This is a genomic window from Streptomyces sp. NPDC030893 (genome assembly GCF_055571535.1).
Window position 1 is genome coordinate 447,073 of sequence record NZ_JBVIFC010000001.1, and the last position, 115,343, is coordinate 562,415.

Consider the following 115,343-nt stretch of genomic DNA (forward strand, 5'->3'; position numbering starts at 1 on the left):
CGGCGCCCGCCCCGCCGCTGTGGGTGGTTGTGCTGCTGGGGGCTGGCGCCCGCCCCGCCGCTGTGGGTGGTTGTGCTGCTGGGGGCTGGCGCCCGCCCCGCGCTGCGGGCGGTTGTGCTGCTGGGGGCTGGCGCCCGCCCCGCGCTGCGGGCAGCCGTGCCGCTGGGGCCTGCGCCCGCCCCGCCGCGCGGGCGGTTGTGCTGCTTGGGTCGCCCGCTCACCCCGCCGCTGCGGGCAGTCGTGCCGCTGGGGCGGCACGGGTGGGCGCAGCGGCACCCCGCTGGCGCGGGTAAGTGAAACGCCCCACCGAAGGCCCCGGAGCTGTTCAGTTCCGGGGCCTTCGGCCGGCCGGGGGTGGGCCGCGCCGCTCGGCGCTCACGAGGCGCCGCCTGCGCCCACCCGTGCCGCCCCAGCGGCACAGATGCCCGCAGAGGGCGGGGACCGACCGCAGGCCGGCGGAGGTGCTCGCAGGGCAGTGGCGGCCGGCCGCAGGCCAGTGGTGGGGTGAGGCCGCGCCGCAGGCCTGCGGCAGCGGCCCGTCCGGACCGGTGCCGCCGGTACGTAGACTGGGCCCCGTGAGTGAGCTCCCCCCGAATGACAGCGGCTCCTTTGAGGAGATCATCGCCGCCGAGACCGACCGCGACCCCGACCTCGCGGTGATCGAGGCCGGCAGCCGCACCCTGCGCACCCAGGGCGGCAGCCCCCAGGCGGACGTCCCCACCCGCCCCGAGGACCCCGAGGTCGACAAGGCGCTGCGCGAGGTCGAGGCGGAGCTCGCCACCCGCTGGGGCGAGACCAAGCTCGAGCCCTCGGTCAGCCGTATCGCCGCGCTGATGGACGTCCTGGGCGAGCCCCAGCGCTCGTACCCCTCGATCCACATCACCGGCACCAACGGCAAGACCTCCACCGCCCGCATGATCGAGGCCCTGCTCGGCGCCTTCGAGCTGCGCACCGGCCGCTACACCTCCCCGCACGTCCAGTCGATCACCGAGCGGATCAGCCTCGACGGGGCCCCGGTCACCGCCGAGCGGTTCATCGAGACGTACCAGGACATCAAGCCGTACGTCGAGATGGTCGACTCCCGGCAGGAGTACCGGCTGTCCTTCTTCGAGGTGCTCACCGGCATGGCGTACGCGGCCTTCGCCGACGCGCCCGTGGACGTGGCGGTCGTCGAGGTCGGCATGGGCGGCAGCTGGGACGCGACGAACGTGATCGACGGGAGCGTCGCCGTGGTGACGCCCATCGACCTCGACCACACCGACCGGCTCGGCACCACGACCGCGGAGATCGCCACCGAGAAGGCCGGCATCGTCAAGCGCGGCGCCACGGTGATCATGGCGCAGCAGCCGGTGGACGCCGCTCAGGTGCTGCTGAAGAAGGCCGTCGAGGTGGACGCCACGGTGGCCAGGGAGGGCCTGGAGTACGGGGTCGTCGCCCGGCAGGTCGCCGTCGGCGGCCAGCTGGTGACGCTGCGCGGGCTGGGCGGCGAGTACCCCGAGGTGTACCTCCCGCTGCACGGCGCGCACCAGGCGCACAACGCGGCCGTGGCGCTCGCCGCCGTGGAGGCGTTCTTCGGTGTGGGCGCCGAGCGCCCCGATCCGCTCGACATCGACACGGTGCGCAAGGCGTTCGCCGCCGTCGCCTCCCCGGGCCGGCTCGAAGTCGTACGGCGGTCGCCGACCGTCGTCCTGGACGCCGCGCACAACCCGGCGGGCGCGCGTGCGGCGGCCGAGGCGATCGGGGAGGCGTTCCAGTTCAGCCGGCTCATCGGCGTGGTGGGCGCGAGCGGCGACAAGAACGTGCGCGGCTTGCTGGAGGCGTTCGAGCCGGTCTTCGCCGAGGTCGTCGTCACCCGCAACTCCAGCCACCGCGCGATGGACGCCGACGAGTTGGCCGCGGTCGCCGTCGAGGTGTTCGGCGAGGACCGCGTCCAGGTCGAGCCGCGGCTGCCGGACGCGCTGGAGGCCGCGATCACGCTGGCCGAGGAGGAGGGCGAGTTCGCGGGCGGCGGTGTGCTCGTCACCGGTTCCGTCATCACCGTCGGCGAGGCCCGACTGCTCCTGGGGAGGGGCTGAGTTCCCGTGCGTACGCTCTGCGCTTCGACGCTGATCGGCGAGGTCTTCATCATCGGTTTCGCCGGGCTGGTCGCGATGAAGGACCCGGACCTGTCCACCGGCACGGTGTGGACGGTCTGCGGCATCGCGATGTTCCTGTGCGTGGCCCTGTGCGGGGTGATCACCCGGCCCGGCGGGGTGGCGCTCGGCTGGGCGCTGCAGATCGCCCTGATCGCCTCCGGTGTGTTCGTCCCGATGATGTTCTTCATGGGCGCGGTCTTCGCGCTGCTGTGGTGGGCGTCGGTGCACTTCGGGCGAAAGGTGGACGAAGCGAAGGCGCGTTTCGCCGCGCAGGGGGAGCAGCCTGACGCTGCGTGACAGATGATCCGACACGCCCGGTAATGTCGTGTCCCCGCACCACTTCACGCACAAGGAGTTCCGCCGTGACCCAGCGCACCCTCGTCCTCCTCAAGCCCGACGCCGTCCGTCGTGGCCTGACCGGCGAGATCATCAGCCGCATCGAGCGCAAGGCCGGCTGGCAGATCACCGCGCTGGAGCTGCGCTCCCTGGACCAGGACACCCTGGAGCAGCACTACGGCGAGCACAAGGGCAAGCCGTTCTACGAGCCCCTGATGGAGTTCATGGCCTCCGGCCCGGCCGTGGCCATGATCGTCGAGGGTGAGCGGGTCATCGAGGGCGTGCGCAGGCTGGCGGGTCCCACGGACCCGATCGCCGCCGAGCCGGGTTCGATCCGGGGCGACTTCGGTGTGATCGTCCGGGAGAACCTGATCCACGCCTCCGACTCCGAGGAGTCCGCCGAGCGCGAGGTGAAGATCTTCTTCCCGGGCCGGGCGTAGCCTCCGCATAACGATCACGTAGCGGCCGTATACAGCGCGTTTGCCGCCTGTCGAATGGTCTGGGGGCTTTGCCCCCGGACCATTTTTGGCATATGCGCGGCGTTCGGGGGAACGGATGCCCCCGATGGCCCGTCTCCACAAGCAGGGCGACCCGCCATCTGATGACAATGGCGAAGACCCTCGCACAGTGTTCGCGAAGGCGCGTCTACCATGGAAGCCTTCACGTCACCGCACCCACCTCGCCGACCTGAAAAGCCCTCAAAAGCTCGTGGGAAGGCCAGACGAATCCTGATGGGGAACTCAATGTCGTTCATCGGCCGTGACATGGCTGTCGACCTCGGGACCGCCAACACGCTGGTGTACGTCAGGGGTCGCGGGATCGTACTCAACGAGCCGTCCGTGGTCGCGATCAACACCAACACCGGCGGCATCCTCGCGGTCGGTGCCGAAGCGAAGAAGATGATCGGGCGCACGCCCGGCAACATCGTTGCCGTGCGTCCGCTGAAGGACGGCGTCATCGCCGACTTCGAGATCACCGAGCGGATGCTCCGCTACTTCATCCTGAAGATCCACAAGCGGCGCTATCTGGCTCGTCCGCGGGTCGTCGTCTGTGTGCCCTCGGGCATCACCGGCGTCGAGCGCCGTGCCGTCATCGAGGCGTCGTCGCAGGCCGGCGCCCGCCAGGTGCACATCATCGAGGAGCCCATGGCCGCCGCCATCGGCTCCGGGCTGCCGGTCCACGAGGCCACCGGCAACATGGTGGTGGACATCGGCGGCGGCACCACGGAGGTCGCGGTCATCTCCCTCGGCGGCATCGTCACCGCACAGTCCATCCGCGTCGCGGGCGACGAACTGGACAACGCGATCATCCAGCACATCAAGAAGGAGTACTCCCTCCTGCTGGGTGAGCGCTCGGCCGAACAGATCAAGATCACGATCGGCTCGGCGTACGACCTCGACACCGACGAGCACACCGAGATCCGCGGCCGGGACCTGGTCTCCGGACTGCCGAAGACCGTCGTCATCTCCGCGGCCGAAGTGCGCAAGGCGATCGAGGAGCCCGTCAACGCCATCGTGGACGCGGTCAAGACGACCCTGGACAAGTGCCCGCCGGAGCTGTCCGGCGACATCATGGACCGGGGCATCGTCCTGACCGGCGGCGGCGCCCTGCTGCGCGGCCTCGACGAGCGGCTGCGCCGGGAGACCGGCATGCCGATCCACATCGCCGAGGACCCGCTGGACAGCGTGGCGCTCGGCTCCGGCAAGTGCGTCGAGGAGTTCGAGGCGCTCCAGCAGGTGCTGGACGCCCAGCCCCGCAGATGACCCAGCCCTTCGATTCCGCCGTACGGGACGTTCCCCTCTCGTGCGGCGGATCGCTGGTATAGAGGCGTGAGCCCGCCCGAACCGGCTCGAAAACCGTCGAACATACCGTCAGACATCTGAACAAGACGACTCCGCATACCCGTTCTCGACGAGGAAGGCACGGCCGCCGCACGTGAGGGACACGAAAGAGAGCCGGCTGCTCCTGGTGCTGCTGATCGCCATCGCGTTCGCGCTGATCACGGTGGACATCCGCGGCGGGGAGGATTCACCGGTCGACGGTGCCCGGCAGGCCGCGGCGACCGTCTTCGGCCCGATCGAGAACGGCGTGTCCAGCGCGGTCGACCCGATCGGCAACGCGGTCACCGCCGTCCGCGAATCCGGCGACCGGCACGACCGGCTCGCCGAACTCGAACAGGAGAACGCGGCCCTCAAGGCCGAACTCGGCAGCGACGACCGCGACCGCAGCCGCCTCGCCCAGCTCGACAAGCTGCTGAGCGTCTCCGGCAAGGGCCGGTACGGCATCAAGGGCGCCCAGGTCATCGCCATAGGAGCGGCCCAGGGCTTCTCCTGGACGATCACCATCGACGCCGGAGCCAACGACGGCATCGAGCGCGACATGACCGTCCTCAACGGCGACGGACTCGTCGGCCGCGTCACCACCGTCGGCCCGAACACCGCCACCGTGCTGCTCGCCAGCGACCCCGACTTCACCGTCGGCACCCGCATGGAGAGCACCGACGAACTGGGCTTCGCCTCCGGCCAGGGCGACCGCCCGCTGCGCGTCGAACTGCTCAACGGCAAGGCCGAGATCAAGAAGGGCGACCGCCTGGTCACCTTCGGCTCCCAGGCCGACAAGCCGTTCGTGCCCGGCGTCCCCGTCGGCGTCGTCTCCCGCGTCGACCCCTCCGGCGGCGACCTCACCCGCACCCTCTACGTCACGCCGTACGTCAGTTTCAGCAAGCTCGACGTGGTGGGCGTCGTCGTCCAGGCCCCCGAGAAGGACCCGCGCGACACGGTGCTGCCCAAGAAGCCCGAGCCCACCCCCACGCCGACCGTGACGGTGACCGTCACCCCCTCCGCCCCTGCCGACGGCCTGAACCAGCAAGAGCAGTAGGAGCTGTCACCCCATGCGCGTCAACCGGATCCTGCTCTCCAGTTCGCTGATCGTCGTCGCCCTGGTGATCCAGGTGAGCGTCCTCGCCCGCCTCCACCTCCCGGGCGCCGTCCCCGACCTGCTGCTGCTCACCGTCCTCGGCCTCGCCCTGGTCTACGGCCACGTCGGCGGCGCCCTCGTCGGCTTCGGCGCCGGCCTCCTCGCCGACCTCGCCCCGCCCGCCGACCACGCCGCCGGCCGCTACGCCCTGGTGCTGTGCGTCATCGGCTACCTCGCCGGACTCGTCAAACCCGAGAGCGGCAAGGTGAAGTCGGCCACCGGCCCCATGGTCGTGGTGGTCGCCGCCGCGGTCGGCTCCACCCTGCTCTACGCCGGCGTCGGCGCCCTCGTCGGCGACACCGCCGCCCGCCACGTCGGCCTCAGCGGGCTGCTGTTCACCGCCGCCCTGTACGACCTGCTGCTCGCGCCGTTCGTCGTCCCCGGCGTCATGGCCCTGGCCCGGCGCGCCGAGAACGATCCGCTCGCCGAGACCGCTTCCGCGGGCTCCGGCGACATCTCCTCCGGCTGGCTCTCCGGCGGCACCGGACTGCGCATCGGCGGCCAGCGCGGCGGACTGAAGGTCAAGGCGGCCCGGGCCCGGGCCGCCCGCGCCGGACGCATCAAGGGGGTCAAGCGCCTGTGACCTCCCGAAACTTCACCCCGACGAGTGAACGACGGGGGAACGCCGGCCGGCCGACCGGCCGTTCATCACTCGTACGCACACACGCCCACACGCTCTGAGAGAGGAGGAAACCGCGTGACCAACATCCCCGAGACCGGCCGCAGCCCGCGGGTCCAGATCCGGCTCGTCGTCATCCAGGTCCTCGTCATCTCCCTCCTCGGCACCCTCGGCGGGCGCCTGTGGTACCTCCAGATCCGCGAGGGCGACCAGTACGCCAAGGAAGCCTCCGGCAACCACGTCCAGCAGGTCGTCCAGCCCGCGGTCCGCGGCTCCATCCTGGACGCCCGCGGAGTGGCCCTCGCGGACAACGAGACCCGGCTGGTCGTCTCCGCCTCCCGCACCGACCTGATGAAGATGAAGGACGACGGCAAGGCGGTCCTCACCAAACTCGCCGCCGTCCTCGGCATGAAGCCCGAGGAAGTCGAGCAGAAGGTCCGGCTGTGCAACGCCGAGACCCCCCAGCCCTGCTGGAACGGCTCGCCGTACCAGCCCATCCCCATCACCGACGAGGCCACCCCCAAACAGGCCCTGCAGATCCGCGAACGCGCCGAGGACTTCCCCGGCATCACCGCCGAACCGCAGGCCCTGCGCCGCTACACCAGCCCCGGCAAGGCCAACACCGCCCAGGTCCTCGGCTACCTCTCGCCCGTCACCGACGAGGAGATCCAGAAGGCGCAGGACACCAGCTCCCCCTACCTGCGCTCCGACATGGTCGGCCGCTCCGGACTGGAACGCCAGTACGACAAGCAGCTGCGCGGCAAGGCCGGCGTCACCCGCTACGAGGTCGACAAGCTCGGCCGCGTCCTCGGCCAGGCCGAGTCCGACCCCGCCCAGCCCGGCGCCAACCTCGTCACCAGCATCGACTCCCGCGTCCAGCGCATCGCCGAGTACGAGCTCAACGAGGCGATGAAGGAAGCCCGCAAACAGCACGACCGCAACACCAACCGCAACTACGAGGCCGACTCCGGCGCCGTCGTCGTCATGGAGGCCAAGACCGGCCGCGTCGTCGCGATGGCCTCCAACCCCACCTACGACCCCAACGCCTGGGTCGGCGGCATCTCCGCCAAGGACTACGCCGCCCTCACCGGCAAGGACTCCAACTACCCGCTCCTCAACCGCGCCATCCAGGGCCAGTCCGCACCCGGCTCCATCTTCAAGGTCATCCCGACGGCCGCCGCGATCAACGCCGGCTACTCCTTCGAAGGCCCCTACGAGTGCTCCAGCTCGTACTCCATCGGCGGCCAGGTCTTCAAGAACTTCGAGTCCCAGAGCTTCGGCGGCATCAGCCTCGGCCGCGCCCTGGAGGTCTCCTGCGACACCGTCTTCTACCGGCTCTCCCACGAGGAGTGGAAGCGCGACGGCGGCAACAAGCCCAAGAAGAAGACCAACGACTGGTTCTACAAGACCGCCCACCAGTTCGGCCTCGGCGAGGAAACCGGCATCGACCTGCCCAACGAGGTCACCGGCCGCGTCCCCGACCGCCAGTGGAAGAAGGACTACTGGCAGGCCAACAAGGACGCCTGGTGCAAGTACGGGAAGAAGGACGGCAGCTACGCCGAGAAGATCGCCTACGAGAACTGCCTCGAAGGCAACCGGCTGCGCGCGGGTGACTCCGTCAACTACTCCATCGGCCAGGGCGACACCCTCGTCACCCCCATCCAGATGGCCACCATCTACGCGGCCCTCTCCAACGGCGGCACCCTCTACCAGCCCACCGTCGGCAAGGCCGTCATCAGCCCCGACGGCAAGACGGTCAAGGAGATCGAGCCCGAGTCGTACGGCGAGCTGCCGATGACGAAGAAGACCCTCGACCAGATAGACGAAGCCCTCGAAGGAGTCGCCACCCGCGGTACGGCCGCGTGGCGATTCGGGGGCTGGCCACAGGACGAGATCCCGATGCACGCCAAGACCGGTACCGCGGAGGTCCACGGCAAGCAGACCACCTCCTGGTTCGCCACGTACACCAAGGACTACTCGATCGTCATGACGATCTCCCAGGGTGGTACCGGCTCCGGCGCCTCGGGCCCCGCCGTGCGCAACATCTACAACGCCCTCTACGGCGTCTCCGAGGACGGCGAGATCGACACCAGGAAGGCGCTGCTGGCGACACCGCAGAAGACCCTCCCCAAGGTCCGCACCGACGGCACCATCCAGTCCCCCAAGATCTCCAAGGACCCCGCGAAGGACCGGGCCACCCCCTCGCCCGACGCCAGGGCCACCGCCCCGCAGGACGACCCCGCCGACCCCCAGCAGGCCGGCACGGTCCCCTCACCCGAGAACACCAACCGCGACACCCGCCGCCGCGAACGACGGCGGGGCGGCGGCGGACCACACCCCGGCGACGGCCCACCCCGCCGCCGCGCCCGCCGGACCGGAACACGGAGGACGGCGTCATGACCGGCGGCGTCAACAGCTTCCAGGTCTCCGGATACGGACCCGAGCGGGCCGGCTGGACCCGGGTCTTCGCCCGCGACTCCCTGGCCCGCCGCATGGACTGGCCGATACTGCTCTCGGCGATCGCCCTGTCCCTGCTGGGCTCCCTCCTGGTCTACTCGGCCACCCGCAACCGCACCGAACTCAACCAGGGCGACCCCTACTACTTCCTCGTCCGGCACTGGCTGAACACCGGCATCGGACTCGCCCTGATGATCGGCGCCATCTGGCTCGGCCACCGCGCCCTGCGCACCGCCGTGCCGCTGCTGTACGGAGCCTCGGTCTTCCTGATCCTGCTGGTGCTCACCCCACTGGGCTCCACGATCAACGGCGCCCACTCCTGGATCAAACTCCCCGGCGGCTTCTCCCTCCAGCCGTCCGAGTTCGTGAAGGTCACGATCATCCTCGGCATGGCGATGCTGCTCGCCGCCAGGGTCGACGCCGGGGACAAGCCCTACCCGGACCACCGCACCGTCCTCCAGGCCCTCGGGCTCGCCATCGTCCCCATGCTGATCGTGATGCTCATGCCCGACCTCGGGTCGGTCATGGTCATGGTCGTCATCGTGCTCGGCGTCCTGCTCGCCTCCGGCGCCTCCAACCGCTGGATCTTCGGCCTGATGAGCGCCGGAGCGATCGGCGCCGTCACCGTCTGGCAGCTCGGCATCCTCGACGAGTACCAGATCAACCGCTTCGCCGCCTTCGCCAACCCCGAACTCGACCCCGCCGGCGTCGGCTACAACACCAACCAGGCCCGCATCGCCATCGGCTCCGGCGGACTCACCGGCTCCGGCCTCTTCAACGGCTCCCAGACCACCGGCCAGTTCGTCCCCGAGCAGCAGACCGACTTCGTCTTCACCGTCGCCGGTGAGGAACTCGGCTTCGTCGGCGGCGCACTCATCATCGGCCTGCTCGGCATCATCCTCTGGCGCGCCTGCCGCATCGCCCGCGACACCACCGACCTCTACGGCACCATCGTCGCCGCCGGAATCGTCGCCTGGTTCGGCTTCCAGTCCTTCGAGAACATCGGCATGACCCTCGGCATCATGCCCGTCACCGGCCTGCCCCTGCCCTTCGTCTCCTACGGCGGCTCCTCCATGTTCGCCGTATGGCTGGCCGTCGGCCTGCTGCAGTCGATCAAGATGCAACGGCCCATGTCCGCGTAGCCGCTCCGGCACCTCGCCCACGCCTCACCGGTGCGGAGCGGCCCACTGCCGCTCCGCACCCATGGCGACTAGATTCGATCCATGGCGGACACCAAGCGCGAGATCGAGCGGAAATACGAGTCCGACACCGGCGAGCTGCCCGACCTGACCCGCGTCCCCGGCGTCGCATCCGTCGTCGACCAGGGCGTCACCCACCTCGACGCCACCTACCACGACACCGCCGGCCAACGCCTCGCCGCGTCCGCCGTCACCCTGCGCCGGCGCACCGGCGGCTCCGACGCCGGCTGGCACCTGAAATTCCCCGTCGCCCTCGGCGTACGCGACGAGATCCGCGCCCCCCTCTCCGACACCCTCCCGGACGAACTCGCCGCCCTCGTCCGCTCCCGCGTCCGCGACCACCCCCTGCTGCCCGTCGTCCGGCTCCGCTCCGACCGCGACGTACGCCACCTCCTCGACACCGGCGGACACCTGCTCGCCGAGGTCAGCGTCGACACCGTGCACGCCGAGCGCCTCACCGCGGACGGCGGCACCGCCCGGTGGACCGAGATCGAGGTCGAACTGGCCGACGACGGCGACCCCGCCTTCCTCGACCGGGTCGAAAAGCGCCTGCGCAAGGCCGGCGCACGCCCCGCGGGGTCGACCTCCAAACTGGCCAGGGCCCTGGCCGACACGGCACCCGGCAACGCCACCACCCCGGCGACGGCACCCACCCCCGCCACGGCACCGGAAGCGGCCCCGAAGCAGAAGCGGCGCTCACGGACCGCCGGCGAACCCGTCACCGCCGGCGACCACGTCCTCGCCTACGTCCGCGCCCAGCGCGACGCCCTCGTCGAGCTCGACCCCGCCGTACGCCAGGACCTCCCCGACTCCCTGCACAGCATGCGCGTCGCCACCCGCCGCCTGCGCAGCACCTTCCGCACCTTCCGCACCGTCCTCGACCGGGAGACGACCGACCCCGCCGCCACCGACCTCAAGTGGCTGGCCGGCGAGCTCGGCCTGGACCGCGACCAGGAAGTCCTCGCCGAACGCCTCGGCACGGCCCTCGCCGACCTGCCCCACGCCCTCGTCTCCGGCCCCGTCGCCGACCGCCTCACCACCTGGGCCGAGGCCCGCCACGCGGGAGCCCACGGCCACCTCACCGGCATCCTCGACTCCCGCCGCTACCTCACCCTCCTCGACACCCTGGACGCCCTGCTTGACAACCCGCCCCTGCGCAGGAAGGCCGAGGCCGCACCGGAGAAGACCCTCACCAAGGCCGTCCGCAAGGACCTCGGCAAACTCGCCGGTCTCGTCACCCACGCCCTCGCCCTCCCGCCCGGCACCGACCGCGACGTCGCCCTGCACGAGGCCCGCAAGAAGACCAAACGCACCCGCTACGCCGCCGAGGCCGCCGCCCCCGCCCTCGGCACACCCGCGAAGGAACTCGTCAAGGCCATGAAGTCGCTCCAGGGCCTGCTCGGGGACCACCAGGACAGCGTCATGGCCCGCCGGACCCTGCGGGAACTCGCCGCCGTCGCCCACGCGGCAGGGGAGAACGCCTTCACCTACGGCGTCCTCCACGCCCGCGAGGAACGCCGCGCGGAGCTCGCCGAGGCCGCCCTCCCCGAAGCCTGGGCGTCGATCACCGAGGACCTTCGGCCCTGGACAACGTAGGGAGTACCCCTCCGGCCGCGTTACGCTGAATGGTCACCCCACTCAGCACACAGAGGTTCGCGAGATGCCTGCCGAAGCCGCCGAGTCTGTGTTCCCGCAGCTCGAAGCTCTCCTCCCGCATGTGCAGAAGCCGATCCAGTACGTCGGCGGAGAGCTCAACTCCACGGTCAAGCCGTGGGACAGCTGCGACGTCCGCTGGGCGCTCATGTACCCGGACGCGTACGAGGTCGGACTGCCCAACCAGGGCGTCATGATCCTCTACGAGGTCCTCAACGAACAGGACGGCGTCCTCGCCGAGCGCACCTACAGCGTCTGGCCGGACCTGGAGGCGCTGATGCGGGAGCACCACGTCCCGCAGTTCACCGTCGACAGCCACCGCCCGGTGAAGAACTTCGACGTGTTCGGCCTGAGCTTCTCCACCGAGCTCGGCTACACCAACATGCTCACCGCCCTGGACCTCTCCGGCATCCCCCTGGAGGCCAAGGACCGCACCCTCGACGACCCGATCGTCATGGCCGGCGGCCACGCGGCCTTCAACCCGGAGCCGATCGCCGACTTCATCGACTGCGCCGTCATCGGCGACGGCGAGCAGGCCGTCCTCGAGGTCACGCGGATCATCCGGGCCTGGAAGGAGGAGGGCCGCCCCGGCGGCCGCGAGGAACTCCTCTTCCGCCTGGCGCGGACCGGCGGGGTCTACGTCCCCGGCTTCTACGACGTCGAGTATCTCCCCGACGGCCGTATCGCCCGCGTCGTACCGAACAAGTCGGGCGTCCCGTGGCGTGTCTCCAAGCACACGGTCATGGACCTCGACGAGTGGCCCTACCCCAAGCAGCCCCTCGTCCCGCTCGCCGAGACGGTCCACGAGCGCATGTCCGTGGAGATCTTCCGCGGCTGCACCCGCGGCTGCCGCTTCTGCCAGGCCGGCATGATCACCCGCCCGGTGCGCGAGCGCTCGATCACCGGTATCGGCGAGATGGTCGACAAGGGCCTGAAGGCCACGGGCTTCGAGGAGGTGGGCCTGCTCTCCCTGTCGTCCGCCGACCACTCGGAGATCGGTGACATCGCCAAGGGCCTGGCCGACCGCTACGAGGAGGACAAGATCGGCCTCTCCCTCCCCTCCACCCGCGTCGACGCCTTCAACATCGACCTGGCCAACGAGCTGACCCGCAACGGCCGCCGCTCGGGCCTCACCTTCGCCCCCGAGGGCGGCTCGGAGCGCATCCGCAAGGTCATCAACAAGATGGTCTCCGAGGACGACCTGATCAGGACCGTCGCGACGGCCTACGGCAACGGCTGGCGCCAGGTCAAGCTGTACTTCATGTGCGGCCTGCCCACCGAGACCGACGACGACGTCCTCCAGATCGCCGACATGGCCACCCGGGTGATCGCCAAGGGCCGCGAGGTCTCCGGCTCCAACGACATCCGCTGCACGGTCTCCATCGGCGGCTTCGTCCCCAAGCCGCACACCCCCTTCCAGTGGGCGCCGCAGCTCTCCGCCGAGCAGACCGACGAGCGCCTCGGCAAGCTCCGCGACAAGATCCGCGGCGACAAGAAGTACGGCCGCTCCATCGGCTTCCGCTACCACGACGGCAAGCCCGGCATCGTCGAGGGCCTGCTCTCCCGCGGTGACCGCCGCATCGGCGCGGTCATCCGCGCGGTCTACGAGGACGGCGGCCGCTTCGACGGCTGGCGCGAGCACTTCTCCTACGACCGCTGGATGAACTGCGCGGACAAGGCGCTGGCGCCCTTCGGCGTCGACGTCGACTGGTACACCACCCGCGAGCGCTCCTACGAGGAGGTCCTCCCCTGGGACCACCTCGACTCCGGCCTCGACAAGGACTGGCTCTGGGAGGACTGGCAGGACGCCCTCGACGAGACGGAGGTCGAGGACTGCCGCTGGACCCCGTGCTTCGACTGCGGGGTGTGTCCTCAGATGGACACAAGTATTCAAATCGGACCTACGGGCAAGAAGTTGCTGCCCCTGACGGTCAAGAAGTAGGAGTGTTTCCGGGCCGCCGTGGCCCGCTGTGCACCGCTTGTGCCGTACGACGAAGAAGAACGGCCCCGCCATCCGGCTGGGGCCGTTCTTCTTTGCCGGGTGAGAACCGGGAGTTACGGGAGTTCGCGGGCGTAGGGGCGGACGCGGTGGCGGGGGGAGGCTGTGCGGCGGGGTGGGCGGGTGAGGGTGATCTGGCGGACCAGTTGCTGGAAGCAGGCCAGGGCGGCCACGCCCGGGAGGGCCGCGGCGGCCGTGTCGGTGATGGTGTGGGGGGCCTGGGCGACGCAGAGGAGGACCGCGACGGAGGAGAAGAGCAGGACGACGAACCAGGAGTGCAGGGCGCGTCGCTGGTGGAGTGCCGCGCGGAGGATGGAGAGGGAGCCCGCCAGCCAGGGGCCGTAGACCAGGATGGGCCACCAGGCGGAGGAGCTGCCGCTGCTGTGCGCGGTGGTGACCAGGAGCAGGGGTTCGTAGGTGACCACGCCGCTGAAGACGCTCACCATCGACACGGTGACCGCTGCCATGGCGGCGATGACGTAGCTGGCGACGCGGAGTGCGTCGGGGCGTTTGCGCGGGGGCTTGCGGTGGCCGCGCGGGGCCGTCGGGCGCAGGGGCGGCAGTTCGGCCGTGATCTCCTGGAGGTTGCCCATGGGGCTGCCCGCGGGGGGTGCGGTGACGGAGGCTTCTTCGCGCGGGGGCGGTACGGTCCTGCCGTACTCCTCGCCGCGGGCCTCCTGGAGCAGGTAGGCGAGTTCCTCGGCCGGGTCCCAGGGCGGGACGGGCTGGTCCATGGCCGGATCCCAGGGAGGGACCGCGGGGTCCATGGAGGGGTCCCAGGGTGGGACGGCCGGTTCCACGGGCTCGGCGTAGACGGCTCCGGCCCGGTGCCGTCCGGTGCCCGCCTCGGGGTACTGGTCCGGGATGTCCGCGCTGTACCAGAGAGGGTCGTAGCGTTCATCGTTCATGTCAGGATTGATTCATCGGGCCGGCGGGGGCAGTCAACAGCGTTTCTGTGACGTGGAGTTGGATCGGCCCTGACCTGCTTGCCTTCATATAGCGACTAACGGCGTCCGGTTCACTTGGATGCGCGGCGAATGAGTGAACGGCCGTGCCGACAATTGCTTTATATAAGCCTCGGAATTCCGGTTTTTCGACTGGCGTTCAGCATATGAGGGACATCTCGGGGTCGCTGTGCGCATCCGCGCGGGCCGCTCCGGCGTCCTTGCGGGTATGGATCTCGAGAAGTCGCCGGCGCCCGCGCGTGGTGAGGGATGTCTCGTCGTGGCGATCCGCATCCCCGTGCGGATCGTGGTGCTCGTGCTGGTCGTGCCCGTGCGGATGGTGTGGGACGCGCTGGTCGTGGCCGGGCGGTTCCTGAACGACACGGTGTTCCGGCCCGTCGGGCGTGCCCTGCTCTGGATGGGGCGGGCGGTGTTCGTGTGGCCGTTCGTGGGGCTGTGGCGGTATGTCCTCGTGCCGCTGGGCAGGGGCCTGGGGTGGCTGGGGAAGGTGCTGGTCGTCCTGCCCGCCCTGGCGTTCCACCGCCATGTGCTGATTCCGCTGGGGCACGCGGCCGCATGGGTGTACGCGCGTGTGCTGACGCCCGTCGGGCAGGTGCTCGCCGCCGCCGGGGCCGCGGTGGGGGCGGGGCTGGCGTGGCTGGGCCGGCATCTCGTGGTCGTGCCGTCGGCGTGGGTGTACCGGTGGATCCTGACGCCGGTCGGGCACGCGGTCGTGTGGTGCGGCCGGGGGCTGCTGTGGGTGGTGACGGTGGCCGCCACGGGAATCGGGACGGGGCTGTACTGGATCACCCGTGTGCTGCTGGTGCTGCCCGCGCTCGGGGTCTGGCGATGGGTCCTGGTGCCGGTCGGGCGGGTGCTCGGCGTCGTCGCGCGCGAGGTGGGGGCCGCGTTCGGGCACGCCTGGCGGGTCGCCGGGCACGTCTCGCTCGCCGTGGGACGGTTCCTCGGGACGCTTCTGCGGTGGACGTTCGTGGAGCCCGCGCGGTGGGTGTACCGGAGCCTGCTGACACCGGTGGGGCACGGGGTGCGTGACGCCGTGCTCCGCCCGGCCGCCGAAGCGGGCCGTCGTGTGGGACGTGCCACACGACAGGCGCTCGCTTCCGTCCGCGTGACGGCCCGTCAGACCCGCGCCGATCTGTGGCGGGCGCTCGTCGGAGATCCCAAAGAGCCTCACGCAAAAGGAGATCGGGAATGGGTGCGGGTGCGGGGGGCGCGGAATGTGAGTGAGGGTCAGGACATGTTGACCAAGGGCTGACCTGCGCCTTTGATGCGCCGCGGTTTGTTTTTGCATGGCAGCTACAGGTAAATGTCTGCTTCACGCAAACCGCATATGAGAGGCGAATCGAGCATGCAAGGCACAGTGGACGGGTTCAGCTACGGCCTGGTCACACCCGTAGCGGCCTATCTGGTCGCATGTCTGGGCGGCGCCCTCGGCCTGCGCTGCACGACCAGGTCCCTGCGCGCGAGCGACCGTTCGTGGAAGCCGGGCTGGCTCGCCCTCGGTGCGGCCTCCATCGGCTGCGGTATCTGGACGATGCACTTCATCGCCATGCTCGGCTTCACCGTGGACGAGACCTCCATCCGGTACGACGTCCCGCTCACGCTGCTCAGCCTCGCCGTGGCCGTCGTCGTCGTCGGCATCGGCGTCTTCATCGTCGGCTACCGCGGCGTGGCCCCGACGACGCTGCTCACCGCGGGCGTCGTCACGGGGCTCGGCGTCGCCGGCATGCACTACATCGGCATGGCGAGCATGGAGATGGGCGGCGCGTTCGCGTACGACCCGCTGCTGGTCGTCCTGTCGGTGCTCATCGCCGTCGTGGCCGCCACCGCGGCGCTGTGGGCCGCCGTGTCCGTCCGCGGCTTCCTGCCGAGCGTCGGCGCCAGCATGATCATGGGCGTCGCGGTCACGGGCATGCACTACACCGGCATGTCGGCCATGACCGTCCACCTCCACGGAGACGGCGACGGCAGCGGCACGCACATGATGTCGGTCGTCCTGCCGATGCTGCTCGGCCCGCTCGTCTTCCTGCTGTTCGCCACGGCCGTGGTCATGTTCGACCCACTGCTCATCTCGGGCGAGGACGACTGGGCGGCGCCGGCGCCCGCTCGCCGGACGTCCACCGGACCGACGGGCCCGGCCGAGCCCGCCGCCGGGTTCCCCGCCGCCGGTGGGCCGCTCGCGCCGGCCACCTCACCCGTGACCGCGGTGTACGCGGGAGGCTACGCCCCCGCCCCGACGGGCCCGCAGGCGCAGGGCGCGCAGGCCCTCGGTGCGCAGGCCCACGGCGCACCGGGTGCACCCTGGGAGATGGTCCAGGGCGGAGACCGTCCTGCCGGCTGGTGAGGCGCCCCCTCGTCCCGCCGCCGGGAACCGGGGGCCGGGCTTGCGCGTACTCTGAAGAGGACCACGACCCCGGTCCCCGGCCGGGACGGCAGGGTCGTCGTCGTACGGCCGTACCCTAGAAGGGAGGCGCCCCCCGCGCCCCCTTTCAACGAGGAGAAGATCCACTGGGCAAGCGACAGCCCGAAGGCCCGCCGCCCGCACCCGCGGTGCAGCGCATCCGACTGCGCTACACCAAGCGCGGCCGCCTCCGGTTCACCAGCCACCGTGACTTCCAGCGCGCCTTCGAGCGCGCGCTGCGCCGCGCCGAGGTGCCCATGGCGTACTCGGCGGGGTTCACGCCGCACCCGAAGGTGTCGTACGCCAATGCCGCACCCACCGGCACGGGCAGCGAGGCGGAGTACCTGGAGATCGCGCTCACCGAGCCGCGCGACCCCGAGCGGCTGAGAGGCCTGCTCGACGAGTCGATGCCCGCCGGGCTCGACATCGTCGAGGCGGTCGAGGCCCGCACCTCGGGCCTCGCCGACCGGCTCACGGCCTCCGTGTGGGAGCTGCGGCTGGACGGTGTCGGCCCCGAGGACGCCCGCCGCGCGGTGGACGCCTTCAACGCGGCCGGGACCGTCGAGGTCCAGCGCCGTACCAAGAACGGCGTCCGTACCTTCGACGCCCGCTCGGCGGTCGTGCAACTGGAGAGCACGGCAGCGCAGTCGTCGCAGCCTGATAGGCCGAGCGACCGGCCCTGTGCGATACTGCGGCTGGTTGTTCGGCACGTGACGCCTGCCGTACGACCCGACGACGTCCTGTCCGGTCTCCGCGCCGTGGCCGACCTGGCGCCGCCGGTCCCCGCAGCGGTGACCAGGCTGGCGCAGGGGCTGTTCGATGAAGAGACCGGCACGGTGACCGACCCGCTCGCGCCCGACCGCGAGGCAGCAGCGACCGAGCCGCATCCGGCCGGCGCCACTGCCGCCGCGACGGCGACGGCGTAAGGAAGGTCCCGCGCAGGGACGGACGTCGATAAGCGCCGCCCTCGAACTCGGGAGCCACCTGGGTCGGGCAGCGCACCGACCAGAAGACTTTCGCCAGGCCGTACGCATTCGGCGTACGGAACCGGCGAGACAGGACACAGAGAGCTCCCGTGCGGCGCCCGCGCCCCGGACGGCGGTAACCGCGCACCGCGCGAGCCGCGGACGTCACCGGCATCGCCGGACCAGGTGCGGCGCCCGGGAGCCTGACGGGAGAAACGCCCGCATGCTCGAGCCGATCGAGCCCACAGAGGGCTCCGAACCGAACACCCCCAGCGACACCCTGCCGCCGAGGCGGCGCCGTGCCGCGTCCCGCCCGGCGGGCCCGCCCGTCGCCGCGGCCGACACGGCGGCCGAGACCGCCGCGCCGGCCGTACCGGCCGCAGGGTCCGCCGACGCGCCCGGGGCTCCCGAGCCCGCGCGGCCCGTGGACGAGCCGGACAGCACCGCGACCGAGGAGAAGGCCGGGGCCGCCGCGCCCCGTCGCCGCCGTGCGGTCCGCCGTGCGGCCGCGCCCGCCGGGGCACCCGCCTCGGCGGAGGCCGCGGAGACCGTCGTACCGGCGACTCCGGCCGCCCCGGCCGAGCCCGCCGCTCCGGCTCCCGAGCCCGCCGCCGACTCCTCGGAGGACGCCGCTCCCCGGCGCACCCGTCGCCGTGCCACGCGCACGGTGACCTCGCCGACGGCGGCCCCCGAGACGGCGGATGCCACCGAGGCCGCTGAGGCCGCTGAGACCGCCGGGACCACTGAGGCTCCCGAGCTCGCCGGCGCCGCCCGGTCCGCCGAGGCCGCTGAGTCCGCTGAGTCCGCCGGGGACGCCGCCCCGCGCCGTACCCGTCGCCGTGCCACGCGCACCGTGACCACGCCGGCGGCGACCGCCGAAGCGTCCGGGACCGCGGACGAGGCCGAGCCGGCACAGACCCCGGCCGGAACCGCCGAAGCCCCCGAGGCAGAAGACGCCGCCCCGCGCCGTACCCGCCGCCGTGCCACCCGCACCGCGGCCACGCCGGCGGCGACCGCCGAACCGGCGCAGGCCACGGTCGAGCCGGCCGCGGTCGCCGAGGCCGCCGGGGCCACCGAGGCCGACGAGGACGCCGCCGCCCGCCACACCCGCAGCCATGGCAAGCGGCGTGGCACGTCCGCCGTGCGCCGTGTCACGCCCGCCGGGGCACCCGTGACCGCCGGGACGGCGGAGGGCGACGCGGGCGAGCCCGCGCAGGTCGCCGCGACCGCCGAGGAGACCCCGGTGACCGAGAACGAGAAGCAGCCGGAGACTCCCGCCCGGTCCGAGCAGGCCGCCGAGGCCCCCGCCGACGACGCCGCTCCGCGCCGCCGCCGACGCGTGGTCCGCAAGGCCGCCGCCGGGTTCGCCGAGCCCGCGCGCACCGCCCGGGCCACCGCCGGAACCGACGAGACCGAGGAGGGCTCGCCGCGGCGCCCCGCGCGCCCGGCCGTCGCCGTGTTCCAGCCGCCGGTGTTCACCGAGCCCCGCTTCCAGACCCCGGAGCGGGCCGCCGCCGAAGCGGCGGCAGAGGTGGCCGGACCGGCCGAGTCCGAGCAGGACACCGAGGAGTTCCCGGAGGAGCAGCCCGCCGCCTCCCGCCGCCGTCGCCGGCGCCGGGGTGCGGGCGACGAGACCGAGGCCGCTCCCGCGACCCGCGCCGAGGACGACGCGGAGGAGGCCGACGAGTCGGCCGATGACCACGCCGACAGCGACACCGACATCGACGCCGATGCGGACACCGACACCGACGACCAGGACGACAGTGAGTCCTCCGGTTCGCGCCGCCGCCGGCGCCGTGGTGGCCGTCGCCGCCGTCGCGGTGAGTCCGCCGAGCACGACGCCGACGGCGGCGAGTCCGGGGACGACGACGCCGACACCGAGCGCGTCGCCTCGGAGCAGGCCGCCCAGGACGCCGAGGACGCCGCCGAGCAGGCCGAGGAGGACGCCGAGGAGCGCGAGGACCACGACGCCTCCAACGGCTCCAGCAGCAGCCGGCGCCGTCGTCGCCGCCGTCGCCGGGCCGGTGACAGCGGGGGCGAGGGCGAGTCGACCACCGACGACCCCGAGCGCACCGTCGTCAAGGTCCGCGAGCCGCGCAAGGCGGCCGAGCCGTCGGACGAGGTGCAGTCCATCAAGGGCTCCACGCGTCTGGAGGCGAAGAAGCAGCGCCGCCGCGAGGGCCGCGAGCAGGGCCGCCGCCGTGTGCCGATCATCACCGAGGCCGAGTTCCTGGCCCGCCGCGAGGCCGTCGAGCGCGTGATGGTGGTCCGCCAGTACGGCGACCGTACGCAGATCGGCGTCCTGGAGGACGGGGTGCTCGTCGAGCACTACGTCAACAAGGAGCAGGCGACCTCGTACGTCGGCAACGTCTACCTCGGCAAGGTGCAGAACGTGCTGCCGTCGATGGAGGCCGCCTTCATCGACATCGGCAAGGGCCGCAACGCGGTGCTCTACGCCGGTGAGGTCAACTTCGAGGCGCTCGGCATGGGCCACGGCCCGCGCCGTATCGAGTCCGCGCTGAAGTCCGGCCAGTCGGTCCTGGTCCAGGTGACCAAGGACCCGATCGGGCACAAGGGCGCCCGCCTCACCAGCCAGGTCTCCCTGCCGGGCCGTTACCTCGTGTACGTCCCCGAGGGCTCGATGACCGGCATCAGCCGCAAGCTGCCCGACACCGAGCGGTCCCGGCTGAAGACCATCCTCAAGAAGATCGTCCCCGAGGACGCGGGCGTCATCGTGCGCACCGCCGCCGAGGGCGCGAGCGAGGACGAGCTGCGCCGTGACGTCGAGCGGCTCCAGGCGCAGTGGGAGGAGATCAAGAAGAAGTCCAAGAACGGCGGCAGCGCGCCGACGCTGCTGTACGGCGAGCCGGACATGACCGTCCGGGTCGTGCGGGACATCTTCAACGAGGACTTCTCCAAGGTCGTCGTCAGCGGCGACGACGCCTGGGAGACCATCCACGGGTACGTGGCGCACGTGGCCCCGGACCTGGCCGGGCGGCTGTCCAAGTGGACCAGCGAGGTCGACGTCTTCGCCACGTACCGGATCGACGAGCAGCTCGCCAAGGCGCTGGACCGCAAGGTCTGGCTGCCCAGCGGCGGTTCGCTGGTGATCGACCGGACCGAGGCGATGGTCGTCATCGACGTCAACACCGGCAAGTTCACCGGTCAGGGCGGCAACCTCGAGGAGACGGTCACCAGGAACAACCTGGAGGCGGCCGAGGAGATCGTGCGCCAGCTGCGGCTGCGTGACCTCGGCGGCATCATCGTCATCGACTTCATCGACATGGTGCTGGAGTCCAACCGGGACCTGGTGCTGCGGCGCCTGCTGGAGTGCCTGGGCCGGGACCGTACGAAGCACCAGGTCGCCGAGGTGACCTCGCTGGGCCTGGTCCAGATGACCCGCAAGCGGGTGGGCCAGGGTCTGCTGGAGTCGTTCTCGGAGACCTGCGTCCACTGCAACGGGCGTGGTGTCATCGTGCACCTGGACCAGCCGGCCGCCGCCGGCGGTGGCGGCAAGCGCAGGAAGCGGGCGCGGGCCGGCGCGGCGGAGACGCCGCACGAGCATGAGCACGAGGCAGCGAGCGCCGGGACGGCCGAGCAGGAGGCCGAGGCCGAGACCGAGTCGGTGGCCGAGGTCGCCGCCGAGGCCGCCGAGCCGGTCGCCCTTCCGGCGCCCGAGTTCACGCCGGACGAGGAGCTGTACAGCAGCGCCGCCGAGGCGGAGGCCGCGGCCACCCGTGGACGCACGCGCCGCCGCGCGAGCCGGCGGGCGTCCGCTCCCGCGGGCGCGCCGAAGCGGGAAGCCGCCCGGACCGCCCAGGTCACCGAGGCCGACCAGGCCCCGCGGGCCGACCGGGAGCGGGCCGAGGAGCCGGCGCGGGCCGAGGAGCCCGTGCGGGCGGAGGTTCCGACGGCTCAGGACGTCACGGCCGCCGAGGAGGCCGCGCGTCCGGTGCAGCCGGAGTCGGCCGCCGGCGCTCTCGCCGAGCCCGCGGCCGTCGAGGACGCCGTGGTCCCCGAGGAGACCGCGCCCCAGGGCCGTACGCGCCGCCGGGCCACCCGCAAGGTGTCCGCGCCCGCCGGTTCCCCGGCAGGGGCGGAGGCCGCGGTGGTCACGGTCGCGGAGTCCGCGAAGGCGCAGGCGCAGGAGGAGCCGGCGGCCGGGGAGACCCCCGCCGAGGCCCCGGCCGAGGCGGCCGCCCCGGCGGAGCCCGAGGCCCCCGCCCGCCCGCGCCGCCGCGCGGTGCGCAAGCCGAGCACGTCCACCGCGGCCGAGGACACGGCGGTCGTGGTCGTCCCGTCGGCCCCGGCCCCGGCCTCGGCCGAGGAGCAGGCGCCCTCCGGGGAGCCCGCCGGCGAGAGCGCCGAAGGCGCCGCGGAGGAGGCGGCCGAAACCGCTCCGGCCAAGAAGACCGCCCGCAAGACGGCGGCCAAGAAGGCCCCCGCGAAGAAGGCCGCCACGAAGAAGGCGACGACGGCCAAGAAGGCGGCGAGCACCAAGACGGCCGCCGCCAAGAAGACGACGACGGCCAAGAAGGCGGCGACCACCAAGGCGGCGACCACCAAGACGGCGGCCACCAAGACGGCGGCCACCAAGACGGCCGCCGCCAAGAAGTCGACCGCGAAGAAGACGGCGTCGAAGAAGACCGCGGCCGCGGCGGAGCAGCCGCCGTCCTCGGTGACGGCCACGACCGAGGACTGACCGTTCTCAGCGGGGAGGGGCGCGGGGGACCGGAGAACGACCGGTGCCCCGCGCCCCTCCCGCGCTGCGGCCGACCGTTGATCACATTCGTTCATACGGAGACCGGGCCGGTGTCACGTGTGGTTGCTCATTGACCAAACGTAGATTTCTCTGTGGTAACTATGAGGAATTTTGCCTCTCATCTGCTGGTAACGTAATCGCGGTCTCGGCCGCTGTTCTTCCGCCGCCTGGACCCGGCCACTCACCGCGACCCGCGCGTGGGCGGCTGCCCTCCGTCGAAGCTCCCCGGGGGCGGAGCCCGGACGGAGACCGGTGCCACCGACGGCCATCGGTTCAATTCCAACAGCACGGACACGGACGGCCCGCGCTCGGGACCGTCCCTTCCCGATCACATCGCGAGGCGCCCACGAGGCGCCGAACGAGGAGGGGGAGCGTCGATGACCGACGCCCATGAGTTGATACCGGCCGCCAGGCCCGTCATCGGCGAGGAGGAGATCGAGGCCGCGGTACGCGTGCTGCGCAGCGGCCGGGTCGTACAGGGCCCGGAGGTGGCCGCCTTCGAGGAGGAGTTCGCCGAGCTGGTCGGCGGGCGGCACTGCGTCGCCGTCAACTCCGGCACCTCCGCGCTGCACCTCGCCCTGCTCGCCCTGGGCATCGGCCCGGGCGACGAGGTCATCGTGCCGTCGTTCTCCTTCGCCGCCTCCGCCAACGCCGTACGGCTGGTCGGTGCCGACGTCGTGTTCGCCGACATCGAGGCCGACAGCTTCTGCCTGGACCCGGCGGCCGTCGAGGCGGCCCTCACCCCGCGCACCGCCGCGGTCATGCCGGTCCACCTGTACGGGCACCCGGCCGCGATGGACCGGATCATGGACATCGCCGGCCGGCACGGTCTGGCCGTCGTTGAGGACGCCTGCCAGGCCCACGCGGCGGCGCTGCACGGCACCCCCGTCGGATCATTCGGCAGCGCCGGAACGTTCAGCTTCTACCCGACCAAGAACATGCACAGCCTCGAGGGCGGCATGGTCAGCACCGGCGACGCCGAAGTGGCCCGCGTGCTGCGCCTGCTGCGCAACCAGGGCATGGAGCAGCGGTACGCCAACGAGATCGTCGGCGCCAACATGCGCATGACGGACGTGGCCGCCGCGATCGGCCGGGTCCAGCGCACCAAGCTCCCCGGCTGGACCGAGCGGCGCATCGCCAACGCCGCGTACCTCACCGAGCGCATCACCGCGCCGAACGTGGTCACGCCGAAGGTCGCCGACGGCGCCCGGCACGTCTACCACCAGTACACCGTGCGCGTCCGGGGCGACCGCGACGCCGCCATGGCCCGCCTCACCGAGGCCGGCGTCGGCAACGCGGTCTACTACCCGACCCCCATCCACCGCCTCAAGCCGTACTGGGAGCCGGACCAGAAGGCCGGCCGGGTCTGGGACCTGCCCGAGACGGAGCGCGCGGCGGCCGAGGTCGTCTCGCTGCCCGTGCACCCGGGCCTGTCGGAGCAGGACCTCGAGCGCATCGTGACCGCCGTGAACGCGCTGGGGGAGCAGAAGTGAGCACCGGAAAGCGGCTGCGGGCCGGACTCGTCGGCCTGGGCTCCATGGGGCGCCACCACGCCCGCATCCTCTCCGGCCTGGAGGGCGTCGACTTCGTCGGCGTCGTCGACCCGATGGGGGACAAGCACGGTGCCGCACAGGGCGCGCCCGTCCTGGCCACCGTCGAGGAACTCCTCGACCTGGGCGTCGACTACACCGTGGTCGCCTGCCCCACCGCGCTGCACGAGGAGGTCGGCCTCCAGCTCGCCGCGGCCGGCGTCTGCGCGCTGATCGAGAAGCCGCTCGCCGACACGGTCGACGGGGCGCGCCGACTGGTGGAGGCCTTCGAGTCGAACGGCCTGGTCGCCGGCGTCGGGCACATCGAGCGGTGCAACCCCGCGCTGCTGTCCCTGCGGGCGCGGCTCGAGGCGGGCGAACTCGGCGACGTGTACCAGGTCGTCACCCGGCGCCAGGGCCCCTTCCCGCACCGGATAGCCGACGTCGGCGTGGTCAAGGACCTGGCCACCCACGACATCGACCTCACCGGCTGGGTGACGGGCCGCTCGTACACCTCCATCGCCGCGCACACCGTCTCCAAGAGCGGGCGTCCGCACGAGGACATGGTCTCCGCGGTCGGCCGCCTCGACGACGGCACGATGGTCAACCACCTGGTCAACTGGCTGAGCCCGCTCAAGGAGCGCTTCACCTCGGTCACCGGCGAGCGCGGCTGCTTCATCGCCGACACCCTCACCGCCGACCTGACCTTCCACTCCAACTCGGCGGTGGCCACCGAGTGGGAGGCCCTCCAGGCCTTCCGCGGAGTCGCCGAGGGCGACATGATCCGCTACGCCATCCCCAAGCGCGAGCCGCTCCTCGTCGAGCACGAGCTGTTCCGCGACGCGGTCCTCGGCCGGCCCGCCGACATCTGCACCCTGCGCCAGGGACTGCGGACCGTCGAGGTGGCGGCGGCGGTACTGGAGTCGGCGGCGGACGAACGCAGTGTCTCCCTGCTGCCGCAGGACCTGGCCGGTCATGGCGGCTGAGGACCGGGTGCGAACCGCCCCGGACGTCAGCGTCGTCGTCGCCGTCTACAACACGATGCCCTACCTGACGGAGTGCCTGAACTCCCTGATCGGGCAGAGCATCGGGCGGCAGCGGCTGGAGATCGTCGCCGTCGACGACGGGTCCACCGACGACAGCGGAGCCGAGCTGGACCGCTTCGCCGAGCGCTACCCGGGCACCGTCAAGGTGATCCGCCAGGAGAACTCCGGCGGCCCGGCGGCCCCCAGCAACCGGGCACTGGACGTCGCCACCGGCCGGTACGTCTACTTCATCGGCTCCGACGACTACCTCGGCGAGGAAGCCCTGGAGCGCATGGTGGCCTGCGCCGACGAGCACGGTTCGGACGTCGTCGTCGGCAAGATGGTCGGCACCAACGGGCGGTACGTCCACCAGGCGCTGTACAAGAAGAGCGACCCGGACATCCGTCTCACCGACTCCGCCCTGCCCTTCACCCTCGCCAACACCAAGCTGTTCCGGCGCGAGCTGGTCGAGCGGCACAAGCTGCGCTTCCCCGAGCACCTGCCCGTGGGCAGCGACCAGCCGTTCACCATCGAGGCGTGCGTGCGCGCGCGGAAGATCTCCGTGGTGGCCGACTACGTCTGCTACTACGCGGTGAAGCGGGGCGACGCCAGCAACATCACCTACCGGGCCGACCACCTGGCCCGGCTGCGGTGCACGGCGGAGATCATGGACTTCACCGCCGGGCTGCTGGAGCCCGGCCCGGAGCGCGACGCCGTGCTGCGCCGCCACTTCACCTGGGAGCTGGCCAAGCTCGTCCAGGACGACTTCCCCGCCCTGGACCGCGACCTCCAGCGCGACCTCTGCGCGGGCATCGCCCGGCTCGCCGACACCTATTTCACCGACGGCATCCGCGACGCCATGGACGTCAAGCGCCGGGTGCGCATCTGCCTGGCCCGGGCCGGGGCGATCGACGCGCTGTGCGAGGCGATCACCGCCGAGAAGCTGCACGGGGCGCCGCCCTTCGTCGTGGAGGGCGACCGCGCCTACGCCCGCTACCCGGGCTTCCGCGACACCCTGATCGGCCTGCCCGACCGGTGCTACGAACTCGTCGGGGAGGCGGTCCCCGGCCGGCTCGCCCAGGGCACCGAACTGCTCGCCTCCGCCTGGGAGCAGGAGGGCGAGCGGATCACGTACACGGCGTCGATCAGAGTGCCCGTCGTCGGCGACCCGGCCGGCGCCGTCCTGCGGCTGGTCCGCGGGGCCATGCCCAAGTCGGCCGACAAGGCCGGGGCGAGGAAGCTGCCCGCGGACCACTCCCCGCCTGCGGTCGTGGGCCACATGACCACCGAACCCGCCGGGGACGGCGCCGCCACGGTGCTGCACGCCCGCATCCCGCTGGAGCGGTGCGACGCCAAGCTCGGGGCCCGGGTGTACCTGGAGGTCGCCGGGACGACGTACGAGATCCCCGTGCGCGGCACGGACAAGCCCATGCCGCTGTCCCGCCGCTGGGGCAGCCACGACGACCCCTACCGCGCCTCCGCCGTCGTCAACGACAAGGGCCGCGTGGTGGTTTCCACGGCCCAGATGTACCCGCCGAAGAAGTCCCTGGCCTCCCGGGTGAAGACCACACTCGTCCGCGGTCTCAAGAGGAAGTAACGACCGAACCATGAACATCTGTGTAGTAGCGCTCGGCAAGATCGGGCTTCCGCTCGCCGTGCAGTTCGCGTCCAAGGGCCACCGCGTCATCGGCGCCGACGTCAACGAGAAGGTCGTCGAGCTGGTCAACGCCGGTGTCGAGCCCTTCCCCGGCGAGCACGACCTGGACGTCAAGCTGAAGAAGGCCGTCGACGAGGGCCTGCTGAGCGCGACGACGGACACGGCCGCCGCCGTGGCCGAGTCCGAGGCCGTCGTCGTGGTCGTCCCGCTGTTCGTCGACGCCGAGGGCGTACCGGACTTCGGCTGGATGGACGCCGCGACCAAGGCGATCGCCCAGGGCCTCAAGCCGGGCACGCTCGTCTCCTACGAGACCACGCTGCCGGTCGGCACCACCCGCACCCGCTGGGCCCCGATGCTCGCCGAGGGCTCGGGCCTGACCGCGGGCGAGGACTTCCACCTGGTCTTCTCGCCCGAGCGGGTCCTCACCGGCCGGGTCTTCGCCGACCTGCGCCGCTACCCCAAGCTGGTCGGCGGCATCGACGAGGCCTCGGCGGCGCGCGGTGTCGCGTTCTACGAGGCGGTCCTGGACTTCGACGCCCGCGAGGACCTGCCCCGGCCCAACGGCGTCTGGGACCTGGGCACGGCGGAGGCCTCCGAGCTCGCCAAGCTCGCCGAGACCACCTACCGCGACGTCAACATCGGGCTGGCCAACCAGTTCGCGCGGTTCGCCGACAGCAACGGCATCGACGTCAAGAAGGTCATCGAGGCCTGCAACTCGCAGCCCTACAGCCACATCCACCAGCCGGGCATCGCCGTCGGCGGTCACTGCATCCCGATCTACCCGCGGATGTACCTGTGGAACGACCCGGCCGCGACCGTGGTGCGCTCCGCCCGCGAGGCGAACGCCGCGATGCCCGAGTACGCCGTCGACCTGCTCGCCGCCGCCTACGGCGACCTGACCGGCGTCAAGGTGCTGGTGCTGGGCGCGGCCTACCGCGGTGGCGTCAAGGAGACCGCGTTCTCCGGTGTCTTCCCGACCGTCGAGGCGCTCAGGGCGCGCGGCGCGGTGCCGTACGTCTCCGACCCGATGTACACCGCCGAGGAGCTGACGGCGCACGGCCTCACCCCGCACGCCGGCGAGAAGGTCACCGCCGCGATCCTCCAGGCCGACCACGCCGAGTACCGCACCCTGACCCCGGCGGACCTGCCGGACGTCACGGTCCTCGTCGACGGCCGCCGCACCACGGACCCGGAGGCCTGGAAGGGCGTCCGCAGGGTGGTCATCGGCGGCTGACCGCCCGTGTGACGAACAACGGATCCGGCCCCGCCCCTCGCTCGCGAGGGGGCGGGGCCGGATCCGTTCACGAAGAGCGGGGTCAACGGGCGTCGAGCATCGGAGAGGAGTCGGGTTGGCGGGGGCGTTGGACCGACGGGCCCAGGCGGCGCAGCCGGCGCTCGGCGGGATGCTCCACGTACTGGTAGGCGGCCCCTGCGGCGGCGAGGCTGGCCAGCAGGATGCCGGCCCAGAAGACGAGGGTCTCGCCGCCGGGGGCGGGGCGGCCCCAGTGGAAGAGGGCGGCACGGATCACGATCTCGTGGATGAGGTACCAGGCGAACGACCAGTGGCCCAGCCGGATCATCCACGGCCCGCCGAGGCCCGTGCGCCGACCGTCGAGGTCGCGGCGGGCCGCCGCACTGATCAGGGCGGCGAAGAGGGGCGCGGACAGCCACTGGGAGGCCGTGTAAGGGCTGTACCAGAGAGCGTCCGGGACCGCGTGGTGCCAGGGAATCAGAACCATGTGCCAGACGACGACGAGTCCGGCGGCGACCGGCAGGGACACGGGGGGACGCCAGCCGCGCTTGAGGGCCAGACCCGCCACCACTCCCAGCACGAACTGCAGGAACCGGGTCAGCGGCAGGTAGTCCATGGCCCAGCTGCGAGTGGTGGGCGGCAGACCGGACAGCGCGGGCCACAGCACCAGGGCGGCGCAGGTGACGGCGAGTGCGGTCCATGCCCACACCCGGGGCTTCCGGGCCGCGAGCAGTGCGAGCAGGGCGGGGAAGCACAGATAGAAGAAGGCCTCGTCGGTGAGCGACCAGGCCGCCGGGTTGCCGCCGGTGAACATCACCGGATCGGGGAACCAGGCGTGCACCAGCAGCAGCGTCGCGGCTACCGCCTTGAGCGACACCGCCCGGTCCATGACGGCCCACACGGCGACCGAGAGGGCAGTGCTGACGGCCAGCAGCGGCCAGATACGGGCGAAGCGACGCCACAGGAAGACCGTGGTGGGCACGCGCGCGCCGTCGTAGGTCCAGGCGAGCACGACACCCGACAGGACGAAGAAGAAGGTCACGCCGCTGCGGCCGTACCAGACCGCCTCGCTGACTCCCGGCACGGTACCGACCTGCCGGGAGAGGTGGTACAGCACCACGAGCAGTGCCGCCCAGAAGCGGAGCCCGGTCAGCGAGGGCAGCCGGTCGCGACCGGGCGCCGGTATCGAGGTCACGGAGAATTCCTTCAGTGTTCGGGAAGCAGAAGGCAGTCCAATTGCTCACGCACGACCGGCCAGTCCCAGGACTCCAGCGCGACCGTGGACGCGGCCCGGCCCGCCTGCCGCCAACTCTCGGGGGTGGCGGTGACCTCGAGGATCCGGTCGGCGGCCTCCTGGGCCGAGGCGACGACCCAGTCGGCGGGGAACAGGGTGCGGGCACTGTTGGCCCGGCCTGCGAAGAAGGGCCAGTCACGGCCGACGGGCACGGCCCCGCTCGCGGCGCCCTCGACGAATCCGCAGTGGAAGCTCTCTCGCACCGAGGAGCTGAGGATGACGCCGATCCCGGTCAGCGCGGCCGGTACGTCGTCCTGCTGGCCGAGCCTGCGCAGAGCACCGGAGGGTTCGAGCTCGGCCACCTCACGGCGGTAGCGCCGGGCGTAGGCGCGGGACGCGGGGCTGAGCCGGGCGTTCACGTCCTCGCCGAGCAGGAGGAGCCGGTAACGGGAGTCCCGGCCGCGCAGGATACGCAGCACCTCGATGGCCCACCGGGGGTCCTTGGCCACGGACGAGATGCCCGTCAGACCGAGGGTGAACCGGGCGTCGTCCGTCTTGGGACGGACATGGCCCGCCAGATCCATGGCGTTGGCGACGACATGCAGCCGAGGCCGGGCCGCGGACGCGAGATGGGGCACCGTGGCCACCGTCAGGTCCCGCAGATGCGCGCCGACGAACACCAGGTCGTCGACACGGGAGAAGTCGACCAGGAACGGCCAAGGGCTGAAGGTCTCGGCGCTGTGCAGGCGTACGACGATGCGGGTGCTGCCCGGGTCCACGCAGGTGAACAGTGCGGCGGGGCCGACGCACCAGTCGACGAAAAGGGTGTCCGCCCAGTCCAGGTGGGGACGCAGGAGTTCCTCGGCCCGCCGGCCGAACTCCGGGTCGGCGCCCAGCCGGTGAGCCGCGATCCGGGGGAGAGAGGTGGCCAGCCCGTCGAGCTCCGGCACCTCCTTCACGTCCAGGAAGCGCACCTCGACATCGGGATGGTCCTCGTAGTGACCGCGGATCCGGTGGAGGAAGTTCGCATTGCCGCGTGTGACGAACAGCAGGCGCAGCCGTCGCCCGGTGGGGGAGACGGGCAGAGCGGTCCGGCCGGCCGGCTCCGTCAGTGCCTGGACGACCGTGCTGGCACGCAGCGGCGCCGTGTACGTCTCGGGGGCGTCGGCGAGCGGTGAGGTGGTCCTGTCCAGGTGCAGCACCCGGTGGAAGGCGAGTTGGAGCGCCGTGACCGCGGAGGTGGCGGCTGCTTCCGCGTCGCCGGCGGCCCACTGGGCGTCGGCCCAGGCGAGTTCGGCACAGACGGCGGCGGTCAGGGCGCGGGGGGCCCGGCCGCGGGCCAGTTCGACGCGGGCGGCCTCACTGAGCAGGTCGGCCCGGCGACGGCTGTCGGTCGTACGGCGGGCGGCGGAGCTGAGGGTCCGCACCGCCCCCTCGGGCCGGTTGACCTGGTCGAGCCCTCCGCCCACCCGGTGGGCGAGTCGGTATCGCAGAGGGTCGGACAGCCCGGGCGCGGTCACCATCAGCCGCCACGCACGGGCACCCGCCCCGGTGCGCAGGACCCTCGGGTGCAGCCCCCCGCGGGTCACCGCGCGGATCCCCCGTCGTATGTGCTTCATGCGCTGGGGCTCTTCCCCGGGACCGCCGGCCGGACCGCCTCGGAGAGCTGCCGGGCCGCCGGAGCCATCAGCAGGCCCCGGGTGAACCTGTTGGCATGGGCACGGGCCTCGGCCCGCTGCTCCGGGGTGGCCTCCACCGCCATCCGGGCGGCCCGCACGAACGAGTCCGCGATGCCCTCCGCGTCCAGACCGACGGCGCCGGTCCACAGCGGGTGCCCCGCCAGTACGTGGGAGGCGTCGTGGTCCACTTCGTGACAGGAGACCACCGGCAGCCCGGAGGCCATGAACTCGTACACCTTGCCCGAGGTGACGAACCGGCCGCCGACGAGCATGAGCACGAGGGCGTCCCAGCGGCCGTAGGTCGCCGCGACCTCGGCCTTGGCCACCGGGCCGCCGAAGAGTACCCCCTCGGACTCGGCCTGTCGGATCAGCGTCATGTGGGCGTTGGCCTCGCGGCTGGCGCCCGCGCCGATGTGCCCGCGGATCTCGAACCGGGAGCGGGCCACGAGCGGGTCGCGCTCCCGCGCGGCGCGCCAGCCGTCCAGCACGGTGGCCAGGAAGGCGGGCTTGAAGTTCACCGAACCCAGGTAGCCGAAGGTCAGCCCCTGCTCCGGGTCCGGCGCACCGTGGACCTCCGGAACGCTGTCCGGGTCGAAACCGTTGCGCACGACGTGGACCCGCTCGGCGAGCTCCGGGTAGCGCTCCCGGTAGAAGTCCGCGATCGGGTCGTTGACGCACCAGATCGCGGTCGCGTCCGACAGGACACGCTCCTCCCACCGGCCGGCCTCGGAGTCCCGGGTGAACGCCTCCCCGCCCCCGATGACGTCGATGGACCAGCCGTCCCGGAAGTCGATCGCGTACGGGACCTTGTGCGTGTCCCACAGCTTCCGGGCGGCGGCCAGATTGACGTACGGGGCGCAGCTCGCCAGCAGCATGTCGGCAGGGAACTCGCGGTGGATGTCGAGGACACCCTGCTCCAGGGCCGCACGCCAGCCGCCGAACACCGGCTCGGGGAAGTGCTCCAGGTGCCGATCGCGCTCCCGCTGCATCCAGCGGATCGGGTTCAGCGCCCGGTCCTCGGTGAACAGCCGGATGTCGGTTTCCAGATCCTCACGGGCCAGGGGCAGCTCGACGATCCGCACGCGCGGGTCCACCGGGTCGGAGAGGGTGTGGTCCAGGCCGTACTCCCGCTCCCACGACTCCTCCGCGATGGTGAGCACGGTGACGTCCCAGCCGAGTTCGACGAACTTGTTCGCCGTCTCGCGCATCCGGTACGCACAACTCTTCGCCGCCGGCGGGAAGCCGATGGCGAGGTAGATCATGTGCGGCCGGACTCCGTCGGGCCGCGGCCCCGTCGTACGGACGCCGGAGGGGACCGCACCCGGAGCCGACGGGCTGAGGCGCTTGATCACGTTTCGCAAGGGAGTGCTCCGAGAGACTGTTGAACGGTGACGGGAGGGACGGCGGGGTCAGCCCTCGACGATTGCCTGCACGGCCCGCACCGCGGCGTTCCCGTCACCGTACGGCGTGCCGCGCTCGGTGTCGGGAGCGGGGCGTGTGGCCAGGTCCGGGAAGTCGGGCGTCTCGTGCGGGTCGGGCACGAGCACGTTCCAACCGCCCTCGAGGGTCTCGACCCACTCGGTCTCCGGACGGATCGTGGTGCACGCGCGGCCCAGCAGGAACGCCTCCTTCTGCAGACCGCCCGAGTCGGTGACGACGCCGGCGGAGCCGAGGACAGCGCCCACCAGACCGGCGTAGGGAAGCGGACGGCCGACGCGCACCGCGCCCTGGTCCAGCTTCAGACCCTGCTCCTCGGCACGGGCCACCAGCCGCGGGTGGGCGAGCAGGGCCACCGGGACGGGGAGCGCGGCCAGCGAACCGATGATGGCGGCCAGGCGCTCGGGGTCGTCGGTGTTGTCGGGCCGGTGCAGCGTCGCCACCAGATAGGGAGCGTCAGCGTCGATGCCCTCGGGCAGCTGCGGACGCGGGTGCTCACCGGCCAGCACGGCGTCGCGGATGCGCAGGCAGACGTCCACCATGACGTCTCCGACGAGCGTGGAGCGCTGGGCCAGGCCCTCGTTCGCGAGATGGCGCATGGCCTCCTCGGTCGGGGCGAGCAGCAGGTCCGCGGCATGGTCGGTGAGGACACGGTTGTGCTCCTCGGGCATGCGCCGGTTGAAGGAACGCAGACCGGCCTCGAGGTGGGCGACGCGGTAGTGCAGCTTCACCGCCGAAAGAGCGCCGGCCACGGTGGAGTTCGTGTCTCCGTACACCAGCACCCAGTCGGGCTTCTCGGCTTCGAGTACCTCGTCCATGGCGGTGAGCACCGCGCCGGTCTGCGCGCCGTGGCTGCCGGAGCCGACACCGAGGTGGACGTCGGGGTCCGGGATACCGAGACCGGAGAAGAAGACGTCGGAGAGATCCGCGTCGTAGTGCTGGCCGGTGTGCACGATGACGTGCTGGTGCGGGGTCTCGGCGAAAGCGGCCGCGATGGGGGCGAGTTTGACCAGTTGGGGACGCGCGCCCACGACACTGATGACCTTCACGTGTACTGCTCCTGCCGAAATAGGCGACTGACGACCGAACCCTGATCATACGAGCGTGTCGATGATTGACAGTGCGGTGCCGCTCTACCGGGCCGGACCACAGGAGGGACGTGCGCTGCCGGTATGCTTTGATGCGGGCCGGGTTATGTGGCCGTGCCGTCTGGGTGCAACTGCGTGCACGAGACGCCCGCTTTGAACGGAACTGGTGTGTGAGCTCGATCCTTCGTGCGGGCTCCTGCAACGTGCCAGAAGCTTCAGATCACGAAAGGCACACGTATTTATGGAGCTCGACAGCGCTGACGGGCAGCGCCGGCCCAAGGGAACCCGAGGCCGAATCGTGATGCTCGTGGACAACGGCGTCAAGAATGACTCCCGCGTCCAGAAGTCCGCCCGGTCTGCCGCTGAAGCGGGATGGGACGTCATTCTCTTCGGCATATCGAACACCCGAGAGGTCCAGAGCTGGACCATCGGCGACGCCGAGGTCCGGCTGGTGCCGAAACCGAGTCCGCTCTCCCCGCGCAAACAGGACATGAAGGGGTTGCGTCCCCGCAGCCCGCTCGCCTACCGCAGCACGCGGATAGCCTCGTACCGCAAGCAGCAGGTGAAGGCCTGGCGCGCCGACCTCCGGTTCCGGGCGACCGCTGCCAAGGCCGACGGGCCCGGCCGGCCGAGTGCCGGCGGTTCGGCCGCGCGGCTGGTCGTCCCGAAGGCCGCGGCGAAGGTCACGGGCAAGTGGGTGGGGTTGCGCTCGCGGGCGACGCACCGGGCGAAGCGGAAGCGGGAGAAGTTCGACAGCCCCTTCGACAAGGCGCTCATCAAGTTCTGGCAGATGTCCATGGGGGAGCGCGCCTGGAGGCGACTGCTGCCCTACCTGTGGGACTTCGAGCTGGCCTTCGCCAAGCACATCGACGAGCTCAAGCCCGACCTGATCCACGCGCACGACTTCCGCATGCTGGGAGTCGGCGCCCGTGCCGCCGTCCGGCTCCGCGGCGCCGGGCACCCCGTGAAGCTGGTCTGGGACGCGCACGAATTCGTGCCCGGCCTGCACTCCCACCACGAGCGCTGGCTCCCGGGGCATGTCGCCTGGGAGAAGGAGCACGCAGTGTTCGCCGACGCGGTGATCACCGTGTCCCCCTCGCTCGCCGACCTGCTGGTCAAGGGCCACAAGCTCAAGGAGACGCCGTACGTCGTCCTCAACGCTCCGGTGATCCGTCCGGCACCGGACGAGGTGGCCGACGTCGAACCGGTCCCCGACCTGCGCGAGCTGTGCGGGATCGACCGGGACACCCCGCTGCTGGCCTACTGCGGCGGCATCAACCCGGTGCGGGGCGTCGAGACCATGATCGAGGGCCTGGTGCACCTGCCCGACGTGCACGTCGCTCTGGTCTCCCTGCCGCCCGGGCGCAAGCCGTTCCCCGCCACGAACAAGGTCATGGAGCTGGTAGATGAGCTGGGTGTGGGCGACCGCGTCCACCTCCTGCCCTTCGTGCCGCACTGGCAGGTGCCCGAGTTCCTGGCCACGGCGGACGCGGCGGTCAGCCCGCTGCACCACCTGCCCAACCACGAGCTGGCCCTGAGCAACAAGTTCTTCGAGTACTCCCAGGCCAGGCTCCCGCTGGTGGTCAGCGACATCCGCACCATGGCCGAGATGGTCAGGAAGACCGGCCAGGGCGAGGTCTTCAAGGCCCAGGACGTCGAGGACTACGTCCGCGCCGTCAAGGCCGTTCTCGCCGACCCCGAGCGCTACCGCAAGGCCTACGACACGCCGGGTCTGCTGGAGAAGTGGACATGGGAGGCCCAGGCCGTGGTGCTGGGCGAGATCTACGACAGGCTGCTGCCCGGCACCGAGGCGCCGGCCGCGTCGAAGGACCGGCAGCGACCGGCCCGGACGGCGGAGCCGGAGGGCTCCGAGTACTCGAGCGCCGTCTGACGGACGGCCACGACCGGTCCGTCGGCCCGGTGACGAGGAGGTCCGGCGCCCGCCGAATCTCCCCCACCGGGCCGACGGACCGCACCGTGCCCCGCAACGGACGCAGAACAGGTGAAGGACCTCCTCGCATGACCCATGTACTCCTGATCGCCGGCACGGCGCCGACGCTCTCCATGCTCAAAGCCGCCGTCGAGCAGTTGCGGGCCGCGGGAGCCACGGTGCACCTCGCCGGATACTTCGACCGTGCGGCGGTGGACGGCGTCCTCGACGCGGCCGACGTGTGCTCCCTGACCGAGGCCGCCGCGGAGCGCGGTAACGCGTTCGCCAAGCGCGTCGCCAAGCTCCCGCCGTCCCGCAGGACGTGGGCGAGCGCGGAACGCAGCCGCTGGGTACTCGGTCGTGCACGAAAGGCACAAGTCCTCGTCGCCCTGGACGCCAACGCCGTCTACAGCGTCTGGCGGCTTGCCGAGCGCAACCGGCGGGCCGACGCGGTTTTCGGCGTCGCTCCCGCGCTCCGCGCGCTCCAGGCACGCGGCACGTACCGCGTGCAGTACGCGCTGCGCGACGCCGTCCGCACCGTCCCGTCCCCGACGGTGACATTGCGTACCACGAAGCGTTCGGTGCGGCACGGCGCCGGTGCCGTGCTGCGCCGGGCCTCGTCCCCCGCCGTGATGCGCACCTCGATCGGCGCCAAGGCGTGGCGGACCGCGGTCGTCGCCCCGAAGGTGCCGGACGGCATGCGTGCCAAGCTCGCCCGCAGGGTGAGCCTGAGCATGGCGAAGGGTGGCCGCAGGACGGGCGCCACGATCGTGCTGAACCAGGCCGCCGACCGCATCGCCAACCGCAAGCTCAGCGCCGCCCTGCTGGCCGACGCCGCGCGCGCCGACCTGGCCCGCGGCCACGATGATCCCGTGGTCCGCGCCAAGGCCGTCGAGGCCGCGCTGAACCTGGCGGACCAGCGGTTCAGGAAGAAGGACGTCCCTGCGGCGGCCGACCACCTGTCCACCGCCTTCTCCCTCGCCTTCAACCGGGGCCTGCACTTCGACGGCACCTCGTCGCCGATGGCCGACGACCCGGAGGGGTACCTCGAGGTCTTCCGCCGGAGCGCCGCCTTCAAGGCTCTGTCCGCACCGCGCGGGCGGGCCCTGCCGGCCGCTCCGGCACCGACCGGCCGCCCGCTGCGGCTGCTGGTCACGACGTACGCGAACGCCAGCTTCCTGAAGGCCATCCGGGAGCGCTACGAGAACCACCCCGACGTCGAGATCCGCTACCTCGACGTCAACGAGGACGAAACGATCCGTCCGCTCGCCAAGGGCCTCAAGCGGATCAAGGAGCACGCGCTGGGGGGCCGACCGGAGTTCCGCGCCCAGCTCGAGGAGGCACTGCGGCCCCACCTCGACTGGGCCGACACCGTCTTCATCGACTGGTGCACCAACGCGGCCGGCATCTTCACCGCCGTCGACCCCGGCACCGCACGCGTCATCGTGCGCCTGCACAGCTACGAGGTGTTCGCCTGGTGGCCGCACGTCGTGGACTTCACCCGGGTGGACGACCTGATCCTGGTCAGCGACCATCTGCGTGAGCTGACCGAGAAGGTGCTGCCCCAGCTGGCGCGTCCGGACACCGCCGCGACCCACGTGGTGGCCAATGCCATGGACCTGGTCCCCTTCCAGCGGGAGAAGAGCAGTGCCGACGCCCGTTTCGTCCTCGGCATGGTCGGCATCAGCGCGGTGGCCAAGGACCCGCGCTGGACGCTGCGGGTATTGCGGCTGCTGCGCGAGAAGGACGAGCGCTACCGCCTGGTGATCATCGGCGAAGGCCTCAACCGCAAGGCGAGCGCCGCGGTCCGCGCGTACGACGACCTGCTCCGTTCGGACCTGGCTGACCTCGAGGCAGCCGACGCCGTGCACCTCGTGGGGCAAACGGACGACGTGCCGGCGGCGCTCACCGAGGTCGGAGTCATCCTCAGCAGCTCGGTGCGCGAGAGCTTCCACTGCGGCCTGGTCGAGGGCGCGGTCAGCGGCGCGCTCCCCGTGGTCCGCGACTGGCCGTTCTTCGCCTCGTTGGAGAGCGGTCCTCGGACCCTCTTCCCGGCGGACTGGGTCGTCGGGACGCCGGAAGAGGCCGCGGAGCGGATCCTCGCGCTGACGCAGTCCGAGGAGAGCTGGCGCGCCGCCACGGAACCCGCCGCCAAGCATGCGCTGGCGATGTGGGACTGGTCCGTGGTCGGTCCGGAGTTCGATCGGTTGCTGCTGGACGGCGAGGGCTGACGGACCGGACACCAAGGGGGTCGGTGGCGTACCCGGTACGCCACCGACCCCCTTGGTGTCCGCCGGGAGGTGTCAGACGGCCCGTTCGACGAGGACGCCGTCCTTTTCGTCGTACAGAGCGCCGGACTGCGGGCACTCCCAGACACCGTTCTCCCCGGCCCGTTCGACGAGCCGGACCCCCGCCCGGCCGACCCAGCCGACCTGCCGGGCGGGCACGCCGACCACCAGGGCGAAGTCCGGCACGTCCTTGGTGACCACGGCGCCCGCGGCGACCATCGCCCAGCGTCCGATGCTGACGGGAGCCACACACACGGACCGGGCGCCGATGGACGCCCCGTCGGCGATCCGCACCCCGACGGCCTCCCAGTCGCCGCCGCGCTTCTGCTTGCCCTCGGGGTCGACGGAACGCGGGTTGTGGTCGTTGGTGAGGACGACGGCGGGGCCGATGAAGACACCGTCGCCCAGCTCGGCCGGCTCGTACACGAGCGCGTAGTTCTGCAGCTTGCAGTTGTCGCCCATGCGCACGCCCGAACCGACGTAGGCGCCGCGACCGATCACACAGCCCTCGCCGAGCCTGGCACCCTCGCGGATCTGAGCGAGGTCCCAGACACTGCTGCCGGCGCCTATCTCGGCGCTCTCGTCGACCTGGGCGCTGGGCTGGACCCTGTAGTTCACTTCGTTCTCGCTTCCGGGGTGTCTGCTACGCCCGGTGAGCATACGCGGCCGGTGCCGGAGGCGGCGCCCGCAGGAGGACAGGGTCCCTTCGACCGTGGGCCCGGTGCCGGCCCGCTCTTCTCCGAGACTCGAAACCGGCGCGTGCGGTCTTCCCTGTCCGCCGATTCCCTCCGATCCTTCCGGTGCCGCGATGCCCTGTCTTGGGGGGCATGAAGGAATTTAGTGGGAAAGCGGCGAACGGAAGGCGCCAGCCGCATTACCAGGTTGATCTCATTGTGACGCTGCTCTTTTCAGACATTCTTTTGCCCCTGCCGCGAAAAGGTCGCCGTTTGGCCTCCGGTAGCCGGATGCGGGACACCGGGGACTCGGGCCGGACCGCGTCGACGGGCGGGAAGGCCCAAGCGAAGCACCGGTGAAGGCAAGCGGCACATACAGGGGCAACGTGGGGTGATCGGCGGGCCCTGCCCGGGCGGTCGCGAGGTACGGATCGCCGAGCTGGTGACTCTTCGCCGGATTTACGCCGAGGGGGCGTGTGAGGGAATCGAGAGGGAGCGGTGCCGTCCTGTGCCCGACCTCTGGAGAACCTGTGCCCTTCCTGTGATTTATGTCATGGCCGTCAAAGGGAGACCGGCTATTGCAGGCCGACTCCGCATGGAGCCATGATCGCTCGACTTTTAATTCCTCCTTATTTACGGGGCGTCTGTGTCAAGGGTGGGGAAAATCTGGCGGCACAGCTCTGTCGCCGTCTTCGTGGGAGTGTTGCTGACGTTCGGGCTGGGAACCGGTGGTACGCCCGCGGCGGCCGCCGTCGCCTGTCCCTCCGGCGTCGACTCCGACTTCAACGGCGACGGCATCAGGGACACGGCCATCGCCGACCCCGAGGCGACGGTGGCCGGGGTCCGCGACGCGGGCGAGGTCCACATCGTCTACGGCGGGGGCAAGGGCACCCTGACCGTCTCCCAGGCCCTGGACAGCCTCCCGGGCGGGCCCGAGACGGGCGACAGGTTCGGGCACGCGCTGGCCGTCTACGACGCCGACCTCGACGGCTGCAGCGACCTGGTGATCGGCACACCGTACGAGGACCTGGGGACCGTACCCGACGCCGGAGTGGTGCAACTCCTCTACGGTTCCCCCTCCGGGCTGGGCGGCGGGAAGGCCGTCAAGGAGTTCCTCCAGGGCGCGGACAAGCCGCTGGGCGGGGGCCCGGAGGCGGAGGACTGGGTCGGCTACGCGCTCGCGGCGGGGAAGACCGCCTCTGGCGTGCCCTACCTGGTGATCGGCTGCCCCGGCGAGTCGATCGGCGACATCGAGGACGCGGGCGGCTTCCACTACGTCGGCGGCACCGCGCAGACGGCCACCCTCAACCACCAGGACACCGACAAGGCCGGTGCCGTGGCGGGCGTGGCCGAGGTGGACGACCGCTTCGGCTCCAGCATCGCCTCCACCCCCACCCACTTCGCGGTCGGCAACCCCGGCGAGGCGATCGGCACCACCCCCTTCGCCGGTGGCGCGGGGTACTTCAGCCACACGCTCACCTCCGGCTACCCCAAGCCGCTCGGCGGGCTCTCCCAGGACCTGGACGGGGTCAGTGGGGCCGAGGAGGTCGGCGACCAGTTCGGCGCCGCGCTCGCGATGGTTCCGTACCGGTCTTCCGGCGCCACCACCACCACGCAGGTGCTGCTCGCGGTCGGCGTCCCGGGCGAGGACCTGTCGACGACGGTCGACGCGGGCGCCGTCCAGGTCTTCCGGATCGCGGCGAACGGCACCTTCGACGAGGTCGCCTGGATCGACCAGAACACCACGGACATGGCCGAGGAGTCCGAGGCCGGTGACTTCTTCGGCCGGAACCTCGCCGCGGTCAGCACCGCTCCGAACGCCACCTCCACCGCCGCGAACACCAAACTGGCCATCGGCGTACCCGGCGAGGAGTCGTCCGAGGAGCACCGGGACAAGGGCGGCGTCCACATCCTTCCGCTCATCGGTCCGCCCGGCGCCTCCGACGAGTGGATCGACCCCGGCTACGGGATCCCAGGCATCCCCGACCACCGTCAGCTCGCCGGCCTCTCCCTGGCCGCGACCCCCTCCCTGCTGTACGTCGGCATGCCCTACGGCCCGGCCGACGGCCGCGCGGTGCACGGCTTCCCGTGGAACGTGGCCTCCGGCGGAGCACCGACGGTGACGCTCAAGCCCGGCGAGGGCGGTATCCCGGCGGCCAACACCGCGTTCGGCGCGACGGTCCGATGACGGCATCTGTGGAAAGCGACGCGGCCGGCCGCAGGGATGGAACAGACATGGGTCGAACGGAGAGTGGACGGGTGTCCGCAGACAGACGCGAGGCGGCGTCAGGCCGTTCCGCACAAGGAATCGTGCCGGCCTCACGCGTGCGACGGTTTCGGCGGCGGTGCCTCACCGGCGCCCTGGTGGCCACGCTGCTGGCGTGGGGCATGGGGACCGGAGGAACCCCCGCTGAGGCTGCGGTCGCCTGCGCCGGCACCCCGTCCGACTTCAACGGGGACGGGATACGGGACACGGCCATAGCCGATCCCGACGCCACGGTCGCGGGGCAGGAACGGGCCGGCGTGGTCCACATCGTGCTCGGCGGCGGCAAGGGAGTCGTCGAGATATCCCAGGACACCCCGAACGTGGCGGACGGCCCGGAGGCGGGCGACCGCTTCGGCTTCTCGCTTGCGGTGTACGACGCGAACAAGGACGGCTGCAGCGATCTGGCCGTCGGCATCCCGTACGAGGACGTGGGAACCGTCCGTGACGCGGGGTACGTGCAGATCATCTACGGCTCGACCACCGCGGTCGGGCAGGAGTTTCCCAGCAGGGGCTTCATCCAGGGGGCGAACCAGCCCCTGGGCGGCGGGCCCGAGCCCGAGGACTGGCTCGGCTACGCGGTCGCCGCCGGCACCTCGCCGACCGGCTACCCGTTCCTGGTCATCGGGGTCCCGGGCGAGGACGGGGGCGGCGGCCCCGACATGGGCCTGATCGGCTACGTCTGGGGCACCGACTACCAGGCGGCCTCCGTCAGCCAGGACACCACCGGCGTGTGGGAGGACGCGGAGCCGTACGACCGTTTCGGGTCGGCGATCGCCGCCACCGACCGGCACTTCGTGGTCTCCGCGCCCGGCGAGAGCATCGGGACGGTCGCGTTCGCGGGCGCCGTGGTGGCGTTCCGGCCGTCGATCAACGAGCTCGGCATCCCCGATCCCCTCTTCGGGATGGGACAGGGACGCGTGCCCGGGCCGAACATCGCGGCCCAGACCGACGACCGCTTCGGAGCCGCGGTCGCCATGGCCCCCTACCGCCCTCAGGGGGCGCCCACGATCACCGACTCGATCCTGGCCATCGGCGTACCCGGTGAGGATCTCGGCACCGCCGTGGACGCCGGAGCCGTGCACGTTTACCACATCAAGGCGGACGGCACGGTGGCGCTGCTGAACTGGATCGACCAGGACATCGACGGGGTCGAGGGCGAGGCGGAGGCCGGTGACTTCTTCGGTCAGCGGCTCGCGGCGGTGAACACCGCCACCAACGTGGTGAGTACGGCGGCCACCGTGCGTCTGGCCGTCGGGGTGCCCGGCGAGGAGTCCACGGAGGAAGCTCCCGAGGCGGGCGGTGTGCAGATCCTGCCGGCGATCGGGGCGCCCGGAGCCTCCGACGCCTGGCTGGAGCCCGGCAACGGAATCCCCTCCGGTCCGGCACCCCGCACCTACGCGGGCATCAGCCTCGGCGGCAGCCCGTCGCTGCTGTACGTCGGCATGCCCTACGGCCCGTCCGACGGTCGCGCGGTGCACGGCTTCCCGTGGAACGTGGCCTCCGGCGGAGCACCGACGGTGACGCTCAAGCCCGGCGAGGGCGGCATCCCGGCGACCGGCACCGCCTTCGGCGCGACGGTCCGATGACGGCCTTCAGAGGAGACGACGCGGTCGGCGGCCGCAGGGGTGGGACAGACATGAACCGACTGGAGAGTGGACGCGTGTCCGCAGACAGACACAGACCCGTACGGCGTGCCGTCGCGCTGCGCGCGGCCATGGCGGCCGCCGTCGCCGGAGCGGTGGTGGCGGGAGTGGTCGTCGCCCTTCCCGGCGGCGGTGACCCGGCGCGGCAGACACCGGTCGCGGCCGAACAGCCCATGGTGACCGAGCAGCAGGCGCTCGCCGCGGCCCAGGAGAGCGGCAGGAGGACCGAGGTCGTCGGGCTGCGCGGCGAGCGCCGCGAGATCTTCGCCGAGCCCGACGGAACCTTCACCGCCCGTGAGTACACCGAGCCCGTCCGCACCGTCCAGGGCGGCACGTGGGTCAAGGTCGATCCGACGCTGGTGAAGCGGGCCGACGGCACCTGGGGCCCGAAGGCCGCCACCGTCGACCTGGCCTTCTCCGCCGGGCAGGCGGGCAAGCCGTTCGTGACGATGCAGCGGGCGGGCCGTGAGTTCGCCCTGTCCTGGCCGTACGGCGCCCTGCCCGAGCCGGAGGTCGACGGCGACACCGCCACCTACGCCGAGGTGCTGCCGGGCGTGGACCTGGCCGTACGCGCCGAGACCGACGGCTTCGGCCACCTGCTCGTCGTCAAGACGCCCGAGGCGGCGGCCGACCCGCGGCTCGCCCGTCTCGACCTGGGCATGAGGACCGACGGTCTGAAGGTCGCGGAGGACGCCACCGGCGCGATCGTCGCCGAGGACGCCGTCGTCGGCGGCACCGTGTTCGAGGCCGGCAAGCCGGCCATGTGGGACTCGGCCGCCGTCAAGGAGACGGCGGCCGGGCAGCAGGGCCCGAAGGCCGTCGCGAAGGCGCTGAAGGCCGCGATGGCCGGGGCGACCGGGGCGGCGGAGGCGGCCGGGGCGACCGGGGTCGCGGAGACAGCCGCTGCCACCCCCGGCCCGCAGGCCGCCCCCCGCCCCGCCCTGGACGGGCCCGGCGGCGGCGGCCGTGTCGCCCCGCTGGACGTCGAGGTCGCCAAGGGCCGGCTCAGCCTCATCCCCGACCAGAAGCTGCTCCGGGGCGAGGACACCGTTTTCCCCGTCGTCATCGACCCCATCCAGCGGACCACGTCCCGCAGCGCCTGGACCGGCGTCATGTCCGGCATCCCGGGCGAGCAGGACTGGAAGTACTCGGGCAGCGCCGGAGTCGGCAAGTGCCCCACCGACTACAACCCCGTCTCCTGCAACGGCGTCGGCTCCCGCCGCGTGCTGTTCACCATGCCGCTCTCCTTCTACAAGGGGAAGCAGATCATGGGCGCCACCTTCTCCGCCCGGGTGGAGCACATCTACAGCGCGAAGCCGACCGCGGAGCCCATCCGGCTGTACCGGATCGGCGGCAAGAACTACACGATCAACTCGTCCAGCAACTGGTCCAACACCTCGGACGACTGGGACGACCACATCGGGACCGTCGACAAGGCCATCTCCCCGACCTCCTGCTCCAGCGGACCCAACCTGCACTTCGAGGCCGGCGCGACCGGCGAGCTGACCAGCGAGATCAAGACCGCGGCCGCGGACGGCTGGAACTCGATGACGCTGGGTCTGCGCGCGGCCGACGAGTCCCGCTTCGCCGAGTGGAAGCGGATCTGCGGCAACGCCTTCCTGTCGATCAAGTACAACAACCTGCCCCGGCAGATCCGGACCGCGGACATGTCCACGGACCCGGGCGGTCTGTGCAAGTGGGGTGCGGGCCGTCCGACCGCCGACCGGCCGCCGACGTTGAAGGCCATCGCCAGCGACCCGGACCACGGCAACGGCAAGACCGACAAGGTGAAGGTCGAGTTCAAGGTGGAGTGGACCGACCCCACCACCAAGGAAGCCAAGTCCTACACGTATCTCAGCCGTGACTGGCTCTCCCCGACCGCCGGCAACAAGTTCGAGCACACCGTCAAGTCGTCCATCCCGCAGAACACCGTCATCTACTGGAGCGCACGGGCCACCGACGGGGACGGCTACGGCCCCTGGAGCTCGGCGGGCGACCCCGCCCAGCGCTGCGAGTTCGTCTACGACAAGACCTGGCCCGGCAAGCCGCTGGTGCTGTCCAAGGAGTACCCGTCCGACACCGTCTACCACGACGGCGTGGGCACCTACGGCACCTTCACCTTCTCGCCCAACCCCAACGACGCCATCCCGGACACCGACGTCGTCAAGTACCAGTACGGCTTCAACGGCGCCGCGCTCGCCACGCTGACCCCGGCCAAGGCCGGCGGCCAGGTGACGACGCAGTGGATGCCGACCCGCTCCGGGCGCCAGGTGCTGGAAGTGATCGCCGTCGACAAGGCGGGCCACGCCAGCAGCACGCTGTACGACTTCCTGGTGAGCGAGGGCAGCCCCGTCGTCGCCCAGTGGAACCTCGCCGACCCGGCCGACGGCACCGAGGCCCACGACGAGAGCGGCGAGTTCTCGGCGACCGCCGGCACCGCCGTCACCTTCGGCGTGGACGGCCCCGGCGGCAAGGCGGACCAGGCCGCCCACCTCGACGGCAGCGCCGACGCCTACCTCGACGTCAGCGAGACCGTGCTGGACACCGCCAGGAGCTTCAGCGTCAGCGCCTGGGTACGGCCCACCGCGCTCGATCGGGACATGACGGTCGTCAGCCAGGACGGCACCGGCGAGCCCGGCTTCACCCTCGGCTACGACGCGGCCGCCAAGGCCTGGAAGTTCTCCGTCCCGGTCAACGACGTGGACTCGCTGGGGGAGTGGAAGGCCGTCGCCACCACCACCTCGGTGGTCAAGGACCAGTGGGTGCTGCTGACCGGCGTGTACGACGCCCAGAAGGCCGGCGGCCCGGAACTGAGGCTCTACGTCAACAAGGACTCGAAGGCCGCCGCGCAGCGCCGCTCCGCCTGGAAGTCGTACGGACCGCTCCAGATCGGCCGGTCCACGGCCAAGAGCGGCTACCGGGACCACTTCACCGGTGACCTCTCCGAGGTCCGCGTCTTCGACCGGGTCCTGCCGGCGTCCCAGGTGGCCGAGCTGATGACCGTCAAGCCGGAACGCAAGGGCTACTGGCAGCTCGACGAGGCCGCGAGCGGAGCGTCCGCGGAGACCGGCGGCGGACAGGCACTGACCCTCGCCGGCAACGCCTCCGTCTACCGCCCGGCCGACCCGCTGTTCGACATCGCGGCCCTGGTCGGCGACGGCAACCTCGTCCTGGACGGCGACGGGGACTACGCGTCCACCGCCACCGCCCCGGTCACCGGCAACAGCAGCTTCACCGTGTCCGCCCGCGCCCAGCTCACCTCGCTGGACCCGGAGAAGTCGCAGACGGTGCTCTCCCTGCCGGGCGCCCACGCCAACCGCGTCCAGGTCCGCTACCAGGCCGCGACGCAGCAGTGGGAGCTGGCGGTGGCCCGGACCGACGCGGCCGCCCCCGAGGTCGTCACCTTCACCGACGACCAGTCGCTGCCCGACACCGGCGGCTCCGGCCAGCACCTCGCGGTCGTCTACGACGCCTTCGCCAACTCCCTCCGGCTGTACGTCGACGGCCAGCTCGTGGCCGGCGCCCACGGCGAGGACGCCACCCTCTGGTCCGCCACCGGCGGTCTGCAGGTGGGCCGTTCGCTGCTCGGGGAGAGCGAGTACTTCGCCGGCGCGATCGACGAGGTGCGCGCGTACAGCGGCGCGGCCGACCAGGTCGCGGTGCAGCAGATGGCCGCCCTGACGGCCCTCCCTGACATGTGACCCACCGTCACAGATGAGGTGTGCCGGGTCCGGAAGGGCCCGGCACACCTGTCCTGCCTCCTCTTCTCTCCCACCCCCTACGATCAGGAAGTAGACGGATGCTCTTCCGTGGCCGCTCACTGAGCCGCCGCATGCCCAGACCGACGGTCGTCGCGACAGTGCTCGGGCTCTCGCTCGCGCTGTCCGCGTCGACGGTCCAGGCAGTGGCGCTCGACGACGGGAACCGGGGCCGCACCAGCCGCCCCGGCGTCCAGGACGACGGGGATCCCGCCAAGGGAACCCCGGCCAAAGCGAAGCCCCGCCCCTCCGACCCGGCCCGCGAAGCCGCGGTCAAGGCCCTCGACAAGGCGGCGTGGCCCCGGCAGGGCGGCGCCGAGCTGACCGTGGGCGCCGCCGGTCCGACCGAGGTCGGCGGGCTGCCGGTCACGGTCGGCGCGGCGACGTCCGTGGCCAAGAGCAAGGCGAAGGCCGCGCAGTCCGCGCGGTCCGCCGGCAAGGTCCGCGTGGACGTCCTCGACCCCGCGCGTGCCGCAGCGCTCGGCGCGGGCGTCCTGCTGGGCGTCGAGCGCGCCGACGGCGACGGCAAGGCGGCTGCGAAGGTCCGCCTGACCGTGGACTACTCGGAGTTCGCCGAGGGCTTCGGCGGCTCCTACGCCTCCCGCCTCCGGCTGGTCCAGCTCCCCGCCTGCGCCACCGTCGCCGCGCCCGGCAGCAAGGCCTGCCCCGAGCAGCCCAAGGTGCTGCCCACGGTCAACGACGTGAAGACCGGCACGGTCTCCGCCGACGTCACGGCCGCCCCGGCCCCCGCGGAGGGCGCCTCCACCATGGCCGCCGACGCGACCTCCCTGGTCGCGGTCGCGGCGGGGCCGTCGGGCGCGCAGGGGACGTACAAGGCGACGGCGTTGTCCCCGTCGGCGAGCTGGAGCGTCGCCACCTCCTCGGGTGCCTTCAGCTGGAACTATCCCTTCCGCTCCGTTCCGACCCCGGGCGGTCTGACCCCGACCGTCGGCCTCGGCTACTCCTCCCAGTCGGCGGACGGCCGCACCTCGGTCACCAACAACCAGGGCTCGTGGATCGGTGAGGGTTTCTCCTACGACCCCGGCTACATCGAGCGCCGCTACAAGCCCTGCTCCGACGACGGTCACGCCAACTCGGGTGAGCAGTGCTGGGCATTCGAGAACGCCACGGTCATGCTCAACGGCACCTCCGGTGAGCTGGTCAAGGACGACACCACCGGCAAGTGGCACATGTCGTCCGACGACGGCAGCAAGGTCGAGAAGCTGACCGGCGCCACCAACGGCGACAACGACGGCGAGTACTGGCGCATCACCACCTCGGACGGCACCGAGTACTACTTCGGCCGGAACCGCCTGCCGGGCTGGGCCACGGGCAACGAGGAGACCAAGTCCGTCTGGACCGCGCCGGTCTTCGGCGACGACTCCGGCGAACCCTGCTACAACGCCACCTTCGCCAACGCCCACTGCCAGCAGGCATGGCGCTGGAGCCTGGACTACGTCAAGGACACCCACGGCAACGTGATGTCCTACTTCTACGAGCGCGAGACCAACCACTACGCGCTGAACGGCAAGACGGACGTCAACGGCACCGCGTACCACCGCGGCGGCTGGCTCAAGCGCATCGACTACGGCCAGCAGGACGGCAAGGTCTACGCCGCCAAGGCCCCGGCCCGCATCGTCTTCAACACCGCCGAACGCTGCCTGCCCACCGACGCATTCGACTGCGCGGAGAGCAAGCGCACCAAGGCCAACGCCGCCCGCTGGCCGGACGTCCCGGTCGACCAGGAGTGCAAGGCGAGCACGAAGTGCACCTCGCCGGTGCAGACGTTCTTCACCACCAAGCGACTGACCTCGGTCGTCACCCAGATGCGCAAGGACGCCACGTCCTACCAGGATGTGGACGCCTGGATCCTGACGCACCTGTTCACCGACAACGGCGACGACTCCAAGACCCTCTGGCTGTCGAAGATCGAGCACGAGGGCCGCGCCGGCACCACCGCGGTGAAGCTGCCCTCGGTGGACCTCTTCGGCGAACAGCTCGCCAACCGCGTCGACGCGATCGGCGACAACATCGCGCCCTTCCACCGCTACCGGCTCTCCGCCGTGCTCAGCGAGACCGGCGCCCAGCTCGACGTCAACTACGCGCCCGCCGACTGCACCAAGGCGACGCTGCCCAAGCCCGGCGAGTCGACCAGGCGCTGCTACCCGGTGAAGTGGGCACCGCCCGGCTCGATCGACCCGATCACCGACTGGTTCCACAAGTACGTCGTCGCCGCGGTCATCGAGACCGACCGCACCGGCGGCAGCGACGGCATGGTCACCCGCTACGAGTACCAGGGCGACGCCGCCTGGCGTAAGGCGAAGCCGGACGGCATCACCGACGAGAAGTACCTCACCTGGGGCGGCTGGCAGGGCTACGGCAAGGTCAAGGTCACCAGCGGCACGGCCGACGAGCAGAAGACCCGCGTCGACTACACGTTCCTCCAGGGCATGGACGGAGACAAGGACCCGTCCGGGGGCGTCCGCTCGGTGACGGTCAAGGACTCCACGGGCGCGTCGTACAAGGACGAGGAGGAATTCACCGGTCACGAGCTGGAGGTCGCCACCTACGACGGTCCCAAGCTGGTCGCCAAGACGATCAACACGCCCTGGAAGCACAACTCCGCGACCCAGACCCGCGACTGGGGCACCACCCGCGCGGTGATCGTGCGCACCCAGACCGGCCGCGGCTTCAGCCTGAAGGCGGACGGGACCTGGCAGGAGACCAGCTCCACCACCACGTACGACACGTCGAACGGCACCGGCCGGGTGCTGACGGTCGACGACCAGGGCGATGTCTCCACCGCCAAGGACGACTCCTGCACCCGCACCACCTACGCGGACAACACCGCGAAGAACATCCTCTCCCTGCCCGCGCGCAGTGAGTCGGTGTCGGTGAAGTGCTCCGCCACCCCCGACCGCAAGACGCAGGTCCTGGCCGACGAGCGCACCTCCTACGACGGCGGAGCCTTCGGCGCGGCTCCCACCAAGGGTGACGCGACGAAGACCGAGCGGATGACGTCGCACAACGGCACCGCCGCGACGTACCAGGTCACCGGCGTCACGACCTACGACGCCTTCGGCCGCCCGCTGTCCCAGAAGGACGCCAAGCAGAACGAGACGAAGACCGCCTACACCGAGACCAACGGTTTGCTGACGAAGACCGCCGTCACCAACGCCGCCGGTCACGTCACCACCACGGACTACGAGCCCGCCTGGGGCATGTCCAAGGGCCAGACCGACCCCAACGGCAAGCGCACCGACCTCGCCTACGACGCGATGGGCCGCCTGACGTCGGTGTGGCTGCCGGACCGGCAGAGCAAACAGACGCCGAGCATCAAGTACGCGTATGACGTCCGCAAGGACAAGGTCACCTCGATCAAGACCGAGAAGATCGAGAACGACGGGTCCTACGGCAGCGAGTACCAGCTCTACGACGCCCTGCTCCGGCCGCGCCAGATCCAGACCGAGGGCCTGGACGGCACCCGCATGGTCGCCGACACCTGGTACGACGGCACGGGCAACGTCAAGAAGACCAACGCCACGTACAACGCGGCGGGCGCGCCCTCGGCCGAGCTGCTGATCGTCGTCAACGGCGAGGTCGGCCAGCAGAGCCTGATGCGGTACGACGGCCTGGGCCGGCCCACCATGCAGATCTTCGCGGTCGGCGGCGGCGAGCAGTGGCGCACCACGACCTCCTACGAGGGTGAACTGACCCACGTCGACCCGCCGGTCGGCGGCGTGCCCACCACGACGGTCACCGACGGCCAGGGCAACGTCTCCGAGATCCGTCACTACCGGGGCGCCTCCCCGGCGGCGGGCGTTCCCTATGACTCCACCAAGTACACGTACACCGTGGCGGGTCAGCTCGAGACGGTCACGGACGCCAAGGGCAATGTGTGGCGCTACGAGTACGACCAGCTGGGTCGCAAGACCAAGTCGGTCGACCCCGACGCGGGCACGTCACGCACGGAGTACGACGTGCTGGACCGCCCGGTCGCCTCGTACGACGGCCGGAACAAGAAGAACTCCACGGTCTACGACAGCCTCGGCCGTGTCCTGACCACCTGGCGGGGCGACGCCACCACGGGCACCAAGCTCACCGAGACCCGGTACGACAAGGCGGGCTGGCTGGGCCACGCCTACGGCTTCCTCAACTACACCTCGTCGACCGACTACTTCGCCACGGCAATCCAGTCGATGGACGACTTCTACCGCCCGCTGAAGACCGCTTACCAGGTCCCCGCCTCACAGGGTGACCTGGCCGGCACCTACGTCTTCACCTCCACCTACAACCGGGACGGCACGCTCCAGAGCAGTGGTCTGCCGGCCATCGGCGATCTGCCGGCGGAGGCGCTCACCTACACCTACGACGCCCTGCAGCGCCCGACGACGATGAAGGGTTCCACCCCGTACGTCACCGACACCGTCTACTCCGGCAAGAGCCTGCTGCAGCAGCTGGAGCTGTCCACCGGCAGCGGCAAGAAGGTCTGGCAGACCTACAGCTACGAGAAGGGGACCGACCGTCTCACCCGCTCGGTGGTCGACGTCCACGGCGCGACCGCCCCGGCGAAGGACTCGCGCTACTCCTACGACCAGGCAGGCAACGTCCTGTCGATCGCGGACACCGCCGACACCGCCTCGCCGGACATGCAGTGCTTCGCCTACGACACCCGGCAGCGCCTGAAGGACGCCTGGACCCCGCAGGCCACCGTGACGAGCGCGGCCGGCATGGGCACGCGCGGCTCCGCCACCCCGGTGGACGGCAGCGGCCCGGCCGCCTGTGACTCCGCAGCCGGCTCGAACGCACTGGGCGGCCCGGCACCGTACTGGAAGTCCTACGAGACCGACGCCATCGGCAACCGCGTTTCGGAGACGATCCACGACACAGGCCTGGACGCGTCGAAGAACATCACCCGCAGCTACGAATACGGCACCGCGGGCACGCTGGGCGACGGCCCGCACCAGGTCACCAAGATCGTGGAGAAGACCCCGACGGGCGACCGGCAGTCGACGTACGAGTACGACGACTCGGGCAACACCACCAAGCGCACGATCGGCGGGAATGCGCAGACCCTTGCCTGGACCGACGAGGGCAAGCTGCACGAGGCCACCGAGGCGAACGGTTCGAAGACCAGCTACCTCTACGACGGCTCCGGCAACCGCCTGGTGCGCAAGGCCCCGTCGGGTACGACGGTCTACCTGCCCGGCACGGAGCTGAAACTGTCCGCGGACGGCACCAAGAAGGAGGCCACCCGCTACTACGAGTACGGCGGCCAGACCGTCGCGGTCCGCACCGCTGCCAAGGTGTCCTTCATCGCCTCCGACCACCACGGCACGGGCGAGGTGGCGATCGATGCCACGACCGGCGCGATCAGTCAGCGCCGCTTCGACCCCTACGGAGTGGACCGCGGGGAGAAGACGGGCACCTGGCCGGGGGAGAAGGGCTACGTCGGCGGCACGATCGACGCCTCGACCGGCCTGACCCACCTGGGGGCGCGCGAGTACGACCCGGCGATCGGCAAGTTCATATCCGTCGACCCGATCATCGACTACACGCAGCCGCAGCAGATCAACGGCTACGCGTACGCGAACAACTCGCCGGTCACGCACGCCGACCCCAGCGGCCTGATCATCCCGGAGTGCCGGGAGGGCCTGATCGAGTGCCGCGGCGGCCAGCCGTACTACCCGAAGACGAAGGTCGAGAAGGCGCAGTCCGATTACGACCTGGCTTCCTGGAAGGTCACGCAGGCGCAGGGCCAGCAGGCCGCGGCGAAGCAGCGGATCAAGTCCGCGGGCAAGGCCCTGGTGAAGATCGCCCGGGACATCCTCGGCGTCGACGCGGCCCTGGACTGCATCTCCACCGGTGATGTCGGATCCTGCGGAGAGACGCTGCTCAACATCGCCGGCAGCTTCGCGGGCGGCCTGGCGGGCAAGGTCCTCGCCAAGTACGGCGCGCCGTGGAACTGGGCCAAGGGCTACCGCCTCGCCAAGCGGATCACCGGCCTGGTCGGAGACCTGATCGGCGGCGTCAAGAGCCTGTGGAAGGCCAACAAGGCGGTCAGCAAAGCGACCGCGGGGATGGCCAAGGCCGGGGAGAAACTGAAGGACGCCAGAAAGAAGGCGGCCGAGGCCCTCAAGAAACGGAAGAAGAACGAGGAGAGCGGCTCGTGCCCGGATGAGGGCAAGCACAGCTTCCTGCCGGGCACGAAGGTGTTGTTGGCCAACGGCAAGACCAAGCCGATCGAGAAGGTGAGGCTCGGTGACAAAATCATCGTCACCGATCCGAAGACGGGCGGTACGACGGTCCGCGAGGTCGTGGGCACGATCGTCACCGAGGACGACAAGCACTTCGTCGACCTGACGATCAAGGGTGTCTCCGGCAAGTCCGAGAAGTTGGTCTCCACCACGACCCACCCCTTCTGGTCGGACTCCGAGCAGGCCTGGATCGAGGCCGGTGACCTCGAACCGGGCATGCGCCTGCACACGGTGAGCGGCGAGGCGGTCGAACTCACGGCCGTCCACACCTTCGACAAGCGCCAGCGCACGCACGACCTGACGATCGAGGACGTCCACACGTATTACGTGCACGCGGGGAATACCTCGCTGCTGGTGCACAACTGCGGAGGGACGGCCACCGTCAACTGGGACGATGACGCGAACCACGCCACCATCAAGGTAGAACTGGACGATGGGCGTGCGCTCGAGACGGAACAGGTGCACATGGGGCCTGAGGGCGCGGACCCGACCGGCTACGACACTACGGCCCAGGTGGTCAGCGAGCCGCTGGGGCCGAACACGCGGCAACTGACGTTCCGGCTGCCCGACGCCCGAGCGGCCATGAGGGCCCAGATAAGATCCGTCGGCGCTGACCTCGGCCCTTACAGCACGGGAAGTAACAGCTGTGTCACCTACTGCGTGGGCGTGCTGAGAGCCGGCGGGGTCGACATACCCGGGGGCAGAGCCGGAGCCGCGAGACTTGCCAGAATGGCAAGAGACCTCTGAACGGGGAAGAAATGCTGGACGGAGAAGAGAACGCGAACGCGGTGCTGGCCGAGATCCTGCTCAGCGGGAAGATCGGGGTGGCCCATGTGAGGTTGGTCGGTGATCTCATCTCGGTCACCGCTCAGCTGGACATGGCGGCGCAGCGCCATCAGCCGGGCCTCGGGCTGGACGACATCGTCGCCCTCGACGAGAAGATCACCCCACTGGAGGAGGCGTACAAGGCTGCCTGGAGGGCGGTGGACGCCGCGCCCGACGGGAAGCGGCGAGCCGGTGAGCTGCCGAAGCTCATGGTCGCGTTGACGGATGCCGTGGATGGGATCGCGGATTTCGCCCGTCAGCGCGGGATACAGGTGGAGCTCCGCCGCTTCGGCGACTCCCCGAGGTAGAGCTCAGGGGCCGACGGGCCCGGTTTGACCCCTCAAGCCGGGCCCCGTAACCTTGACCGTCGGCGTGTCCACAGGGGCCGCCACATCCCCGTAAACCTCTTCCTTCCGGGTGCCTCGGTGGCCGGGAGAGGTCGTCCGTGTTCTTGGCCGGGCGGCTGGCCTGCGGGGGTGCCGTTCTTCGAGTGAGAGTGAGATCCGCGTGTACGCCATCGTGCGCAGCGGTGGTCGCCAGCACAAGGTTGCTGTCGGCGACATCGTTGAGGTTGACAAGATTTCCACCGCCAAGGTCGGCGACACGGTCGAGCTCTCGACCCTGCTCGTCGTCGACGGCGACGCTGTGACCAGCGACCCGTGGGTGCTGGCCGGCATCAAGGTCCAGGCCGAGGTCGTGGACCACCACAAGGGCCAGAAGATCGACATTCTGCGCTACAAGAACAAGACCGGCTACCGCCGTCGTCAGGGCCACCGCCAGCAGTACACGGCGATCAAGGTCACTGAGATCCCCGCGGCTGCGAAGTAAGGGACTGAGGAGACATGGCACACAAGAAGGGCGCATCGTCCACCCGGAACGGTCGCGACTCCAATGCCCAGCGGCTCGGCGTGAAGCGCTTCGGCGGTCAGGCCGTCAACGCGGGTGAGATCCTGGTCCGCCAGCGCGGCACCCACTTCCACCCGGGCGCCGGCGTCGGCCGTGGCGGCGACGACACGCTGTTCGCCCTGCAGGCCGGTGCGGTGCAGTTCGGCACCCACCGTGGCCGCAAGGTCGTGAACATCGTTCCGGTCGCCTGATCGGAAGCTTTCGCGAGGCGGACCTCACTTCCCCATCGGGAAGGCGGGTCCGCCTTTCGCGTGTTAAGACAGAAAATCGATCGTACGTCTCTGGAGGCACCCCACCATGACCACCTTCGTGGACCGCGTCGAGCTGCACGTCGCCGCGGGTAACGGAGGCCACGGCTGTGCCTCCGTCCACCGTGAGAAGTTCAAGCCGCTCGGCGGGCCCGACGGCGGGAACGGCGGACGCGGCGGTGACATCATCCTCACCGTCGACCAGTCCGTGACGACCCTCCTCGACTACCACCACTCCCCGCACCGCAAGGCCACCAACGGCAAGCCCGGTGAGGGCGGCAACCGCAGCGGCAAGGACGGGCAGGACCTCGTCCTCGCCGTGCCGGACGGGACCGTCGTCCTGGACAAGGCCGGCAACGTGCTCGCGGACCTGGTCGGGCACGGCACGTCGTACGTCGCCGCCCAGGGCGGACGCGGCGGGCTCGGCAACGCCGCCCTCGCCTCCGCGCGCCGCAAGGCACCCGGGTTCGCGCTGCTCGGCGAGCCGGGGGACCTCCAGGACGTCGTCCTGGAGCTGAAGACCGTCGCGGACGTGGCCCTCGTCGGCTACCCCAGCGCGGGCAAGTCCTCGCTGATCTCCGTGCTCTCCGCCGCCAAGCCGAAGATCGCCGACTACCCCTTCACCACCCTCGTCCCGAACCTCGGCGTCGTCACCGCCGGATCGACCGTCTACACCATCGCCGACGTGCCGGGGCTCATCCCGGGCGCCAGCCAGGGCAAGGGGCTCGGTCTTGAGTTCCTGCGGCACGTCGAGCGGTGCAGCGTGCTGGTGCACGTGCTGGACACCGCGACGCTGGAGTCCGACCGCGACCCCGTCTCCGACCTCGACATCATCGAGGAGGAACTGCGGCAGTACGGCGGTCTCGGCGACCGCCCCCGCATGGTCGTCCTGAACAAGATCGACGTGCCCGACGGCAAGGACCTCGCCGAGATGGTGCGGCCCGACCTGGAGGCGCGCGGCTACCGCGTCTTCGAGGTGTCGGCCGTCGCGCACATGGGGCTGAAGGAACTGTCGTACGCGCTCGCCGACCTCGTCGCCCAGGCGCGGGCCGCCAAGCCGAAGGAGGAGGCGACCCGGATCGTCATCCGGCCCAAGGCCGTGGACGACGCGGGCTTCACCGTCACCCGCGAGGAGGTCGGCGGCGAGCCGTTCTTCCGCGTGCGCGGTGAGAAGCCCGAACGCTGGGTCCGGCAGACCGACTTCAACAACGACGAGGCCGTCGGCTACCTCGCCGACCGGCTCAACCGCCTCGGTGTCGAGGAGGAGTTGATGAAGGCCGGCGCCCGCTCCGGCGACGGCGTCGCCATCGGACCCGAGGAGAACGCGGTCGTCTTCGACTGGGAGCCGACCGCGATGGCCGGCGCGGAGATGCTCGGCCGGCGCGGCGAGGACCACCGCTTCGACGCCCCCCGCCCGGCCGCCCAGCGCCGCCGCGACCGCCAGGCCGAACGCGACGAGGTCCAGCGGGAGTACGACGACTTCGAGCCGTTCTAGCCACGTCCACGGCAGGCGGCCCCTGTCCGTGTCGGGCAGGAAACGCATTCCCGCGGAATTCCGGCAAGGAATTCCGCGGGAATGCGCTTTCCGAGGGATCGACCGGGATCGACCGGAACGGACAGGGATCGATTATTTGAAGAATTCGTGCAGTCCCTTCCCCCGCGGCGTGAAGATGCCCGCACCGCATCCGCCCCTGGACCGGCGGGCCGACCGGCTCCCGGGCGGTGTCCGGTCGGCCCGCCGGTCCAGGCCCGCCCCTGCCGCAGCACCCCACCGCCAAGTGCCGGGCGTGTCCCGTCCGTCACGCACGGCAATGACATAACTCCTGTGGAGTTACTCACAACAATTCACAGCGCGTTCAGGGAACCCTCACCAGGCACCAGGAGTCCTAGGTGAATGACGGGTTGCGTGCACATATGCCGCGGGAGGCGCTCACCTTGCACTGCGGTAACCACAAGTGGGACCATTTCGAAGTTCCCTGTCGCCCCAAGGTAGGTCACCTGTGTCCCAGCACATAGCCAAGCCCCGTACCACCGCAGTGATCCTGGCCGGTGGCACCGGCCAGCGGGTGGGTCTGTCGATTCCCAAGCAGCTGCTGAAGATCGCCGGCAAGGCAGTCATCGAGCACACCCTGGCCACCTTCGAGAAGGCCGGCTCGATCGACGACATCATCGTGCTGATGGCGCCGGGCTACGTGCCCGACGTGGAGAAGATCGTCGCCAAGGCGGGCTTCACCAAGGTGACCAAGATCCTCGAGGGCGGCTCGACGCGGAACGAGACCACCGAGCGGGCCATCGCGGCGCTCGGCGAGGGCCTCGCCGAGGGCGAGGACCGCAACGTCCTCTTCCACGACGCCGTACGCCCCCTGCTGTCGCAGCGCGTCATCGACGACTGCGTGACCGCGCTGGAGCGCTACCAGGCCGTCGACGTGGCCATCCCGTCCGCCGACACCATCATCGTCACGCGCACCCACGGCGAGGACGGCGAGTTCATCACCGAGATCCCGGACCGCTCCCGGCTGCGCCGCGGCCAGACCCCGCAGGCCTTCAAGCTGTCCACCATCCGCCGCGCCTACGAGGTCGCCGCCGGCGACCCCAACTTCCAGGCCACGGACGACTGTTCCGTCGTGCTCAAGTACCTGCCGGACGTGCCGATCCACGTCGTCGCGGGTGACGAGTACAACATGAAGGTCACCCAGCCCGTCGACGTGTTCATCGCCGACAAGCTCTTCCAGCTCGGCTCCACCGCCGCGCCCGAGCAGAACGGCGAGGAGGCCTACCGCCAGTTGCTCACCGGCAGGACCATGGTGGTCTTCGGCGGTTCCTACGGCATCGGCCAGGACATCGCCCGGCTCGCCGAGTCCTACGGCGCCACCGTCTTCGCCCTGGGCCGCTCCACCACCGGCACCCACGTGGAAAACCCGGAGGAGGTCGACGACGCGCTGTCCAAGGCGTACGCGGAGACCGGCCGCATCGACTACGTCGTCAACACCGCGGGCGTCCTGCGCATAGGCAAGCTGGCCGAGACCGACAACGCCACCATCGAGGAGGCGCTGAAGGTCAACTACCTGGCCCCCGTGCAGATCGCGCGCTCCGCCTACAAGTACCTCGCCGAGACCAAGGGCCAGTTGCTGCTCTACACCTCCAGCAGCTACACCCGCGGACGCGCCGAGTACAGCCTCTACTCCTCGACCAAGGCCGCCATGGTGAACCTGACCCAGGCGCTGTCCGACGAATGGGCCGGCGACGGCGTCCGCGTCAACTGCATCAACCCCGAGCGCACCGCCACGCCGATGCGCACCAAGGCCTTCGGCCAGGAGCCCGCGGGCAGCCTGCTCTCCTCCGAGGCGGTGGCCCGGACCTCGCTGGACGTGCTGCTGTCGGAGCTCACCGGCCACGTCATCGACGTACGGCAGCAGGACCCGACGGCGGACGCGGCGCGGGCGTCCGGATTCGAGGGGGCGCTGGCCTCCGTACTGGACCGTCAGGACGGCATGTAATAATCAAAGCCAAATAGACTCCGGATATTCAGGCCCCTGCGGTCTCCCGTTAACGCAGCATAAACGGGGCTTCGCGGGGGCCTGAGTCCTTGACCTCCGGAGTACCCGCGGAATAACCGCGGACACAAAAAAACCGGCACTCTCCCTCCCAGAGCAGGTTTCTCCGTGATATCCACCGCTATACGCGTGGCCCGGGTGGGCAGCGCGGCCGAACTGGCCGCGGCGGTCCTCATGACGCTGGGCTACACCGGCCTCATGGTGGCCGCGCTCATCCCGAGCATCCCCGCCTTCGCGGCCGCGGCCGCCGTGACGTACCTGGCGGACCACTATCTGCACCGCAAGGGCAGCTACCTGGTCAACCGCCTCAGCAAGGTGCGGGCGGGCCTGTCGATGCGCTTCCTGATCCGGCAGCTCCTGGTGATCCTGCTGCTGGCCCGCCTGGACCTCGCGGACAACCTGATCTACTACGGGGCGATCGCCTGTTTCGTCGGGTTCTACGGTCTGCAGGTTTGCCACGGAGCCGTCACCACCCTGGTCCGCCACCGCCGGAGCCTGCCGATCGCCACCCGCAACGTCGACGTGGCCTCGCGCATCCGCATCCCGAACGCCCCGTCGCGCGCGCTGACGCACCGCGCCTCGGAGAAGATGCTCCACCTCGACCTCGCGGCGGTCGCCGGCATCCTCGCCGGCGCCTGGCTGGAGTCGGCCGCCGTCGGCTACACCGGCATCGGCGTCACGGTCGGCCTGGCCGCCCTCTACATCCTCGCCCTGCTGCCCCACCTGCGCGGCCGGCGGGTCCCGCCGAACGCCAAGAAGGTGCTGGGCGCGCTGGACGGCTGGCTGCGCGACTACCGCCCGGAGACCGTGCTGTACTTCTCCGGCTCCAAGGACTCCGCCTACCAGGTGAACATGTGGCTGGAGACCATGGAACAGCTGGACACCCGTCCGCTGGTCATCCTGCGCGAGCAGGTCATCCTGGAGAAGCTGGCCCCCACCACGGTCCCCGTCGTCTGCGTGCCCGGAGGGGTGCACCTGATGAACATGGACCTGTCCACCGTGCGGGTCGCCCTGTACGCCGCGAACGTCGGCAAGAACATCCACCTGCTGCGCGTGCCCACCATGAAGCACGTCTTCATCGGCCACGGCGACAGCGACAAGCTCGCCAGCGTCAACCCGTTCAGCAAGGTCTACGACGAGGTGTGGACGGCCGGCCGGGCGGGCCGCGACCGCTACGCCATCGCCGACGTCGGTGTCCGCGACGACGACATCGCCGAGGTCGGCCGCCCCCAGCTCGCCCCGATCCGGACCCGGCAGGACGCCCCCGGCGACCGCATGCCGACGATCCTGTACGCGCCGACCTGGGAGGGCTGGGACGACAACCCCGGCAACACCTCGCTGCTGCTGGCCGGCGAGAACATCGTGAAGAAGCTGGTGCGGGCCGACCCCGCCGTGCGGGTCCTGTACAAGCCGCACCCCTTCACCGGCACCCGCAGCGCGAAGGCGAAGGCCGCCCACCAGCGGATCACCGCGCTGGTCGAGAAGGCCGCCGCCGCCCGCGCGGCCGACCCCCGGTTCACCACCGACACCGCCGCCCAGACCCGCGCCAAGGCCGACCTGGCCCGTATCGAGGCCCGGCTGGCCGAGCTGACCGGTGCCGTCGACAAGGGCGACGAGGCGGAGGCCACCCGCGACGGGCTGGTCGACCTCGTCCGGCACGAGGAGACCGCCCGGCTGCGCGCCGAGTGGAACACCGCGTACTGGAACTCCTTCCCCGACTGGCAGCACCGCGTCATCACGGGCGCCGAACCGCGCCTGTACGACTGCTTCAACGTCTCCGACGCGATGGTCTCGGACATCTCCAGCGTGGTCTCCGACTTCATCGCCAGCGGCAAGCCCTACGCGGTCACGGACTCCGCGGAACTCGGTGCGGAGGAGTTCAAGCGGCAGAACACCGCGGTACGGGCCGCGGTGATCCTCTCCAACGACGCCGCGGAGCTCGACGGGCTGCTCGACGCGGTCCGCGACCCGGCCGCCGACCCGCTGGCCGGGGAGCGCGCGGAGCTCAAGCGCTACCTGCTCGGCCCGGACGAGCCGACCTCCATCGACCGGTTCAACACGGCCGTCGCGCAGCTCGCGTTGAAGGCCGAGACGCGCAACCTCGGCCAGGAGAGCCGGATCACGGCCGGCGGCCCCGAGGTGGAGCCGGTGGACGTGGTGCCCGCCCCGCGGACGTCGAAGGACAGCGAGACGGAGGGCGCCGAGGCCCGCTGACCGGCCTCGCCGAACCAACGGGGCCCGGCCCGCGAGGAGTTGCTTTTCGCGGGCCGGGCCCTTTCCGCTGTCCGACCAGCCTCCGGACCCTCGTGTGAGGTGCGCCACCAAAGCCAGGGGCCGGGACAACCGATTGCTTCGAACACCCGTCTAACGAGTAGCGATTGAGGCGATACGAGGGAAACATCCTGTGAAGAGGGAGCGTGACCGTGGCACAGCCTGATGTCACCGTGATCATCGGGGCATACGAGGCGATGCCGTACCTGGTCGAGTGCCTGGCGTCCGTGGAGGCGCAGACCATCGGCCCGGAGCGCGTCGAGGTCGTCGCGGTCGACGACGGCTCGACCGACGGTACGGGGGAGTACCTGGAGGAGTTCGCGGACCGCGCGCCCATGCGGGTCACCGTGATCCGGCAGGAGAACTCCGGCGGCCCCAGCGGCCCGCGCAACGTGGGCCTGGCCAAGGCGAGCGGGCGCTACGTCTTCTTCCTGGACGCCGACGACCGGCTGGGCCCCGAGGCCCTGGAACGGATGGTCGCCATGGCCGACCGGGCCGGCACCGACGTCGTGCTGGGCCGGATCGAGGGGGTCAACCGCGGTGCGCCGAAGTCCATGTGGCGCAAGACGCTGGAGCGCACCGACGTCCACTCGTCCAACATCAAGTACACGCTCAGCGCGCAGAAGCTGTTCCGCCGCGCGCTGCTCGACCGGCACGGTTTACGGTTCGACGAATCCCTGTGGACCGGCGAGGACGCGCTGTTCACCATGGAGGCGTACCTGCGGGCGGACGGCGTCTCGGTGGTCGCCGACTACACCTGCTACTACCTGGTGGGCCGCGACGACGGCAAGCACGTCACCAAGAGCGGCGGCTACGCCCTGCGGTTCGACTCCGCCCGCGCCCTGATGAACCTGATCGCCGACCTCGTCCCCGAGGGGCCCCGCCGCGACCGGCTGATGCTGCGGCCGTTCACGATCACCCTGCTGCCCCAGTTCGGCCCCCGGTTCCTCAAGGACACCGAGGAGGTGCGCGCCCGCAAACTGGAGCTGGCGCGGCCCCTGATGGAACGCCACTGGACACCGGGCGTCGCCCGGCTGCTCAAGGTCGAGGAGCGGCTTCGGCTGCACCTGGTGGCCGAGCAGCGGCCGGAACTCCTCGCGGACGTCCTCGAGTTCCTCCGCACGAAGCAGCAGCCGCAGGCCGTGCTGAAGCGGCGCGGCCGCCATGCCTACCTCGCCTACCCGCACTTCCGGGACCGCGCGGCGGGCATTCCCGACACCGTGTACCTGGCCTCCCCGCGCGAGGCCCGTGCCGTCCCCGGTTACACCGAGGACGGCAGGCCCACCGTGCCGCGCCGCGCCGCCCGCAAGGTCCGCCGCCTCCTGCGCCGGTTCCGTGGCCTCAGACCCGGGGGGAAGGCCGCCGCGGCGTGAGCGCGGCCGGCCCGGCGGCGGCCGCGGCGGTCTCCCGGCGCGGAGCGGGGAGTTCGGCGGTGAGCGGGGGCGAGGTGCGGATCCGGTGCTCCCGCGCCGCCGTGCACAGGGCCTCGACGGCCGCGGCGAACCGCTCCTGGGCGGCCGGCACGGCCGGACCCAGCAGTCGCAGCTTCAACTCCGCGTGCGCCTCGCGCAGTTCGTCCCTCTCCGGGTGCCGTACGGCGTCCAGCAGCGCGGGCACGCCGGTCGCGTCCGGCGTCAGGACCGTCGCGGCCGCCACCGTCGGGAAGGCCGCGCGGAACTCCGGCTCCGCGAGGTCGCCGGTGTTGGCCACCGCGTAGGGCTTTCCGCTGGCCAGGAAGTCGGTGATCACACTGGACACATCGCTGATCAGCAGGTCGGCGACGTTGAAGCAGGCGTAGAGGGAGGGACGGGCGTCGGTGACGATCTGATGCTCCCCCTCGGGCAGCGAGGCCCAGTACGCCTCCTCCCAGGCGGCGGTCCCGTACGTCACCGCGTCCGCCCGGCCCGGTTCGGGGGCGGCCTGGGTGAGCATCCGCTCCACCTGGTCGGCGCCCGCGCGGAACCCGGCCGTGGTAAGCCGGTCCAACTCCGCGGTGAGCCGCGCCAGTTCCGGTGACGGCTCGGGACGCGGGCCCGGACGGGACCGGTTCGCCGCGTGGATCAGTTCACGGACGCGGCGGTCCGCGGCGCCCGCCCGCGGGTCCACCGAGCCGGTCAGCGGGTGCGGCTTGTACAGCAGCCGCACCCCGGGGTCGGCGAGCAGCGCCCGTACCAGGTTCTCGCCGGCCGCGATCACCGAGGTGTTGCCCGGGTTTCCGTCCCAGCCCTCCCAGGTCGGCGCGTACAGCACGGTCGTACGGGACCCGGCCGGCGGGCCCGCGTACGGGCGTACGGCGTCCAGTTGCGGGCGGCCGATCTCCACCACGTCCTTGTCCTCGACCCCGACCTCGGCCAGCGCGTACCTCTCGCGCGCCGCCGGACCGGCCACCCACACCTCGTCGTACGCCTTCGCGTACGGATTGCAGGACGACAGCTTGTCGCTCTCCCCGTGGTTGACGAAGGCGTGCTTGATCGTGGGGATGCGCAGCACCTGCGAGGTCTTGCCGGAGTTCGAGGGGTGGATGAGCACCTGGAGCGTGGAGTGCTCCAGCCGCATCAGCGTGGGCACCTTCGGCAGGCACACGATCGGGATGTCGGTCGCCGCGATCCTCGGCACCATGAACCGCTCCCGCAGGATGATGACCGGCCGGGCGTCCAGCCGGGCCAGCGGCTCCAGCCACATGCCGGCCTGGTAGGCGGAGGACACCCCGCCGGAGAAGTACAGTCCGACCGTCGGCCGGTACTCCGCCAGCCACGCGTCGAACCAGTCGAGCACCTCCTGCTCACCCGCCGGACGCCGTCCGGGCAGCAGCCGGAGCAGCAGGACCGCGAGGCCCGCCAGGGCCGGCGCCAGCGACAGCGCCACGCCGGCCGCCGCCCACCGGGTGTCGTCGGTCGCCGCCGTCGCCGCCAGGCCGGCCGTCGTGGGCAGGCCCAGCACCAGCAGCCGGTGGCCGGGACGGCGCAGCAGCGCGGGCGGGGCGGGGGAGAGCCGGAGCGCCGAGGCGTCGATGTTGCGGGTCACCACCGGCAGCGTGCGGGTGCGGCGGACCAGCACGGACGCCGCCTGGATCGCGCAGTGCAGGGCGTAGCAGGCGAGCAGGCCGGCGACGAGCGGCGCGTACCGCGCTTCCCGGCTCTGTCCCCCCAGGTGCAGCAGGCCCACCAGGAGCAGCAGGTCGCGCAGGAGGCAGCGGACGGTGATGTCCGCGTGCGCCTTCGTGAGCAGCGACAGCACGCCGGGCTGCCACCGGTAGAGGATGCCTTCGAGCGCCAGGGACGCAGCGGTCGCGGCGACCAGCAGGGGGACGTGCGGGAGCAGGGCGCCCACCGCCTGCGCGGCGAAGGCGGCCGCCAGGGCGGCCGGGAAGAGCAGTGTGGCGGCGGCCGGCCGCCGGGGGGACCAGGGTACGGGCACTGCGGTCACTCCAGGGTTGTCGCAGAACGGGCGCCCGGGTTAACGCGCGGCGCCCTCCCGACGACACGCGCGTGTCCCGAACCCCTGGAGTGACCCGGCCGTGCTATGCGGTTCCGCTGCCCTTCGGCGGGGCCTGGCGCGGCTGCAGGGCACGCCGCAGCGGGCCGCCCACCACGCGCCGGGCGCGGCGGTAGACCGAGCTCTTCGAACCGCCGGCGGGCGCCGTGCCGGCCGTCTTCGTACCGGACCTGGCCCTGGTCAGATCGCGCTTCAGCCTGACGTTGTCCGCGGTCAGCTCGCTGAGACGGCCGTGCATCCAGTTGAGGCGCGCGGCGAGGGACGCCGGGTCGGTGTCGATCCAGGGGCGGACGCCCGGCGGGAAGGGCAGGGACCGGATCTTCTCGTCGAAGGCCCTGCCCCCGTCGCCGTGCGTGAAGGTGTTCTGCAGCCCGTTCTTGTCCAGGAAGGTGGTGAACCGGTCGAAACGCTCACGGTGGTTGCCGGTCAGCGCGCCGAAGTCGGCCTTCTCGTACAGCTCGGCGGGGTCGGTGTCCGGGGCGGTCGCGTCGAGCCGCTGGTGCGGTATCTCGAAGTAGCGGCACAGCTCCAGCGTGCGCGAGTCGAAGGCCAGCACGGTGGCGGGCGTGCCCGCGAGCAGGGCGGCGATGTTGCCGTGGATGCGCGAGCCGAAGGAGTAGTCGAAGTCCCGCAGGTCGTCGAACCAGGTCTGCGGGTCGATGTACACGCGGACCTTGTCCTCCCGGTACATCGGGTGGTCCGGGTGCGTCGGCATCAGGGTGATCCGGCCGGCCGGGGAGTCCACGTCCCGCCAGTGCAACTGCTTGGCGTCGGTGAGGTTCTGGCCGATGTAGCGCAGGTTCGGGTAGCGCCCGTGGGCGCGGGTGACGATCCTGTGCAGGCCGCCGCCGCGCATCGCCGTGTGCGAGCCGTTGACCGCGATCCGCGCGTCGGGGCCCAGCGCGGCCGTCTTCTTCTCCACGGTGAGCCGGTCGCCGTGCAGGAACATCGACGGGCAGCCGATGACCTCGACGTCCTTGAAGCCCATGTCGTTGAGGTACTGCTCGGTGAACTCGCCGCGCACACCGATCGAGGCACTGTGGTCCAGGACCGCCGAGCAGAAGGCGCGGACGGTCGGCTCCATGGCCTTCAGCCGGGCCGCGTCGTAGGTGATCCCGGTCTGCGCGCCGACGCCGAGGACCACGACCGGGATCTTCAGCTTGTCGATCAGCCGGGTCAGGCGCTGCAGCGCCCCCTCGAACGACGGCCGGAACGCGTTGGCCAGGGGTACGACGAAGGCGTCGTACTCGTCGTTGATCCGCCCGGCGGCGGCGACCTCCGTCCGCATGCCGTTCGAGACGACCTCGGTGTCCGGGGTGGTGAGGATCTTGTGCGCGGCGTCGCTGAATATCAGGTTGCCCGAGTTGGTCGCGATGACATCCCGGTGGAGAGCCTCCTCCACGGGTACGACGTCGAACGGATTCTTACCCGAACGGAGCAGGATGCGTCTCACTGGGCGTCCTTCATGATCTTGATATGACTCAGACGGTCACAATAGTTTCAGGAATTCTTTAATTTCTACAGGCAACCAACGCAACCATTTCGCCGTACGCGGTCCGTGAGGGCGCGGTCGCCCCGCGTTCGTCCGGAGGGTGGACCGCCGCACGTCCCGCGCCCCGGTTCGCGTAGATTGCCTGGCGAGGCGACGGATCGACGTGAGGGCGGCGACAGGGTGGCAGGGGCAAGGCGGGCCGTGGACGAGGCGCGCAGGATCGTCGTCAAGGTCGGCTCCTCGTCGCTGACCACCGCGGCGGGCGGTCTGGACGCCGACCGGGTGGACGCGCTCGTCGACGTGCTGGCGAAACGCAGGAGCGGGGGAGAGCGGGAGATCGTCCTCGTCTCCTCCGGATCCATCGCCGCCGGGCTCGCCCCGCTGGGCCTGCGCCGCCGCCCCACGGACCTCGCCCGCCAGCAGGCCGCCGCCAGCGTCGGCCAGGGCCTGCTGGTCGCCCGCTACACCGCCTCCTTCGCCCGCTACGGCGTCCGGGTCGGCCAGGTGCTGCTGACCAGCGACGACATGAGCCGCCGCGCCCACCACCGCAACGCCTCCCGCACCTTCGACAAACTGCTCGCGATGGGCGCCTTCCCGGTCGTCAACGAGAACGACACCGTCGCCACCGACGAGATCCGCTTCGGCGACAACGACCGGCTCGCCGCCCTCGTCGCCCACCTGATCCGCGCCGACCTGCTGGTGCTGCTGTCCGACGTGGACGGCGTCTACGACGGCGACCCCGCGCGCCCCGGCACCTCACGCATAGCGGAGGTCAGGGGCCCCGAGGACCTCGCCCACGTCGAGATCGGCAGCGCCGGCAAGGCGGGCGTCGGCACCGGCGGCATGGTCACCAAGGTCGAGGCCGCGCGGATCGCCGCCGCCGCCGGCATCCAGGTGGTGCTGACCAGCGCGGTGCACGCCGCCGAGGCCCTCGCGGGCGGCGACACCGGCACCTACTTCCACCCCACCGGGCGCCGCTCCGCCGACCGCCTGCTGTGGCTCCAGCACGCCTCCACCCCCCAGGGCTCGCTCACCCTCGACGACGGCGCCGTGCGCGCGGTCGTCCAGGGCCGCAAATCGCTGCTGCCGGCCGGGATCGCCGGCGTCGACGGCGAGTTCAGCGCGGGCGACCCGGTCGAGCTGCGGGACCGCGAGGGGCGGGCGGTCGCCCGGGGACTGGTCAACTTCGACGCCAAGGAGATCCCCCTCCTGATCGGCCGCTCCACCCGCGAACTCGCCCGCGATCTCGGACGCGAGTACGAACGTGAGGTCGTACACAGGGACGACCTGGTGCTCTTGCATCCGTAATGCGCCGAAACGTCCGCTCTCGGTGGTGGACGTTCCGCAAAACCGCCCCGCGATCCGCGGCGGGCTGCTCAACTTTGTCGCAGGGACAAGCCAGCCCGACCCCCGGGCGGTCCGCGTGTGAAGGAGGCCGTCGTGAGACGAGTGCGCCCCGGTACGACGGCGTCCCGCGGTGGCGCCCGCGCGGCCGCCGGAGCGGAGCGCGCCCTGACCGGCGTCGCCGCCGGGGACCGGTTCCCGGGCGGCGAACCCCACGACCTCCCCCGGCTGTGGCACGTCACCCTCAGCGTCTCCGGCGCACCGGCCCCGGTCACGGAGGTCCGGCGGGCCCTGGAACAGCTCGCCCACGACCACCCCTTCCTCCTGACCAGCCGCTACGCCGAGGACCACGCGGAGATCCGCTACTGGGAGGAGGCCCGCGACCTGCACGACGCGGCCGCGGTGGCGCTGCGCCTGTGGGGCGAGCACCGGCGGACCGCGGGCCTGCCGCCCTGGGAGATCGTCGGCCTGGAGGTCATCGACCGCCCCACCTACCACCAGCGTGTCGCCGCCGGCTACGGACCGGTCCTGGCCACCCCCGTCGGAGTCCACCCGTTTTGAACCCGTGTCTCATGGTTCGGGATGACCGCCGACGGCGCCCGCCGCCCGCACTACCCTTCCCCACATGACCACGCTCTCGCCGTACGACTCGATGTCCCCGGTCAACCAGGCCGCCTACCGGGCCAAGGGCGCCGCGGCCACCCTCGCGCCGCTGCCGCGCGCCGCCAAGGACGACGCGCTGCTCGCCATCGCGGACGCCCTGGAGGTCCGCGCGAGCGAGGTCGTCGAGGCCAACGCCCAGGACGTGGAGAAGGCCCGCGCGGCCGGTCTGAGCGAGGGCATGATCGACCGGCTCACGCTCACCCCGGAGCGGGTGCGCGCCATCGCCGCCGACGTGCGGGACGTGGCCGCGCTGCCCGACCCCGTCGGCGAGACCGTCCGCGGCTCCCGCCTGCCCAACGGCATCGACCTGCGCCAGGTCCGGGTGCCGCTCGGCGTCGTCGGGATCATCTACGAGGGCCGCCCCAACGTGACGGTCGACGCCGCCGCCCTCTGCCTCAAGTCCGGCAACGCCGTCCTGCTGCGCGGCTCCTCCTCCGCCTACCGCTCCAACACCGCCCTCGTGCGCGTCCTGCGCGACGCCGTGCACGGCGCCGGGCTGCCCGCCGACGCCGTGCAGCTGGTGCCCGGCGAGAGCCGCGACAGCGTGCGCGAGCTGATGCGCGCCCGGGGCCTGGTCGACGTGCTCATCCCGCGCGGCGGCGCCTCCCTGATCAACACGGTCGTCCAGGAGTCGATCGTGCCGGTCATCGAGACCGGCACCGGCAACTGCCACGTCTACGTCGACGCGGCGGCCGACCTCGACACGGCCGTCGAGATCCTGGTCAACTCCAAGGCCCAGCGGGTCGGCGTGTGCAACGCCGCGGAGACCCTCCTGGTCCACCAGGACATCGCCGCCGACTTCCTGCCGCGCGCCCTGGACGCCCTCGCCGACGCCGGGGTGACCGTGCACGCCGACGAGCGCGTGATGGCGTACGCCAAGGACTCCCGGGCCACCGTCGTCGAGGCCACCACCGAGGACTGGGAGACCGAGTACCTCTCCCACGACATCGCCGCCGCCGTCGTGGACTCCCTCGACCGGGCCGTCGAGCACATCCGGCTGTGGACCTCCGGGCACACCGAGGCCATCGTCACCACCTCGCAGCAGGCCGCCCGCCGGTTCACCCAGTTGGTGGACTCCACCACGGTCGCGGTGAACGCCTCGACCCGTTTCACCGACGGCGGCCAGTTCGGCTTCGGCGCGGAGATCGGCATCTCCACGCAGAAGCTGCACGCCCGGGGCCCGATGGGCCTGCCCGAGCTGACCAGCACCAAGTACATCGTCACCGGCGACGGACACGTACGGCGCTGAACCGCGCCGGGCGGTGATCCGCCGCGACGGGCGCCCGGGCGGACGGACGAATTTCCATACCGTCTGCCCAAAATGACCCCCCAGGTCTACTCTGGAGACGTGCCGGAGGACGTGGGGGGCACGCCGTTCCCGGACGGCAGGGAGCCCGACGACGACCACGACCGCGGGGTGTCGGACGAAGAGTTCGCCTCCGTGGTCTTCGACGAGGACTTCGTACGCGCGGCCGAGGTGCACGAGCCGACCGCCGTCGAACGCCTCCTGGCCGCAGCCCGGGCCAGAGCCGAGGCCTCCGAGGCCGAGGCCCACCGGGCCCGCGCGCGACGCAGACGCCACGACGACGGATACGGCACCTACCGCGGCGACCCGCGCCACGACGGCCCCGACGACGCGGACGCCCTGGACGACGACCACGGCTTCCCGGGACCGTACGGCCGGCAGGTCCGCTGGCACCGCCCCGTCGCCTGGATCCTCGCCCTGGTGATGGGCATCGGCATGGTCGCGCTCGCCTTCTCGGCCGTCTACCGGGGCTCCTCCTCGGGCCGGCAGAACCCCGCCCCGCCGCCCGCCTCCACGGGAGTGGACCGGGGCGGCACGGCGGCACCCTCCGCGTCGGCCGACTACTCCCGGCCGACCGTCCCGGTGATCCCCCGCGGCAGCCCCTGACGACCGGCGCCGGACCGCCCGGAACCGATGTGCCGACGGGCGTTTACGGCGCCGTCCCCGGACCCACCCTGAAGATATGGGAGGGCCTTCGGACCCGCCCGAGGGGACGCCCGAGGGAGCCCCCGGTGGCGGAGAGGACGAGTACGGGTCCGTCGTCTTCGACGAGTCCTTCGTCCGCGCTGCCCGGCTCCAGGAGTACTCCGCCCAGGAGCGCATCACCGACCACTCCCCGGCCGTCCGCCGCAGCCGGCCCCCGCGCGGGGGCGGCCTGTCCCGGCAGGCCCTGGTCCTGATGCTGCTGATCGCGGTGGCCTTCGGCACCGCCGTCTACATGGGCGTACGCAACCCCTACCGGACCCCCGCCGACGAGCAGCCCGCCGAGCCGCTGCGGATGACCGTCGTCCCGCTCGCGCCCCGGGGCAAGGTGCCCGGCAGCGCCGACGTCGAGCGGCTGTACGAGCGCAGCCCGGCCGCGGAGTTCCGCCACGGCGCCGAAGGGGTGAACCTTCCGGCGTCCCGGAGCACCGCGCATTTCTCCGACAGCCAGGTGGTCTCCGCCCTGCTCATCGCGAAGGACTACGTCGTACGGTCCTCCCTCGACCCCGGTGTGCTCACCGGCGGCCGGACCCGCCCCGTGCGGATACTGCTCGACTCGGGGCAGTTCGACCAGTTCGACCGGAGCTTCGACCGCCCGGCCGCGGACGGACGGCACGCGCCCACCGGCTGGCTGGTCCGCTTCGACCCCTCCCGCGTGGAACTCGCCGACCCCGTGATCCGGGTCCACGGCACCATGCAGGCCGCCGAGGCCGACTCCGCCACCCTCGAGGTGACCACCGACCACACCTTCGTCTACGCGCTGCGGCCGGCCGGCACCGGCCCGGACGCGCAGGCCTCGCTGTTCACCGTCCGCCGCGAACTGCGCTTCCGCTTCGACCACGACGACCTGCGCCTGCACCGGGCGGAACTCGTCGACGCCCGCGTCCAGGCCGGGCCCCTGTCCTGCGCCGAGGACGCCGCCGCCCGGCTGCGCCCCCTGCTCGCCGGCCGGACGGCCGAGGGCGGCCCCGCCGTCACCGACCCCTACGCCACCGACGCCGCCCCGGTCCTGTGCGGCTCGCTCGCGGCACACGCCCAGCCGGCACCCTGAGCGAGCCGCGGCGCACGTCCGACCGGCACCCCCTGAGCGAGCCGCCGGCCCGCGCCTCTCAGGCGCCGTCGCGCGGCGTCTCCCCGCCGTCGGTGTCCGACGGCCCGGCCTTCGGCCCCGGCGAGGCGAAGCCGCCGAAGCCCCGGCGGACCCGTCCGCCCAGGTCACCGGCGCCGCCCGCGATGTCACTGACCAGCTTCATCAGCGGGTCCTTGGAGTTCTTCACCTCATCGGCGTACGTGCTCGCCGACTCCCGCCAGGAGTCCCGCACCGAGGCGTCCCCGTCCTCGTCGCGGCGCGGGTAGTGGCCGTCCATGATCCGCTGGAAGTCACGGGAGGCCTCCCACTTCTTCAGCTCGGCGGCCCGCACGGTGGTGAACGGGTGCGAACGGGGCAGCACGTTGAGGATCTTCAGCACGGAGTCGCGCAGATCGCCCCCGGCCTCGTACTCCTCCGCCTGCTCCAGGAAGGCGTCCACGTTCATCTCGTGCAGATGGTTGCCGCCCGCGATCTTCATCAGGCCGCGCATCGAGGCCTGGAGGTCCTGCCCGACCAGCAGCCCCGCCCGGTCCGCGGAGAGCTCCGACTTGCGGAACCACTCGCGCAGCGCCGTCACGATCGCCATGATCGCGAAGTTGCCCAGCGGGATCCAGGCGACCCGGACCGCCAGCGACGTCAGGAACAGCAGGATCGTCCGGTACACGGCGTGCCCGGACAGCGCGTGCCCGACCTCGTGCCCGACGACCGCCCGCATCTCCTCCTCGTCGAGCAGTTCCACCAGCCCCGTGGTCACCACGATGATCGGCTCGTCGAGACCGATGCACATGGCGTTGGGGTTGGGGTCCTGCTTGACGTACATCGGCGGGACCTTCTCCAGGTCCAGGATGTAGCAGGCGTCCCGCAGCATGTCGTTGAGGTGCGCGAACTGCCGGTCGGAGACCCGCACCGAGTCGGACAGGAACATCAGCCGCAGACTGCGCTCGGGCAGCAGTCCGCTCAGCGCCTTGAAGACCGTGTCGAAACCGCTCAGCTTCCGCAGCGCCACCAGCGCGGAGCGGTCGGCCGGGTGTTCGTAGGCCCGCGAGGAGATTCCGGGGAAGCGCCTGCGCTGCCTGCTCGGCACGCTCTCGTGCCCGTTGTGCTGGTGGCCGTCGGACATGTTTCCCCCATGCGTCTCAAGTGACCTGTGCGGGCCCCGTTGCGGCCCCTTCGCTCCCCCGCGGCGAACCCCAGCCTAGGCGGATATACCGTGGACGGGCAGTACGGACGGCGGTACGGCCGGGAGGAACAGGGATTGTGATCCGGATCATTCTGCTCGTGATGTTGGTGGGCTGCGCGCTCACCGCGTGGTTCCTGTTGCGCGGTTACAGCCGGAAGGACGACTGAGAGCCCGGCAGGGTTGCCTGCCCCGGCGGGCTCGCGCCCGCAACGGCGGAGTCGGCGTGATCGTCGCGGAGGGGCCCGCATACGATGAGCGCTGGTCCTGTCCCGCCCACTCGCGATTGGTTCTGCCGAAGATGAGCTTCCCCAGCGCCGCTGCCCAGTTGGTCACCCTCGCCGCCGAGAGCGGAGAGCACAGCGGCAACCACCAGAGTCTCAACCCCTACCTGGTCGGCGGCCTCGTCCTGCTGGCCCTGCTGACCCTGCTGTGGATCACCACCCGCTTCAACCGCGACCGCTGACCCGCGCCGGCCGGCCCGGCGGGGCACTGGCGGACGGGGCGCCCGGACCGGGCCGGTAGGGTCTGCTCGCATGGGAGAGCAGGACATGCCTACCGGCCCCGGCAGCGGCCCGGCCACGCACGGCAAGCGCCGCCTGGGCGTGATGGGCGGCACCTTCGACCCGATCCACCACGGGCACCTGGTGGCCGCCAGCGAGGTCGCCGCGCAGTTCCACCTGGACGAGGTGGTGTTCGTCCCCACCGGCCAGCCGTGGCAGAAGAGCCACCGCGCGGTCTCCGCCGCCGAGGACCGCTATCTGATGACGGTCATCGCGACCGCCGAGAACCCGCAGTTCTCGGTGAGCCGCATCGACATCGACCGCGGCGGTCCCACCTACACCGTGGACACCCTGCGCGACCTGCGCGCACTCAACCCGGACACGGACCTCTTCTTCATCACCGGCGCCGACGCCCTGGCCCAGATCCTCACCTGGCGCGACAGCGAGGAACTGTTCTCCCTGGCACACTTCATCGGCGTCACCCGGCCCGGCCACCACCTGACCGACGCCGGACTCCCCGAGGGCGGTGTCTCCCTGGTGGAGGTTCCCGCCCTCGCCATCTCCTCCACGGACTGCCGTGCGAGAGTCGCCAAGGGAGAACCCGTCTGGTATCTGGTGCCGGACGGAGTCGTGCGCTACATCGACAAGCGCGAGCTGTACCGCGGCGAGTGATCCGAGAGGGGCACCGGTGAACGACGGATACGACGCGGGATACGGGGGCGGCGCCCCGTACGAGCTCGTCGGCTACGACGAGTACGGCCGGCCTGTCTACCGCCAGGCCGCCGATCAGCAGCCACAGCAGTACGACGGATACCCGCAGCAGGGCCACGGCTACGACCCGTACGCCACGGGCGGACACCAGCAGCAGCCCTCGTACGACCCCTACGCGACCGGCGCCCCCCAGAACCCCTCCTACGACTACGGGCCCCGCGACACCCACGACACCTACGACTCCTACGACTCCTACGACCCGTACGGAGCCCCGCAGCCCGCGCAGCAGGCGGCCCCGTACGACCCCTACGGGCAGAGCGCGCACCCCGGCACCGGGCAGCAGCCCCGGGTCGCCGAGCAGACCGCGCACATCCCGCAGCAGGCCGGCCCGGTCGACGAGGAGCACGCCCCCGCCGAACCCGACGGCCGGGAGTACCGCACCGAGCAGTTCGCCTTCGTCGAGGAGCCCGACGGCGACTCCGAGGACGTCATCGACTGGCTCAAGTTCACCGAGAACCGCACCGAGCGGCGGGAGGAGGCCCGGCGCCGCGCCCGCAGCCGGATCATCGCCCTCGTCGTGGTCCTCGCCCTGGTCGCGGCCGGCGGCGTCGGCTACCTCTGGTACGCCGGGAAGCTGCCCGGAGGCTCCTCCGGGGCGGACCGCGGCACCACGACGGCGGCCGGCGCCCAGAAACGGGACGTGCTCGTCGTCCACCTCCACGACACCGAGGGAGGCGGCACCGCCACCGCCCTGCTCGTCGACAACACCACCACCAAGCAGGGCACCACCGTCCTCCTGCCCAACTCCCTCGCCCTCACCGCCGACGACGGCACCACCACCACGCTCGCCAAATCGGTCGAGGACGACGGCTCCGAGGGCACCAGGACCGCCCTCGACACCGTCCTCGGCACCGACATCGAGGGCACCTGGCGGCTCGACACCCCGTTCCTGCTCACCCTCGTCGACCTCGTCGGCAACATCGAGGTCGACACCGACACCGACGTGCCCGACCCGGACGCCGAGAAGAAGGGCGAGGCACCCCTGGTCCGCAAGGGCAAGGGCCAGACCCTCAGCGGCAAGGCGGCCGTCGCCTACGCCACCCACCTCGGCTCCGGAGAGGACCGGAACGCCCAGCTGGAGCGGTTCGGGCAGGTCCTGCACGGCGTCCTGCGCAAGATGACCTCCGACCCGGACGCCGCCACGCTCACCGTCCAGACCCTCGGGCAGATCATCGAGCCGCCGCTCACCGACAAGGACCTCGGCTCCTTCCTGGCCCGGCTCTCCGACCTCGCCAAGGGCGGCGACCACAAGACCGCCCTGCTGCCCGTGCGGGACGACGGCACGCTCACCGCCGAGGCGAGCGACAGCGTGGTCAAGGACATCCTCGGCGGCACCGTGAAGAGCCCCGACCCGGACGCCGCCGTCAGCGTCTCCGTGCGCAACGCCACCGGGGTGGAGAACCGCACCGAGAAGGCCCGCGTGGTCCTCCTCAACGGCGGCTTCACCTTCCGGTCGGCCGGCACCGCCCCCGCGGAGGCCGCCTCCGAGGTCGTCTACGCGGACGCCGCCGACAAGGAGAACGCCGTCGAGGTCGCCAAGACCCTGGGGCTGCCCGCCGGCTCCGTCACCCAGGGCAAGACCTCCGCCAACGCCCGGGTCTCGGTGGTCCTCGGCCAGGACTACGAGCCCGCCTCGTAGCCGGCCTCGTAGCCCACCGGAGCGCACCCCGCGTAATGGCGTGGGGTGCGCCGGGCGGTCCGTGAGACCCTTGAGGGCAAACGACCGCCTACCGAAAGCCTTGTAGTGACCGCAACCGACCGTTCCCTCGAGCTCGTCCACACCGCCGCCCAGGCGGCCGCCGACAAGCTCGCGCACGACATCGTCGCCTACGACGTCAGTGACGTGCTGTCCATCACCGACGCCTTCCTGCTGGCCTCCGCGCCCAACGACCGCCAGGTCAAGTCGATCGTCGACGAGATCGAGGAGCGGCTCAGCAAGGAGCTCGGCGCCAAGCCGGTCCGCCGCGAGGGCGACCGCGAGGCCCGCTGGGTGCTGCTCGACTACGTCGACATCGTCGTCCACGTCCAGCACAGCGAGGAGCGCGTCTTCTACGCCCTGGAGCGGCTGTGGAAGGACTGCCCCGAGCTGGAGCTGCCCGAGGACGCCCGGGCGTCCAAGGGCAAGGCCGCCGAGCACGCCAAGCAGCAGGAGGCCGAGGAGGCGGCGCAGCCGGGCGGTGAGTGGCGGTGAGCGCCACCGGTGAGGGCCTGCGCCGGGGCCGCCGCGTCATCCTGTGGCGGCACGGCCAGACCTCGTGGAACGTGGAGCGCCGCTTCCAGGGCTCCACGGACGTCGAGCTCACCGAGACCGGCGTCGCCCAGGCCCGCAGGGCCGCCCGTCTCCTCGCGGGCCTGCGGCCCGACGCGATCGTCGCCTCCGACCTGAAGCGGGCCGCGGCCACCGCGGCGGAGCTCGCCGCCCTCACCGGCCTGACCGTCACCCACGACGAGTCCCTGCGGGAGACCTACGCGGGCGCCTGGCAGGGCCTGACGCACGACGAGATCATCGCCAGGTACGGCGACGAGTACACCGCGTGGAAGCGCGGCGAGCCGGTCCGCCGGGGCGGGGGCGAGCTGGAGACCGAGGTCGCCGACCGCGCCGCCCCCGTGGTGCTGCGGCACGCCGAGAAGCTCCCGGAGGACGGCACGCTCGTCGTGGTCAGCCACGGCGGCACCATCCGCACCACCATCGGCCGGCTGCTCGGCCTCGACCCGCACAACTGGGAGAGCCTGGGCGGCCTCACCAACTGCTGCTGGTCCGTCCTCGGCGAGGGCGCCCGGGGCTGGCGCCTGCTGGAGCACAACGCCGGCACCCTGCCGGAACCGGTGCTCGGCGACGACGACTGAGGGCTCCGCGATCCGGCCCCGGGACGCCCCGGGACCCGGATTTCACTTTCTGGCAGGTCGCAGGCTAAAGTTCTTCTTGTTCGCCCCGCCGAGCGGGACGAAACACCGGGAAGCCGCACTCCGCGGCAACCAGGGGCTATAGCTCAGTTGGTAGAGCGCCTGCATGGCATGCAGGAGGTCAGGAGTTCAATTCTCCTTAGCTCCACATGACGAAGATCCCGCCTCCTCGCAAGGAGGCGGGTTTTTTCGTTGTCCGCCGATGAGCAGGACGGCCCCCTCGGGCGTATACCTCTGCGAGGCGCCGAGCCGTGTCCCGACCGGTACCCCGGCGTCGCTGACCGTATTGGCCCGGTCGTGGCAGAATCAAACGACCGGAAGGGGGCGCGGCCCGACGGGAGGGAGTTGTGATGCCAGCGAGCATCCTCGGGGAGGTCGACCACCTCTCCGGAGCGGTGTCGACCCGACGGACCTCGACCCGGCTCAGCTGCCCTTCCTGCGGTTCCGCGCACGTCGCCCAGGTGCTCGGGGACAACGGCGGGATCTCCTACGTGTGCACGGCCTGCGGCCACAGCTGGAGCTGACCGATGGGTGCACACAGGCGGAAGTGCGACTGGTGCGGCAGCGGCACGCCCATCGTCCGTGACATGGAGCCGATCAATCCCGAGTACCAGTACTGGTGCGAGGAGTGCGCGCGGGCGCTGATCATAAAAGGCGACCCCATCGAGACGTACCGCGAACTCGAGGGGGAGCCGATCTACGGGCGGCTGCTCGAAGAGCACTGCACGCTCAAGCGTTTCTATTCGTTCGTGACCGCCTGATCCGTGCGGGACACCGGTGGGGCATGTCGGACATGGCCGGGCGGAGCGAAACCGATTTGGTGTTGGACCGGGTCGACCGTGTAAAGTTGGCGTCGCCGCCGGGGAAACCGGGCGGAGCAAGTCACGGGGCTATAGCTCAGTTGGTAGAGCGCCTGCATGGCATGCAGGAGGTCAGGAGTTCAATTCTCCTTAGCTCCACAGAAGTCGAGGGCGGATCATCCGAACGGATGGTCCGCCCTCACTCGTTGCGGTCACCCGCCGGTCCCCGGGTGGGGGCCGGCGGTCCGGTGACATGATCCGCCCGGAAGGGCTCAGCGGCCCAGGGCCCGCCGGCCACGCCCCTGGGAGAGCACCGGCAGGTTGCGGGAGGGCGCCTTGGCCTGGGGCGACTCGTCCTCGATGCGCAGGGCCAGCGCCGGGCAGCGGCGCACCGCGCGCAGCGCCTTGGCCTCCGCGAAGCGCGGCACCTGCGCCTGAGCCACCGTCGGGAAGCCGTCCGCGCCGAGCTGGAAGACCTCCGGGAGGATGTCCGCACACAGGCCGTGGCCCCGGCACAGCGTCCAGTCGACGTAGATCTTCTGGCGGCTGGGCCCGTTCTCCCCGTCTCCGCCGCCCGGGATGCCCGTAGGGGCCCTGCCTCCCTCGAACAGCGGCAGAACGCCCGCCACGGGCCGTCCGCAGCCGTTGCCGAGGACATGGGCGGCGAGGTCGTCGGTGAACGCCTTGACGGTCGACTCCAGGAACATCGCGGAGCCGTCCGGGTGCGAACAGGCGCCGCGCCGCTTCACGTTCCTGGCGACCTGCTTGACCGCCTCCAGGGCGGCCGGACCGCCCCCGTTGAGGATGTCCTCCAGGCCCCGCGCGGCGGCCGGCAGCCCCAGATAGCAGGGACCGCACTGGCCGGCGCTCTCCTCCGCCAGCCACTGGGCGACCCGCAGCGACTCGCCCAGCGGACAGGTGTCCTGACTGATCGGCAGGATCGCGCCCGCGCCCAGCGAACCACCCACCGCGTCCAGGGAGTTGCGCGAGACGATCGCCTCGTTGACGGTCGCCGCGTCGATCCACTTGCCGTGGTAGCCGCCCGTCAGCACCCCCTGCGGCATCGGCGGGGCACCGGCGAGCTGGAGGACGTAGCGCAGCGGCACACCCGTCGGCACCTCGATCACCATCGGGCGGGCCACCGCCCCGGACACCGTGAGCATCACGGTGCCCGGCTCGTCGTACAGGCCTGTGTTGCCGTAGCGCTCGGGGCCGATGCGGGCGGCGATGGCGAGCTGGGCGAACGTCTCGGCGTTGGACAGCAGCGTGGGCGCGCCGCCGACGCCGTTCTTCGAGGCGCTGGTCTTGCGGCCCGGCGGGATCGCCGGGCCGCCGTCGATGGAACGGATCAGGGAGGCCGCGGCACCGGTGACCATGCGGACCGGGTTGCGCTGCACCCGGGCGCGCAGCGCGGAGCGGCGGCCGTTGTTCAGGCCGCGTTCGGCGAGCGCGGCCTCCATGGAGCGCTGGGTCGACTCCCGGGTGACCCCCACCACGAGCGTGCGGGCACCCATGGCCTCGGCGCACAGCAGCGCGCCGTCCAGGATGAGATGAGGGGCACGGTTGATGAGCACCGTGTCCTTGCGGCAGGCCGGTTCGTCCTCGCTGCCGTTGACGACGACGACCGGCCGTACGCCGCGCTTGATCGCCGTTTCGGCGACCGAGCGCAGCTTCTTGTGGAAGGGGAAGCCCGCGCCGCCGCGGCCCCTGAGATTGATGCGTTCGGCGAGCTGCGCGAGCTGCTCACCGCCCAACGGCTCGAGCGGCCCGTGCACCTTGAGGTGCATGGGCAGATCGAGCCGGTCGACAAGGTCGAAGCCCGACGTGAGCTGGGGAAGGCCGACCACGCGGACTTCTGGTACGTCGGGCAGGGCCTCGTTCACTTATAGCCTCCGGACGGCGTGTTCCAAGGTTCGCCCGAACCCGGTGCGTCGAAGTCGTAGGACGACGACGGTGACGCACCGGAGGGTGTTTCAGGGGTGGGACCGCTGTTGTACGTGTCACCCGGGTTGTACGTGCCGTAGAGGCCGTTCGTCTCACCGGTGTCGTACACATCACTCGAACCGAAGCCGGAGCCGACCGAATTGTCATAGGCCGGGATGTTGTATCCGGTGTCGTTGAGCGGGTCGTACGCCGAGGGCGGGGCCTCGCCGACCGGCGGCGGGGACGGGACGGGCCAGCTGCCCGAGGTGCTGGAGGGGCCGTCCACGCGCGGGACCGCCTCCGTCGGCTGGAGGTCCAGCGGCAGTTCCATGCGGGCGGTCGCGTCGGTGAGCGGCGGCTGCCCGGCGGGGGGCCGGCCGGGGGCGGACACCGCGCGGTAGGCGGCCGCGAAGCCGCTCGCCGGCTCCGGGGCGGGGGCGCGCTCGGCGGTCTCGTACAGCGGGCTGCCGCCGGTCCCGTACAGCGGGTTCCCGCCCGTCTCGTACGACGGGCGCTCACCGCGCGGGCGCCGCTCGCCCCGCGCGGAGCCGCGGCCGCCGTCGTATCCGGGCGGGGCGGACTCGGACATCCGGGCCCTGCTCTCCTCCAGTTGCTCACGGAACCGCTGGTCGGGGGTGCCGAGCAGCTCGGTGAGCCGGTCGGCGATTCTGCGCTTGACGCGGGGCGGGGAGGCGCGCACGGCGAGGGCCGCCATGACGCCGAGCACGGACAGGCCGTAGAGGATCAGGAAGATCGGCTGGGCCGCTCGACCCGCGTAGAGGCCGTGCACCAGCGCCGCGCACCAGGCCGGGTAGGCCAGCATGTGCATCGCCCGCCAGCGGGCCGCGACCGGGGCCGGGGAGGCGAAGCGGTTGCGCAGCACACCGGTGATGCCCACGAAGATCATCAGCATGCCGGCGAGGGTGCCCAGTCCGATGAGGAAGGACCGGCCGGTGACGGTCTCGTCGTCGGTGAGGGCCAGCCCGAAGGGGATCACCGCGGCGATCCAGGTGGTGTGCTCCTGGCCCACCTTGATGCCGATGTGCACCAGCAGGAAGACGATCGAGGCGACCGCGGTGCTGCGGTGCACCGCCTGCGCCAGGATCCGCTGGCGCGGGCCGAGCAGGATGCGGTCCTGGGCGACGAGTCCCCAGATCACCGAGCAGCTGAGGCAGACGAGCGAGAGGACGCCCACACCGAAGCTGAGGAACTCGGCGAGCCAGTCGTCCGCCGTGCTGTCGTCCGGCCTCACGACCTACCTCCCGCCGTCACGACGCGGAGCGGGCACGACGGAGCCGCAGCCGACCGGCCCCGAGCGGGGGGTGGGCTGCTGTCTGGACGAGGGTTCATGGGGGCAACTCCGAACGGTTCGGTAAAGCGGTCCCGCTGCCGAACTCTAAGCCTCGTCGTACCGATCAGTACGAGGTTTGAGTTATTGCGCTGTTATCAAAAGACAATGAGGCCGTTGTGATGTCCTTTAGTGGTTGTTACGCGAAGTAACCTTTGACCTTGGGTCAATGCGGCGGGCGTGTGCGTCGCGGTGAGATCGGCCCCTGCGGTACCCTGACGCCATGCGTGCCGTACGCCTTCTGCTTAGCGAGCCGCGCTGATCAGTCCCGACCGCCGGGTGACCGGCAGGCCGGAATCGGCGCGGCGTCCCCTCCTGTGCGAGGGGATTTTTCATTTCCGCCCAGTCGCAGCAGCAGGCAGAGACGATCGATGGAGCATTGAGGATCATGAGCGAGACGAACCCCGCAGCCGCGGAGGCCGCGCCGCACCGCTACACCGCCGCCCTGGCGGCCGAGATCGAGGCACGCTGGCAGGACTTCTGGGACGCCGAGGGGACGTACGCGGCACCCAACCCCACGGGCGACCTGGCGGGCGACCCGGAGCTGGCCGCCCGGCCCAAGAAGTTCATCATGGACATGTTCCCGTACCCCTCCGGCGCCGGCCTGCACGTCGGCCACCCCCTGGGCTACATCGCCACCGACGTCTTCGCCCGCTTCCAGCGCATGACCGGGCACAACGTCCTGCACACCCTGGGCTTCGACGCCTTCGGCCTGCCCGCCGAGCAGTACGCCGTGCAGACCGGCACGCACCCGCGCGTGTCCACCGAGGCGAACATGGAGAACATGAAGGCCCAGCTGCGCCGGCTGGGCCTGGGCCACGACAAGCGCCGGTCGTTCGCCACGATCGACCCGGACTACTACAAGTGGACCCAGTGGATCTTCCTGCAGATCTTCAACTCCTGGTACGACGACGAGGCGAAGCGGGCCCGCCCGATCGCCGAGCTGGTCGAGCAGTTCGCCTCCGGTGAGCGCGCGCTGCCCCAGGGCCGCTCCTGGGACGCGCTGAGCGAGACCGAGCGCGCCGACGTCCTGGGCGAGTACCGCCTGGCCTACGCCTCCGACGCGCCCGTCAACTGGTGCCCCGGCCTGGGCACCGTGCTGGCCAACGAGGAGGTCACCGCCGACGGCCGGTCCGAGCGCGGCAACTTCCCCGTCTTCAAGGCCGAGCTGCGCCAGTGGAACATGCGCATCACCGCCTACGCCGACCGTCTGCTGGACGACCTGGACGACCTGGACTGGCCCGAGGCGATCAAGCTCCAGCAGCGCAACTGGATCGGCCGCTCCGAGGGCGCCCGCGTCGACTTCCCCATCGACGGCGAGAACATCACCGTCTTCACCACGCGCCCCGACACCCTGTTCGGCGCCACCTACATGGTGCTGGCGCCCGAGCACCCGCTGGTCGAGAAGTTCACCCCGGACACCTGGCCCGAGGGCACCCACGCGGTGTGGACCGGCGGCCACGCGACCCCGACCGAGGCCGTCGCCGCGTACCGCGCGCAGGCCGCCTCCAAGTCCGACGTCGAGCGGCAGGCCGAGGCCAAGGACAAGACCGGCGTCTTCATCGGCGCGTACGCCGTCAACCCGGTCAACGGCGAGCGGGTCCCCGTCTTCATCGCCGACTACGTCCTGATGGGCTACGGCACCGGCGCGATCATGGCCGTACCGGCGGGCGACCAGCGCGACTTCGAGTTCGCGCGCGCCTTCGAACTGCCGATCCGCTGCATCGTCGAACCGACCGACGGCCGCGGCACGGACACCTCCACGTGGGAGAGCGCCTTCGCGTCCTACGACGCGAAGATCATCGACTCGTCGAACGACCGGGTCTCCCTGGACGGCCTGGGCGTCGCCGAGGCCAAGGCCCGCATCATCGACTGGCTGGAGCGCGAGGGCCACGGCGAGGGCACCGTCAACTTCCGCCTGCGCGACTGGCTGTTCAGCCGCCAGCGCTACTGGGGCGAGCCCTTCCCCATCGTCTACGACGAGGACGGCATCGCCCACCCCCTGCCCGAGTCGATGCTGCCGCTGGAGCTGCCCGAGGTCGAGGACTACAGCCCCCGCACCTTCGACCCGGAGGACGCCGACACCCGGCCCGAGACGCCGCTGTCCCGCAACGAGGACTGGGTGAACGTCACCCTGGACCTGGGCGACGGCCGCGGCCCGCGCCGGTACCGCCGCGAGACCAACACCATGCCCAACTGGGCCGGTTCCTGCTGGTACGAGCTGCGCTACCTGGATCCGCACAACTCCGAGCAGCTGGTCGACCCGGAGATCGAGCGGTACTGGATGGGCCCGCGCGAGGGCATGCCGCACGGCGGCGTCGACCTGTACGTCGGCGGCGCCGAACACGCCGTGCTGCACCTGCTGTACGCCCGCTTCTGGTCCAAGGTGCTGTTCGACCTGGGACACGTGTCGTCCGCGGAGCCGTTCCACAAGCTGTTCAACCAGGGCATGATCCAGGCCTACGTCTACCGCGACAGCCGGGGCATCGCCGTACCGGCCGCCGAGGTGGAGGAGCGCGACGGCGGCTACTGGTACCAGGGCGAGCGGGTCTCCCGGCTGCTGGGCAAGATGGGCAAGTCCCTGAAGAACGCGGTCACCCCGGACGAGATCTGCGCCGAGTACGGCGCCGACACGCTGCGCCTGTACGAGATGGCCATGGGCCCGCTGGACGTGTCGCGGCCGTGGGACACCCGCGCGGTGGTCGGCCAGTTCCGGCTGCTGCAGCGGCTGTGGCGCAACATCGTCGACGAGGCGACCGGCGAGGTGACCGTCGTCGACACCGACGAGGTCGACGAGGACACCCTGCGCGCCCTGCACAAGGCCATCGACGGCGTGCGCGGCGACCTGGAGGGCATGCGCTTCAACACCGCCATCGCCAAGGTCACCGAGCTGAACAACCACCTGACCAAGCGGGCGGGGGCACTGCCGCGCACGGTCGCGGAGCCCCTGGTGCTGCTGGCCGCCCCGCTGGCCCCGCACGTCGCCGAGGAGCTGTGGCGCAAGCTGGGGCACACGGACTCGGTGGTCCACCGGGACTTCCCCGTGGCCGACCCGGCGTACGTGGTCGACGAGACCGTGACCTGCGTCGTGCAGATCAAGGGCAAGGTCAAGGCGCGGCTGGAGGTGTCCCCGGGCATCTCCGAGGACGAGCTGGAGAAGACCGCGCTGGCCGACGAGCGCGTGGTCGCGGCGCTGGACGGGGCGGGGATCCGCAAGGTGATCGTGCGGGCGCCCAAGCTGGTGAACATCGTTCCGGCGTGAGGTGAGCGTGCGGGGCGTTCCTGTGCGGTCCGGGCAGTCCGGGCAGTCCGGGTAGTCCCCTACGGGCAGGTTCGGGGTCCTGGTGGAACTCCGGGCCTGCCCGTTGCGTTTACCGTTGAAGAGCGGCGCGGAGTGTGCCGGTACAGGCCCAAGGGCCCGGAGGAGGAGCCTCGTGGAAGCGGTGTTCGCAGTCGTCGCCCTGCTCTTCGTGCTCTTGGTGGTGTTCGGCGTCTATGCCACGGTGAAGGTCGTCGGCGCCGCCAAGCGCAGCGCCGACCGGCACATCACCCAGGCCCGCCGCACCGTCGAGGACCACACCCTGAGGGCCAAGGCCTTCGCCCAGACCGGCCCGGCCGGCGAGATCGCCCAGCTCCGCCTCACACTGCGCACCTCCATGCGCGCCACCCAGGACGCGCTGGAGGCCGCGGCCGCCGAGGACGAGTCGGTCAAGGAGTCCCTCGGCCTCTTCCAGCGACTGAGCGCACACGGCCACGAGCTGGATGGCGAACTCAGGCGCCTGGAGTCCGAGCCGGACCGCACCACCCTCTCCGCGCGGCTGCCCGAGCTGCGCGAGCGCACCGAGCGCATCACCGGCTCCGCGGACTCCCTGCGCTGGGCGGTCCGCGACCGCGCCCACCGCTTCTCCGGCGACGACCTCGACTCCCTGAGCCAACAGATCGACATGGAGACCGGGGCCCTGCGCCACTGGACCACCACCGATCAGCAGCCCACCGCGCCGCGCTGGCCCGAGGCCCCCACCGCCGGCGCCCCGGCGGCCGGCCAGACCTGGCCGGAATCCCCGGAGTCCGCCCCCGAGCGGCAGCCCGGCCAGGACTCCGCGCGGCCGGCCCTCGACCCGCCGGCCGCGCGTCCCACCTACCCCTGGCAGAAGAAGCCGCGCCCCGAGAGCACCACGTGAGCACCGGCTGACCACTGCCTGAGCGCCACCCGCGCCGGCGCGTGATCCGGCCACGGCCGGACGCGGCCCGCGGGCCCGGGCTGCCGCACGGGCACTACGCCAGGTAACCTCCAGCTCATGTCCCGCCATGTCGCGATCGTCACCGATTCAACGGCCTACCTTCCGGCCCGGACGATGGAGCGGCACCGCATCACGGCGGTACCCCTGACCGTGGTCCTCGGCGACCGCGCCCTCGAAGAGGGCACCGAGATCTCCACCCGCTCCCTCGCCCAGGCTTTGCAGAAGCGGCGCCCGGTGACGACGTCCCGGCCCGGCCCCGAGGTCTTCGCCGAGACCTACCGCAGGGCCGCCGAGTCCGGCGCGACCGGCATCGTCTCCCTGCACCTGTCCGCCGAACTCTCCGGTACGTACGACGCGGCGGTCGTCGCCGCCCGGCAGGCGCCGGTGCCCGTACGGGTGGTGGACACCGGCATGATCGCGATGGCGCTCGGGTTCTGCGCGCTGGCGGCGGCCCGGACCGCGGAATCGGGCGGCACGGTCGACGAGGCGGTCACCGCCGCCGAGAAACGGGCGGCGGGCACCTCGGCCTACTTCTACGTCGACACCCTCGACTACCTGCGCCGGGGCGGCCGGATCGGCGCCGCCCAGGCCCTGCTGGGCTCGGCCCTCGCGGTCAAGCCGCTGCTGGAGCTGGCGGGCGGCCGCATCGAACCGTTGGAGAAGGTGCGTACGGCGTCCAAGGCGATCGCCCGCCTGGAGGAGATCGCGGCCGAGCGGGCGGGCGGCGCGGAGGTCGACGTCGCCGTTCACCACCTCGCCGCCCCCGACCGTGCGTCGGCCCTCGCGGAGCGCCTGCGGACCCGGCTGCCGGCACTGGCGGACCTGCATGTCAGCGAGGTCGGCGCGGTGATCGGGGCGCACACGGGACCCGGACTGCTGGGGGTCGTGGTCTCGGCCCGGTGAGGGCGGCACGCTCGTACGGGTGACGGAGTTGTCCACAATCGTTCGGTGATCCACGGAAACCCACCAAGATCACCGCGGGTGGCCGGTTGTGTCCGATCCTCCTGGCATGGCACTTCGATCACGCCCCCACTCACGCACAGCGACCCCGACCAGCGGACCGGGCCGCGCCCCGGGATCCGACAGCCGCGCCCGCCACCGCCGCCCCGGCAGGCACCGCTCCCGACACCACGCCTCGGCCGAGGAACTCCGGCGACGGGCCGGGGCACTGTTCGCCGAGAGCGGTGACGCGGTGGCCGCTTGCGGAGACACCGGGAGGGCGCCGAGGGTGCCGGCCTGGGCGGCAAGCGGCCCGCACCGCACCGGAGAGGCCGACGCGTCAGCGGCGGTGAACGGTCCGGTACCGGTGAGCCGGGCGGCCGGTGCGGACCGGGCTGCGGCGATCGGCCGTGTGGCGTCCGTGGTGGCTCCCGCCGAGGGCGGGGAAGCGGCGGAACGCCGGGCGGCGGTGGCACGCTCGTTCGCGCAGGGGCGTTCGCGCGCTCTGCCGCGTCCGGAGGAGCCGGCGGGTCGTGGCGTGCGCGTGCGCGGGGCTTCCGCCGGCGGTGCGGACGTGGCGGGCCGTCAGGTCGTGGTGGCACGCTCGTTCGCGCTGGGGCGCCCAGGTGCTCCCCTGCGCGGGGGTGCCGTGGACCGGGCGGCCGGGCCGGACCGCCGGCCGTCGCTGCGGTCCGGTGCGGAACGTGGCGCCCCTGCCGCCGACCGGGAGACGCCCGAGGGGGTGCCCGAGCCGGGACCTCCCCCGGGCAGGGGGCCGGAGCATCCCGCCGACCGGCGACGGGAACGGGAACGGGTGGGGCTCGCGCTGCGGGAGCGGCTGCCGCTGTGGGTGCAGACCCGGTGCGGCCTGGAACGGCGCAGCGTGATCGCGCTGTCGGCGCTGCTCGTGCTCGTCCTCGGCTTCGCCGTCCAGCACTTCTGGGCGGGCCGCACCCAGCCGGTACGGGCCCCGGAGGTGGTACGGGCGGCCGTGCCGCACGGGGAGCCGGCGGAAGCGGCGGACGGCCCGCCGGCGGCACCGGCCACCGGCGCGGCACGGGCCGGCGGTACGGCGGCATCCGAGATCGTGGTCGACGTCAGCGGCAAGGTGCGGGATCCGGGCATCCACCGCCTGCCGGCCGGTTCCCGGGTCGAGGACGCGCTGCGGGCGGCCGGTGGAGTCCGGCCAGGTACCAGGACCGACGCCCTCAACCGTGCCCGCTTCCTCGTCGACGGCGAGCAGGTGGTCGTAGGAGCCCCCGCCCCCGCGGGAGCGACCACGTCCGACACCGCCCCCGGTACGGCGGCGGCAGCCGGCCCCACCGCTCCGGTGTCCCTCAGCACCGCCACCCTCGACCAGCTCGACGGCCTCCCCGGAGTCGGCCCGGTGCTGGCCCATCACATCGTCGACTACCGCACCCGCAACGGCGGGTTCCGCTCGGTGGACGAACTGCGCGAGGTCAACGGCATCGGCGACCGCCGCTTCGCGGATCTGCGGAACCTCGTACGGCCATGACCACCGGGCCGACGGACACGACACCGCTCCCCGCCAGCACCACCCGCCGGCCCGTCCACGCCGCGTCCGGGAACCGGCTGGGGGCCGCGCATCCGCGGCAGGAGGGGCCGCCGGACCTCCGGCTGGTCCCGCCCGCCCTGGCCGCCTGGGCCACGGCCGCCGTGACGCTGCACGCCCCACCCGCCCTGGCCGCGGGCGCGGTGATCGCCTCCCTCCTGGCAGCCGCCGCTCTCCTCCTGACCCGCAGCCGTCCGCCCGGACGGAGCCGTGCCACCGCCCACGCCACCACGGCCGTGCTGCTCTGCGTCGCCGCCGCCGCCGGATCGGCGGGCCTGCACGGTGCGGACCTGCGGCGCGGCCCCGTACCCGCGCTGGCACGGGAGTACGCCCGGGTCACGGCCGTGGTCGAGATCACCGCCGACCCCCGGCTCACCCGGCCCAGGGTCAGCGGGAACCGCCTGGCCCCGGCGTCCGTGCTGATCGAGGCCGACGTACGGCGCGTGGAGCGGGCCGGGGGAGCGGCGCGGGAGACCAGGGCACCCGTGCTGCTGATCGTCGACCCGGGCCCGGCCGCGCGCACCGCGTCCCACGGCGAGCGGGGCTCCCCCTGGCTCGGTCTGCTCCCCTCCACCCGGCTGCGGGTCGAGGCGCGGCTCGCTCCGGCGACGGCGGGCGGCGACCGGTTCGCGGCGGTCCTGCGGGTGAAGGGCCGGGACGGGCCGGAGACCGCGGGCGGGCCCTCCGGTCCGCAGCGGCTGGCGGGCCGGCTGCGGGCCGGACTGCGGGAGGCCACCGACGGACTGACGGCGGACGCGCGGGCCCTGCTGCCCGGGCTGGTCGTGGGCGACACCGCGAGGATCACCCCGGAACTGGACGAGGCGTTCCGGGAGACCGACCTCACGCACACGCTCGCCGTCTCCGGTGCCAACTTCACCATCCTCCTCGCCCTGCTCCTCGGCCCGCCCGGCCTGGCGCAGAACGCGGAGCGCCGCGGACTCGCGCCCCGCCTCGGCATCCCCCTGCGGACCACGGCACTGCTGGGAGCGGCGCTCTCCCTCGCGTTCGTCGTCGTGTGCCGGCCCGACCCCAGCGTGCTGCGGGCCGCCGCCTGCGGCTCCGTCGCCCTGCTCGCCCTCGCCACCGGCCGCCGCAGATCGCTCATCCCCGCTCTGGCGACGGCCGTGCTGCTCCTGGTGCTCTACGACCCCTGGCTCGCCCGCAGTTACGGCTTCCTCCTCTCCGTGCTGGCCACCGGCGCGCTGCTCACCCTCGCTCCGCGCTGGAGCAAGGGACTCCGCGGGCGCGGGGTGCCGCCCCGCCTCGCGGAGGCACTGGCCGCCGCGGGGGCCGCCCAGGCACTGTGCGCACCGGTGGTCGCCGTGCTCGCGGCACGGGTGAGCCTGGTGGCGATCCCGTGCAACCTGCTGGCGGAGTTCGCGCTCGCTCCGGCCACGGTGCTGGGCTTCCTCGCCCTGGCCACCGCGCCGGCCGCGATACCGGCGGCGAAGGCACTGGCCTGGTGCGCGAGCTGGCCCGCGGAGTGGATCGCCGAGGTCGCCAGAACCGGTGCGGCGCTGCCCGGCGCGGGCGTGGACTGGCCCGGCGGCTGGACCGGAGCGGCGGCGCTCGGTGCCGTCACCCTGGTGGCGCTGCCCGTGGGCCGCCGACTCCTGGCCCACCCCTGGTGGTGCGCCGCCTGCGCACTCCTGCTGGTGCTGGCGCTGCTGCAGCCACGGCCACTGACCCGCGTGATCACGGGCTGGCCGCCGCCGGACTGGCGGATGGTGATGTGCGACGTGGGCCAGGGCGACGCGCTGGTACTGGCGGCGGGCGAGGGCTCCGCCGTGGTCGTCGACGCCGGCCCCGACCCCACCCTCGTGGACCGCTGCCTGCGCTCCCTGGACATCACCCGCGTCCCGCTCGTCGTCCTCACCCACTTCCACGCCGACCACGTGGCGGGCCTGCCCGGCGTACTGCGCGGACGCGAGGTCGGCGCCATCGGGACGACGGACCTCGAAGAGCCCGCCGACCAGGCCGCGTTCGTACGCGGACTCGCCGCCGCCCGGCACATCCCGGTCACGCACGCCGCCGCCGGTGAGGTCCGGCGCACCGGCGGCCTGTCCTGGGAGGTGGTGTGGCCGCCACCCGGCACCCACCCGGCGACGGACGGACCGAACGACGCCAGCGTGGCCATACTGGTCCGCACCGAGGGCCTGCGGCTGCTGCTCCTCGGAGACCTGGAGCCTCCGGCCCAGCGGGCCCTGGCGAGATCACCGGCGGCCCCGCGGCTGGCCGGCGTGGACGTCCTGAAGGTCGCCCACCACGGCTCCGCCCACCAGGACCCCGGCCTCCTGCGGCAGGCGGACCCGAGGCTGGCGTTGATCAGCACGGGGCAGGACAACACGTACGGGCACCCGGCCCCGGCCACGCTCGTCGCCCTGCGCGCAGGGGGCGCGAAGGTGCTGCGCACCGACCGGGACGGGGCGCTGGCCGTGACCGGCGGGGAAGGCGGGAGCGGAGGACTGGGCGTGGCGCGACACTGAGGGCATGACTGACGGCATGAACACCGCGGCGATCGACGCCTACCTGCGGCGCCTGGGCGTCGAGCAGCCGGCCTGGCCCACCGTGGACGCCCTGCGCGAGCTGCACCTGCGGCACCTGAGGACCGTGCCGTTCGAGAATCTCTCCGTCCACCTCGGCGAGGAGATCGTGCTCGAGGAGAAGCGGCTGCTGGACAAGGTCGTGGAGGCGCGGCGGGGCGGGTTCTGCTACGAACTCAACGGCGCTTTCGGGGCCTTGCTCTCCGCGCTCGGTTACGACGTCACCCTGCTCGCCGCGCGGGTGTACGGGGAGGAGGGCCGGCTCGGCATCCCGTACGACCATCTCGCGCTGCGGGTGCGGACGGTGGACGGCGGCGACTGGCTGGCCGACGTCGGCTTCGGGGCGCACTGCCATCTGCCGCTCGCCTTCGGGGAGCGGGGCGAGCAGGAGGACCCCGGCGGCACCTTCCGGATCGTCGAGGCGGGTGCCGACGCGGCCGGGGCGCGCGGCGGGCAGGGCACGGTGGCGGCGGCGGACCTGGACGTCACCCGCGACGGCCGGCCGGTGTACCGGCTGGAGGTGCGGCCGAGGGTGCTCGCCGACTTCACGGCCGGGGCCTGGTGGCACAGCACCTCGCCGGCGTCCCACTTCACGCGCTCGCTCGTCTGCTCGCGGATCACCGAGGACGGCGGAAGGATCACGCTCAGCGGCCGGCGGTTCACGGTCACCGCGCCGGACGGGACCCGGCAGGAGCGGGAGGCGGGCTCGGACGACGAGGTGCTCGCGCTCTACCGGGACCGGTTCGGGATCGCACTGGACGCGGTGCCGGCGATCCGCGCGTCCGTCCGGCACGGGTGATTCCGCTCACCTTGCTGCCACGAGTTCCCGCCCGTGTCAAGAGGTGTGCGGCCTCGTGTTTGCCAGGAAAACCCCTTTGGTGTTCGAATGTTTCCTTGGTAGTTGGTGCATGCACATATCGGTGCGTGCGGGGACGTCGAACAGAGGGTGTCGCAGATGATCGGCCGCTGGCTGGAGAGCCGGATGCAGCGTGGGCAACGGACCAGTCCGCTGGCGGCGGTTCGGACGCCACCGCACGCCGGGGTGCTGAGCTGCCGGGTGCTCGACCCGGTGCACGAGCCCGTCCCGCAGGCCGAGTTCGCGGTCAGCGACACCATGGGGCGCACGGTGGTCAGCGGCGGCACGGACCCCTTCGGCTCCTTCGTGGCAGCCGTGCCGGCGGGGGAGTACCGGCTCGCGGTGTCCGCCGAGGGCTACGCGCCCTACCGGGCGTCCGTGGCCGTCGCCGAGGGGTCCCTGGCCACGCTGGGCGACGTGGCGCTCCAGGTGGCCGCGCCGCCCGAGCCGCCCGTGCCGGGTGACTGGGAGATCGACCCGACGCACTCCTCGATCGCGTTCACCGCGCGCCACATCGGGCTGGCCCGCGTCCACGGACGGTTCAACTCCTTCGCCGGGGCGATCCGGATCGGCGAGTACGTGGAACAGTCGGCGATGCACGTCGTGATCGACGCGGCGTCCATCGACACCAACGTGAAGATGCGCGACGACCACCTGAGGTCGGCGGACTTCCTGGACGTGGAGCGGTACCCCGCACTCGAGTTCTACAGCGAGCGCTTCACCCACCGCGGCGGCAGCCGGTGGGCGGTCACCGGGGCGCTGTCCCTGCACGGTGTGACCCGGACGGTGACGCTGGACACGGAGTACCTCGGCCTCGGCAACGGCGTGGAAGGCGAGCGACGGGCGGCCTGCCGGGCCACCACCGAACTGCACCGCGACGACTTCACGGTGAGCTGGCAGAAGATGCTGGCCCGCGGCATCGCGGTGGTCGGCCCCAGCATCCGCGTCGATCTCGACGTGCAGATCGTGCCGAAGGCCTGAGGCCGGGTGTCCGACAATGGCTGACGTGAGTGACGTCAGACATCTGCTCGTACTGCCCGACCGCGATGCCGCGGAGGAGGCCGTGGAGGCGCTCGGGGAGCGGTTCGCCCTCGCGGAGGAACCACGCGTGGTCCGGGACGCCCTGGCCGGCGAGGACGACGCGGAGGACGCCCAGTGGCTCGTCGTCCTGCGCGACGCGGAGCAACGGCTGGACCCGGCCCAGCTGGACGAGTTCGCGGCCCGCTGGGACGGCTGGCGCGAGGATCCCTAGCCGTTCCCTTCCCGCCGCCCCGCGAGGCGCCCGGCGCCGTGGACGTACGGCGGCGCGCGTACCCCGGTGTCAGTGGTGCGTGGGATGCTTGTCGCGATGGCCAGGAAGACCGCATCCGACGACCCCCTCGCCCCGGTGACGCTCGCCGTGGGCCAGGAGGACCTGCTGCTCGACCGTGCCGTGCGGGAGGTGGTGGCCGCCGCGAGGGCCGCCGACGCCGACACGGACGTCCGCGACCTGACGCCCGACCAGCTCCAGCCCGGCACCCTCGACGAACTGACCAGCCCGTCGCTCTTCGCGGAGCGCAAGGTCGTGGTCGTACGCAACGCGCAGGATCTGTCGGCGGACACCGTCAAGGACGTGAAGGCGTACCTCGGCTCGCCCGCCGAGGAGATCACCCTCGTGCTGCTGCACGCGGGCGGCGCCAAGGGCAAGGGCCTGCTCGACGCGGCGCGCAAGGCGGGGGCGCGCGAGGTGGCGTGCCCGAAGATGACCAAGCCGGCGGACCGGCTGGCGTTCGTGCGGGGCGAGTTCCGCACGGCCGGACGGTCGGCCACGCCCGAGGCGTGCCAGGCACTGGTCGACGCCATCGGCAGCGATCTGCGCGAGCTGGCCTCCGCGGTGTCCCAGCTGGTCGCCGATGTCGAGGGCACGATCGACGAGGCGGTCGTCGGCCGGTACTACACGGGGCGGGCCGAGGCGTCGAGCTTCACGGTCGCCGACCGGGCGGTCGAGGGACGCGCGGCGGAGGCCCTGGAGGCGCTGCGCTGGTCGCTGTCCACGGGAGTGGCCCCGGTGCTGATCACCAGCGCTCTGGCCCAGGGCGTACGGGCGATCGGCAAGCTGTCCTCGGCGCGCGGCGGCAGGCCCGCCGACCTCGCCCGGGAGCTGGGCATGCCGCCCTGGAAGATCGACCGGGTGCGGCAGCAGATGCGCGGCTGGACCCCCGACGGTGTGGCCGTGGCCCTGCGCGCGGTCGCCGAGGCGGACGCGGGAGTGAAGGGCGGCGGGGACGACCCGGAGTACGCCCTGGAGAAGGCGGTCGTCACCATCGCCCGCGCGGCCCGCTCCCGAGGCAGCCGCAACTGACGCCCCACGCCCGGCCCCACCCGGAGCCCAGCGGCACGGAACGCCGGAACCTCCCGGCCGGACCTGCCCGGAGCCCCCGGCGGGACCGGTCCTAAGGCCCGCGGCCGACCCCTGGAACCCGGCGGCAGGGAACGCCCGAAGCCTCCAGCCTCCCAGCTGGACCCGCCCAACGCCCCGCGGCCTGCCCCGCCTGGAAGCCGGTGGCGGGGAGCCCGGGGCCTCCCGGCTGGATCCGTCCGGAACTTCGCGCGGCCGGACCCGTCCGCAGCCTCCTGGCCGGACCCGCCGAACACCCTGCGGCTGGACCCTCTTGGAAGCCGGTGGCGCGGAGCCCCGAGCCTCCCGGCTGGGCCCGCCCGGAACTTCGCGCGGCCGGACCCGTCCGGAGCCCCCGGCCGGACCCGCTCACCCCCCTCGCGGCGAGGAACCCCCGAAGCCCTCGCCCGGCGACGCCCGCCCCCCGCCCCGGAACGCCCGACCCCCGCCCCGGAACACCCGAAGGCCCCGCCCCCCACCCCGGGGAAGGGTGAGGGCGGGGCCTTCGGGTGAAGCGGGTGAGCTCGTACCCGCGTGGCGAACGCAGGCCGCGTACGAGCTCGGGGTGCCGGCCGGGGGCGGATGAGAGAGGGCCCGCCCGGGGTCCCGCCGGCGGTCAGATCACAGAGCTGCTGTTCAGCCCTTGACGGCCGCGACCTTCGTAGCCAGCGCCGACTTCTTGTTGGCGGCCTGGTTCTTGTGGATGACGCCCTTGGAGACGGCCTTGTCGAGCTGACGCGCGGCGACGCGCTGGTACTCGGTGGCCTTCTCGACGTCACCCGCGGCGGCGGCCTCGCGGGCCTTGCGGATCGCGGTCTTCAGAGAGGACTTGACGGCCTTGTTGCGCAGCCGCGCCTTCTCGTTGGTCTTGTTCCGCTTGATCTGGGACTTGATGTTCGCCACGAATGAGCCTCTACAGGTTCTGGCACGGGGCCGCACGGGAGCCGCACGGATCCGGTACCGGGTGATTTCCAGAAGACGTGCCTCGCACCGAGAGGGCATGAGACACAGCCCCCCACGTTACCAGCGGCCCATTCGGTGGCCCAAACCCGTACCCGGTCGCCACCCGTGGGACCATGGAAGCTACGTATCGATCCGACCCGAGACCGCAGACGGACAAGCACACGTATGCGGACGCCTCAAGAATCAGGACCCTGCGTGCCCGCGATCCCCAGCCATGTGCCCGAGCCGAGCCGTACCGACCCGGCGCTGATCCGCAATTTCTGCATCATCGCCCATATCGACCACGGCAAGTCCACGCTCGCCGACCGGATGCTCCAGCTGACCGGAGTGGTCGAGCAGCGGCAGATGCGTGCTCAGTACCTCGACCGCATGGACATCGAGCGTGAGCGCGGCATCACGATCAAGTCCCAGGCCGTGCGCCTGCCGTGGGCCCCGACCCACGACAAGGGCAGCACGCACATCCTCAACATGATCGACACCCCCGGGCACGTCGACTTCACCTACGAGGTCTCCCGGTCCCTCGCCGCCTGCGAGGGCACGATCCTCCTCGTGGACGCCGCCCAGGGCATCGAGGCGCAGACCCTCGCCAACCTCTACCTGGCGATGGAGAACGACCTCACGATCATCCCGGTGCTCAACAAGATCGACCTGCCGGCCGCGCAGCCGGAGAAGTTCGCCGAGGAGCTGGCGAACCTGGTCGGCTGCGACCCGGACGACGTGCTCAAGGTGTCCGCGAAGACCGGTCTCGGCGTCGAGGCGCTGCTGGACCGGGTGGTCGCCGAGGTCCCCGCCCCGGTCGGCGTCAAGGACGCCCCCGCCCGCGCGATGATCTTCGACTCGGTCTACGACTCCTACCGAGGCGTCGTGACGTACGTCCGTGTCATCGACGGCCAGCTCAACAAGCGCGAGCGCATCCGGATGATGTCCACCGGCGCCACCCACGAGCTGCTGGAGATCGGCACCAACTCGCCGGAGATGCTGCCCGCCGACGGGCTCGGCGTCGGCGAGGTGGGCTATCTGATCACCGGTGTGAAGGACGTCCGCCAGTCCAAGGTCGGCGACACCGTCACCAGCCAGCACAAGGGCGCCGAGGAGCCGCTGGGCGGCTACAAGGACCCCAAGCCGATGGTGTTCTCCGGCCTCTACCCCCTCGACGGCTCCGACTACCCGGAGCTGCGCGAGGCCCTCGACAAGCTCCAGCTCAACGACGCCGCCCTGGTGTACGAGCCGGAGACCTCCGCCGCGCTCGGCTTCGGTTTCCGCGTCGGCTTCCTCGGCCTGCTGCACCTCGACGTGATCCGCGAGCGCCTGGAGCGCGAGTTCGGCCTGGACCTGATCGCCACCGCGCCGAACGTGGTCTACCGCGTGATCATGGAGGACGGCACCGAGCACACCGTCACCAACCCGAGCGAGTTCCCCGAGGGGAAGATCGGCGAGGTGTACGAACCGGTCGTGCGGGCCACCATCCTGGCGCCCAGCGAGTTCATCGGCTCGATCATGGAGCTGTGCCAGACCCGGCGCGGTGTCCTGCTCGGCATGGACTACCTCTCCGAGGACCGGGTGGAGATCCGCTACACGCTCCCCCTCGCGGAGATCGTCTTCGACTTCTTCGACCAGCTGAAGTCCAAGACCCGCGGCTACGCCTCCCTGGACTACGAGCCCACCGGCGAGCAGACCAGCTCGCTGGTGAAGGTCGACATCCTGCTGCACGGCGACAAGGTGGACGCCTTCTCCGCGATCACCCACAAGGACCAGGCGTACGCGTACGGCGTACGGCTCGTCGCCAAGCTGAAGGAGCTGATCCCGCGGCAGGCCTTCGAGGTGCCCGTGCAGGCGGCCATCGGCTCCCGTGTCATCGCCCGCGAGACCATCCGCGCCATCCGCAAGGACGTCCTCGCCAAGTGCTACGGCGGTGACATCTCCCGTAAGCGGAAGCTGCTGGAGAAGCAGAAGGAAGGCAAGAAGCGGATGAAGATGGTGGGCTCGGTGGAGGTCCCGCAGGAGGCCTTCATCGCCGTGCTCTCCAGCGACGAGAGCGCGGGATCGGGCAAGGCCAAGAAGTAACCGGGGGTTACCGCGGGTCACTCCGCGAACCGGGCGGAACGGGGGCCCGTCGCACGTCGGTGCGGCGGGCCCCCGCGGGCAATTCGGGTAGCCCTCTGTATGAAGTAACAGGCCGTGGCCCCTTACGCCGAGGCCGGTCGGCCTTTACTCTGTCCGTGCTCGATAGTTACTCGCGAGTTAAACAACGACGCGAGGAAACCCCAGCCGCACTGAGCCAGCCGCCGCACCGTCGCGGGCCCCGGAGGATGTCGTGAGCAACACACAGGCACTGATCGAGAACCGACCGCCGACCCTGGCGGCCCTCTTCCTGGAGCGTGTGGCGGCCACACCGGACGCCGAGGCCTACCGCTACCCCGTCCCGCCGGCCTCCGGCCAGGGCCCGGACGACTGGAAGTCCCTCACCTGGGCGGGCACCGCCGAGCGGGTCCACGCCATCGCGGCCGGCCTGATCGAGCTGGGCGTCGAGCCCGAGCAGCGGGTCGCGCTCGCCTCCTCCACCCGCGTCGAGTGGATCCTCGCCGACCTCGGCATCCTCTGCGCGGGCGCCGCCACCACCACGATCTACCCGCAGACCAACGCCGACGAGTCCGCCTACATCCTGTCCGACTCGCAGAGCCGGGTGCTCATCGCCGAGAACGCCGAGCAGGCCGCCAAGGCGGTGGCCAAGCGCGCCGAGCTGCCCGAGCTCATCCGCGTCGTGGTCGTCGACCCGGCCGGCGCCGACACGGACGACTTCGTGATCACCCTCGCCGACCTGGAGAAGCTCGGTGCCGCCCGGCTGCAGAAGGAGCCGGAGGTGATCAAGGAGCGGGTCGCGGCGATCACCAAGGACCAGCTCGCCACCCTCATCTACACCTCCGGCACCACCGGCCGCCCCAAGGGCGTACGCCTGCCGCACGACGCCTGGGCCTACATGGCCAAGGCGATCCCGGCGACCGGCATGGTCCACGCCGACGACGTGCAGTACCTGTGGCTGCCGCTCGCCCACGTCTTCGGCAAGGTGCTCATCTCCGGCCAGGTCGAGGCCGGCCACGTCACCGCCGTCGACGGCCGCGTCGACAAGATCATCGAGAACCTGCCGGTGGTCCAGCCGACCTACATGGCGGCCGTGCCCCGCATCTTCGAGAAGGTCTACAACGGCGTCGCCGCCAAGGCGAAGGCCGGCGGGGGCGCCAAGTACAAGATCTTCCAGTGGGCCGCCGGGGTCGCCCGCGAGTACGCCAAGGTCACCCAGGACAACTTCCGCCGCACCGGCACCGCGAGCGCGCCCTTCGGGCTGAAGACGAAGCACGGCATCGCCGACAAGCTCGTCTACGCCAAGATCCGCGAGGCCTTCGGCGGCAACCTGCGCGCCTGCATCTCCGGCTCCGCCGCCCTCGCCCCCGACATCGGCTACTTCTTCTCCGGCGCCGGCGTCCACATCCTCGAGGGCTACGGCCTCACCGAGTCCTCCGCCGCCTCCTTCGTCAACCCCGGCGAGGCCTACCGCACCGGCACCGTCGGCAAGCCGCTGCCCGGCACCGAGGTCCGTATCGCCGACGACGGAGAGATCCTGCTGCGCGGCCCCGGCATCATGCAGGGCTACCACAACCTGCCCGACAAGACCGCCGAGGTCCTGGAGGAGGACGGCTGGTTCCACACCGGCGACATCGGCGAACTCTCGGCCGACGGCTACCTCCGCATCACCGACCGCAAGAAGGACCTCATCAAGACCTCCGGCGGCAAGTACATCGCCCCCGCCGAGGTCGAGGGCCAGTTCAAGGCCGTCTGCCCCTACGTCTCCAACATCCTGGTCCACGGCGCCGACCGGAACTACTGCACCGCCCTCATCGCCCTCGACGAGGCCGCCCTCACCGCCTGGGCCGCCGAGAACGGCCTGGCGGGCAAGCCGTACGCGGAGATCGTCGCCGCCCCGGCCACGGTCGAGATGGTCGACGGCTACGTCAAGCAGCTCAACGAGGGCCTGCAGCGCTGGCAGACCATCAAGAAGTTCCGCCTCCTGCCCCGCGACCTCGACGTCGAGCACGGCGAGATCACCCCGAGCCTGAAGCTGAAGCGCCCGGTGGTGGAGCGCGAGTACAAGCACCTCATCGAGGAAATGTACGAGGGCGCGCGCGAGGCGTGAGCGTCACGGTGTGACTGTGCGGGGCGGGGGCCCGGGCCGGCATGGACCCGGGCCCCCGCCCCGAGTCGTCTCCGGTGCCGGACCCGGAGCCGTCCGGGGCCGGCGGAGTTGCCTGCTCGCTCACTCCACCGCGGCGAAGGCCATGAATACGGTCCAACTGTCCCCCTGCACCGAGAGGTGCGGCCGGTGCACGTCCTTGGAGTCACGGACATGGACCACAGTGGTGTCGACTGCGACCTCCACGCACTCGCCCCCCTCGTTGCCGCTGTAGCTGCTCTTGCGCCAGACGAGTTGTCGAAAGCTCTCAGCACTCATCGTCGGTCTGCATCCTCTCGATCAAGGCAGAGACTCTCGCGGAGTGAGTGCCTGGGCCCTGATGCTGCCGTAGCGTGCGGCCAGAATACGGACCTCGTCCGTGTCCGTAGCCAGACGTGCGACGGCCTGTACTTCCGTGTACCCCACCTGAGGCCTTCCTCTTGGCGTCAGCAAGGTGAAAGAACCGCCCATGCAGGCGTGCTCGGACCGGTCCGTGGGCATTACCTGCAACTCAACTGCGCGGAGCCGCCCGAGTTCGAGCAGCCGGGTCAGCTGCTCTTTGTGGACCTCTGGGCCGCCGATCGGCCGACGGAGCACTACCTCTTCGATCACGGCGGTCACCATGGGCGGGGGCCATTCGGTCAGGATGTGTTGGCGGTCCATCCTTGAGGCCACTCGCTGTTCGATGGTCTCCTCATCCAGAAGAGGCTTGCGCATTTCGTACAGCGCGCGGGTTCGCCGCTCGGTCTGGAGCAGCCCGGGAACGTCATGGTTGTTGTAGAAGTTGACCTCAACCGCTTCCGCTTCCAACCGTGCATAGTCCCGGAACCAAGCCGGGTGCCGGACCCGCGCACGCGCCTTGGCCCGTGCCACGTCCTCCTTCGTCGCCTTCAGCAGCCCACCCGCGTCGAGCAGGTCGTCCGCCGCGTCGAGGAACTCGGGCTGGGGCGTTCTGCGGCCACGTTCCAGGGACGAGACCTGGTCCTCGCCGTAGCCCAGCCGGTCGCCCAACTCCTTCTGGGTCAGGCCGGCGCGTTCCCGCAGGAGTTTGACCTGTCTGCCCACGGCCCGGTTCAAATCAATGAGACCGTCCGCGTCCTCCGGGGGCTCGGGGCGGCCTTCGGTTTCGTTCTGACGGGGCCCCGATGACATCACGCATCCCCCAACTCACCTGCCCACCGCCCGGTTACTCCCGTCAGCACGGACACGCAACCGTCAGCGGCGGTACAGGCAGGTGCCGTACCGATGGTTCCTCTGGTCAGCGTACGACCGCACGGACACGCTCTGTCACATGACGTACGAAATCCGTGACAGTCCCTGTCTGCCCCGCCGGCTTCCCGCTCCCGCCCCGTTCCGTCAGCAGTTCAGCTCGACCGGACGCGGCGCACGGCTTGCCCGCCTCCTCGCGGCACAGCAGTTGGCGGACTGGGGGTGGGCCAGGGGCGGCGAATCTCTGGAGGCGGCCGAACCGGTGGTAGGCGAACTTGCCGCGAACGCGGTCACTCACGGCCGTGTGCCCGGGAGGGACTTCCTTCTCACGATGACGCTTGTCAGGGCCGCGGAGGGAGGCTTCGGCACCCTCAGGATCGAGGTCGCGGACAGCAAGGGGGAAGGGCTGCCCGTCCCGACGCCGGAGCCCCGCCCGGACGGCGAGCACGGCCGTGGGCTGGTCCTTGTGAGCGCGCTCGCGGCCCGATGGGGCGTCGTGACCCGGTCGCCCTCGGGGAAGACCGTCTGGGCCGAGTTGCCGAGTCAGCCGGAATGAGGCGGCGCGCGTCTCCACCCTGATCTCACGTCTCACCAAGCTTGACCACCGGGCGACTGCATGGCACAGGGAAGCTCCCTCCAACCACTAGGGTGCTCGGCGTGAACACCGCTTCTCGACCTCCGGCTGCCTTCCGCCTGATCGTCACGGGAGGAGGCACCGGCGGTCACACCTATCCCGCTCTCACCGCGATCCGCGCCTTGCGGGCCCGCCTGGCTGCCGACGGCCGCACGCTCGACGTGCTGTGGATCGGTACCGCAGAGGGTCTGGAGGCGCGGGTCACCAGCGCGGAGGGCATCCCGTTCACGACGGTCGCCACAGGAAAGATCCGGCGATCCTCGAACCCGTTGAAGATGGTGTCGCCCGCCAACGTACGTGACATGGCGCGCGTTCCGCTCGGAGTCGCCCAGGCGCGCAAGGCGGTCGGCGCGTTCCGGCCGGACGTCGTGCTCGCAACGGGCGGATACGTAGCCGTGCCGACCGGGCTGGCCGCCCGTGTGTGCAGGGTCCCGCTGGTCCTGCATGAGCAGACGGTGAGGCTCGGCCTCGCCAACCGCAAGCTGGCGGGTTCTGCCACACGGATCGCGGTGTCCTCGGAGTCGAGCCTGCCGCTCCTTCCGGAGCGTGCGCGTTCCGTAGCGGTGGTCACCGGCAATCCGGTGCGGCCGGAGATCCTGGCCGGGCACCCGGACAAGGCCGTGACCGCGTTGGGCCTGCGGTTCGACCGCCGCCTGCCCACGGTGTACGTCACTGGCGGGGCCCAGGGCTCGCAGCAGATCAACGACGTGGTCGGCGGTGAACTGCCGTGGCTGCTGGAGCGCGCCAACGTGGTGCACCAGTGCGGCCCTGCTCACCGTGAGGCGCTGTCCGCCCGCGTGGGTGGGCTTCCGGCCGCTCTCGCTGCCCGGTACCACCTCACCCCGTTCGTCGGTCCGGAGCTGCCTGATGTGCTGGCACTGGCTGATCTGGTGATCTCGCGCAGCGGCGCGGGTACGCTCGCCGAGCTGACCGCCCTGGGCAAGCCCGCGGTGTTCATTCCACTCGCCTCCGCGGCCGGCGACGAGCAGGCGCACAATGCCCGGCACCTCGAGGAGTCCGCCGCGGCGGTCGCGCTCCTCGGCGAGGTCACCGGCGGCCACCTCCGCGAGGCAGTGGGCCCGCTCCTCGGTGACGCGGTGCGCCGGGAGGCGATGGCGGCCGCGGCAAGGGCGCATGGACGCCCGGATGCCGCGGACAGGCTCGTGGACGTGCTTCTGTCCGCCGCATCCGGGTGACCGGCCCTCCGGGGAGGGCGAGTCAGGTGATACGGCCGTCGACGTGCAGGGCGGTGCCCGCCTCGATCATCACGGCGCAGTCGTGGAACGCGGCGTCGTCCTGGCCCATCGGGTCCGGGAACGCTGGATCGCCGACGCCCGCCCGGAGCGGTCCATGAGGCAGTCCGCGGTGAACTCGACGCCCCGCAGCCGCTCCTGTACCAGCGCGTCCGGAACCAACTTCTCCAGCAACAGGGCGTGTGCTGTTTCGTCGCCTCCCCCTGTCGGCCGGGCTCCCGTATTGGCAGTCTGAGGGCGTCGCCCTGGTCATCGTGGTGCCCGCACGGGAGGAGAGGAGCGCGGGCAGGCCCGCGGCTGGAGGTGCCTTGGCAGCGTGCTTCATGGCCGGGACGTTTGCGTCACGTCGGCAGGACCATCGCTGTCCGCAACGAAGTGGCTTTCTGACCGTTCTCGATCGCGCGCGGCGCACTGTTCCCGTTCCGGCTGTCCACTTCCGTAACTCCTTGCTTATGGGTGGGGCCTGTCTGTCACCCTGTCGGCAGCGATCGTGGTCTCTATTCGTACGAGCTGCCCGGGGAGCCGCCCATGCGGGCCATTCCGACCCAGCGGGAGTCCGCCACGTGCGCCTCCGACGCGCGGGGGTGCGCGCGGGTGGAGGCGACCCTGTCCGGAAGCCCCCTCGCGCCCGGTTCCGCGCGGGCGCTGCTGCGCAAGGCGCTCGCCGAGTGGGCGGAGCTCGCGCTGCCCGGCGCCGCCCACCTCACCGGCCGGGTCGGCGACGACGCCACGCTCATCGCCAGCGAACTGGTCACCAACGCCGTCGTCCACGCCGGTACCGAGGTGCGCCTGGCCTGCGGGCTGGAGCAGGAGACCGGCGCGCTCGTCGTCGAGGTCTCCGATCAGCACCCCTCCCGGGCACCGCGCGGCGGCGAACCGGAGGCGGCGGCGCTGGAGGCCCCCGAGTACGGGCGCGGCCTGCGCCTGGTCGCCGCGCTCTCCGAGGCCTGGGGGATCACCTACCGCCCGGGCAGCAAGACCGTGTGGGCCCGGCTGCCCACCGGCGAGTACACGGCCGGCGAGCGGGGCGACACCTGTGCGCGGGACCACCCGCCGGCCCACGACCTCAGGGTCGCGGAGTTCCTCGCCCCGGACCCCCTGGACCCGCTCGCCGCCCGCGGTGTGCCCGGACACCGGGAGGGCCCCGTGGGCCGGGACACCTGGCTGGCCGGCTCGTACGGCGACGACTGGCTCGCCCGCCGCGACGGGCACGACGGCACCTGGCTGGGGCGTGGCGCCCTGTCCTTCCTCGCCGAGGCCTCCGACCTGCTCGCCGGGCAGCTCGACGAGGACCTGGTCGCCTCCCTCACCGGGCAGCTGATCGTGCCCCGGCTGGCGGACTGGTGCGCGGTGTGGCTGGAGGACGAGACCACCGGCCACGGCGGCCACGAGGACGGGCCCCGCCTCGCGCGGGTCTGGCACGCCAGTGAGAACCGCATCGAGGCCCTGAGCCGCGCCCTCCGGCACAACCCGCCCGCCCCCGGCGACCCGCTGCTCCCGGGTCCCGTCCCTTACTCCTGGCCGGGCGCGGCAATGGGCGGTCCCTACGACGGGGCGGACGGGGCGCCGGAGGGAACGGACCGGGTGCCTGACGGGCGGGACGGTGGGCTCGGGGGGTCCGGTGAGGCGTCCGACGGGCCGGGCGGGAGGGCCCGGAAGGCGGACGGTGTTCCCGCCGGCGGTGGGCCCCGTGTTCCCGCCGGTGAGGCGTCCGGCGCCGCCCTCGCCTACCGGCTCGTCGCCGGCGGGCGTCCCCTCGGCACGCTGGTGATCGGGCGGGGCGGGATCGAACGGTTCCCCGACGAGATCACCGGGCTCGTGGAGGACCTCGGACGGCGGGTCGCGCTCGCCATCGGGGCCGCCCGCCAGTACTCCCGCCAGGCCACCATCAGCGCCGTGCTCCAGCGCGGCCTGCTGCCCGGCGCCGTCGCCGAGATCCCCGGCGTGCGCAGCGCCCTCGTCTACGAACCCTGCGACAAGGGCGGCCCGAGCGGCGACTTCTACGACCTCTTCCCGGCCGGCCAGGGCCGCTGGTGCTTCGCCGTCGGCGACGTCCAGGGCAAGGGCCCCGAGGCCGCCGTCGTCATCGGGCTCGCCCGGCCCTGGCTGCGGCTGCTGGCCCGCGAGGGCTACCGCGTCGCCGACGTCCTCGACCGCCTCAACCAGCTCCTCCTCGACGACGCCACCGAGGCAGCCGACGCCGCCGCCCGCGCGCTGGTGGCGGCGGGAGCGCGGCCGACCGCCCCCGGCGACGGCCCCCAGACCCGCTTCCTCTCCCTCCTCTACGGCGAACTCGTCCCCTTCGCCGGCGGGGTCCGCTGCACCCTCGCCTCCGCCGGCCACCCCCTGCCGCTCCTCCTCGACCCGGACGGCTCCGTCCGTACCGTCGCCCAGCCGCAGACCCTGCTCGGGGTCGTCGAGGACGCCGCGTACACCAGCGAGACCTTCGAGCTGTACTCCGGCGACACCCTCCTCTGCGTCACCGACGGAGTCACCGAGCGGCGCTCCGGCACCCGCCAGTTCGACGACGGCGACGGGCTCGCCATGGCCCTGTCCGGGTGCGCCGGGATGGACGCCGAGCCGATAGCGGAACGGATCACGCAGCTCGTGCACGAGTTCGGGGCCCGGCCGCCCGCCGACGATCTCGCCCTGCTGGTGCTCCAGGCCGAGTGAGGCGGCGGGTGCGGGACAATGGAGCACATGCCTTCCGCACTCCCCGACGGCGAGCCCGTCCCCGCCGACGGCGCGCTGCCCGCCACCGCGCTCGCCGGGGCCGCCGACCGCCCCCTCGGCTTCTACCTGCACGTGCCGTACTGCGCGACCCGCTGCGGCTACTGCGACTTCAACACCTACACCGCGACCGAGCTGCGCGGCACCGGCGGCGTCCTGGCCTCCCGCGACAACTACGCCGGGACACTCGTCGACGAGGTCCGGCTGGCGCGGAAGGTGCTCGGCGACGACCCGCGCGAGGTCCGTACGGTGTTCGTCGGAGGCGGTACGCCCACCCTGCTCGCCGCCGACGACCTCGTACGGATGCTGGGCGCGATCCGGGAGGAGTTCGGCCTGGCGGCGGACGCCGAGGTGACGACGGAGGCGAACCCGGAGTCGGTCGGCCCGGCCTATCTGACGGCCCTCCGCGAGGGCGGCTTCAACCGGATCTCCTTCGGCATGCAGAGCGCCCGGCAGCATGTGCTGAGGATCCTCGACCGCACCCACACCCCCGGCCGCCCCGAGGCCTGCGTCGCCGAGGCACGCGCGGCCGGCTTCGACCACGTCAACCTCGACCTGATCTACGGCACACCGGGGGAGTCCGACGACGACTGGCGGGCGTCCCTGGACGCGGCGATCGGCGCGGGGCCGGACCACGTCTCGGCGTACGCGCTGATCGTCGAGGAGGGGACCCAGCTCGCCCGCCGCATCCGGCGCGGCGAGGTGCCCATGACCGACGACGACGTGCACGCCGACCGCTACCTGATCGCCGAGGAGATGCTGTCGGCGGCGGGCTTCGACTGGTACGAGGTGTCCAACTGGGCCACCTCCGACGCCGGGCGCTGCCTGCACAACGAGCTGTACTGGCGCGGCGCCGACTGGTGGGGCGCGGGCCCCGGCGCCCACTCCCACGTCGGCGGGGTGCGCTGGTGGAACGTCAAGCACCCGGGCGCGTACGCGGCGGCACTGGCGCAGGGGCGGTCGCCGGGGGCGGGCCGCGAGGTCCTGTCGGACGAGGACCGGAGGGTGGAGCGGATCCTGCTGGAGCTGCGGCTGCGGGAGGGCGTACCGCTGTCACTGCTGCGGGAGGACGGACTGGCGGCTTCGCGACGTGCACTCGCGGACGGGCTGTTGCAAGAGGGTCCGTACGGGGCGGGGCGGGCCGTGCTGACACTGCGCGGACGGCTGCTCGCGGACGCCGTGGTCAGGGACCTGGTGGACTGATCACTCGGCGGAGTGAATCACTGCGGAACGCGGATTCGGTCCCTAACCTGGTTCGTAGGCTGCCGCCGAAAGGACGCGGCGGATGTGGAGGGCCACGGAGATGACCGCTGTGGACGAGCGTGGGATGACCAGGTTCTTCGAGGAGTTCGAGCCTCCCGAGGGCGTCAGGGTCGAGCTCCTCCGGGGGGAAATCGTGATGATGGCCGGCCCCGATCTTGTGCACAACATGATCGTGGAAGACGTACTGGACCAGATCCCGCGCAAGCAGTGGGCCCGGCTTCAGACCCAGGACGTCGACATCATCGACGAGGCCAGCGAACCCGTGCCGGATCTGGTGGTTCTCCGTCGCGACGCGACACCCGAGTCCGGGCGCCTGCTGTCGTCCGAGGTGATCGCGCTGGTGGTCGAGGTGGTGACCAGGACCAGCGTCGTGCGCGACTACATCGTCAAGCGGTCGATCTACGCCGCGGGCAGGATCCCCGCCTACCTCGTCATCGATCCGATCATGGCGCACTGTGTGCTGCTCACGCTGCCCGTCGGGGAGGGTGACGACGCCGACTACCAGGCGCAGCTGAAGCTCGACTTCGGGGATCGGCTGCCGCTCGACATGCTGGGCATCGGCCTGGACACGGCCGAGTTCGGCACCTTCCCGGGCGTCAAGCCCCACCGCTTTCCGTGACGAAGTCGATCAGCTCCTCGACGCGGCCCAGCAGCTGCGGCTCCAGGTCCTTGTACGAGCGGACCGAGCCGAGGATCCGCTGCCACGCCTCGCCCGTGTTCGCCACGCGCCAGCCCAGCGCCGCGCACACCCCCGTCTTCCAGTCCTGCCCCCGCGGCACCCGGGGCCAGGCCTCGATCCCCACCGACGCCGGCTTCACCGCCTCCCACACGTCGATGTACGGGTGGCCCACCACCAGCGCGTGCTCGCTCGTCACCGCCTCCGCGATGCGCCACTCCTTCGAGCCCGGGACCAAGTGGTCCACCAGGACACCGAGCCGCGCGTCCGAACCCGGCGCGAACTCCGCCACGATCGACGGCAGGTCGTCCACGCCCTCCAGGTACTCGACGACCACCCCCTCGATGCGCAGGTCGTCGCCCCACACCTTCTCGACCAGCTCCGCGTCGTGCCGCCCCTCGACGTAGATGCGTCCCGCGCGGGCCACCCGTGCCCGCGCGCCGGGGACGGCCACCGACCCCGATGCCGTACGGGCCGGCCTGCGGGGACCGGAAGCGGGCCGGACCAGCGTCACCACGCGGCCCTCCAGCAGGAACCCGCGCGGCTCCAGCGGGAACACCCGGTGCTTGCCGAAGCGGTCCTCCAGGGTCACCGTGCCCGCCTCGCAGCGGATCACCGCGCCGCAGAACCCGGTGCCGGGCTCCTCCACCACCAGGCCGGGCTCGGCCGCGACCTCGGGAACCGGCTGCGGCTTCTTCCACGGAGGGGTCAGATCGGCGGAGTACTGGCGCATTCTGACGACGATACGAGGATCCCGCCGCCGACGATCAGTCCGACACGCCGAAACGGGCCGCCAGGGCGTCGCGTTGCGCCCGGACGAACGCCGCGTCCACCACCGCGCCATGCCCGGGGACGTACCGCGCGTCCTCGCCGCCCAGCTCCAGCAGCCGGTCCAGCGCGGCCGGCCACCGCTCCGGTACGGCGTCCGGGCCGGCCTGCGGTTCGCCGGACTCCTCGACCAGGTCGCCGCAGAACACCACCTCCGGGTCACCGGGGACGAGCACCGCGAGATCGTGGGCGGTGTGCCCCGGGCCCACGTTCGCCAGCAGCACCTGCCGGCCGCCGTCCAGGCCGAGGTCGAGCGTCCACTCGCCGGACACCACGTGCCGGGGCACCACCAGCGCGTCGACGGCCTCCTCCGCCACCCGCGCGTCCAGCCCGTGACCCACCGCGTCCGCCCGCAGCTCCTCCCGCCCGCGACCCGCGAGCACCGTCTCCACGCCCACTGCCCCGAACACCTCCACGCCCGCGAACGCCGCCGCCCCGAGGACGTGATCGAAGTGGGGATGGGTGAGCGCGAGATGCGTCACACGGCGGCCGGAGAGCGCCTGCGCCTCGGCCCGCAACCGTGCGCCCTCGCCCAGACCGGAGCCCGCGTCGACGAGCAGCACACCGCCCGCCCCCACCACGAGCCCCGCCGTGCAGTCCCACACCGGCAGCCGGCACCGCCCCACCCCGGGCGCCACTTGCTCCCATCCCGACTCTTCCCAAGTCACGGTCATGCCGCGACGCTATCGGGGACGACCCCGCCCGGCGCGACGGCGCGGGACCGGCCTTGCCCGGGGCGTACCCCCCGGCCGTACACTGGGCCGGGGAAGTCTGGCACTCGCGTGCGAAGAGTGCCAGAGACGTTACCGGGCGGAAGGCTACTGGAGGTGTGCGCGATGCTCAGTGAACGCAGGCTCCAGGTGCTGCGCGCCATCGTCCAGGACTATGTGGGCACCGAGGAGCCCGTCGGCTCCAAGGCGCTGACCGAGCGGCACAACCTCGGCGTCTCCCCGGCCACCGTGCGCAACGACATGGCGGCCCTGGAGGACGAGGGCTTCATCGCCCAGCCGCACACCAGCGCCGGGCGCATCCCCACCGACAAGGGCTACCGGCTGTTCGTCGACAAGCTCGCCGGTGTGAAGCCGATGACCGCGCCCGAGCGGCGCGCCATCCAGAACTTCCTCGAGGGCGCCGTCGACCTCGACGACGTGGTCACCAGGACCGTACGGCTGCTGGCGCAGCTCACCCGGCAGGTCGCCGTCGTGCAGTACCCGTCGCTGACCCGCTCGACGGTGCGGCACGTGGAACTGCTGGCGCTCGCGCCCGCGCGGCTGATGCTGGTGCTGATCACGGACACCGGCCGGGTCGAGCAGCGCATGGTCGACTGCCCGGCGCCGTTCGGCGAGGCGTCCCTCGCGGACCTGCGGGCGAGGCTCAACAGCCGGGTCGCCGGCCGCAGGTTCACCGATGTGCCGAGTCTGGTGGAGGATCTCCCGGAGGCCTTCGAGGCCGAGGACCGCGGTACGGTCTCGACGGTGCTCTCCACTCTCCTGGAGACGCTCGTCGAGGAGAACGAGGAACGGCTGATGATCGGCGGCACCGCCAATCTCACCCGCTTCGGACATGACTTCCCCCTGGTGATCCGGCCCGTCCTGGAGGCGCTGGAGGAGCAGGTCGTGCTCCTCAAGCTGCTCGGCGAGGCCAAGGATCCGGGCGTGACCGTCCGTATCGGTCACGAGAACGCACACGAAGGACTCAACTCCACGTCCGTCGTGTCGGTCGGCTACGGTTCGGGCGGCGAGGCTGTCGCCAAGCTCGGCGTGGTCGGACCGACCCGCATGGACTACCCCGGAACGATGGGAGCGGTACGCGCAGTGGCACGGTACGTCGGACAGATCCTGGCGGAGTCGTAGTGGCCACGGACTACTACGCCGTACTCGGCGTGCGCCGCGACGCGTCGCAGGAGGAGATCAAGAAGGCCTTCCGGCGGCTCGCCCGCGAGCTGCATCCGGACGTCAACCCGGATCCGAAGACCCAGGAGCGGTTCAAGGAGATCAACGCCGCTTACGAGGTGCTGTCGGACCCGCAGAAGAAGCAGGTCTACGACCTCGGCGGCGACCCGCTCTCGCAGGCGGGCGGCGCCGGCGGCGCGGGCGGCTTCGGGGCCGGCGGCTTCGGCAACTTCTCCGACATCATGGACGCGTTCTTCGGCACGGCGTCGCAGCGCGGGCCGCGCTCGCGCACCCGCCGGGGCCAGGACGCGATGATCCGCATCGAGGTCGAGCTGGACGAGGCCGCGTTCGGCACGACCAAGGACATCCAGGTCGACACGGCGATCGTCTGCACCACCTGCAGCGGTGAGGGCGCCGCGCCCGGCACCACCGCGCAGACCTGTGACATGTGCCGCGGCCGCGGTGAGGTCTCGCAGGTCACGCGCTCCTTCCTGGGCCAGGTCATGACGTCCCGCCCCTGCCCGCAGTGCCAGGGCTTCGGCACCGTGGTCCCGACCCCGTGTCCGGAGTGCGCGGGCGACGGCCGGGTCCGCTCCCGCCGCACGCTCACCGTCAAGATCCCGGCCGGTGTCGACAACGGCACCCGGATCCAGCTCGCGGGCGAGGGCGAGGTCGGCCCCGGCGGCGGTCCCGCCGGTGACCTGTACGTCGAGATCAACGAGCTTCCGCACCCGACCTTCCAGCGGCGCGGCGACGACCTGCACTGCACGGTCACCATCCCGATGACCGCGGCGGCCCTCGGCACGAAGGTGCCGCTGGAGACGCTGGACGGCATGGAGGAGGTCGACATCCGGCCCGGCACCCAGTCCGGCCAGTCCATCCCGCTGCACGGCCGGGGCGTCACCCACCTGCGCGGCGGCGGCCGGGGCGACCTCATCGTCCACGTCGAGGTCCAGACCCCGACCAAGCTCGACCCCGAACAGGAACGCCTGCTGCGCGAGCTCTCCAAGCTGCGCGGCGAGGAACGGCCCCAGGGCCAGTTCCAGCCTGGGCAGCAGGGGTTGTTCTCGCGGTTGAAGGACGCCTTCAACGGGCGCTGATTGTCTGGTGCCGGGGGTGTTGGGTGCTGCCGGGGGTCCGGGGGTCGTCCCCCGGGTGAGCACAGTCAGCCTGGGCAGCAAGGGCTGTTCTCGCGGTTGAAGGACGCGTTCAACGGGCGCTGATCGTCTGGTGCCGGGGGTGTTGGGTGCTGCCGGGGGTCCGGGGGTCGTCCCCCGGGCGGGCACAGTCAGCCTGGGCAGCAGGGGCTGTTCTCGCGGTTGAAGGACGCGTTCAACGGGCGCTGACGTCCGTCCCGCTGGGCCGGGAAAAGTGGCTTATGCCAAGGGGAAGGGCGGATTCGGACTGGGGCGGTGGACGTGACAACATGCGGTCATGTCCTCCGTACCGACCGATCTCTTCCCGCACCCGATCGTGCAGGCGCCGATGGCGGGCGGTGTCGCCGTGCCGCAGCTCGCGGCCGCCGTGTCCGAGGCGGGCGGGCTCGGTTTCCTGGCCGCCGGGTACAAGACCGCGGACGGGATGTACCAGGAGATCAAGCAGCTGCGGGGACTGACCTCACGGCCGTTCGGCGTCAACCTCTTCCTGCCCCAGCCGGAGACCGCCGATCCCGCCGCGGTCGGCGTCTACGCCCACCAGCTGGCCGGTGAGGCCTCCTGGTACGAGACGGAGCTGGGCGATCCCGACAGCGGGCGCGACGACGGCTACGACGCCAAGCTGGCCGTCCTGCTGGACAACCCGGTACCGGTCGTGTCGTTCCACTTCGGTGTGCCGACCCGCGAGGTACTGGACTCCCTGCGCCGCGTCGGCACCTTCACCCTGGTCACCGCCACGACGGCGGAGGAGGCCCGGGCGGTGGAGCGGGCCGGCGCGGACGCGGTGATCGCGCAGGGCGTCGAGGCCGGCGGCCACCAGGGCACCCACCAGGACGTCCCGGAGACGGACGGCTCCGGCGTCGGACTGCTGTCCCTCGTCGCCCAGGTCCGTGAGTCCGTCGGCATCCCGGTCGTCGCCGCCGGCGGCATCATGCGCGGCGGTCAGATCGCCGCCGCGCTCGCGGCCGGGGCCGCCGCCGCCCAACTCGGTACGGCCTTCGTCGCCGCCCACGAGTCCGGCGCGCACGCCCTGCACAAGCAGGCCCTCACCAGTCCCCTGTACGTCCGCACCGAGCTGACCCGGGCCTTCTCCGGCCGCCCGGCCCGCGCCCTGGTCAACCGCTTCCTGCGCGAGCACGGCCCGTACGCGCCCGCCGCCTACCCCGACGTCCACCACCTCACCGCACCCCTGCGCAAGGCCGCCGCCAAGGCCGGTGACGCGCAGGGACTGGCGCTGTGGGCGGGACAGGGCCACCGGATGGCCCGCGAGCTGCCCGCGGGGCGACTGGTTGAGGTCCTCGCCGCCGAACTGGCCGCCACCCGGACAGCGTTGTCGACGGGAGGTGCCCGATGACCGCGCCGGTGTTCGTCGTCGACGGCTTCGACGCGGCGGCCGGGGATGACGGTCGGTACGTACTCGACGGGCCCGAGGGGCGGCACGCCGTCTCGGTGAAGCGGCTGCGGGCCGGTGAGGGCGTCGTCCTCACCGACGGGGCCGGCCGCTGGGCCGAGGGCGAGGTGGAGGCCGCCGAGGGCAAGGACCGGCTGGTCGTGCGGCTCGGCGAGGTGGTCGAGGAGCCGGCGGAGTCGCCCCGGCTGACGGTGGTGCAGGCGCTGCCGAAGGGCGACCGGGGGGAGGTGGCCGTGGAGACGATGACCGAGGTCGGGGTCGACGCGGTCGTGCCGTGGGCGGCTTCCCGGTGCATCACGCAGTGGCGGGGCGAGCGGGGGGCGAAGTCCCTCGCGAAGTGGCGGGCGACGGCGCGGGAGGCGGGGAAGCAGTCGCGGCGGGTGCGGTTTCCCGCGGTCGCGGACGCGGTGACGTCGAAGCAGGTTGCCTCGCTTCTCGCCGAAGCGGAGTTCGGGGCGGTGCTGCATGAGAGCGGGGCGCAGCCGCTCGCTACGGCCGAACTTCCCGTCTCGGGGGACATCGTGCTGGTCGTCGGGCCCGAAGGGGGCGTCTCTCCGGAGGAGTTGGCGTTGTTCGAGGCGGCGGGGGCGGGGGTGTACCGGCTGGGGCGGAGTGTGCTGCGCACGTCGACGGCGGGGACGGCTGCGGCGGCGCTGCTGCTGGGGCGGACGGGGCGGTGGTCCTGACCTGGGGTTTTTCGCCCCCGCCGCCCCTTCCCGCCCCGTCCCGTCCTGGGGCTCCGCCCCGGACCCCGCTCCTCAAACGCCGGAGGGGCTGATGCGGCGGGGTCCGGGGGCGAGGCACCTACGTGGCCGTATGCGCCCTACCGGTCCCACCCCCGACGGTGGCAGTCTGCCGTGCATGCGGGCGTTGAGCAGGATTCCGTGCATCGTACTGGCCGTCGCGGCAGCCGTCGGCGGACTCACCGCGTGCGAGGGCACCGGCGGCCTCGGCTCCGCCGCCGTCGCGTTCACCACCGACGGGGCCGTGACCAAGGAGCTCAACCGGCAGAAGGCACAGGTGCGTTGGCTCAGCTGCACCGCGTCCTACGAAGACAGGGCCGCCGCCGTCGACTGTCAGGGCGAGACCCAGGACGGCAAGGAGATCACCGTCACCGGCAGGGTCACCCACGCCGTCAACGGCGCCTGCGTACGCGGGAATCTCACCGCGAAGGTGGACGGGAAGCAGATGTTCCGGGTCGACGGACTCGGCGACTGCGACGACAAGAGCCCGCCCCCCGTGGGCGAGCCGACGCGCCGCGGCCCCGACGACGGCCCCGACCCCACCGTCACCGTGACCGTCACGACGACCGTGTGGTGCGACCAGTACCCCTCCTGTCGCCCCGTCGAGGGCAAGTGATCGGAACCCCTGTCCAGGACCGCCCCGGCTGCATAGGGTGATCGGGTGACACAGCCCGCATCGGTCGCATCAGCCGCTTATCTCCGGTTCCCGCATCTGCACGGCGAGTTGGTCGCCTTCACCGCCGAGGACGACGTGTGGCTCGCCCCGCTCGACGGCGGCCGCGCCTGGCGGGTCAGTGCCGACAACGTTCCGGTGAACCATCCACGCATCTCGCCCGACGGCACCACCGTCGCCTGGACCTCCACCCGCGACGGCGCCCCCGAGGTGCACGTCGCGCCGGTCGACGGCGGTCCCGCCCGGCGTCTGACCCACTGGGGCAGCCTCAGGACCCAGGTCCGCGGCTGGACCGCCGACGGCCGAGTCCTCGCGCTCAGCACCCAGGGCCAGGCCAGCCTGCGCCGCAGCTGGGCCCGCGCCGTCCCCCTCGACGGGGGCCCGGCGACGACCCTGCCCCACGGGCCCGTCGGCGATGTCGCCCAGGGCCCGCACACCGTGCTGCTGTCCGCGCCGATGGGCCGCGAGGCCGCCTGGTGGAAGCGCTACCGGGGCGGTACGGCGGGCAAGCTGTGGATCGACCGCGAGGGCGACGGCGAGTTCGTACGGCTGCACGAGGACCTCGACGGCAACATCGAGTACCCGCTGTGGGCGGGGGACAGGATCGCGTTCCTCTCCGACCACGAGGGCACCGGCGCCCTGTACTCCTCCCTCGCCGACGGCTCCGACCTGCGCCGGCACACCCCGCTCGGAGGCTTCTACGCCCGGCACGCCGCCACCGACGGCACCCGCGTCGTCTACTCCAGCGCGGGTGAGCTGTGGATCCTGGACGACCTGGACGGGGCCGAGCCGCGCCGGCTGGCCCCCCGGCTCGGCGGTCAGCGCGTGGACCTCCAGCCGTTCCCGGTGAACGCCGCCCGCTGGTTCGGCTCCGCGTCCCCCGACCACACCGCGCGCGGCAGCGCCGTCTGCGTGCGCGGCACCGTCCACTGGGTGACCCACCGGTCCGGTCCCGCCCGCGCGCTCGCCGCGACCCCGGGCGTACGGGCCCGGCGTCCGCGCACGTTCCGCGCGGACGGCGAGGAGTGGGTGGTGTGGGTGACGGACGCCGAGGGCGACGACGCCCTGGAGTTCGCCCCGGCCACCGGCCTCGCCCCCGGCGCCACCCCGCGCCGTATCGCCGCCGGGCAGCTGGGCCGGGTCGTGGGGCTGGCCATGGCGCCCGACGGCAGCCGCGCCGCGATCGCCTCGCACGACGGCCGCGTGCTCCTCGTCGAGCGGGAGACCGGCGAGGTCCGCGAGGTCGACCGCAGCGAGGACGGTGACGTCTCCGGGCTGGTCTTCTCCCCCGACTCCACCTGGCTCGCCTGGGCCCACCCCGGCCCGCGCCCGCTCAGCCAGATCCGCCTCGCCAACACCACCGACCTGTCCGTCACCGAGGCGACCCCGCTGCGCTTCCAGGACTACGCGCCCGCCTTCACCCTCGACGGCAAGCACCTGGCGTTCCTGTCCAGCCGCTCCTTCGACCCGGTCTACGACGAGCACGTCTTCGACCTGGCGTTCGTCGAGGGCGTCCGGCCGTATCTGATCGCCCTCGCGGCGACCACCCCGTCCCCGTTCGGGCCGCAGCGGCACGGCCGGCCCTTCGAGACCCCGGACCGGGACGAGACGCCCGACAGCGAGGGAACCCCCACCACCCGCATCGACCTCGACGGTCTCGCCGACCGCATCGTTCCGTTCCCGGTCGAGGCCGCCCGGTACAGCAACCTGCGCGCGGCCAAGGACGGCATGCTGTGGCTGCGCCACCCGGTGCGGGGCGTGCTCGGCGCGTCCAGGGCCACGCCCGACGACCCGGACCCCAAGACCGACCTGGAGCGCTACGACCTCGCCCAGCAGCGCGTCGAGCATCTGGCCGTGGACGCCGACCACTTCGAGGTCAGCGGCGACGGCAAGCGGGTGCTGCTGTGGACCGACGGCCGGCTGAAGGTCGTCCCCAGCGACCGGCGCGCCTCCGGTGACGACGACAGCGACACCAACATCACCGTCGACCTCGCGCGGGTGCGTCAGTTCGTCGATCCGGCCGTCGAGTGGCGGCAGATGTTCGACGAGAACGGCCGCATCATGCGGGACAACTTCTGGCGCCCCGACATGAGCGGAGTGGACTGGGACGGGGTGCTCGACCGCTACCGGCCGGTGCTCGACCGGCTGGCCACCCACGACGACCTGGTGGACCTGCTGTGGGAGGTGCAGGGTGAGCTCGGCACCTCGCACGCCTACGTCACCCCGCGCGGCGGGTACGGGGACGGGGCCCGGCAGGGGCTGCTCGGGGCGGACATCTCCCGGCACGAGGACGGCAGTTGGCGGGTGGACCGGATCCTGCCCGCGGAGACCTCCGACCCGGAGGCCCGGTCGCCGCTGGCCGCGCCGGGCGTCGCCGTACGGGCCGGGGACGCGATCGTCGCGGTCGCCGGACAGGCGGTCGACCCCGTGACCGGGCCCGCGCCCCTGCTGGTGGGGACGGCGGGCAAGCCCGTCGAACTGACCGTGTCGCCCGCGGGGGGCGGCGAACCGCGCCACGCGGTCGTCGTGCCGCTCGCCGACGAGGAGCCGTTGCGGTACCACGCGTGGGTCGCCGACCGGCGGGCGTACGTGCTGGAGACGTCCGGCGGCCGGCTGGGGTACATCCACGTGCCGGACATGCAGGCGCCCGGCTGGGCGCAGATCCACCGGGACCTGCGGGTGGAGGTGCTGCGCGAGGGCCTGATCGTGGACGTGCGGGAGAACCGGGGCGGGCACACGTCGCAGCTGGTGGTGGAGAAGCTGGCCCGCCGGATCGTGGGGTGGGACCTGCCGCGGGGGATGCGGGCGGAGAGCTATCCGCGGGACGCGCCCCGGGGGCCGGTGGTCGCCGTGGCCAACGAGTTCTCCGGGTCCGACGGCGACATCGTGAACGCGGCGATCCGGGCGCTGGGGATCGGGCCCGTGGTCGGTACGCGGACGTGGGGTGGCGTGATCGGGATCGACAGCCGGTACCGGCTGGTCGACGGAACCCTCGTCACCCAGCCCAAGTACGCCTTCTGGCTGGAGGGGTACGGGTGGGGGGTGGAGAACCACGGCGTGGACCCGGACGTGGAGGTGGTGCAGCGGCCGCAGGACCACGCGGCGGGGCGGGACGCGCAGTTGGACGCGGCGGTGCGGCTGGCGCTGGAGGCGCTGGAGTCGACACCGGCGAAGGTGCCGCCGGCGTTGCCGTGAGCCGGGGCGTGTCGCGCGGCCCCGCGCCCGCGGGGCGGCGCGGCACCTGGCACGCGCCGGTGCGCGGGACCGGTGCCCGCCCTGCGGCACGACTGCCCGCGGGAGTGGGCGCGGGTACGATGCTGCGTACTTGATCAGCTGGTTCGAGGAGGGTTCATGGCTGGGGAGCCTCAGGACGACTGTCTGTTCTGCAAGATCGTCGACGGGAGTGTGCCGGCGACGATCGTGCGGGAGACGGAGACGACCGTCGCGTTCCGGGACATCAACCCGCAGGCGCCCACGCACGTGCTGGTGATCCCGAGGGCGCACCACCAGGACGCCGCCGCCCTCGCCGCCGAGGCGCCCGGGATCGCCGCCGACGTGCTGCGCGAGACGCAGGCCGTCGCGGACGAGGAAAAGCTGGAGAGCTACCGCATCGTCTTCAACACCGGCAGCGGCGCCGGTCAGACCGTCTGGCAC

82 protein-coding genes and 2 tRNA genes (1 of these 84 running past the window's edge) are annotated in these 115,343 nt (G+C 71.8%); 68 read left to right on the top strand and 16 right to left on the bottom strand.

Annotated features, from left to right (window positions below):
- Positions 1-575 precede the first annotated feature (575 nt).
- The 10 genes from folC (at position 576) to ACZ434_RS02040 (ending at position 13,317) form a co-directional block, all read left to right on the top strand.
- Positions 576-2,075, top strand: a complete 1,500-nt coding sequence (gene folC / locus ACZ434_RS01995; RefSeq protein ID WP_468450763.1) for a bifunctional tetrahydrofolate synthase/dihydrofolate synthase — start codon at positions 576-578, stop codon at positions 2,073-2,075.
- A gap of 6 nt (positions 2,076-2,081) precedes the next feature.
- Complete coding sequence (locus tag ACZ434_RS02000) at positions 2,082-2,432, top strand: DUF4233 domain-containing protein (protein WP_468450765.1); 351 nt, start codon at positions 2,082-2,084, stop codon at positions 2,430-2,432.
- A gap of 65 nt (positions 2,433-2,497) precedes the next feature.
- The gene (gene ndk / locus ACZ434_RS02005) at positions 2,498-2,911 is read left to right on the top strand and encodes a nucleoside-diphosphate kinase (protein WP_468450767.1); all 414 of its coding nucleotides are present in this window, start codon (positions 2,498-2,500) and stop codon (positions 2,909-2,911) included.
- A 303-nt stretch (positions 2,912-3,214) separates the two neighbouring features.
- Complete coding sequence (locus tag ACZ434_RS02010; protein ID WP_024887540.1) at positions 3,215-4,234, top strand: rod shape-determining protein; 1,020 nt, start codon at positions 3,215-3,217, stop codon at positions 4,232-4,234.
- A 172-nt stretch (positions 4,235-4,406) separates the two neighbouring features.
- Positions 4,407-5,348: a rod shape-determining protein MreC gene (gene mreC, locus ACZ434_RS02015; RefSeq protein WP_468450770.1), complete on the top strand. Its 942-nt coding sequence runs from the start codon at positions 4,407-4,409 to the stop codon at positions 5,346-5,348.
- Between the two features lie 13 nt (positions 5,349-5,361).
- Positions 5,362-6,030, top strand: coding sequence for a rod shape-determining protein MreD (gene mreD / locus ACZ434_RS02020; protein ID WP_468450771.1), 669 nt, complete (start codon positions 5,362-5,364; stop codon positions 6,028-6,030).
- A 114-nt stretch (positions 6,031-6,144) separates the two neighbouring features.
- Positions 6,145-8,466 carry a penicillin-binding protein 2 gene (gene mrdA / locus ACZ434_RS02025; RefSeq protein ID WP_468450773.1) on the top strand — a complete coding sequence of 774 codons (2,322 nt, stop codon included), beginning with the start codon at positions 6,145-6,147 and terminating at the stop codon, positions 8,464-8,466.
- A complete protein-coding gene (gene rodA, locus ACZ434_RS02030; protein WP_468450775.1) occupies positions 8,463-9,665 on the top strand; it encodes a rod shape-determining protein RodA in 1,203 nt (400 codons plus the stop codon). Before mrdA ends, rodA begins: the two co-directional genes overlap by 4 nt.
- Positions 9,666-9,746: 81 nt before the next feature.
- On the top strand, positions 9,747-11,318 hold the full coding sequence (locus tag ACZ434_RS02035) for a CYTH and CHAD domain-containing protein (RefSeq protein WP_468450777.1): 1,572 nt from the start codon (positions 9,747-9,749) through the stop codon (positions 11,316-11,318).
- A gap of 64 nt (positions 11,319-11,382) precedes the next feature.
- Positions 11,383-13,317, top strand: coding sequence for a TIGR03960 family B12-binding radical SAM protein (locus tag ACZ434_RS02040; RefSeq protein ID WP_468450779.1), 1,935 nt, complete (start codon positions 11,383-11,385; stop codon positions 13,315-13,317).
- A 113-nt stretch (positions 13,318-13,430) separates the two neighbouring features.
- On the opposite strand, the gene ACZ434_RS02045 is transcribed toward ACZ434_RS02040, so the two are convergent.
- The gene (locus ACZ434_RS02045) at positions 13,431-14,282 is read right to left on the bottom strand and encodes a DUF2637 domain-containing protein (RefSeq protein ID WP_468450781.1); all 852 of its coding nucleotides are present in this window, start codon (positions 14,280-14,282) and stop codon (positions 13,431-13,433) included.
- 265 nt (positions 14,283-14,547) lie between these two features.
- Here ACZ434_RS02045 and ACZ434_RS02050 point away from each other — a divergent pair, with 265 nt between their 5' ends.
- The 8 genes from ACZ434_RS02050 (at position 14,548) to ACZ434_RS02085 (ending at position 27,912) form a co-directional block, all read left to right on the top strand.
- Positions 14,548-15,594 carry a hypothetical protein gene (locus ACZ434_RS02050; RefSeq protein WP_468450783.1) on the top strand — a complete coding sequence of 349 codons (1,047 nt, stop codon included), beginning with the start codon at positions 14,548-14,550 and terminating at the stop codon, positions 15,592-15,594.
- Between the two features lie 93 nt (positions 15,595-15,687).
- The gene (locus ACZ434_RS02055) at positions 15,688-16,683 is read left to right on the top strand and encodes an MHYT domain-containing protein (RefSeq protein ID WP_468450785.1); all 996 of its coding nucleotides are present in this window, start codon (positions 15,688-15,690) and stop codon (positions 16,681-16,683) included.
- A gap of 206 nt (positions 16,684-16,889) precedes the next feature.
- Positions 16,890-17,666 (top strand): TIGR03936 family radical SAM-associated protein, encoded by a 777-nt coding sequence (locus ACZ434_RS02060; protein WP_468450787.1) that lies wholly within the window; start codon positions 16,890-16,892, stop codon positions 17,664-17,666.
- Positions 17,667-17,928: 262 nt separating this feature from the next.
- Entirely contained in the window at positions 17,929-22,407 is a 4,479-nt protein-coding gene (locus ACZ434_RS02065) for an Rne/Rng family ribonuclease (RefSeq protein ID WP_468450789.1), read from the top strand.
- 437 nt (positions 22,408-22,844) lie between these two features.
- Entirely contained in the window at positions 22,845-23,960 is a 1,116-nt protein-coding gene (locus tag ACZ434_RS02070; protein WP_468450791.1) for a DegT/DnrJ/EryC1/StrS family aminotransferase, read from the top strand.
- Positions 23,957-24,982: a Gfo/Idh/MocA family protein gene (locus tag ACZ434_RS02075; RefSeq protein ID WP_468450793.1), complete on the top strand. Its 1,026-nt coding sequence runs from the start codon at positions 23,957-23,959 to the stop codon at positions 24,980-24,982. The genes ACZ434_RS02070 and ACZ434_RS02075 overlap by 4 nt, the downstream gene beginning before the upstream one ends.
- Entirely contained in the window at positions 24,972-26,618 is a 1,647-nt protein-coding gene (locus ACZ434_RS02080) for a glycosyltransferase family 2 protein (RefSeq protein ID WP_468450796.1), read from the top strand. The genes ACZ434_RS02075 and ACZ434_RS02080 overlap by 11 nt, the downstream gene beginning before the upstream one ends.
- A gap of 10 nt (positions 26,619-26,628) precedes the next feature.
- On the top strand, positions 26,629-27,912 hold the full coding sequence (locus ACZ434_RS02085) for a nucleotide sugar dehydrogenase (RefSeq protein WP_468450798.1): 1,284 nt from the start codon (positions 26,629-26,631) through the stop codon (positions 27,910-27,912).
- A gap of 82 nt (positions 27,913-27,994) precedes the next feature.
- On the opposite strand, the gene ACZ434_RS02090 is transcribed toward ACZ434_RS02085, so the two are convergent.
- The 4 genes from ACZ434_RS02090 to wecB form a co-directional block, all read right to left on the bottom strand.
- The gene (locus ACZ434_RS02090; protein ID WP_468450800.1) at positions 27,995-29,125 is read right to left on the bottom strand and encodes an acyltransferase family protein; all 1,131 of its coding nucleotides are present in this window, start codon (positions 29,123-29,125) and stop codon (positions 27,995-27,997) included.
- 11 nt (positions 29,126-29,136) lie between these two features.
- Positions 29,137-30,783 carry a glycosyltransferase family protein gene (locus ACZ434_RS02095; protein WP_468450802.1) on the bottom strand — a complete coding sequence of 549 codons (1,647 nt, stop codon included), beginning with the start codon at positions 30,781-30,783 and terminating at the stop codon, positions 29,137-29,139.
- Positions 30,780-32,105 (bottom strand): glycosyltransferase, encoded by a 1,326-nt coding sequence (locus ACZ434_RS02100; protein WP_468450805.1) that lies wholly within the window; start codon positions 32,103-32,105, stop codon positions 30,780-30,782. The genes ACZ434_RS02095 and ACZ434_RS02100 overlap by 4 nt, the downstream gene beginning before the upstream one ends.
- A 147-nt stretch (positions 32,106-32,252) precedes the next feature.
- Positions 32,253-33,329 (bottom strand): non-hydrolyzing UDP-N-acetylglucosamine 2-epimerase, encoded by a 1,077-nt coding sequence (wecB, locus tag ACZ434_RS02105; protein ID WP_468450807.1) that lies wholly within the window; start codon positions 33,327-33,329, stop codon positions 32,253-32,255.
- 340 nt (positions 33,330-33,669) lie between these two features.
- On the opposite strand from wecB, the gene ACZ434_RS02110 reads away from it, so the two are divergent.
- Complete coding sequence (locus ACZ434_RS02110; RefSeq protein ID WP_468451773.1) at positions 33,670-35,259, top strand: glycosyltransferase family 4 protein; 1,590 nt, start codon at positions 33,670-33,672, stop codon at positions 35,257-35,259.
- Between the two features lie 128 nt (positions 35,260-35,387).
- Entirely contained in the window at positions 35,388-37,529 is a 2,142-nt protein-coding gene (locus tag ACZ434_RS02115) for a glycosyltransferase (RefSeq protein ID WP_468450809.1), read from the top strand.
- A 72-nt stretch (positions 37,530-37,601) separates the two neighbouring features.
- Here the strand turns inward: ACZ434_RS02115 and ACZ434_RS02120 are convergent, their stop codons facing one another.
- Complete coding sequence (locus ACZ434_RS02120) at positions 37,602-38,204, bottom strand: acyltransferase (protein WP_468450811.1); 603 nt, start codon at positions 38,202-38,204, stop codon at positions 37,602-37,604.
- Between the two features lie 759 nt (positions 38,205-38,963).
- Here ACZ434_RS02120 and ACZ434_RS02125 point away from each other — a divergent pair.
- The 11 genes from ACZ434_RS02125 (at position 38,964) to ACZ434_RS02175 (ending at position 61,361) form a co-directional block, all read left to right on the top strand.
- Positions 38,964-40,448, top strand: coding sequence for a VCBS repeat-containing protein (locus tag ACZ434_RS02125; RefSeq protein WP_468450813.1), 1,485 nt, complete (start codon positions 38,964-38,966; stop codon positions 40,446-40,448).
- A gap of 122 nt (positions 40,449-40,570) precedes the next feature.
- Entirely contained in the window at positions 40,571-42,112 is a 1,542-nt protein-coding gene (locus tag ACZ434_RS02130) for a VCBS repeat-containing protein (protein WP_468450815.1), read from the top strand.
- A 74-nt stretch (positions 42,113-42,186) separates the two neighbouring features.
- Entirely contained in the window at positions 42,187-45,870 is a 3,684-nt protein-coding gene (locus ACZ434_RS02135) for a LamG domain-containing protein (protein WP_468450817.1), read from the top strand.
- 131 nt (positions 45,871-46,001) lie between these two features.
- Positions 46,002-52,931, top strand: a complete 6,930-nt coding sequence (locus tag ACZ434_RS02140; RefSeq protein ID WP_468450819.1) for a polymorphic toxin-type HINT domain-containing protein — start codon at positions 46,002-46,004, stop codon at positions 52,929-52,931.
- An 11-nt stretch (positions 52,932-52,942) separates the two neighbouring features.
- Entirely contained in the window at positions 52,943-53,317 is a 375-nt protein-coding gene (locus tag ACZ434_RS02145; RefSeq protein WP_468450821.1) for a hypothetical protein, read from the top strand.
- 199 nt (positions 53,318-53,516) lie between these two features.
- Positions 53,517-53,837, top strand: a complete 321-nt coding sequence (rplU, locus tag ACZ434_RS02150; protein WP_004931419.1) for a 50S ribosomal protein L21 — start codon at positions 53,517-53,519, stop codon at positions 53,835-53,837.
- 14 nt (positions 53,838-53,851) lie between these two features.
- Positions 53,852-54,106, top strand: a complete 255-nt coding sequence (gene rpmA / locus ACZ434_RS02155) for a 50S ribosomal protein L27 (RefSeq protein WP_003976205.1) — start codon at positions 53,852-53,854, stop codon at positions 54,104-54,106.
- Positions 54,107-54,212: 106 nt separating this feature from the next.
- On the top strand, positions 54,213-55,658 hold the full coding sequence (obgE, locus tag ACZ434_RS02160; RefSeq protein ID WP_468450823.1) for a GTPase ObgE: 1,446 nt from the start codon (positions 54,213-54,215) through the stop codon (positions 55,656-55,658).
- Positions 55,659-56,163: 505 nt separating this feature from the next.
- Positions 56,164-57,660, top strand: a complete 1,497-nt coding sequence (locus ACZ434_RS02165; protein WP_468450825.1) for an SDR family NAD(P)-dependent oxidoreductase — start codon at positions 56,164-56,166, stop codon at positions 57,658-57,660.
- Between the two features lie 195 nt (positions 57,661-57,855).
- Positions 57,856-59,931 (top strand): hypothetical protein, encoded by a 2,076-nt coding sequence (locus ACZ434_RS02170; protein WP_468451775.1) that lies wholly within the window; start codon positions 57,856-57,858, stop codon positions 59,929-59,931.
- A 203-nt stretch (positions 59,932-60,134) separates the two neighbouring features.
- Positions 60,135-61,361, top strand: coding sequence for a glycosyltransferase family 2 protein (locus tag ACZ434_RS02175; RefSeq protein ID WP_468450827.1), 1,227 nt, complete (start codon positions 60,135-60,137; stop codon positions 61,359-61,361).
- Here ACZ434_RS02175 and ACZ434_RS02180 read toward each other — a convergent pair.
- Positions 61,330-63,405 (bottom strand): hypothetical protein, encoded by a 2,076-nt coding sequence (locus ACZ434_RS02180; protein ID WP_468451777.1) that lies wholly within the window; start codon positions 63,403-63,405, stop codon positions 61,330-61,332. The two genes, ACZ434_RS02175 and ACZ434_RS02180, sit on opposite strands and share 32 nt — an antisense overlap.
- Positions 63,406-63,508: 103 nt before the next feature.
- Positions 63,509-64,936 carry a polysaccharide pyruvyl transferase family protein gene (locus tag ACZ434_RS02185; protein WP_468450829.1) on the bottom strand — a complete coding sequence of 476 codons (1,428 nt, stop codon included), beginning with the start codon at positions 64,934-64,936 and terminating at the stop codon, positions 63,509-63,511.
- A gap of 240 nt (positions 64,937-65,176) precedes the next feature.
- Here ACZ434_RS02185 and proB point away from each other — a divergent pair, with 240 nt between their 5' ends.
- The 5 genes from proB to ACZ434_RS02210 all read left to right on the top strand — a co-directional run bounded on the left by proB (position 65,177) and on the right by ACZ434_RS02210 (position 70,041).
- Entirely contained in the window at positions 65,177-66,283 is a 1,107-nt protein-coding gene (gene proB / locus ACZ434_RS02190; protein ID WP_468450831.1) for a glutamate 5-kinase, read from the top strand.
- Between the two features lie 141 nt (positions 66,284-66,424).
- Complete coding sequence (locus ACZ434_RS02195) at positions 66,425-66,880, top strand: hypothetical protein (protein ID WP_468451779.1); 456 nt, start codon at positions 66,425-66,427, stop codon at positions 66,878-66,880.
- Between the two features lie 64 nt (positions 66,881-66,944).
- Complete coding sequence (locus tag ACZ434_RS02200) at positions 66,945-68,231, top strand: glutamate-5-semialdehyde dehydrogenase (RefSeq protein ID WP_468450833.1); 1,287 nt, start codon at positions 66,945-66,947, stop codon at positions 68,229-68,231.
- Between the two features lie 99 nt (positions 68,232-68,330).
- Positions 68,331-68,894: an SCO2584 family spore wall biosynthesis protein gene (locus tag ACZ434_RS02205; RefSeq protein WP_468450835.1), complete on the top strand. Its 564-nt coding sequence runs from the start codon at positions 68,331-68,333 to the stop codon at positions 68,892-68,894.
- A gap of 76 nt (positions 68,895-68,970) precedes the next feature.
- On the top strand, positions 68,971-70,041 hold the full coding sequence (locus tag ACZ434_RS02210; protein WP_468450837.1) for an SCO2583 family membrane protein: 1,071 nt from the start codon (positions 68,971-68,973) through the stop codon (positions 70,039-70,041).
- Between the two features lie 58 nt (positions 70,042-70,099).
- Here the strand turns inward: ACZ434_RS02210 and ACZ434_RS02215 are convergent, their stop codons facing one another.
- On the bottom strand, positions 70,100-71,200 hold the full coding sequence (locus tag ACZ434_RS02215; RefSeq protein WP_468450839.1) for a M48 family metallopeptidase: 1,101 nt from the start codon (positions 71,198-71,200) through the stop codon (positions 70,100-70,102).
- A 358-nt stretch (positions 71,201-71,558) separates the two neighbouring features.
- Here ACZ434_RS02215 and ACZ434_RS02220 point away from each other — a divergent pair, with 358 nt between their 5' ends.
- From ACZ434_RS02220 to ACZ434_RS02260, 9 genes are all read left to right on the top strand, one after another.
- Positions 71,559-71,723 (top strand): hypothetical protein, encoded by a 165-nt coding sequence (locus ACZ434_RS02220; protein WP_468450841.1) that lies wholly within the window; start codon positions 71,559-71,561, stop codon positions 71,721-71,723.
- A 70-nt stretch (positions 71,724-71,793) separates the two neighbouring features.
- Positions 71,794-72,432 (top strand): nicotinate-nucleotide adenylyltransferase, encoded by a 639-nt coding sequence (nadD, locus tag ACZ434_RS02225; protein ID WP_468450843.1) that lies wholly within the window; start codon positions 71,794-71,796, stop codon positions 72,430-72,432.
- 16 nt (positions 72,433-72,448) lie between these two features.
- Positions 72,449-74,170, top strand: a complete 1,722-nt coding sequence (locus ACZ434_RS02230) for a LytR C-terminal domain-containing protein (protein ID WP_468450845.1) — start codon at positions 72,449-72,451, stop codon at positions 74,168-74,170.
- A 105-nt stretch (positions 74,171-74,275) separates the two neighbouring features.
- Entirely contained in the window at positions 74,276-74,722 is a 447-nt protein-coding gene (gene rsfS, locus ACZ434_RS02235) for a ribosome silencing factor (protein WP_468450848.1), read from the top strand.
- A complete protein-coding gene (locus ACZ434_RS02240) occupies positions 74,713-75,378 on the top strand; it encodes a histidine phosphatase family protein (RefSeq protein WP_468450850.1) in 666 nt (221 codons plus the stop codon). Before rsfS ends, ACZ434_RS02240 begins: the two co-directional genes overlap by 10 nt.
- Positions 75,379-75,510: 132 nt before the next feature.
- A tRNA-Ala gene (locus ACZ434_RS02245) sits at positions 75,511-75,583 on the top strand.
- A 202-nt stretch (positions 75,584-75,785) separates the two neighbouring features.
- The gene (locus ACZ434_RS02250) at positions 75,786-75,959 is read left to right on the top strand and encodes a hypothetical protein (RefSeq protein ID WP_468450852.1); all 174 of its coding nucleotides are present in this window, start codon (positions 75,786-75,788) and stop codon (positions 75,957-75,959) included.
- A gap of 3 nt (positions 75,960-75,962) precedes the next feature.
- Positions 75,963-76,196: a hypothetical protein gene (locus tag ACZ434_RS02255; RefSeq protein ID WP_004931461.1), complete on the top strand. Its 234-nt coding sequence runs from the start codon at positions 75,963-75,965 to the stop codon at positions 76,194-76,196.
- Positions 76,197-76,321: 125 nt separating this feature from the next.
- Positions 76,322-76,394 (top strand) — tRNA-Ala (locus ACZ434_RS02260).
- A 113-nt stretch (positions 76,395-76,507) separates the two neighbouring features.
- Here the strand turns inward: ACZ434_RS02260 and ACZ434_RS02265 are convergent.
- Positions 76,508-78,118, bottom strand: a complete 1,611-nt coding sequence (locus ACZ434_RS02265) for an NADH-ubiquinone oxidoreductase-F iron-sulfur binding region domain-containing protein (protein ID WP_468450854.1) — start codon at positions 78,116-78,118, stop codon at positions 76,508-76,510.
- Entirely contained in the window at positions 78,115-79,410 is a 1,296-nt protein-coding gene (locus tag ACZ434_RS02270) for a cytochrome b/b6 domain-containing protein (protein ID WP_468450856.1), read from the bottom strand. The genes ACZ434_RS02265 and ACZ434_RS02270 overlap by 4 nt, the downstream gene beginning before the upstream one ends.
- 484 nt (positions 79,411-79,894) lie before the next feature.
- Between ACZ434_RS02270 and leuS the strand changes: the two genes are divergently transcribed.
- From leuS to holA, 9 genes are all read left to right on the top strand, one after another.
- Complete coding sequence (leuS, locus tag ACZ434_RS02275; protein ID WP_468450858.1) at positions 79,895-82,768, top strand: leucine--tRNA ligase; 2,874 nt, start codon at positions 79,895-79,897, stop codon at positions 82,766-82,768.
- A 172-nt stretch (positions 82,769-82,940) separates the two neighbouring features.
- Complete coding sequence (locus ACZ434_RS02280) at positions 82,941-83,687, top strand: hypothetical protein (RefSeq protein ID WP_468450860.1); 747 nt, start codon at positions 82,941-82,943, stop codon at positions 83,685-83,687.
- A gap of 117 nt (positions 83,688-83,804) precedes the next feature.
- The gene (locus ACZ434_RS02285; RefSeq protein WP_468450862.1) at positions 83,805-84,650 is read left to right on the top strand and encodes a DegV family protein; all 846 of its coding nucleotides are present in this window, start codon (positions 83,805-83,807) and stop codon (positions 84,648-84,650) included.
- Positions 84,651-85,500: 850 nt separating this feature from the next.
- Positions 85,501-86,202 carry a ComEA family DNA-binding protein gene (locus tag ACZ434_RS02290; RefSeq protein WP_468450864.1) on the top strand — a complete coding sequence of 234 codons (702 nt, stop codon included), beginning with the start codon at positions 85,501-85,503 and terminating at the stop codon, positions 86,200-86,202.
- Positions 86,199-88,745 (top strand): ComEC/Rec2 family competence protein, encoded by a 2,547-nt coding sequence (locus ACZ434_RS02295; protein ID WP_468450866.1) that lies wholly within the window; start codon positions 86,199-86,201, stop codon positions 88,743-88,745. Before ACZ434_RS02290 ends, ACZ434_RS02295 begins: the two co-directional genes overlap by 4 nt.
- A 16-nt stretch (positions 88,746-88,761) precedes the next feature.
- Entirely contained in the window at positions 88,762-89,601 is an 840-nt protein-coding gene (locus ACZ434_RS02300; RefSeq protein ID WP_468451781.1) for an arylamine N-acetyltransferase family protein, read from the top strand.
- Positions 89,602-89,757: 156 nt separating this feature from the next.
- Positions 89,758-90,639, top strand: a complete 882-nt coding sequence (locus ACZ434_RS02305; protein WP_468451783.1) for a YceI family protein — start codon at positions 89,758-89,760, stop codon at positions 90,637-90,639.
- Positions 90,640-90,664: 25 nt separating this feature from the next.
- Positions 90,665-90,910, top strand: coding sequence for a hypothetical protein (locus ACZ434_RS02310; RefSeq protein WP_468450868.1), 246 nt, complete (start codon positions 90,665-90,667; stop codon positions 90,908-90,910).
- Between the two features lie 96 nt (positions 90,911-91,006).
- On the top strand, positions 91,007-91,999 hold the full coding sequence (holA, locus tag ACZ434_RS02315) for a DNA polymerase III subunit delta (protein WP_468450870.1): 993 nt from the start codon (positions 91,007-91,009) through the stop codon (positions 91,997-91,999).
- 672 nt (positions 92,000-92,671) lie between these two features.
- On the opposite strand, the gene rpsT is transcribed toward holA, so the two are convergent.
- A complete protein-coding gene (gene rpsT, locus ACZ434_RS02320) occupies positions 92,672-92,938 on the bottom strand; it encodes a 30S ribosomal protein S20 (protein ID WP_030217867.1) in 267 nt (88 codons plus the stop codon).
- Positions 92,939-93,193: 255 nt separating this feature from the next.
- Here rpsT and lepA point away from each other — a divergent pair, with 255 nt between their 5' ends.
- Positions 93,194-95,062 (top strand): translation elongation factor 4, encoded by a 1,869-nt coding sequence (lepA, locus tag ACZ434_RS02325; RefSeq protein WP_468450873.1) that lies wholly within the window; start codon positions 93,194-93,196, stop codon positions 95,060-95,062.
- Between the two features lie 250 nt (positions 95,063-95,312).
- Positions 95,313-97,187 carry an AMP-dependent synthetase/ligase gene (locus ACZ434_RS02330; RefSeq protein WP_468450875.1) on the top strand — a complete coding sequence of 625 codons (1,875 nt, stop codon included), beginning with the start codon at positions 95,313-95,315 and terminating at the stop codon, positions 97,185-97,187.
- Positions 97,188-97,307: 120 nt separating this feature from the next.
- Here the strand turns inward: ACZ434_RS02330 and ACZ434_RS02335 are convergent, their stop codons facing one another.
- A complete protein-coding gene (locus ACZ434_RS02335) occupies positions 97,308-97,502 on the bottom strand; it encodes a DUF397 domain-containing protein (RefSeq protein ID WP_468450877.1) in 195 nt (64 codons plus the stop codon).
- Positions 97,503-97,523: 21 nt separating this feature from the next.
- Positions 97,524-98,288 carry a helix-turn-helix domain-containing protein gene (locus tag ACZ434_RS02340; RefSeq protein WP_468450879.1) on the bottom strand — a complete coding sequence of 255 codons (765 nt, stop codon included), beginning with the start codon at positions 98,286-98,288 and terminating at the stop codon, positions 97,524-97,526.
- Between the two features lie 226 nt (positions 98,289-98,514).
- On the opposite strand from ACZ434_RS02340, the gene ACZ434_RS02345 reads away from it, so the two are divergent.
- The 5 genes from ACZ434_RS02345 to ACZ434_RS02365 all read left to right on the top strand — a co-directional run bounded on the left by ACZ434_RS02345 (position 98,515) and on the right by ACZ434_RS02365 (position 104,931).
- Complete coding sequence (locus ACZ434_RS02345) at positions 98,515-98,988, top strand: ATP-binding protein (RefSeq protein WP_468450881.1); 474 nt, start codon at positions 98,515-98,517, stop codon at positions 98,986-98,988.
- A 101-nt stretch (positions 98,989-99,089) separates the two neighbouring features.
- Entirely contained in the window at positions 99,090-100,262 is a 1,173-nt protein-coding gene (locus tag ACZ434_RS02350) for a UDP-N-acetylglucosamine--N-acetylmuramyl-(pentapeptide) pyrophosphoryl-undecaprenol N-acetylglucosamine transferase (protein WP_468451785.1), read from the top strand.
- Positions 100,263-100,847: 585 nt separating this feature from the next.
- Complete coding sequence (locus ACZ434_RS02355; protein WP_468450883.1) at positions 100,848-102,992, top strand: SpoIIE family protein phosphatase; 2,145 nt, start codon at positions 100,848-100,850, stop codon at positions 102,990-102,992.
- Between the two features lie 27 nt (positions 102,993-103,019).
- Positions 103,020-104,252 (top strand): radical SAM family heme chaperone HemW, encoded by a 1,233-nt coding sequence (gene hemW, locus ACZ434_RS02360; protein WP_468450885.1) that lies wholly within the window; start codon positions 103,020-103,022, stop codon positions 104,250-104,252.
- Between the two features lie 100 nt (positions 104,253-104,352).
- Positions 104,353-104,931: a Uma2 family endonuclease gene (locus ACZ434_RS02365; protein ID WP_468450887.1), complete on the top strand. Its 579-nt coding sequence runs from the start codon at positions 104,353-104,355 to the stop codon at positions 104,929-104,931.
- On the opposite strand, the gene ACZ434_RS02370 is transcribed toward ACZ434_RS02365, so the two are convergent.
- Together ACZ434_RS02370 and ACZ434_RS02375 are read right to left on the bottom strand one after the other, a co-directional pair.
- Positions 104,909-105,721 carry a DUF3097 domain-containing protein gene (locus tag ACZ434_RS02370; protein WP_468450889.1) on the bottom strand — a complete coding sequence of 271 codons (813 nt, stop codon included), beginning with the start codon at positions 105,719-105,721 and terminating at the stop codon, positions 104,909-104,911. The two genes, ACZ434_RS02365 and ACZ434_RS02370, sit on opposite strands and share 23 nt — an antisense overlap.
- 34 nt (positions 105,722-105,755) lie before the next feature.
- Entirely contained in the window at positions 105,756-106,490 is a 735-nt protein-coding gene (locus ACZ434_RS02375; RefSeq protein ID WP_468450891.1) for an MBL fold metallo-hydrolase, read from the bottom strand.
- 162 nt (positions 106,491-106,652) lie between these two features.
- Between ACZ434_RS02375 and hrcA the strand changes: the two genes are divergently transcribed.
- The 7 genes from hrcA to ACZ434_RS02410 form a co-directional block, all read left to right on the top strand.
- On the top strand, positions 106,653-107,669 hold the full coding sequence (hrcA, locus tag ACZ434_RS02380) for a heat-inducible transcriptional repressor HrcA (protein WP_468450893.1): 1,017 nt from the start codon (positions 106,653-106,655) through the stop codon (positions 107,667-107,669).
- Positions 107,669-108,808: a molecular chaperone DnaJ gene (gene dnaJ, locus ACZ434_RS02385; RefSeq protein ID WP_468450895.1), complete on the top strand. Its 1,140-nt coding sequence runs from the start codon at positions 107,669-107,671 to the stop codon at positions 108,806-108,808. Before hrcA ends, dnaJ begins: the two co-directional genes overlap by 1 nt.
- A gap of 334 nt (positions 108,809-109,142) precedes the next feature.
- On the top strand, positions 109,143-110,216 hold the full coding sequence (locus ACZ434_RS02390; RefSeq protein WP_468450897.1) for a nitronate monooxygenase: 1,074 nt from the start codon (positions 109,143-109,145) through the stop codon (positions 110,214-110,216).
- Positions 110,213-110,959 carry a 16S rRNA (uracil(1498)-N(3))-methyltransferase gene (locus ACZ434_RS02395; RefSeq protein ID WP_468450899.1) on the top strand — a complete coding sequence of 249 codons (747 nt, stop codon included), beginning with the start codon at positions 110,213-110,215 and terminating at the stop codon, positions 110,957-110,959. The genes ACZ434_RS02390 and ACZ434_RS02395 overlap by 4 nt, the downstream gene beginning before the upstream one ends.
- A gap of 175 nt (positions 110,960-111,134) precedes the next feature.
- Positions 111,135-111,632, top strand: a complete 498-nt coding sequence (locus ACZ434_RS02400) for a hypothetical protein (protein ID WP_468450901.1) — start codon at positions 111,135-111,137, stop codon at positions 111,630-111,632.
- Between the two features lie 45 nt (positions 111,633-111,677).
- The gene (locus ACZ434_RS02405; protein ID WP_468450903.1) at positions 111,678-114,884 is read left to right on the top strand and encodes a S41 family peptidase; all 3,207 of its coding nucleotides are present in this window, start codon (positions 111,678-111,680) and stop codon (positions 114,882-114,884) included.
- Positions 114,885-115,040: 156 nt separating this feature from the next.
- A protein-coding gene (locus ACZ434_RS02410) for a histidine triad nucleotide-binding protein (protein WP_468450906.1) crosses the window boundary here: on the top strand, positions 115,041-115,343 show its 5' portion. Its footprint extends 51 nt past the window's final position; the window shows 303 of its 354 coding nt (coding positions 1-303); its start codon is at positions 115,041-115,043; its stop codon lies off the right edge, out of view.

Coding starts and splice junctions, on each gene's coding strand:
- hrcA (WP_468450893.1), top strand. CDS start 106,653: ATGCTCAGTGAACGCAGGCTCCAGGTGCTGCGCGCCATCGTCCAGGAC.
- ACZ434_RS02070 (WP_468450791.1), top strand. CDS start 22,845: ATGACCGACGCCCATGAGTTGATACCGGCCGCCAGGCCCGTCATCGGC.
- ACZ434_RS02285 (WP_468450862.1), top strand. CDS start 83,805: ATGTCCCGCCATGTCGCGATCGTCACCGATTCAACGGCCTACCTTCCG.
- ACZ434_RS02035 (WP_468450777.1), top strand. CDS start 9,747: ATGGCGGACACCAAGCGCGAGATCGAGCGGAAATACGAGTCCGACACC.
- ACZ434_RS02345 (WP_468450881.1), top strand. CDS start 98,515: ATGACGTACGAAATCCGTGACAGTCCCTGTCTGCCCCGCCGGCTTCCC.
- hemW (WP_468450885.1), top strand. CDS start 103,020: ATGCCTTCCGCACTCCCCGACGGCGAGCCCGTCCCCGCCGACGGCGCG.
- ACZ434_RS02080 (WP_468450796.1), top strand. CDS start 24,972: ATGGCGGCTGAGGACCGGGTGCGAACCGCCCCGGACGTCAGCGTCGTC.
- ACZ434_RS02395 (WP_468450899.1), top strand. CDS start 110,213: ATGACCGCGCCGGTGTTCGTCGTCGACGGCTTCGACGCGGCGGCCGGG.
- nadD (WP_468450843.1), top strand. CDS start 71,794: ATGGGAGAGCAGGACATGCCTACCGGCCCCGGCAGCGGCCCGGCCACG.
- ACZ434_RS02305 (WP_468451783.1), top strand. CDS start 89,758: ATGATCGGCCGCTGGCTGGAGAGCCGGATGCAGCGTGGGCAACGGACC.
- ACZ434_RS02200 (WP_468450833.1), top strand. CDS start 66,945: ATGACCACGCTCTCGCCGTACGACTCGATGTCCCCGGTCAACCAGGCC.
- ACZ434_RS02255 (WP_004931461.1), top strand. CDS start 75,963: ATGGGTGCACACAGGCGGAAGTGCGACTGGTGCGGCAGCGGCACGCCC.
- ACZ434_RS02100 (WP_468450805.1), bottom strand. CDS start 32,105: ATGATCTACCTCGCCATCGGCTTCCCGCCGGCGGCGAAGAGTTGTGCG.
- ACZ434_RS02110 (WP_468451773.1), top strand. CDS start 33,670: ATGCTCGTGGACAACGGCGTCAAGAATGACTCCCGCGTCCAGAAGTCC.
- ACZ434_RS02365 (WP_468450887.1), top strand. CDS start 104,353: ATGACCGCTGTGGACGAGCGTGGGATGACCAGGTTCTTCGAGGAGTTC.
- ACZ434_RS02335 (WP_468450877.1), bottom strand. CDS start 97,502: ATGAGTGCTGAGAGCTTTCGACAACTCGTCTGGCGCAAGAGCAGCTAC.
- ACZ434_RS02300 (WP_468451781.1), top strand. CDS start 88,762: ATGAACACCGCGGCGATCGACGCCTACCTGCGGCGCCTGGGCGTCGAG.
- ACZ434_RS02370 (WP_468450889.1), bottom strand. CDS start 105,721: ATGCGCCAGTACTCCGCCGATCTGACCCCTCCGTGGAAGAAGCCGCAG.
- ACZ434_RS02065 (WP_468450789.1), top strand. CDS start 17,929: ATGCTCGAGCCGATCGAGCCCACAGAGGGCTCCGAACCGAACACCCCC.
- rpmA (WP_003976205.1), top strand. CDS start 53,852: ATGGCACACAAGAAGGGCGCATCGTCCACCCGGAACGGTCGCGACTCC.
- ACZ434_RS02390 (WP_468450897.1), top strand. CDS start 109,143: ATGTCCTCCGTACCGACCGATCTCTTCCCGCACCCGATCGTGCAGGCG.
- ACZ434_RS02050 (WP_468450783.1), top strand. CDS start 14,548: ATGGATCTCGAGAAGTCGCCGGCGCCCGCGCGTGGTGAGGGATGTCTC.
- mreD (WP_468450771.1), top strand. CDS start 5,362: ATGCGCGTCAACCGGATCCTGCTCTCCAGTTCGCTGATCGTCGTCGCC.
- ACZ434_RS02355 (WP_468450883.1), top strand. CDS start 100,848: ATGCGGGCCATTCCGACCCAGCGGGAGTCCGCCACGTGCGCCTCCGAC.
- holA (WP_468450870.1), top strand. CDS start 91,007: ATGGCCAGGAAGACCGCATCCGACGACCCCCTCGCCCCGGTGACGCTC.
- ACZ434_RS02045 (WP_468450781.1), bottom strand. CDS start 14,282: ATGAACGATGAACGCTACGACCCTCTCTGGTACAGCGCGGACATCCCG.
- obgE (WP_468450823.1), top strand. CDS start 54,213: ATGACCACCTTCGTGGACCGCGTCGAGCTGCACGTCGCCGCGGGTAAC.
- ACZ434_RS02085 (WP_468450798.1), top strand. CDS start 26,629: ATGAACATCTGTGTAGTAGCGCTCGGCAAGATCGGGCTTCCGCTCGCC.
- ACZ434_RS02115 (WP_468450809.1), top strand. CDS start 35,388: ATGACCCATGTACTCCTGATCGCCGGCACGGCGCCGACGCTCTCCATG.
- ACZ434_RS02210 (WP_468450837.1), top strand. CDS start 68,971: ATGGGAGGGCCTTCGGACCCGCCCGAGGGGACGCCCGAGGGAGCCCCC.
- ACZ434_RS02040 (WP_468450779.1), top strand. CDS start 11,383: ATGCCTGCCGAAGCCGCCGAGTCTGTGTTCCCGCAGCTCGAAGCTCTC.
- ACZ434_RS02140 (WP_468450819.1), top strand. CDS start 46,002: ATGCCCAGACCGACGGTCGTCGCGACAGTGCTCGGGCTCTCGCTCGCG.
- ACZ434_RS02220 (WP_468450841.1), top strand. CDS start 71,559: ATGAGCTTCCCCAGCGCCGCTGCCCAGTTGGTCACCCTCGCCGCCGAG.
- ACZ434_RS02010 (WP_024887540.1), top strand. CDS start 3,215: ATGTCGTTCATCGGCCGTGACATGGCTGTCGACCTCGGGACCGCCAAC.
- leuS (WP_468450858.1), top strand. CDS start 79,895: ATGAGCGAGACGAACCCCGCAGCCGCGGAGGCCGCGCCGCACCGCTAC.
- ACZ434_RS02295 (WP_468450866.1), top strand. CDS start 86,199: ATGACCACCGGGCCGACGGACACGACACCGCTCCCCGCCAGCACCACC.
- ACZ434_RS02400 (WP_468450901.1), top strand. CDS start 111,135: ATGCGGGCGTTGAGCAGGATTCCGTGCATCGTACTGGCCGTCGCGGCA.
- rodA (WP_468450775.1), top strand. CDS start 8,463: ATGACCGGCGGCGTCAACAGCTTCCAGGTCTCCGGATACGGACCCGAG.
- ACZ434_RS02145 (WP_468450821.1), top strand. CDS start 52,943: ATGCTGGACGGAGAAGAGAACGCGAACGCGGTGCTGGCCGAGATCCTG.
- ACZ434_RS02215 (WP_468450839.1), bottom strand. CDS start 71,200: ATGTCCGACGGCCACCAGCACAACGGGCACGAGAGCGTGCCGAGCAGG.
- ACZ434_RS02375 (WP_468450891.1), bottom strand. CDS start 106,490: ATGACCGTGACTTGGGAAGAGTCGGGATGGGAGCAAGTGGCGCCCGGG.
- ACZ434_RS02055 (WP_468450785.1), top strand. CDS start 15,688: ATGCAAGGCACAGTGGACGGGTTCAGCTACGGCCTGGTCACACCCGTA.
- ACZ434_RS02095 (WP_468450802.1), bottom strand. CDS start 30,783: ATGAAGCACATACGACGGGGGATCCGCGCGGTGACCCGCGGGGGGCTG.
- ACZ434_RS02250 (WP_468450852.1), top strand. CDS start 75,786: ATGCCAGCGAGCATCCTCGGGGAGGTCGACCACCTCTCCGGAGCGGTG.